This is a genomic window from Nonomuraea sp. NEAU-A123, from assembly GCF_018603905.1.
In the GTDB taxonomy this organism is placed as follows: Bacteria; Actinomycetota; Actinomycetes; order Streptosporangiales; family Streptosporangiaceae; genus Nonomuraea.
Window position 1 is genome coordinate 1 of the sequence record NZ_JAHFZZ010000032.1, and the last position, 112,903, is coordinate 112,903.

106 protein-coding genes (1 of these 106 cut by a window edge) are annotated in these 112,903 nt (G+C 69.8%); 59 read left to right on the forward strand and 47 right to left on the reverse strand.

Annotation, left to right across the window (positions count from 1 at the left end):
• Positions 1-108: 108 nt before the first annotated feature.
• Entirely contained in the window at positions 109-1,011 is a 903-nt protein-coding gene (locus tag KLK06_RS52480) for an NAD(P)H-binding protein (protein ID WP_214643393.1), read from the reverse strand.
• A gap of 78 nt (positions 1,012-1,089) precedes the next feature.
• Between KLK06_RS52480 and KLK06_RS52485 the strand changes: the two genes are divergently transcribed.
• On the forward strand, positions 1,090-1,455 hold the full coding sequence (locus KLK06_RS52485; RefSeq protein WP_214643394.1) for a helix-turn-helix domain-containing protein: 366 nt from the start codon (positions 1,090-1,092) through the stop codon (positions 1,453-1,455).
• A gap of 169 nt (positions 1,456-1,624) precedes the next feature.
• Here the strand turns inward: KLK06_RS52485 and KLK06_RS52490 are convergent, their stop codons facing one another.
• From KLK06_RS52490 to KLK06_RS52505, 4 genes are all read right to left on the reverse strand, one after another.
• Positions 1,625-2,530 (reverse strand): hypothetical protein, encoded by a 906-nt coding sequence (locus KLK06_RS52490; RefSeq protein WP_214643395.1) that lies wholly within the window; start codon positions 2,528-2,530, stop codon positions 1,625-1,627.
• Positions 2,531-3,135: 605 nt separating this feature from the next.
• Positions 3,136-4,071 carry an inositol monophosphatase family protein gene (locus tag KLK06_RS52495; RefSeq protein WP_308168868.1) on the reverse strand — a complete coding sequence of 312 codons (936 nt, stop codon included), beginning with the start codon at positions 4,069-4,071 and terminating at the stop codon, positions 3,136-3,138.
• A gap of 215 nt (positions 4,072-4,286) precedes the next feature.
• Complete coding sequence (locus KLK06_RS52500; RefSeq protein ID WP_308168869.1) at positions 4,287-4,778, reverse strand: NUDIX domain-containing protein; 492 nt, start codon at positions 4,776-4,778, stop codon at positions 4,287-4,289.
• On the reverse strand, positions 4,775-5,515 hold the full coding sequence (locus KLK06_RS52505) for a helix-turn-helix transcriptional regulator (protein ID WP_214643397.1): 741 nt from the start codon (positions 5,513-5,515) through the stop codon (positions 4,775-4,777). The genes KLK06_RS52500 and KLK06_RS52505 overlap by 4 nt, the downstream gene beginning before the upstream one ends.
• A 200-nt stretch (positions 5,516-5,715) precedes the next feature.
• On the opposite strand from KLK06_RS52505, the gene KLK06_RS52510 reads away from it, so the two are divergent.
• Positions 5,716-6,126 (forward strand): hypothetical protein, encoded by a 411-nt coding sequence (locus tag KLK06_RS52510; protein ID WP_214643398.1) that lies wholly within the window; start codon positions 5,716-5,718, stop codon positions 6,124-6,126.
• Between the two features lie 503 nt (positions 6,127-6,629).
• Here the strand turns inward: KLK06_RS52510 and KLK06_RS52515 are convergent.
• The 8 genes from KLK06_RS52515 to KLK06_RS52550 form a co-directional block, all read right to left on the reverse strand.
• A complete protein-coding gene (locus tag KLK06_RS52515) occupies positions 6,630-7,832 on the reverse strand; it encodes a VWA domain-containing protein (RefSeq protein WP_214643399.1) in 1,203 nt (400 codons plus the stop codon).
• Entirely contained in the window at positions 7,822-8,889 is a 1,068-nt protein-coding gene (locus KLK06_RS52520) for an SRPBCC family protein (RefSeq protein ID WP_214643400.1), read from the reverse strand. Before KLK06_RS52520 ends, KLK06_RS52515 begins: the two co-directional genes overlap by 11 nt.
• Complete coding sequence (locus KLK06_RS52525; RefSeq protein ID WP_214643401.1) at positions 8,886-9,818, reverse strand: MoxR family ATPase; 933 nt, start codon at positions 9,816-9,818, stop codon at positions 8,886-8,888. Before KLK06_RS52525 ends, KLK06_RS52520 begins: the two co-directional genes overlap by 4 nt.
• 7 nt (positions 9,819-9,825) lie before the next feature.
• Entirely contained in the window at positions 9,826-10,779 is a 954-nt protein-coding gene (locus KLK06_RS52530) for an XdhC family protein (protein ID WP_214643402.1), read from the reverse strand.
• Positions 10,780-10,798: 19 nt separating this feature from the next.
• Entirely contained in the window at positions 10,799-13,189 is a 2,391-nt protein-coding gene (locus KLK06_RS52535) for an aerobic carbon-monoxide dehydrogenase large subunit (protein WP_308168870.1), read from the reverse strand.
• Complete coding sequence (locus KLK06_RS52540) at positions 13,186-13,653, reverse strand: 2Fe-2S iron-sulfur cluster-binding protein (RefSeq protein ID WP_308168871.1); 468 nt, start codon at positions 13,651-13,653, stop codon at positions 13,186-13,188. The genes KLK06_RS52535 and KLK06_RS52540 overlap by 4 nt, the downstream gene beginning before the upstream one ends.
• A gap of 1 nt (position 13,654) precedes the next feature.
• Entirely contained in the window at positions 13,655-14,530 is an 876-nt protein-coding gene (locus tag KLK06_RS52545) for a xanthine dehydrogenase family protein subunit M (protein WP_214643403.1), read from the reverse strand.
• Between the two features lie 79 nt (positions 14,531-14,609).
• Entirely contained in the window at positions 14,610-15,761 is a 1,152-nt protein-coding gene (locus tag KLK06_RS52550; protein WP_214643404.1) for an alginate lyase family protein, read from the reverse strand.
• Positions 15,762-15,847: 86 nt separating this feature from the next.
• On the opposite strand from KLK06_RS52550, the gene KLK06_RS52555 reads away from it, so the two are divergent.
• A complete protein-coding gene (locus KLK06_RS52555; RefSeq protein ID WP_214643405.1) occupies positions 15,848-16,603 on the forward strand; it encodes an alpha/beta hydrolase in 756 nt (251 codons plus the stop codon).
• Between the two features lie 38 nt (positions 16,604-16,641).
• On the opposite strand, the gene KLK06_RS52560 is transcribed toward KLK06_RS52555, so the two are convergent.
• Positions 16,642-17,811, reverse strand: coding sequence for a HAMP domain-containing sensor histidine kinase (locus KLK06_RS52560; protein WP_214643406.1), 1,170 nt, complete (start codon positions 17,809-17,811; stop codon positions 16,642-16,644).
• Positions 17,808-18,464 (reverse strand): response regulator transcription factor, encoded by a 657-nt coding sequence (locus KLK06_RS52565; RefSeq protein WP_214643407.1) that lies wholly within the window; start codon positions 18,462-18,464, stop codon positions 17,808-17,810. The genes KLK06_RS52560 and KLK06_RS52565 overlap by 4 nt, the downstream gene beginning before the upstream one ends.
• 160 nt (positions 18,465-18,624) lie before the next feature.
• Between KLK06_RS52565 and KLK06_RS52570 the strand changes: the two genes are divergently transcribed.
• The 4 genes from KLK06_RS52570 to KLK06_RS52585 are packed head-to-tail and all read left to right on the forward strand — an operon-like array spanning position 18,625 to position 22,179.
• A complete protein-coding gene (locus KLK06_RS52570; protein ID WP_214643408.1) occupies positions 18,625-19,149 on the forward strand; it encodes a hypothetical protein in 525 nt (174 codons plus the stop codon).
• Complete coding sequence (locus KLK06_RS52575; protein ID WP_214643409.1) at positions 19,149-20,276, forward strand: peptidoglycan-binding protein; 1,128 nt, start codon at positions 19,149-19,151, stop codon at positions 20,274-20,276. The genes KLK06_RS52570 and KLK06_RS52575 overlap by 1 nt, the downstream gene beginning before the upstream one ends.
• Complete coding sequence (locus tag KLK06_RS52580; protein ID WP_214643410.1) at positions 20,273-20,953, forward strand: ABC transporter ATP-binding protein; 681 nt, start codon at positions 20,273-20,275, stop codon at positions 20,951-20,953. Before KLK06_RS52575 ends, KLK06_RS52580 begins: the two co-directional genes overlap by 4 nt.
• Positions 20,953-22,179, forward strand: coding sequence for an ABC transporter permease (locus KLK06_RS52585; protein WP_250907428.1), 1,227 nt, complete (start codon positions 20,953-20,955; stop codon positions 22,177-22,179). Before KLK06_RS52580 ends, KLK06_RS52585 begins: the two co-directional genes overlap by 1 nt.
• 46 nt (positions 22,180-22,225) lie before the next feature.
• Here KLK06_RS52585 and KLK06_RS52590 read toward each other — a convergent pair whose 3' ends face one another.
• Positions 22,226-22,879 (reverse strand): TetR/AcrR family transcriptional regulator, encoded by a 654-nt coding sequence (locus tag KLK06_RS52590; protein WP_214643411.1) that lies wholly within the window; start codon positions 22,877-22,879, stop codon positions 22,226-22,228.
• 80 nt (positions 22,880-22,959) lie between these two features.
• Between KLK06_RS52590 and KLK06_RS52595 the strand changes: the two genes are divergently transcribed.
• From KLK06_RS52595 to KLK06_RS52605, 3 genes are read left to right on the forward strand one after another with little or no spacing between them, the layout of a single operon-like run.
• Positions 22,960-23,466 (forward strand): (2Fe-2S)-binding protein, encoded by a 507-nt coding sequence (locus KLK06_RS52595; protein WP_250907429.1) that lies wholly within the window; start codon positions 22,960-22,962, stop codon positions 23,464-23,466.
• A complete protein-coding gene (locus tag KLK06_RS52600; protein ID WP_214643412.1) occupies positions 23,463-24,464 on the forward strand; it encodes a xanthine dehydrogenase family protein subunit M in 1,002 nt (333 codons plus the stop codon). The genes KLK06_RS52595 and KLK06_RS52600 overlap by 4 nt, the downstream gene beginning before the upstream one ends.
• Positions 24,461-26,755, forward strand: a complete 2,295-nt coding sequence (locus KLK06_RS52605; protein ID WP_214643413.1) for a xanthine dehydrogenase family protein molybdopterin-binding subunit — start codon at positions 24,461-24,463, stop codon at positions 26,753-26,755. Before KLK06_RS52600 ends, KLK06_RS52605 begins: the two co-directional genes overlap by 4 nt.
• A gap of 19 nt (positions 26,756-26,774) precedes the next feature.
• Here KLK06_RS52605 and KLK06_RS52610 read toward each other — a convergent pair whose 3' ends face one another.
• The 3 genes from KLK06_RS52610 to KLK06_RS52620 are packed head-to-tail and all read right to left on the reverse strand — an operon-like array spanning position 26,775 to position 29,856.
• A complete protein-coding gene (locus KLK06_RS52610; protein ID WP_214643414.1) occupies positions 26,775-27,608 on the reverse strand; it encodes a carbohydrate ABC transporter permease in 834 nt (277 codons plus the stop codon).
• Complete coding sequence (locus KLK06_RS52615; RefSeq protein WP_250907430.1) at positions 27,605-28,528, reverse strand: carbohydrate ABC transporter permease; 924 nt, start codon at positions 28,526-28,528, stop codon at positions 27,605-27,607. The genes KLK06_RS52610 and KLK06_RS52615 overlap by 4 nt, the downstream gene beginning before the upstream one ends.
• Complete coding sequence (locus tag KLK06_RS52620) at positions 28,525-29,856, reverse strand: extracellular solute-binding protein (RefSeq protein WP_214643415.1); 1,332 nt, start codon at positions 29,854-29,856, stop codon at positions 28,525-28,527. The genes KLK06_RS52615 and KLK06_RS52620 overlap by 4 nt, the downstream gene beginning before the upstream one ends.
• A 118-nt stretch (positions 29,857-29,974) precedes the next feature.
• Between KLK06_RS52620 and KLK06_RS52625 the strand changes: the two genes are divergently transcribed.
• Positions 29,975-31,465, forward strand: coding sequence for an alpha-N-arabinofuranosidase (locus KLK06_RS52625; RefSeq protein ID WP_214643416.1), 1,491 nt, complete (start codon positions 29,975-29,977; stop codon positions 31,463-31,465).
• On the opposite strand, the gene KLK06_RS52630 is transcribed toward KLK06_RS52625, so the two are convergent.
• Complete coding sequence (locus tag KLK06_RS52630; protein WP_214643417.1) at positions 31,466-32,497, reverse strand: LacI family DNA-binding transcriptional regulator; 1,032 nt, start codon at positions 32,495-32,497, stop codon at positions 31,466-31,468.
• A 129-nt stretch (positions 32,498-32,626) separates the two neighbouring features.
• Positions 32,627-34,285, reverse strand: coding sequence for an endo-1,4-beta-xylanase (locus KLK06_RS52635; RefSeq protein WP_214643418.1), 1,659 nt, complete (start codon positions 34,283-34,285; stop codon positions 32,627-32,629).
• Positions 34,286-34,640: 355 nt separating this feature from the next.
• Here KLK06_RS52635 and KLK06_RS52640 point away from each other — a divergent pair, with 355 nt between their 5' ends.
• The 10 genes from KLK06_RS52640 (at position 34,641) to KLK06_RS61020 (ending at position 46,444) form a co-directional block, all read left to right on the forward strand.
• Positions 34,641-35,600: an alcohol dehydrogenase catalytic domain-containing protein gene (locus tag KLK06_RS52640; protein WP_214643419.1), complete on the forward strand. Its 960-nt coding sequence runs from the start codon at positions 34,641-34,643 to the stop codon at positions 35,598-35,600.
• 6 nt (positions 35,601-35,606) lie between these two features.
• Positions 35,607-36,899: an alpha-glucosidase/alpha-galactosidase gene (locus KLK06_RS52645; protein WP_214643420.1), complete on the forward strand. Its 1,293-nt coding sequence runs from the start codon at positions 35,607-35,609 to the stop codon at positions 36,897-36,899.
• A gap of 14 nt (positions 36,900-36,913) precedes the next feature.
• Positions 36,914-37,966, forward strand: coding sequence for an amidohydrolase family protein (locus KLK06_RS52650; protein ID WP_214643421.1), 1,053 nt, complete (start codon positions 36,914-36,916; stop codon positions 37,964-37,966).
• Positions 37,963-38,886, forward strand: a complete 924-nt coding sequence (locus tag KLK06_RS52655; RefSeq protein ID WP_214643422.1) for a carbohydrate ABC transporter permease — start codon at positions 37,963-37,965, stop codon at positions 38,884-38,886. The genes KLK06_RS52650 and KLK06_RS52655 overlap by 4 nt, the downstream gene beginning before the upstream one ends.
• A gap of 10 nt (positions 38,887-38,896) precedes the next feature.
• Complete coding sequence (locus KLK06_RS52660; protein ID WP_214643423.1) at positions 38,897-39,766, forward strand: carbohydrate ABC transporter permease; 870 nt, start codon at positions 38,897-38,899, stop codon at positions 39,764-39,766.
• Between the two features lie 12 nt (positions 39,767-39,778).
• Positions 39,779-41,107: a sugar ABC transporter substrate-binding protein gene (locus tag KLK06_RS52665; RefSeq protein ID WP_214643424.1), complete on the forward strand. Its 1,329-nt coding sequence runs from the start codon at positions 39,779-39,781 to the stop codon at positions 41,105-41,107.
• Positions 41,108-41,120: 13 nt separating this feature from the next.
• The gene (locus KLK06_RS52670) at positions 41,121-42,932 is read left to right on the forward strand and encodes a spherulation-specific family 4 protein (RefSeq protein WP_214643425.1); all 1,812 of its coding nucleotides are present in this window, start codon (positions 41,121-41,123) and stop codon (positions 42,930-42,932) included.
• 104 nt (positions 42,933-43,036) lie between these two features.
• Positions 43,037-44,533 (forward strand): sugar ABC transporter ATP-binding protein, encoded by a 1,497-nt coding sequence (locus KLK06_RS52675; protein ID WP_214643426.1) that lies wholly within the window; start codon positions 43,037-43,039, stop codon positions 44,531-44,533.
• Entirely contained in the window at positions 44,523-45,470 is a 948-nt protein-coding gene (locus tag KLK06_RS61015) for an ABC transporter permease (RefSeq protein WP_308168873.1), read from the forward strand. Before KLK06_RS52675 ends, KLK06_RS61015 begins: the two co-directional genes overlap by 11 nt.
• Before the next feature lie 17 nt (positions 45,471-45,487).
• Positions 45,488-46,444 carry a substrate-binding domain-containing protein gene (locus KLK06_RS61020; protein ID WP_250907431.1) on the forward strand — a complete coding sequence of 319 codons (957 nt, stop codon included), beginning with the start codon at positions 45,488-45,490 and terminating at the stop codon, positions 46,442-46,444.
• 14 nt (positions 46,445-46,458) lie between these two features.
• On the opposite strand, the gene KLK06_RS52685 is transcribed toward KLK06_RS61020, so the two are convergent.
• Both KLK06_RS52685 and KLK06_RS52690 read right to left on the reverse strand, forming a co-directional pair.
• Positions 46,459-47,643 carry a hypothetical protein gene (locus tag KLK06_RS52685; RefSeq protein ID WP_214643427.1) on the reverse strand — a complete coding sequence of 395 codons (1,185 nt, stop codon included), beginning with the start codon at positions 47,641-47,643 and terminating at the stop codon, positions 46,459-46,461.
• The gene (locus tag KLK06_RS52690) at positions 47,640-48,149 is read right to left on the reverse strand and encodes a SigE family RNA polymerase sigma factor (protein WP_214643428.1); all 510 of its coding nucleotides are present in this window, start codon (positions 48,147-48,149) and stop codon (positions 47,640-47,642) included. The genes KLK06_RS52685 and KLK06_RS52690 overlap by 4 nt, the downstream gene beginning before the upstream one ends.
• A gap of 194 nt (positions 48,150-48,343) precedes the next feature.
• On the opposite strand from KLK06_RS52690, the gene KLK06_RS52695 reads away from it, so the two are divergent.
• Together KLK06_RS52695 and KLK06_RS52700 are read left to right on the forward strand one after the other, a co-directional pair.
• Positions 48,344-49,363, forward strand: a complete 1,020-nt coding sequence (locus KLK06_RS52695) for a LacI family DNA-binding transcriptional regulator (RefSeq protein ID WP_214643429.1) — start codon at positions 48,344-48,346, stop codon at positions 49,361-49,363.
• 174 nt (positions 49,364-49,537) lie between these two features.
• Positions 49,538-50,569 carry a hypothetical protein gene (locus KLK06_RS52700; RefSeq protein WP_214643430.1) on the forward strand — a complete coding sequence of 344 codons (1,032 nt, stop codon included), beginning with the start codon at positions 49,538-49,540 and terminating at the stop codon, positions 50,567-50,569.
• 41 nt (positions 50,570-50,610) lie between these two features.
• Here the strand turns inward: KLK06_RS52700 and KLK06_RS52705 are convergent, their stop codons facing one another.
• Positions 50,611-51,042 (reverse strand): nuclear transport factor 2 family protein, encoded by a 432-nt coding sequence (locus KLK06_RS52705; RefSeq protein WP_214643431.1) that lies wholly within the window; start codon positions 51,040-51,042, stop codon positions 50,611-50,613.
• Positions 51,043-51,083: 41 nt separating this feature from the next.
• Positions 51,084-51,476: a hypothetical protein gene (locus KLK06_RS52710; protein WP_214643432.1), complete on the reverse strand. Its 393-nt coding sequence runs from the start codon at positions 51,474-51,476 to the stop codon at positions 51,084-51,086.
• Between the two features lie 98 nt (positions 51,477-51,574).
• On the opposite strand from KLK06_RS52710, the gene KLK06_RS52715 reads away from it, so the two are divergent.
• Positions 51,575-52,537, forward strand: coding sequence for a GlxA family transcriptional regulator (locus tag KLK06_RS52715; RefSeq protein WP_214643433.1), 963 nt, complete (start codon positions 51,575-51,577; stop codon positions 52,535-52,537).
• On the opposite strand, the gene KLK06_RS52720 is transcribed toward KLK06_RS52715, so the two are convergent.
• Entirely contained in the window at positions 52,538-53,191 is a 654-nt protein-coding gene (locus KLK06_RS52720) for a hypothetical protein (protein WP_214643434.1), read from the reverse strand.
• 212 nt (positions 53,192-53,403) lie between these two features.
• Here KLK06_RS52720 and KLK06_RS52725 point away from each other — a divergent pair, with 212 nt between their 5' ends.
• From KLK06_RS52725 to KLK06_RS52735, 3 genes are all read left to right on the forward strand, one after another.
• Positions 53,404-53,673, forward strand: a complete 270-nt coding sequence (locus KLK06_RS52725) for a hypothetical protein (protein ID WP_214643435.1) — start codon at positions 53,404-53,406, stop codon at positions 53,671-53,673.
• A 237-nt stretch (positions 53,674-53,910) separates the two neighbouring features.
• Positions 53,911-54,636: a ThuA domain-containing protein gene (locus tag KLK06_RS52730; protein WP_214643436.1), complete on the forward strand. Its 726-nt coding sequence runs from the start codon at positions 53,911-53,913 to the stop codon at positions 54,634-54,636.
• Positions 54,637-54,643: 7 nt separating this feature from the next.
• A complete protein-coding gene (locus KLK06_RS52735) occupies positions 54,644-55,684 on the forward strand; it encodes a Gfo/Idh/MocA family protein (protein ID WP_214643437.1) in 1,041 nt (346 codons plus the stop codon).
• 18 nt (positions 55,685-55,702) lie between these two features.
• Here the strand turns inward: KLK06_RS52735 and KLK06_RS52740 are convergent, their stop codons facing one another.
• The gene (locus KLK06_RS52740; RefSeq protein WP_214643438.1) at positions 55,703-57,349 is read right to left on the reverse strand and encodes an IucA/IucC family siderophore biosynthesis protein; all 1,647 of its coding nucleotides are present in this window, start codon (positions 57,347-57,349) and stop codon (positions 55,703-55,705) included.
• Positions 57,350-57,403: 54 nt separating this feature from the next.
• Here KLK06_RS52740 and KLK06_RS52745 point away from each other — a divergent pair, with 54 nt between their 5' ends.
• The 7 genes from KLK06_RS52745 to KLK06_RS52775 all read left to right on the forward strand — a co-directional run bounded on the left by KLK06_RS52745 (position 57,404) and on the right by KLK06_RS52775 (position 63,556).
• The gene (locus KLK06_RS52745) at positions 57,404-59,059 is read left to right on the forward strand and encodes an IucA/IucC family siderophore biosynthesis protein (RefSeq protein WP_250907432.1); all 1,656 of its coding nucleotides are present in this window, start codon (positions 57,404-57,406) and stop codon (positions 59,057-59,059) included.
• 82 nt (positions 59,060-59,141) lie between these two features.
• Positions 59,142-59,267 carry a lasso RiPP family leader peptide-containing protein gene (locus tag KLK06_RS52750; RefSeq protein ID WP_214643439.1) on the forward strand — a complete coding sequence of 42 codons (126 nt, stop codon included), beginning with the start codon at positions 59,142-59,144 and terminating at the stop codon, positions 59,265-59,267.
• Between the two features lie 15 nt (positions 59,268-59,282).
• Positions 59,283-61,115 (forward strand): asparagine synthase-related protein, encoded by a 1,833-nt coding sequence (locus KLK06_RS52755; RefSeq protein WP_214643440.1) that lies wholly within the window; start codon positions 59,283-59,285, stop codon positions 61,113-61,115.
• On the forward strand, positions 61,115-61,375 hold the full coding sequence (locus KLK06_RS52760) for a lasso peptide biosynthesis PqqD family chaperone (protein WP_214643441.1): 261 nt from the start codon (positions 61,115-61,117) through the stop codon (positions 61,373-61,375). Before KLK06_RS52755 ends, KLK06_RS52760 begins: the two co-directional genes overlap by 1 nt.
• A complete protein-coding gene (locus KLK06_RS52765) occupies positions 61,372-61,797 on the forward strand; it encodes a lasso peptide biosynthesis B2 protein (RefSeq protein WP_250907433.1) in 426 nt (141 codons plus the stop codon). The genes KLK06_RS52760 and KLK06_RS52765 overlap by 4 nt, the downstream gene beginning before the upstream one ends.
• Positions 61,794-62,741, forward strand: a complete 948-nt coding sequence (locus tag KLK06_RS52770) for an ABC transporter ATP-binding protein (protein WP_214643442.1) — start codon at positions 61,794-61,796, stop codon at positions 62,739-62,741. The genes KLK06_RS52765 and KLK06_RS52770 overlap by 4 nt, the downstream gene beginning before the upstream one ends.
• Complete coding sequence (locus tag KLK06_RS52775; protein WP_308168874.1) at positions 62,738-63,556, forward strand: ABC transporter permease; 819 nt, start codon at positions 62,738-62,740, stop codon at positions 63,554-63,556. The genes KLK06_RS52770 and KLK06_RS52775 overlap by 4 nt, the downstream gene beginning before the upstream one ends.
• A 10-nt stretch (positions 63,557-63,566) precedes the next feature.
• Here the strand turns inward: KLK06_RS52775 and KLK06_RS52780 are convergent, their stop codons facing one another.
• The 3 genes from KLK06_RS52780 to KLK06_RS52790 form a co-directional block, all read right to left on the reverse strand.
• Entirely contained in the window at positions 63,567-64,244 is a 678-nt protein-coding gene (locus KLK06_RS52780; RefSeq protein WP_214643443.1) for a hypothetical protein, read from the reverse strand.
• 66 nt (positions 64,245-64,310) lie between these two features.
• On the reverse strand, positions 64,311-65,438 hold the full coding sequence (locus tag KLK06_RS52785; protein WP_308168875.1) for an esterase-like activity of phytase family protein: 1,128 nt from the start codon (positions 65,436-65,438) through the stop codon (positions 64,311-64,313).
• A gap of 123 nt (positions 65,439-65,561) precedes the next feature.
• The gene (locus KLK06_RS52790) at positions 65,562-66,326 is read right to left on the reverse strand and encodes an SDR family NAD(P)-dependent oxidoreductase (protein ID WP_214643445.1); all 765 of its coding nucleotides are present in this window, start codon (positions 66,324-66,326) and stop codon (positions 65,562-65,564) included.
• A 200-nt stretch (positions 66,327-66,526) separates the two neighbouring features.
• Here KLK06_RS52790 and KLK06_RS52795 point away from each other — a divergent pair, with 200 nt between their 5' ends.
• A complete protein-coding gene (locus tag KLK06_RS52795) occupies positions 66,527-67,351 on the forward strand; it encodes a fumarylacetoacetate hydrolase family protein (protein WP_214643446.1) in 825 nt (274 codons plus the stop codon).
• A gap of 40 nt (positions 67,352-67,391) precedes the next feature.
• On the opposite strand, the gene KLK06_RS52800 is transcribed toward KLK06_RS52795, so the two are convergent.
• Entirely contained in the window at positions 67,392-68,369 is a 978-nt protein-coding gene (locus KLK06_RS52800) for an endo alpha-1,4 polygalactosaminidase (RefSeq protein WP_214643447.1), read from the reverse strand.
• Positions 68,370-68,614: 245 nt separating this feature from the next.
• Here KLK06_RS52800 and KLK06_RS52805 point away from each other — a divergent pair, with 245 nt between their 5' ends.
• The 3 genes from KLK06_RS52805 to KLK06_RS52815 are packed head-to-tail and all read left to right on the forward strand — an operon-like array spanning position 68,615 to position 71,684.
• The gene (locus tag KLK06_RS52805) at positions 68,615-69,940 is read left to right on the forward strand and encodes an ABC transporter substrate-binding protein (RefSeq protein WP_214643448.1); all 1,326 of its coding nucleotides are present in this window, start codon (positions 68,615-68,617) and stop codon (positions 69,938-69,940) included.
• Complete coding sequence (locus KLK06_RS52810) at positions 69,937-70,869, forward strand: carbohydrate ABC transporter permease (protein ID WP_214643449.1); 933 nt, start codon at positions 69,937-69,939, stop codon at positions 70,867-70,869. Before KLK06_RS52805 ends, KLK06_RS52810 begins: the two co-directional genes overlap by 4 nt.
• The gene (locus KLK06_RS52815) at positions 70,866-71,684 is read left to right on the forward strand and encodes a carbohydrate ABC transporter permease (protein ID WP_214643450.1); all 819 of its coding nucleotides are present in this window, start codon (positions 70,866-70,868) and stop codon (positions 71,682-71,684) included. The genes KLK06_RS52810 and KLK06_RS52815 overlap by 4 nt, the downstream gene beginning before the upstream one ends.
• Here the strand turns inward: KLK06_RS52815 and KLK06_RS52820 are convergent.
• Together KLK06_RS52820 and KLK06_RS52825 are read right to left on the reverse strand one after the other, a co-directional pair.
• Positions 71,674-72,522 carry an SMP-30/gluconolactonase/LRE family protein gene (locus tag KLK06_RS52820; RefSeq protein ID WP_214643451.1) on the reverse strand — a complete coding sequence of 283 codons (849 nt, stop codon included), beginning with the start codon at positions 72,520-72,522 and terminating at the stop codon, positions 71,674-71,676. The genes KLK06_RS52815 and KLK06_RS52820 overlap by 11 nt on opposite strands.
• Positions 72,523-72,580: 58 nt before the next feature.
• Positions 72,581-73,339 (reverse strand): IclR family transcriptional regulator, encoded by a 759-nt coding sequence (locus tag KLK06_RS52825; RefSeq protein WP_214643452.1) that lies wholly within the window; start codon positions 73,337-73,339, stop codon positions 72,581-72,583.
• A gap of 151 nt (positions 73,340-73,490) precedes the next feature.
• Between KLK06_RS52825 and KLK06_RS52830 the strand changes: the two genes are divergently transcribed.
• Positions 73,491-74,339, forward strand: coding sequence for an alpha/beta fold hydrolase (locus KLK06_RS52830; RefSeq protein ID WP_214643453.1), 849 nt, complete (start codon positions 73,491-73,493; stop codon positions 74,337-74,339).
• Here KLK06_RS52830 and KLK06_RS52835 read toward each other — a convergent pair.
• Complete coding sequence (locus KLK06_RS52835; protein WP_214643454.1) at positions 74,326-75,429, reverse strand: exo-alpha-sialidase; 1,104 nt, start codon at positions 75,427-75,429, stop codon at positions 74,326-74,328. The genes KLK06_RS52830 and KLK06_RS52835 overlap by 14 nt on opposite strands.
• 383 nt (positions 75,430-75,812) lie before the next feature.
• Between KLK06_RS52835 and KLK06_RS52840 the strand changes: the two genes are divergently transcribed.
• Both KLK06_RS52840 and KLK06_RS52845 read left to right on the forward strand, forming a co-directional pair.
• Positions 75,813-76,643 (forward strand): sulfotransferase, encoded by an 831-nt coding sequence (locus KLK06_RS52840; RefSeq protein WP_214643455.1) that lies wholly within the window; start codon positions 75,813-75,815, stop codon positions 76,641-76,643.
• Positions 76,640-77,812 carry a glycosyltransferase family 4 protein gene (locus tag KLK06_RS52845; protein ID WP_214643456.1) on the forward strand — a complete coding sequence of 391 codons (1,173 nt, stop codon included), beginning with the start codon at positions 76,640-76,642 and terminating at the stop codon, positions 77,810-77,812. The genes KLK06_RS52840 and KLK06_RS52845 overlap by 4 nt, the downstream gene beginning before the upstream one ends.
• Here the strand turns inward: KLK06_RS52845 and KLK06_RS52850 are convergent.
• From KLK06_RS52850 to KLK06_RS52865, 4 genes are all read right to left on the reverse strand, one after another.
• Positions 77,809-78,213, reverse strand: coding sequence for a DUF1992 domain-containing protein (locus KLK06_RS52850; protein WP_214643457.1), 405 nt, complete (start codon positions 78,211-78,213; stop codon positions 77,809-77,811). The genes KLK06_RS52845 and KLK06_RS52850 overlap by 4 nt on opposite strands.
• 16 nt (positions 78,214-78,229) lie before the next feature.
• On the reverse strand, positions 78,230-79,108 hold the full coding sequence (folP, locus tag KLK06_RS52855) for a dihydropteroate synthase (protein WP_308168878.1): 879 nt from the start codon (positions 79,106-79,108) through the stop codon (positions 78,230-78,232).
• The gene (locus tag KLK06_RS52860) at positions 79,105-80,118 is read right to left on the reverse strand and encodes a phosphotransferase family protein (RefSeq protein WP_214643458.1); all 1,014 of its coding nucleotides are present in this window, start codon (positions 80,116-80,118) and stop codon (positions 79,105-79,107) included. The genes folP and KLK06_RS52860 overlap by 4 nt, the downstream gene beginning before the upstream one ends.
• 170 nt (positions 80,119-80,288) lie before the next feature.
• Positions 80,289-80,906: a TetR/AcrR family transcriptional regulator gene (locus KLK06_RS52865; RefSeq protein ID WP_214643459.1), complete on the reverse strand. Its 618-nt coding sequence runs from the start codon at positions 80,904-80,906 to the stop codon at positions 80,289-80,291.
• Between the two features lie 59 nt (positions 80,907-80,965).
• Here KLK06_RS52865 and KLK06_RS52870 point away from each other — a divergent pair, with 59 nt between their 5' ends.
• The 3 genes from KLK06_RS52870 to KLK06_RS52880 all read left to right on the forward strand — a co-directional run bounded on the left by KLK06_RS52870 (position 80,966) and on the right by KLK06_RS52880 (position 85,592).
• Positions 80,966-83,104 carry a transglycosylase domain-containing protein gene (locus KLK06_RS52870; protein ID WP_308168879.1) on the forward strand — a complete coding sequence of 713 codons (2,139 nt, stop codon included), beginning with the start codon at positions 80,966-80,968 and terminating at the stop codon, positions 83,102-83,104.
• A 138-nt stretch (positions 83,105-83,242) separates the two neighbouring features.
• Positions 83,243-84,214, forward strand: coding sequence for a LacI family DNA-binding transcriptional regulator (locus KLK06_RS52875; RefSeq protein WP_214643461.1), 972 nt, complete (start codon positions 83,243-83,245; stop codon positions 84,212-84,214).
• The gene (locus KLK06_RS52880) at positions 84,201-85,592 is read left to right on the forward strand and encodes a serine/threonine-protein kinase (RefSeq protein WP_214643462.1); all 1,392 of its coding nucleotides are present in this window, start codon (positions 84,201-84,203) and stop codon (positions 85,590-85,592) included. Before KLK06_RS52875 ends, KLK06_RS52880 begins: the two co-directional genes overlap by 14 nt.
• Positions 85,593-85,625: 33 nt before the next feature.
• On the opposite strand, the gene KLK06_RS52885 is transcribed toward KLK06_RS52880, so the two are convergent.
• Positions 85,626-87,008, reverse strand: coding sequence for a cellulose binding domain-containing protein (locus KLK06_RS52885; protein ID WP_214643463.1), 1,383 nt, complete (start codon positions 87,006-87,008; stop codon positions 85,626-85,628).
• 260 nt (positions 87,009-87,268) lie between these two features.
• Between KLK06_RS52885 and KLK06_RS52890 the strand changes: the two genes are divergently transcribed.
• Together KLK06_RS52890 and KLK06_RS52895 are read left to right on the forward strand one after the other, a co-directional pair.
• Positions 87,269-88,330: a lytic polysaccharide monooxygenase gene (locus KLK06_RS52890; protein ID WP_214643464.1), complete on the forward strand. Its 1,062-nt coding sequence runs from the start codon at positions 87,269-87,271 to the stop codon at positions 88,328-88,330.
• 9 nt (positions 88,331-88,339) lie between these two features.
• Positions 88,340-88,876: a hypothetical protein gene (locus KLK06_RS52895; protein ID WP_214643465.1), complete on the forward strand. Its 537-nt coding sequence runs from the start codon at positions 88,340-88,342 to the stop codon at positions 88,874-88,876.
• A gap of 211 nt (positions 88,877-89,087) precedes the next feature.
• On the opposite strand, the gene KLK06_RS52900 is transcribed toward KLK06_RS52895, so the two are convergent.
• Together KLK06_RS52900 and KLK06_RS52905 are read right to left on the reverse strand one after the other, a co-directional pair.
• Positions 89,088-89,330, reverse strand: a complete 243-nt coding sequence (locus KLK06_RS52900) for a hypothetical protein (protein ID WP_214643466.1) — start codon at positions 89,328-89,330, stop codon at positions 89,088-89,090.
• A 76-nt stretch (positions 89,331-89,406) separates the two neighbouring features.
• On the reverse strand, positions 89,407-92,316 hold the full coding sequence (locus KLK06_RS52905; protein WP_214643492.1) for a glycoside hydrolase family 48 protein: 2,910 nt from the start codon (positions 92,314-92,316) through the stop codon (positions 89,407-89,409).
• A 287-nt stretch (positions 92,317-92,603) separates the two neighbouring features.
• On the opposite strand from KLK06_RS52905, the gene KLK06_RS62805 reads away from it, so the two are divergent.
• A complete protein-coding gene (locus tag KLK06_RS62805; protein WP_308168881.1) occupies positions 92,604-94,952 on the forward strand; it encodes a glycoside hydrolase family 6 protein in 2,349 nt (782 codons plus the stop codon).
• 98 nt (positions 94,953-95,050) lie between these two features.
• Here the strand turns inward: KLK06_RS62805 and KLK06_RS52915 are convergent, their stop codons facing one another.
• A complete protein-coding gene (locus KLK06_RS52915) occupies positions 95,051-95,668 on the reverse strand; it encodes a PRC-barrel domain-containing protein (RefSeq protein ID WP_250907453.1) in 618 nt (205 codons plus the stop codon).
• Positions 95,669-95,962: 294 nt separating this feature from the next.
• Between KLK06_RS52915 and KLK06_RS52920 the strand changes: the two genes are divergently transcribed.
• The gene (locus tag KLK06_RS52920; RefSeq protein ID WP_214643468.1) at positions 95,963-96,367 is read left to right on the forward strand and encodes an STAS domain-containing protein; all 405 of its coding nucleotides are present in this window, start codon (positions 95,963-95,965) and stop codon (positions 96,365-96,367) included.
• A gap of 24 nt (positions 96,368-96,391) precedes the next feature.
• Here KLK06_RS52920 and KLK06_RS52925 read toward each other — a convergent pair whose 3' ends face one another.
• Both KLK06_RS52925 and KLK06_RS52930 read right to left on the reverse strand, forming a co-directional pair.
• Entirely contained in the window at positions 96,392-97,216 is an 825-nt protein-coding gene (locus KLK06_RS52925) for a hypothetical protein (RefSeq protein WP_214643469.1), read from the reverse strand.
• 144 nt (positions 97,217-97,360) lie between these two features.
• Positions 97,361-97,840: an ATP-binding protein gene (locus KLK06_RS52930; protein WP_214643470.1), complete on the reverse strand. Its 480-nt coding sequence runs from the start codon at positions 97,838-97,840 to the stop codon at positions 97,361-97,363.
• A gap of 206 nt (positions 97,841-98,046) precedes the next feature.
• Between KLK06_RS52930 and KLK06_RS52935 the strand changes: the two genes are divergently transcribed.
• Genes KLK06_RS52935 through KLK06_RS52955 form a run of 5 tightly spaced genes read left to right on the forward strand, consistent with a single transcriptional unit; the run spans position 98,047 to position 105,101 of the window.
• Entirely contained in the window at positions 98,047-99,096 is a 1,050-nt protein-coding gene (locus KLK06_RS52935) for a polyprenyl synthetase family protein (protein WP_250907434.1), read from the forward strand.
• Between the two features lie 11 nt (positions 99,097-99,107).
• On the forward strand, positions 99,108-100,049 hold the full coding sequence (locus KLK06_RS52940; protein ID WP_214643471.1) for a 4-hydroxy-3-methylbut-2-enyl diphosphate reductase: 942 nt from the start codon (positions 99,108-99,110) through the stop codon (positions 100,047-100,049).
• Between the two features lie 27 nt (positions 100,050-100,076).
• Complete coding sequence (locus KLK06_RS52945; protein ID WP_214643472.1) at positions 100,077-101,474, forward strand: family 2B encapsulin nanocompartment shell protein; 1,398 nt, start codon at positions 100,077-100,079, stop codon at positions 101,472-101,474.
• A gap of 43 nt (positions 101,475-101,517) precedes the next feature.
• A complete protein-coding gene (locus KLK06_RS52950; protein WP_250907435.1) occupies positions 101,518-102,900 on the forward strand; it encodes a family 2B encapsulin nanocompartment shell protein in 1,383 nt (460 codons plus the stop codon).
• Positions 102,901-102,938: 38 nt separating this feature from the next.
• Positions 102,939-105,101 carry a terpene synthase family protein gene (locus tag KLK06_RS52955; protein ID WP_214643473.1) on the forward strand — a complete coding sequence of 721 codons (2,163 nt, stop codon included), beginning with the start codon at positions 102,939-102,941 and terminating at the stop codon, positions 105,099-105,101.
• 7 nt (positions 105,102-105,108) lie between these two features.
• Here the strand turns inward: KLK06_RS52955 and KLK06_RS52960 are convergent, their stop codons facing one another.
• Complete coding sequence (locus tag KLK06_RS52960; RefSeq protein WP_214643474.1) at positions 105,109-105,444, reverse strand: STAS domain-containing protein; 336 nt, start codon at positions 105,442-105,444, stop codon at positions 105,109-105,111.
• A gap of 136 nt (positions 105,445-105,580) precedes the next feature.
• Here KLK06_RS52960 and KLK06_RS52965 point away from each other — a divergent pair, with 136 nt between their 5' ends.
• Positions 105,581-105,901: a helix-turn-helix domain-containing protein gene (locus tag KLK06_RS52965; RefSeq protein WP_214643475.1), complete on the forward strand. Its 321-nt coding sequence runs from the start codon at positions 105,581-105,583 to the stop codon at positions 105,899-105,901.
• Positions 105,902-106,179: 278 nt separating this feature from the next.
• Positions 106,180-106,485 carry an NlpC/P60 family protein gene (locus tag KLK06_RS61035; protein ID WP_250907454.1) on the forward strand — a complete coding sequence of 102 codons (306 nt, stop codon included), beginning with the start codon at positions 106,180-106,182 and terminating at the stop codon, positions 106,483-106,485.
• A 183-nt stretch (positions 106,486-106,668) separates the two neighbouring features.
• On the opposite strand, the gene KLK06_RS52975 is transcribed toward KLK06_RS61035, so the two are convergent.
• A complete protein-coding gene (locus KLK06_RS52975; protein WP_214643477.1) occupies positions 106,669-107,280 on the reverse strand; it encodes a hypothetical protein in 612 nt (203 codons plus the stop codon).
• A 341-nt stretch (positions 107,281-107,621) separates the two neighbouring features.
• Between KLK06_RS52975 and KLK06_RS52980 the strand changes: the two genes are divergently transcribed.
• From KLK06_RS52980 to KLK06_RS52990, 3 genes are all read left to right on the forward strand, one after another.
• Complete coding sequence (locus KLK06_RS52980) at positions 107,622-107,975, forward strand: hypothetical protein (protein WP_214643478.1); 354 nt, start codon at positions 107,622-107,624, stop codon at positions 107,973-107,975.
• A 116-nt stretch (positions 107,976-108,091) separates the two neighbouring features.
• Positions 108,092-109,432 carry an NERD domain-containing protein gene (locus tag KLK06_RS52985; protein ID WP_214643479.1) on the forward strand — a complete coding sequence of 447 codons (1,341 nt, stop codon included), beginning with the start codon at positions 108,092-108,094 and terminating at the stop codon, positions 109,430-109,432.
• A complete protein-coding gene (locus KLK06_RS52990; RefSeq protein ID WP_214643480.1) occupies positions 109,429-109,947 on the forward strand; it encodes a GNAT family N-acetyltransferase in 519 nt (172 codons plus the stop codon). Before KLK06_RS52985 ends, KLK06_RS52990 begins: the two co-directional genes overlap by 4 nt.
• A gap of 84 nt (positions 109,948-110,031) precedes the next feature.
• Here KLK06_RS52990 and KLK06_RS52995 read toward each other — a convergent pair whose 3' ends face one another.
• The gene (locus KLK06_RS52995; protein ID WP_250907436.1) at positions 110,032-112,671 is read right to left on the reverse strand and encodes a BTAD domain-containing putative transcriptional regulator; all 2,640 of its coding nucleotides are present in this window, start codon (positions 112,669-112,671) and stop codon (positions 110,032-110,034) included.
• Between the two features lie 89 nt (positions 112,672-112,760).
• Between KLK06_RS52995 and KLK06_RS53000 the strand changes: the two genes are divergently transcribed.
• Positions 112,761-112,903, forward strand: partial view of a M23 family metallopeptidase gene (locus KLK06_RS53000; RefSeq protein WP_250907437.1) — the beginning only. It continues 178 nt past the right edge of the window; only the first 143 of its 321 coding nucleotides appear in the window; its start codon is at positions 112,761-112,763; the stop codon falls past the right edge of the window.

Here is a 112,903-nt window from a genome sequence, read left to right on the forward strand (position 1 = left end):
CCGCAACATCGCCTCACGCGGTGTGGCGGACTGGGCAGTGAGTCACGCTGCCTGACGCGGACCTCGCCGCCGAAGCCAGCGACGGTGAGGAGCTGCAAGCTCGGTCGTTTACGGCCGAGAAGCTGACTGCTGTGAACGAAGAGCCGGGAACTGCAGGGCTTCGGGGTGAGCGGCGAAGTAGTCGGCGATCGGGGTGGGCTTGCGGCCGGTGAGGTGCTCGACCGCGTGTGTGGTCACGTCGAACCAGCCGTCACGCTTGTACGCCCCCAGGCCCGTCCATCCCTGAACGTACATCTCGGGGAGCCCACGTCCGGACAGCGCTGCGGCCAGGTCGGTGTCCGAGACCTGTTCGCAGCGGATCGGGCGGCCGGTGACCTGGGCGAGCGCGTCGGCGACGTTCGCATCCGTGACCGCTTCCGGGCCTGTGACCTCGAGGAGTTGCCCCTCGCAGCCGCCCTCGGCCAGCACGGCCGCGGCGACGGCGGCGCTGTCATCGCGGGTGATGTGACCCACCCGGCCGTCACCCGAATTGCTGGGCAGTACCCCGGTGGCGACGGCGATGGCGGGCAGGCCGACGAGGTTCCACATCTCCGGCCACTGGTTGAACCGCAGCGCCGTGAACGTCAGCCCTGACTCGGCCAGCAGCCGCTCGGTCTCCCCGTGGTTCTGGATGAGCGCCTGGGGCTGGCCCGGCTCGCCCGCCCTGGCGAACGACGTGTAGATCACGTGGCCCACCCCCGCCTCGGCCGCCGCCTCGATGGCGTTGACGTGCCCGCGAGGCGCCCCGGTGAGCGAGCCCATGCTGATCATCAGCAGCCGCTCCGCGCCCTCCAGCGCGCCGGGCAGGCTGGCCGGATCGTCGAAGTCGGCGTACCGGGTGGCCACCCCGAGGTCGGCGACGGCATCAGGGGTACGGGACAACGCCACGACCCGGGCGGCCTCCACCCGCTGGAGCAGGTGCCCGATGGTGAGGCGTCCGAGCTGCCCGGACGCTCCGCTAACCACGATCACGATAAATCCTCCTTGGAGGTCGATGTGCGTACCCTGATCTTTGGCCAACCGGCGAAAGGTCCGAAAGAAGGCACATTCATGTCCACTGCAACCATCACCGTCCCTGTCACGGTGGCTGAGCACGAGAACTGCCCCGCGACCAGCGTGCTGCGTCGGGTGGGTGATAAGTGGAGCGTCGTGATCCTGTCGATCCTGGAGCGCGGCGCGCACGGCTTCAACGAGCTGGACAGGTCCGTGGAGGGACTCAGCCGCCGCATGCTCACCCGTACGGTGCGCGCCCTCGAAGAGGACGGTCTGATCAGCCGCACGGTCCATCCGAGGGTCCCGCCGCGTGTCGACTACGCGCTCACCGACCTAGGCCGCTCTTTCTTGGAGCCGGTACGCGCCTTGGGCCTCTGGGCCGTCGCCCACCAGTCCGACCTCGAAGCCGCCCACAGCAGGTAGTCCCCTCCGCGGCGCAAATCGTCTTAACGATCGGTTTGTTCACGGGCACTCAGCTTGTCCTTAAACCACAATCCTGGGCGTATGCCCTGATCGGGACTTATGCCATCTACCTGCGCATAGCGGATTGTGGCTTTGGCGTCACGGTGTGTCGCCGTGACGCTCGGGGCCCTCAGGGTGCGAGATGCTCCCTCAGACCCGGCGGCCATGCCTCGAGTTCCCGGTCCACCAGCAGCTCAGCGTGCTCAGGCGGCCCTTCGACCCGGAACAGCACGACCCGCCCCTCCGGCTCGGGCGCGGCCACAACGCGGTGCGCGATCTTCGTCGGTTCGAACGGGAAGTCCCAGTGCGCCAGCCGACCGTACACCCGGTCGTCGGCCACCAGTTCGGACTGCCGCACCCACCGGATCCGCGAGCTGCCTACCACCGCGCGAAGCAGGAAGCTCCCCGGGTGCGGCCACCCCGCATCGGACTCGTCCAGGATCACGGCCGATCCGGACCGCAGTCGCAGCGGCTGTGTGGTGGCCTCGGTCAGCGCCGCCAGCAAAGATTCGTCCGCCACCGTGAGCCGATCGAGCAGCAGGGCCGCGTCCACGGCGTCGACGTCGCCGTACACGTCATAGAACGAACCCGCGATGCCCCTTGCGAGCGCAGGATGCAGCGCCGGGACCTCGGCCGCCTCCTGGAACACCTGATGCTTGGCGTCCCAGGGCACCGGACCGGCGCCGCTGATCAGGCGATCCCAGTGGGACCGCGGCAACTGAAGGGTCAGCGCCGTGAAGACCTGCGATGCATCAGGCGATTCGAAGTAGTCGACCCACAGCCCGTACTCGACCGAATCGGCCACGGGGGCCGGACCGTACATCAGCATCGCGGCGAATTGGCGCACAATCCAGTCCTGCAGCGCGTGGTCACCACACGACCAGCACATTCGCAGGTACATCAAAATCCCATAGGACGGGAACCTCTGGTGCAAAAGGACCCAGTCGGCGGCGACCTCGGCATCGGTCCCGAAGAGGTTCAGCCCGTGCGGGTCGAACTCGCTATGGGCGTCCGTGGTCGCCAGCACGGCATTCACATCGGCGTCGACCCCTCGCCGATCCAGCCCAATGTTCGCGAGTTCCCGGTCCCACTCGGGGGACCCGATCCGCGGCGGGGGAGATTTCGGCTCTGACACCCGCCAACCCTAAGGAACCGCTGGGCGCGGGGGCAAGGCGGAGGGGAAACGATACGGCCGGCATGGTTTGCGCCGCCTTTGAAAACAGGACCCGGCTCTGACGGTGATAGTTCAGAGACACCCTCTAACCTTGTTGTTTAAGGTCTGGGTCGCCTTTGGCGGTCCACCAGCGACATCACCGGCCCACTGGCGCATAACACCGCGTCCACCAGTTCGAATAACTCATCACGCCGCCTGCTCAGACACTCATAGAAGAGCTGCCGGAAGTGCGACAGATCGCCCAGAGCCGGGTCAGGTAGGCGTTTCGGGATGGATTTTGGGACACCTGCGAAGATGGGACGGCGACCGCACTATGTAACGGCGACACGCCGTAACGTATCCGCTATGCGCAGATAGGCGGCATAAGTCCCGATCAGGGCATACGCCCAGGATTGTGGCGTAAGAACAAGCTCAGGCACGTGCGAGCTCTACTTCGCGCGAGCACGGTGCGGGGCGCATCGGCATGCTCATCCGGTGAGGGTCATGGCGGAGAGGATGTCTCGGGCGAGGGGCAGACTGGAGGCGGCGACAAACTTGCGTCGGTGGTCCATGGCTTTCCGGATGTCGTCCATGGTGCCGAACCTGTAGTCCAGCGGAATGGGATGGCCTTGGAGGTCGAGGACCACCCCTCCGGCCGCCTGGAGGATGTAGTGCCCTGGGGCGAGATCCCAGGTGGCGAAGCCTTTGGCGAACTCGATCATCGCGTCACTGAAACCTGCGGCGACGTGGCACAGTCCGATCGAGCCGAAGTCAACGCCGATCCTGCCTCTGCTCACACCGTCTTGAGAGAGCTGGCTCAACTGCTCGATCAGGCGAGTCTGCTGGGCGAGTGGTAGGAAGCGCTCGGCAGGCTTCATGAAGTAGTTAGTGATCAGTGACTCTGACAGCTGAACGGACCAATTGAGGCGCAGGGGATGAGCCACCCCGTCCTGGGTGATGACGAAGGCTTGCTCTTGCCCGGCTTCGTCGCGGGCGGCGGTATAGATCTGGAGGTGGTGGAAGATGTCGCCCACTACGGCCGCGATCGGACGGGCGAGGCCCCGCGAGTAGACCAGAACGTGCGTGTAGCCGTACAAGGCCCGGACCGCCAGCTCACTCGTGTCGAGCGGATCGACCAGGACGCACAGATCCGGGTCCGGATCGTCGCCGATGACCTGAGGATCCGCCTCCTCGGAGGCATAGACGTACGAAGGAAGGATCTGCGTCAGAAGTTCCCGATAGCGCCTGTGCATCCACAGGTCGTACTCCGACAGGAAGTTGTCGGCATGTCGACTGTTCTGGCTCTCTGACCGGTCACCCGACAGCGCAGCTTGGATCAGCCGGGGGCGAAGCTCGCGGATGACCGTTGCCACAAGGTCCGTGAGCTGCCGGACGATGCCGGATAGAGGGGGCTGGGACGTCACGATGCGCCTCCGCTTTGTCAGAGCAGTTCTAGCGGTACGCCTGAAGGCTTGGTATGTCGGAATGCAGGTTCATCAACCCGATTGCGGCCTTTTTAACCGAAGTGCGGCAGTAACGGCGTGTGGCGCTATGTCTGATGGACTGGTCGGGTTAATCCAAAAACAGGGCAGTGGTCGTGGGCGACCCTCTTCCGTGGCAGATTCTTAGCTTAGTCCACTTAGTCGATGTATGGCTCCACGCGTTCTAGGCCACAGTCGATGCGGCGCCGAATGGCTGGCTGGATCTCGTAGCTGCCGAGTTGAGAGGGATCTACCCAACACACCTCGCGGGACTCTTTTGGATTGGGCTGTAGAGCGCCACCCACCATGCGGGCACGTAGGCAGACATTGATTGGCTGACGTACCTCATCGACCTTGTCACCGTGCATATAGACGATCACGTGATCCGGTGTTGAGAAGATTCCTACCAGGCCCGTGACCTCAACCTCTATGCCCGTCTCTTCCAGGCATTCGCGAGCGCCGGCTTCGGAAACGGTCTCCCCCTTCTTTACCGCACCGGTTGGAATGGTCCAGAGGTGGTTGTCGGTGCGGTGGAGTAGTAAGAGGTGGCCGTCATCGTTGATGACGAACACGCTTGCTGATGCCTTGCGGCTGGTTGGCTTAGGCGCATCCGGGTCGCGCCAGTAGTCGATACGCCGTTTCTTCTTCACGCCGGGGCCCCTCGCTCTAGTGGACGAGCAGATGCCCATACCCGCTCGAAGGATTCCAAATACGTGTTGAACCATGCCCCATCGACCCGACGGAGATGCAGTGTGGGCGTGTACGCAGCGAGGATGCCGTACACGTGGACATTGACCAGCATCTCATCGTCAAAACGATAGATGCTGTTGTAGAGCGGAGTGTCGTGAAGGCGGATATGTACGCTGAGGGGCATGCGCTCGGTGTAGTAGCTCAGTACCGCCGTTACGCGACCAGCGACTCCTCCGCCGATCTGATGTTCAGCATCGCGCGATACCAACTGCTTCCCCTGTGGATCACCGAGGAGCAGCCGAACCCTGGCCCCAGCTTCCGCCTTGGCGATGAGCGTTGGAATCCAGTCAGGGTGTTCTTCGGTCAGGAACAAGCCGGCGAACGCGAGCAGATCGATATTCCGGCTGGCCGTCCGGAGCGTTTCCGTCCACTGATGACGTGGCACGTCGTTCCGGCGTGGGTAGCTAGCGACGAGTTCCGCCCCCACCAGGGAAGCTTGATCGACGGCCTCAGGCCAGAGATAAGACTCGTCTTCCTCAAGAATCGCAGCAACCCGATAGCGAGTTTTCGGATAAGGCACGGAAGTTCCTTGGAGCCACCGACCGACGCTTTTTACGCTGACCTGGGCCATGTCGGCGAGCTGTTGGATGTCCAGCCCAGCACGAAGCATGGTGCGGCGGAGGCGTTCATTGACCATGACCCTACTTTCTCGTCACAGGACAGGCCAGGGAATCTAGTTGACCGGAAGATGTCCTCAGATGTCTAGGGGTGTCGGCGCGCTGTCCAAATGATCCAGTGAATCCTGCCTGCATGCGCCTCAGACATAGCAATGAGCCGTCTCATGAGGGACGGGGGAAACAAGGCATTCCTCGCCAAAGTAGCGAACAAGTCACCAGCGTGGCGCGCGATGTTCCGCCGATTCTGGCCCTTCGGAGGGCAAACGACTTGAGCGGCGACCTTGCGGAGAGTCCGGCGCTGCATGTAGCGAACCGGTTGCGCGATGAGCTGGCATTGCAGGGGATCACGTCGGACGTACATGGCGGCTACGGCGTGGCGCTGGTGTCGGTCTGGGTTGATCTGGTCGTTTGGGTCGAGTGCGGCGCTGACGGCGTGTGGCGCTATATCTGGTGGACCGGTCGGATTAATCCCAAGACAGGGCGGTGGGTCTACACCGGATGTCCGTTTGCTGGGGTGTCGTCGGTGGCGCGACTGGTCAGCGAACGGTACCGGGAATTGCTCGAACGTCACCCGTGGTCGCCGGTGATCGCTGAGGTTCTGTCAGAGGTGAACTTCGGGGTCGGTCCATGAGCCTGGCCGGGCGGGTGCCCGAAGACGGGCGGGAAGGAGCCGCGTGGCCAGACCTCACGGTTGGTGGGCTGCCTAGTCGTGTGATCAGCTGGGAGCGGTTCGACACGTCCAGGTGTCAGCGGGTACGCATCGGCGAAACCTCGTGCTGTGGTGCGTATGAGTGGGTGTGTCAGGGCGGGGAGTTCCTCGTGCTGCGACCGGCCGAACACGGTTATGAGGAGACGGGCAGAGGACGCTACTCACAGGCGCGTCTCGTCTGGATCACCCTGGTTGACGAGCATGAGCGGCAAGAGCACGGCCACCGGCAAGCGCGATTATCCCTCAGACGGGCATGGCGGCGGCAACTCACCTCTCCAGGTGCCGGAAGGTGACGCATTTACCCTACGCCGTGTCTGACGGACGGCGCGGCAGCGCGCGAGCGCCCACAAGGTCAGCCCCCCGTGACAGGAGGGTGCAAGATCCGGCGCGCTGTCGCGCCTGCCGTGAAGGTCGGCCCCAGCGTGTCAGGCGTGGGCGAGCTCCGTGAGTACGGTGCGGAGCGAGCCGAAGGTGTCGGCGGGTAGCAGCAGGTCGCAGTACGGGAGGGCGGCCGCCATCCCGGCCACGCGCGGTTCGAAGCCGGGGGCGGCGGCTCGGGGGTTCATCCAGATCACCCGGTGCGCTCGGCGGCGCAGCCGGGCCATCGCGGTGGCCAGTTCCGCCGGTGGGTCGGCGTCCCAGCCGTCGGAGCCGATGAGCACGATGGCGCCCCGCACCTTCGCGCCGTGGTGCGATGCCAGCAGTGCCCGTACGTTGGTCGCGATCCGCGTACCCCCGAACCGGTCGCTCACCCGCTCGGAGGCCAGCTCGATCGCGGCGGCCGTCGAGCGGTGCGCGAGCACCGGCGTCAGCCGGGTCAACGTCGTCGCGAACGCGAACACCTCCGCGTCCGCCACCACCGCGAGCACCCGCATCAGATGGAGGTACGCCGACGCCTGGGCCTGCATCGACTGGCTGACGTCACAGAGCATGACCACCCGCCGGGGCCGGTCAACGGGCCGCTGCCTGGCCAGCCGGAGCGGCTCCCAGCCGGTGCGGCGGGCACGCGCCAGCGTGGCACGTACCGCGATCGCGCGGCCCCGCGACGACACCGCCAGCCTGCGGCTGCGGCGTACCGGCCAGGCGGTCACGGTCGCCGCGAGCCAGGCGCCGAGCATCTCGCACTCCCGGTCGCCGAGTTGCTCGAACGGTACGTCGGCCAGCCCCTCGGCGTCGCTCGGCAGACGCTCCGGCACGGCCGGGCCGTCCGAACCCTCCGCAGTCGCGACCACCGTCGGCAACGTCATCCAGGGCAGCCCGCCCGGGTCGTCGCCGCCGTGGGAAGCGGCCGGCAGGGGTGCGAACGCCTGGTCGGCGGCACCGTTCGCCGGGCTGAGGGGCCGGCGTCGGGCGTGCGGGTCGAACGCGGGCCCCGCCGCGTGGAACACGGCCGCGAACACCTCGTCGAAGGGCTCGATCTCCGACTGCCGCCGCACCAGGCTGATGCGCGCGGCCCAGTACAGCTCCGTCAGCGAGCCGGGGGGCGCGAGCGCGAGGGCGCGGGTGAAGTCCTCGACGCCGGTGAAGCCCACGGACACACCGTGCCGCCTCAGCCGTACGGCCAGCGCCGCGGCGAACGCCGCCCGGTCGACGCCCGCCAGCAGGGCTGGTGCCTCCCTAAGAGACAACGGCCCAGATGACGACCACGACCACGATGACCACGACGATCCCGATCACGAGGGGTATCAGCCGCTTGTAGACGGCCCCGCCGGCGACACCCAGGAGGTCCAGCGGCTCGGGCTCGACGTCGGGCGTAATGACCCGCGAGACCGGCACCTCGGCGGTCGACGTTTCGACGGTCGGCACCTCAGCGATCGGCATCTCGGCAGTCGGCCCGTCAGCGGTCGGCGTCTCGGTGGTCGGCGTCTCGGTGGTCGGCGTCTCGGTGGTCGGCGTCTCGGCAGTCGTCGTGTCAGCGGTCGGCGTCTCGGTGGTCGGCGTCTCGGCAGTCGTCGTGTCAGCGGTCGGCTTGTCAGGGACCGGCGCATCAGGGACCGGACGATCGTCGGTCTCGGGCCGAACGTCCCGCCCCGCTTCCGTGCCCGACGCGTCCGCCTCAGCCGAGGATGCGGAAGCGGCGGGGCTGGGGGCGGGAATGAGGTCAGGCACGGGTCCTGGGCCTGGCGCGGACGCGAGCGTGGCGGCGGGCGCGGAATCGGAGGCGGGCGCGGCGTCAGGGGCGGGGTCAGCAGCGACGTCGGCCTCCGTCGGAGGGGCGGCGGCGGGAGCGGGGGTTTCCGGTTCGGCGGTGAGTTTGGCTTCGAGGCAGTTCACGAACTGGCCCAGCAGCTTGTTGGAGACTTCCTTGATCATGCCGCTGCCGAGCTGCGCGACCTTGCCCGAGATCTTCAGGTCCGTGTCCACCGAGACGACCGTGCGCGGCCCGTCGGCGCGCAGGTGGGCGGTGATGGCCGCCGAGGCGTTGCCCGCGCCGCGCGAGTCGCGGCCCTTGGCGTCGATGACGGCCCGGTGGGCCGCGTCGTCCTTCTCCAGAAACCTGACCGTCCCGGCGTACTCGGAGACGACCGGCCCCACCTTCACCCGTACCTTGCCCGAGTAGACGTCGCCCTCTACGCCCGTGAGCTGGGCGCCCGGCATGCATGGGGCGATGCCCTCCAGGTCGGTGAGCACTTCCCAGGCCCGTTCGATGGGCACGCTGACCGTGAACTCGTTGTCGATCTTCATGAGCCTCTCCTATGGCCACAGCCCAGCCGGTCGAGCGCCTCGGTGATGGCGTCGCGGTCGTCCAGCGTCTTCGCGATGGTGCTCAGCGTTCGTACGACATCCGCTCTGACCAGCTGTGTCGCGCCCAGGGAAGACAGAGCCGAGACCCAGTCGATCGTCTCCGCCATGCCCGGTGCCTTGTCCAGGTCGATGCGGCGTACCTGGCCGACGAAGTCGGTGGCGGAGCGGATCAGTGCCTCGTTCGCGGCGGGGACCGTACGCCGGAGGATCTCCGCCACCCGCTCCGGGGCGGGGAAGTCGATCCAGTGGTACAGGCAGCGCCTGCGGAGCGCGTCGTGCAGGTCGCGGCTGCGGTTGGAGGTCAGGATGACGACCGGGCGGCGTTCGGCGGTGAAGGTGCCCAGCTCGGGGATGGTGATCGCCGCTTCCCCGAGGAACTCGAACAGCAGCGCCTCGAACTCGTCGTCCGCGCGGTCGATCTCGTCGATCAGGAGTACGGGTGGCTGCGGCCCGCGGTGCCTGATCGCCTGGAGGATCGGGCGTTCCTGGAGGAATGCCTCGGTGAACAGGTCGGCGTCGTTCAGCCTGTCGTGGTGGGATTCCGCGAGGCGGATGGCCAGCATCTGGCGCTGGTAGTTCCACTCGTAGAGGGCCTCGCCGGCGGTCAGGCCCTCGTAGCACTGGAGCCTGATCAGCGGGGTGGCCAGGGCGCGGGCCAGGGCCTTGGCGGCCGTGGTCTTGCCGACTCCGGGCTCGCCTTCCAGCAGCAGCGGCTGGCCGAGGCTGAGGGCGAAGAACAGCGCCGCCGCCGTACCGTCGTCCACCAGATAGTCGAGCTCGTCGAGACGTCGGCGGATGTCGTCAGCACCCGCGAAAGCGGACGGCGCGGGAGGCGCCGTGTGGTCGGGTTGGGGTGCGTCGCTTTCCACCACGTCCTTACCGCCCGCCAGCCCGCGCGAAGCGGTCGCGGCATCCCGGGCCGCAGAACCACACGTCCTCGCCGTCGGCGACCAGGTGCGGGGTCTCGGCGGACACGGTCACGTTCATCCCGCACACGGGATCGACCGCGACCTCGGCGCGCGGACGCGGACGCTCAGCGAGGTCGCCGGTACGGGAAGCGGCTGCGATCTCGCCAAGGTCACCGGTACGGGGGGCGGCTACAGTCCTGCCAAGGCCGCCGGTGCGGATGGCGGCCACAATCTCGGCGAGGATCGACAGCGCGATCTCCGGCGCCGTGCGGGCCCCGATCTTGAGGCCGGCCGGTGAGTGGACCCGGCGGCGCTCGTCGTCGCTCAGCTCCATCTCCGCCAGCACCGCCGCCCCGCGCCGATGGCTGGCCACCAGTCCGACATAGCCGACACCGGCCTCCAGCGCGGCCCGGATCGCCTCCTGCTCGCCGCGCCCGTGACTGCACACGACGGCCACGGTCGCACCTGCCGGACCGGCGGCACCGGGTGAGGCCGTCGCGAGTCGTACGGTGAAGTCCAAGTGCGCGGCCAGCGCGGCGAGGGCCGTGGCGATCGGTGAGGTGCCGACGATCCAGAGCACGGGGGGCGGCAGCAGCGGCTGCAGGAAGATCTCCAGTGCGCCCCCGGACAGGCAGGGGTTCACCACGACCTGCGCGCCGGGCGAGTCGGGAAAGCCCGGCCCGCCCTCCGGCAGCACCCGCAGCAGCACCGTCCGCCCGTCCGACAGCGCCCCGAGCGCCGCCGTACGCACCGAGCTCTCGGCGCACTGCCCGCCGACGAACCCCTCGATGGACCCGTCGGGCAGGATGATGGCGTCGTCACCCGGACTGACCGCCGTAGGCAGCTGCGCCCGGACGACGACCGCGTGGACGAACGGGACGCGTTCGGCGACCAGTTCCTCCATGCGTTTGGTGTGCGGCATGTACGGCTCCAAAAGGAGATCAGATCGGCGGCGTTGGCACGCCCCGCATGGCGTCCCACACCCGCGAGGGGGTGAGCGGCATGTCGGCGTGGCGGATGCCGTACGGCTTGAGCGCGTCGACGACCGCGTTGACGATCGCGGGCGGGGAGCCGACGGTGGCCGATTCGCCGACGCCCTTGGCGCCGATCGGGTGATGCGGTGAGGGGGTCACTGTGAAGCCCGTCTCCCAGTCGGGCACCTCCAGCGAGGTCGGGATGAGGTAGTCCATGAGCGAGCCGCCGAGGCAGTTGCCGTCCTCGTCGAACGCGATCATCTCCATCAACGCCATGCCGACCCCGTCGGTGAGGCCGCCGTGGATCTGACCTTCGATGATCATCGGGTTGATCCGGGTGCCGCAGTCGTCCACCGCGATGAACCGCCGCACCTTGACCTGGGCGGTGCCCGGGTCGATGTCGACGACGCAGATGTAGGCGCCGTGCGGGTAGGTGAGGTTCTCGGGGTTGTAGCAGATCTGCGCCTCCAGCCCACCCTCGATGCCTTCGGGCAGGTCGCCGGCGCCGTGCGCGCGGAGCGCGATGTCCTGGATCGTGACGGACTTGGCAGGATCGCCCTTGACGTGGAAGGCGCCCTTTTCCCAGTCGAGGTCCGCGACCGACACCTCCAGCATGCCGGAGGCGATGATGCGCGCCTTGTCGCGTACCTTGCGGGCGACCAGCGCCGCCGCCGCGCCGGACACCGGGGTCGAGCGGCTGCCGTACGTTCCGAGGCCGAACGGCGTCTGGTCCGTGTCGCCGTGCACCACGTCGATGTCGGCGGGCGGGATGCCGATCTCCTCGGCCACGATCTGCGCGAACGTGGTCTCGTGGCCCTGTCCCTGGCTCTGTACCGACAGCCGGACCACCGCCTTGCCCGTCGGGTGGACGCGCAGCTCGCAGCCGTCGGCCATGCCGAGGCCGAGGATGTCCATGTCCTTGCGCGGGCCCGCGCCGACGGCCTCGGTGAAGAAGGAGACGCCGATGCCCATCAGCTCGCCGCGGGCCCGCCGTTCGATCTGCTCCTTGCGCAGGTCCTCGTACCCGGCGATCTCCATCGCCTTGCGCATGGTGGGCTCGTAGTCACCCGAGTCGTACACCCAGCCGGTCTTGGTCGTGTAGGGGAACTGCTCGGGCTGGATGAAGTTCTTCATCCGCAGCTCGATCGGGTCCATCCCCAGCTCGTACGCCAGGCAGTCGACGATCCGCTCGACCAGGTAGACCGCCTCGGTGATGCGGAAGGAGCAGGCGTACGCGACCCCGCCCGGTGCCTTGTTGGTGAAGACGGCGGTCATCTTGCAGTAGGCGGCCTTCAGGTCGTAGCTGCCGGTGAACACGCCGAAGAAGCCGGCCGGATACTTGGTCGGCGCGGCGACGCCGTTGAACGCGCCGTGGTCGGCCAGCACGTTCGTGCGGATGGCCAGGATCTTGCCCTCGCGGGTCGCCGCGATCTCGCCGCGCATGATGTAGTCGCGGGCGAAGCCGGTGCTGGTGAGGTTCTCGGCGCGGTCCTCCATCCACTTCACCGGCTTGCCGGTCACGATGGAGGCGACGATCGAGCAGACGTAGCCGGGATAGATCGGGACCTTGCCCCCGAAGCCGCCGCCGAGGTCGGGCGAGATGATCCGGATCTTGTGCTCGGGCAGCCCGGCGACCAGCGCGTACAGCGTGCGGTGAGCGTGCGGCGCCTGGGTCGTCGACCACAGGGTCAGCCTGCTCTCGACTCGGTCGAAGTCGGCCACGCAGCCGCAGGTCTCCATCGGCGCGGGGTGTACGCGCGGGTAGACGATGTCCTGGCTCACCACGACGTCGGCCGTGGCGAACACCGCGTCCGTCTCCGCCGCGTCACCCGTCTCCCAGTCGAAGCAGTGGTTGTCGGTCTTGCCGTCGAGGTCGGTGCGGATGACCGGCGCGCCGGGGTCGAGCGCCTTGCGGGCGTCGATCACCGGGTCGAGCACGTCGTACTCGACGTCGATCAGCTCCAGGGCGTCGCGGGCGGAGTAGCGGTCCTCGGCCACCACGAACGCGACCTCCTGGCCCTGGAACCGGACCTTGTCCGTGGCCAGGACGGCCTGTACGTCGTTGGAGAGCGTGGGCATCCAGGCCAGGCCCTGGGCGGCCAGGTCGGCGCCGGTGACGACCGCCTTGACCTTCGGGTGCGCCTGCGCCGCGCTGACGTCGATGCTCACGATCCGCGCGTGCGCGACGGGAGAGCGCAAAATCGCCAGGTGCAGCATCGCGGGGAGCTGCACGTCGTCGACGTAGCGGCCCCGGCCGCGGATGAAGCGCGGGTCCTCCTTGCGCAGCATCCGGCCGTGGCCGAGCGGCTTCTGGTCGTTGTCGACGAATCCGGCGGGCCGGTGTTCGGTGCTGGTCACGATGTCGCCTCCTGGGCGGCGGCCCAGCGCACCGAGCGGACGATGGTGGCGTAGCCGGTGCAGCGGCAGATCTGCCCGGAGATCGCCTCGCGGATCTCGCCCTCGGAGGGGTCGGGGTTGCGGTCGAGCAGCGCCCTGGCCGTCATCATCATCCCCGGGGTGCAGAACCCGCACTGCAGGCCGTGGCACTCCATGAAGCCCTGCTGGACGGGGTCGAGCTTGCCGTCCTGTTCGAGATCTTCGACCGTACGCACCTCGTGGCCGCCGGCCATGGCCGCGAGCACGGTGCACGACTTGACCGGCTCGCCGTCGAGCCAGACGACGCAGGTGCCGCAGTTGCTGGTGTCGCAGCCCCAGTGGGTGCCGGTCAGCGCGAGGTGGTCACGCAGGAAGTGGATCAGGAGCAGGCGCCCCTCGATCTCCCTGGTGACCTCCTCGCCGTTCACGATCATCGATACGCGCACGTCAGACCCCTTCCCTGAGCCGGGCGACGGAGCGGCGCAGGGCCCTCCTGGTGAGCTCCTTGGCGAGGTGGCGCTTGTACAGGGCGCTGCCGCGCATGTCCGTGACCGGGTCGCAGTACTGTGCGGCCAGCTCCCCGGCCTGCTCGTAGACCGCCTCGGACGGTTCGCTGCCGCGCAGGGCGTCGGAGACGGCGGGCATGCCCGTCGTGTTCGGGCCGACCGCGGCGAGCCCGACGCGGGCGTCGGAGATCACGCCGTCGTCCAGCCACACGGCCGCGCCCGCCGACACGATCGCCCAGTCGCCGGCGCGCCGCTCGACCTTCTCGTACGCGCTGGACCCGTTGGGCCGGATCGGGATGCGGATCTCGACCAGCATCTCGGCGTCCTCGACCGCGGTCTCGTACGGACCCCGGTAGAACTCCTCCATGCTCACCACCCGTTCGCCCTCGCGGTTGCGGATCACGCAGCTCGCGCCCAAAGTGGTGCACACCGCCGACAGGTCCTCCGACGGGTCGGCCTGGCAGAGCGAGCCGCCCAGCGTGCCCCGGTTGCGGACGACCGGGTCGGCGATGACCCGCTCGGCGTCACCGAAGATCGGGAACGTCGTGGCCAGCTCGGCCGACTCCAGCAGCTCGCGGTGCCTGGTCATCGCGCCGATACGGACCTGGCCGGGCTCGACCCTGATGTAGCCGAGCTCGGCGTGCAGGTCATTGATGTCGATCAGGTATTCAGGGGTGGCGAGCCGTAACTTCATCATCGGGAGCAGGCTGTGGCCACCCGCGATGAGCCGCGCTGAGCCGCCGAGTCGTTCCAGCAGCCCGATGGCGTGGTCGACGCTGGTGGCGCGCTCGTACTCCAACGGCGCTGGAACCTGCATCCGGACACCCCCTCGCTCGTCGTGGGCCCTCAGCCGACTCCTGCTCGGCGGCGTTGTCAACGCTCACCTAAGGAAAGGCTTAATCACCCGCGTGGGTGAGGGTCTCCCAGGCGACGAAGAGCTGGTTGGTGCCCGCGGGACGCTGCCGCTCGGTGAGCGTCTGGGTGTTCGTCATCGGGATGCCCTGGCGGTTGTGCAGCTCGTTGAAGCCGACCTCGGTGATCGGGCCGAGGCCCAGGGTCAGGGTGCCGCCGCACAACCACGCGGGCACGGCCGCGCCGAGCTGGTACTTCGACTGGAAGCCGAGCGCGTACCTGAGCCGCTCGCCGACCTCCGGGTAAAGGTTCTCGCCCTGGATCTTGGTGGTCTCGGCGACGTGGGAGATGGCCGAGATCCCGTAGCCGGTGTGGGTGAAGTCGCGGCAGGTCTCCTGGGTGAGGCCGTCGACGAAGGTCGTCTGCCCCTGCCAGTAGTTGACGATCTCGTCGCGGGTGTCGAGGCCGCTGCCGGGCGCGGCCTTGGGCAGCGCGCCGTCCGCGCTGAGGTAGACGTAGGCCGGCACCCGGCCGCGGAACTTGGCGATCGCCTTGTCATAGCTCGTCCGGTCCTCCAGGAAGACGGAGATGCCGACGGCCGCCTCCATCATGCTCAGCTCCCAGTTGCCGTTGCTGTTGGAGCCGTTGATGACCTTCGGCAGGTAGACCGTGCGCAGCATCGTGGCGAACCGGTTGACGTTTGGCCAGCTCGTGTACGTGTAGCGGATGATCTCGGCGGCCCGTGGCCAGACCGAGCCGGCCCAGCCCGTCTGCAGGGGCGCGTTGCTGTTCGTGTGGTCCTTGATCACCGCGGACCAGGCGTCCATGATCTCGATGGCCTTCTGGGCGTACTTGCCGTCCCTGGTGACGTACCAGGCCAGAGCCATCGTGTACGCGGCGAGCGCGTCCTGACGCTCGTCGGTGCAGCCGTTGTTGGGGTTGGAGTAGGGGCCGCACTCGACGACGGCGCGGGGCTTGGCCGCGCGGGTGAGCGAGGCCAGCGAGTGGCCCATCATCTGGTCGTAGGCCGACTTCCACGGCTGCGTACCCGCGTTGACCTTGGTACGCATGAAGTCGAGCTGGCCCCGGCCGAGCAGGACTCCGGGGTGGGTGAAGGTCGCCGGGGCGGCGGCCGCGGGCAGCGGTAGGGCCAGGGATGCGACGAGTGCGGCGGTCGCGATGATACGGGGGGTCATGACCGCTCATACAACGAGCCTGACGGGCCGCAGTCAACCTCCTTAGGAAAGTTTCCTAACCTTTCCGGCGAGTAGAGTCCCCAGGCATGATCGATGTTCCCCTCTGGCCGGAGACCCCTCCCGGCCCGGCCACCGCCGAGTCGCCGAGCTTGACGCTGTACGCCGCGAACGGCCCGGCCACGGGTGCGGTGGTGGTGTGTCCCGGCGGCGGTTACGCCGGGCTGGCCGGGCACGAGGGCGCGGACATCGCCCGCTGGCTGGTCACGCTGGGCATCGACGCCTACGTGCTCCGATACCGGGTGGCCGGGAACGAGCCGGGACGCGAGCCGCTGCATCCGGCTCCGCTGTACGACCTGCGCCAGGCGGTGCGCGTCGTCCGGGAGCGGGGGGCCGAGCGGGTCGCCGTCATGGGGTTCTCCGCGGGCGGCCACCTCGCCGCCACCCTCGCCACCTCGAAGGAGGGGGACCGCTCCGACGCCGTCATCCTCGGGTACCCGGTCATCGACCTCACCGGGTCGCGCGTGCACTCCGGGTCTCGCCTCCAGTTGCTCGGCTCCGACGGCACCGAGGAGCAGGCGACGGCCCTGTCCGCGCACCTCAACGTGACGGCCGAGACGCCGCCGACGTTCCTCTGGCACACCGCGGCCGACAAGGGGGTCCCGGCCGAGAACAGCCTGCTGTTCGCCGCCGCCCTCGCTCGCGTCGGCACGCCGTACGAGCTGCATGTCTTTCCCGAGGGCGGGCACGGGCTCGGCCTCGCCCAGGATGAGCCGGCCGCGTCCGCCTGGCCGGGCCTCTGCGCCACCTGGCTCGCCGCCCAAGGCTTCGGCCCCCGCCTCTGACAGCGGGCCGCCGCGCCCAGGACAGAGGCCAAAACGGCTCAGTAGGGGGTCAAGTCCTGGCGCGGGAGGGTGGCCGTCACGACCAGGCCGCCGCCCTCCCGGGGACGGGCCCAGACGTCGCCACCGTGCGCGAGCGCGATCGACCGCACGATGGACAGCCCCAGTCCCGCGCTCTTGGCCGTGACCACGCGCTCGGGCCCGAGCCGGCGGAAGGGCTGGAACAGCGCCGGGATCTCGTACGGCGGCACGGGGGCCCCGGTGTTGCTGACCTCCACCTCGACGCGGCCGTCGTGCGCGATGCGGCTGACGGCCCGCACCCAGCCGGTGCCGTCGTCGATGTTGTGCCGGATCCCGTTCTCGACCAGGTTGTGCACCAGCCGTTCGAGCAGCATCGCGTCCCCGCTGGTCGGCGCGGATCCGGCCGCCTCCTGAAGAGTGACCTTCGATTCCGCGGCCTCGACGGCGGTCTGCGCGACCACATGGCAGACCACGTCGGCCAGATCCACCGGCGACCGGTCACCGATCTCGTGCTCGGCGCGGGCCAGGAGCAACAGCCCGGAGATGAGCCGCTCGTGCCGGGCGTTGATCTCCAGCAGGCTCTCGCCGAGCTGCTTGACGTCGGGCGAGGCCGTACGGCGGTGCATGGCCAGCTCGACCAGCGCCCGGTTCAGCGTCAGCGGGGTGCGCAGCTCGTGCGAGGCGTTGGCGACGAACCTGCGTTGCCCATCGAAGGAGTGGTCGAGCCGTTCGACCATGGTGTCGAAGGTGTCGGCGAGCTCCTTCACCTCGTCCGCCGGGCCGTTCAGGGCGATGCGCTCGTGCAGGCCGCGCTCGGCGACCGGCGCGGCCGCGATCCGCCGCGCGGTCTCGGTCACCTGGCGGAGCGGGGTGAGCACCCGTCCGGCGACCACCCACCCCACCCCTGCCGCCGCGCAGCCGACCACGGCCAGCGCGATCGCGCCCTGGGTGAGCAGCGAGGTGGTCGCGGCGCCGCGCACCAGGCTCTCCTGCTGCCTCATCCAATCCATGGCCTTTTCACCGTCCAGCGGGACGGGTCCCACGCCTTTGATGATTAAGGTGGACACCCTCTTCTGCTCGAGCTGCTGGTTGAACAGGAAGTACGTGACACCGAGCAGCGCCAGTCCCGCGACGAAGAACAGCGTGCCGTACACGAGGGTGAGCCTGCTGCGGAGTGTGGGGGTGGTCATGGGATCTGGTACCCCACTCCCGGCACGGTCTCCACGACCGGCGGCTCGCCGAGCTTGCGGCGCAGCTTGAGTATGGTCAGGCGCACCGCGCTGGTGAACGGGTCGGCGTGCTCGTCCCACGCCTTCTCCAGCAGGTGCTCGGCGGACACCACGCCGCCGTTGGCGAGCAGCAGCTCGGCCAGCACGGCGAACTCCTTCTTCGACAGCGGCACGTACCTGCCGTTCCTGAACACCTCCCGCCGCGCGGGATCGAGGGTGATCCCCGCCCGCCGCAGCACCGGCGGCGCGGCGGGGCGCGAGCGCCGCCCGAGCGCCAGGACGCGGGCCGCGAGCTCGGGGAAGGCGAACGGCTTGGACAGGTAGTCGTCGGCGCCGAGGGAGAGCCCGGTCACCCGGTCGCCGATCTCGGCGGCGGCGGTGAGCATCAGCACCCGCGCGGTCGACTCGGACTCGACCAGTTCCCTGCAGACGTCGTCACCGTGCACGCGCGGCAGGTCACGGTCCAGGACGACCACGTCGTAGTCGTTGACCGCGAGCCGCTGCAGCGCCGCTTCCCCGTCGTGCGCGGTGTCGACCGCGTGTGTCTCCTCACGCAGCCACTCGGCTATCGCGTCGGCGAGCATGCGCTCGTCCTCGACCACCAACACGCGCATCGCGGCCCCTGTCTCTTCTGTCATGTACAGGAGTGATCGTGCCGGGTGCCTTGTTTGTTCGCCGTTAGCACCGGTGGAAACGCCGGAGAAACGCGCCGCCCGATTGCATTCGTCTCGCATGGCCGGCGAAACGGACCGGCCACCGTAGGAGGAGAAGAACATGCGACGAGGCATCCTGGCGGCCATCCCGCTGGCACTGGCCCTTGCCCTGACCGGGTGCGGCGCGGACGAGGGAGGCGGCGACAACGTGGCCTCCCTGAGCAGCGGCAAACCGGCCGCCGCCGCCAGCGCCTCGGCCAGCGTGGACCCGCAGGCGAAGGGGCTCAAGTTCGCCCAGTGCATGCGCGAGAACGGCGTCCCCATGGACGACCCCGAGCCCGGCAAGGGGGTCATGCTCAAGATGGACAAGAGCATCTCCCCGGAGACGGCGCAGAAGGCGCAGGAGGCCTGCAAGCAGTACGCGCCGACCGGCGGCGGACCGGGCGGGAAGGTGGACCCCAAGATGGCCGAGCAGATGCGCAAGTTCTCGCAGTGCATGCGGGACAACGGCGTCGAGGCCTTCCCCGACCCTGACGGCGGCGCGCTGCGCATGACCGGTGAGGCCGGCGACGACCCGGACTTCAAGGCCGCGCAGGACAAGTGCTCCAAGGAGTTCCTGCCCCAGATGGGCCAGGGCGGCTCCTGATGGGCACGGCCACTCTGGACGACAAGGTGGAAGCGGGCGGGGATCGCCCGCGCCGCCGCCGCGGTCGCGGCAAGCGGGTCGCGGGCCTGCTCGTCGCGGTCGCCGTCATCGGTACGGCCGGCGTGGCCGTGAACGGCCTGGGCCTCCTGGGCGGCGACCGGGCGGCGGGCAAGACGGTCAGCGCACTGCCGCCCGCCACCACCACGGTGACCAGGCAGACGCTGCTCGACACGCTGGAGGCCGACGGCGATCTCGGCTACGGCCCGACCACCACGGCGGTGAGCAGGAAGCCGGGCACGGTCACCTGGCTGCCGGACAGCGGCGACACGATCGCCAGGGGCAAGTCCCTGTACCGGCTCGACACCAAGCCGGTGGTGCTGATGTACGGCAAGACGCCCGCCTACCGCGACCTGCGGATCGGCACCGAAGGCAGGGACGTCGAGCAGCTCGAACGCAACCTCAAGGCCCTCGGCTACGACGGCTTCACCGTGGACGACGAGTACACCGACTCCACCGCCGACGCGGTCCGAGAGTGGCAGGAGGACCGCAACCTTGACGAGACGGGCGTCGTCGAGCTCGGCCGGGTCGTCTTCGCCCCCGGCAAGGTACGCGTGGACAGCCTGGAGGCCGAGGCCGGCCAGCCCACCGCGCCCGGCCAGAAGGTGCTCTCCTACACCGGCACCGACAAGGTGATCACCGTCAAGCTGGAGACGGAGGACCAGCGGGTGGCGAAGGAGGGCGCCAAGGCGTCGGTCACGCTGCCCGGCGGCAAGACCGTGTCCGGCAAGGTCACCGAGGTCGCCACCATCATCGAGCCGGGCGAGGGGCAGGGCGCGGACCCCGAGACGCGGGTCGAGGCGCTCGTCTCCCTCGGCACGCAGAAGGCGGCCAAGGGCCTCGACAAGGCCGCGGTGGACGTGACCTTCACGGCTTCGAAGCGCAAGAACGTGCTGACCGTCCCGATCGCCGCACTCGTGGCGCTCCAGGAAGGCGGGTACGGCGTGGAGGTCGTCGAAGGCGGCAAGTCCCGCTATGTCGGCGTGAAGACTGGTCTGTTCTCCGGGGGCCGGGTCGAGATCTCCGGCGACGGCCTCGCCGAGGGCATGAGCGTCGGGATGCCCCGATGATCTCCTTGTCGGACGTCACCCGCTCCTATCCCGGCGGGGTCACCGCGCTGGACAAGGTGTCCCTGGAGATCGAGCGCGGCGAGCTCGTCGCCATCGTCGGCCCGTCGGGCTCGGGCAAGTCGACGATGCTCAACGTCGTCGGCACGCTCGACCGCCCGACCTCCGGAACCGTCCGCATCGACGGGTACGACGTGGCGAAACTGTCGGACGGCCAGCTCTCCGCGCTGCGGGCGACCCGCATCGGCTTCGTCTTCCAGCACTTCCACCTCGCCGCCAAGGTCCCGGCGGTCGACAACGTGGCCGACGGCCTCGTCTACACCGGTATCGGGCGATCCGAGCGGCGACGGCGAGCCGCGGCCGCGCTGGAGCGGGTCGGGCTCGGCCACCGCCTCGACCACGAGCCGCACGAGCTGTCCGGCGGCGAGCGGCAGCGCGTGGCCATCGCCAGGGCGGTGGCGGGAGATCCCCCGCTGCTCCTGGCCGACGAGCCGACCGGCGCGCTGGACTCCGTCTCGGGCACCGGGGTGATGGACCTGCTGCACGATCTGAACGCGGCCGGCACCACCATCGTGATCATCACGCATGACAGGGAGATCGCCGCGAGCCTGCCCCGGCAGGTACGGATGCGCGACGGCCAGATCGTCTCCGACTCCGCGGCCGAAGAGAAGGTGGCCTGATGGCAGCCGTCATCGAGCACGCGAGACTGCCGAAGCTGACTCCCGCCAGGATGAAGCCGGGCGACGTGCTGCGGGTCGGCGCCGTCGGCCTGCGGACCCGCCCGCTGCGGGCGTTCCTGTCCGCGCTCGGCATCGCCATCGGCATCGCGGCGATGATCGGCGTGGTCGGCATCTCGTCCTCATCGGGCGCCGAGCTCGACCGTACGCTCTCGGCTCTCGGCACCAACCTGCTCACCGTCTCCTCCGGCCAGACGCTGATGGGCGAGCCGGCCAAGATGCCGGTCGAGGCGGAGGCGATGATCGAGCGGATCGGGCCGGTCCAGGCCGTCTCGGCGGCCGGGAAGATCGGCGACGCCAAGGTCTACCGGTCGGAGGAGGTGCCCAAGGCGCAGACCAACGGCATCAACACCTACGCCGCCCGGCTCGACCTGCCCGCCACGGTGGGCGCGACGCTGCGCAGCGGCACCTGGCTAAACGCGGCCACCGAGCGGTACCCGGCCGCGGTGCTCGGGTCGAACACGGCCCAGCGGCTCGGGGTGGGCGCGGCGGGGCCGGACACGCAGGTGGTCGTGGGCGGCAAGCGGTTCACGGTCGTCGGCATACTCGACCCGGTGCCGCTCGCCGACGAGCTGGACAGCGCGGTGCTGGTCGGCTGGCCCGTCGCGGAGGCCGAGCTGGACTTCGACGGGTACCCGACGACCCTGTACACCCGCACGGAGGAGGCCAGCCTGGAGACGGTCCGCTCGGTGCTGGCGGGCACGGCCAATCCGGAGGCGCCCAACGAGGTCGACGTCTCGCGCCCGTCCGACGCGCTGGCCGCCAAGCAGGCGACCAGCCAGGCGTTCACCGGACTGCTGCTGGGCGTCGGCGCGGTCGCGCTGCTCGTCGGCGGCGTCGGGGTGGCCAACACCATGGTCATCTCGGTGCTGGAACGACGCTCGGAGATCGGCCTGCGCCGCTCGCTCGGCGCGACCCGCGGGCAGATCCGTACGCAGTTCCTCGCCGAGTCGCTGCTGCTCTCGGCGCTCGGCGGGGCGGGCGGGGTGCTCATCGGGACCGGGGTCACGATGGGGTACGCGTTGTACCAGGGCTGGCCCGCGGTGATCCCGGGGTGGGCGACCGCGGGCGGGCTCGCGGCGACCCTGGCCATCGGCGCCGTCGCCGGCCTCTACCCGGCGGTCCGCGCCTCCCGTCTCTCCCCGACCGAGGCCCTCGCCACCCCCTGACCGGCCGAAGGGTGACCGCCGGTCGAAAGCGGGCAGCCCGGCGCGGTCAGCGCTGGGCGGGCAGTCCGGCGGCGAGGGCGGCGAGCATGCGCTTCATCGTGGGCTGGAACGGCAGACAGCGGGCCGCGATGTCAGGGTCCTGGGCGTAGAGCTCCCGCAAGGCGGGCGGCGGGTTCGCCATCGGGAAGAGCATGCCCGCCAGCGCGGCGGCCGCCCCGGCCAGCTCGACCCCCTCGCCGGTGGTCAGGCCGGGGTAGGCCAGGGCGACGCGCGCCCCGAGGTCGTCGACCGTACTGATCACAGCGCGCTTGAAGACGCGGGCCGCCGAGACCGAGATGTTGTGCTCCAGCGTGATCGAGACGTGGCCCAGCAGGTCGCAGAAGAGCGGCCGCTCGGTCAATGTGTCGACCAGCGCGGCGATCACGTCGTCGGGCGAGGCGGCCGTGGCGAGCCGGGCGACGACCTCGTCCGACCAGTCGAGCCACTCCTCGACGACGAGTTCGAGGTAGATCTCCTCCCGGGTCCCGAAATATCGCACCACGTTGGACTTCGCCAGCCCGACCGCCGACGCGACCCCGCCCAAACTGACGTTGCGGACCCCGACCTCGATGGCAAGCTGACGCGCGGCGGCGAGGATCGCCTCGCGCCGCTGCTGCTTGTGCTCCGGGCGCCTGGCCCGGACGAACGCCGATCGTGTCATCTTCGAGCCAAGCATACGAGCAAGATAACGAAACACCGTTCTCTTGTTAAGATTACACCGTCCTGTTAACGTCACCCCATATGACGCGAACCCATCCGGAGGGACATGTGGTCACGCTGCGTATGCGGGTGAACGGCACAACTCGCTCGCTCGACATCGAACCATGGGTCAGCCTGCTCGACGCACTACGCGAGCAGCTCGACCTGACCGGCACGAAGAAGGGCTGTGACCAGGGCGCCTGCGGGGCCTGCACGGTGCTGGCCGATGGCGAGCGGATCAACTCCTGCCTGGCTCTCGCCGTGCAGTACGAGGACCGCGACATCACCACCATCGAGGGGATCACGCACCCGATCCAGCAGGCGTTCATCGAGCACGACGGCTTCCAGTGCGGCTACTGCACCTCCGGCCAGATCTGCTCGGCGATCGGCATGCTGGCCGAGCACGGAGCGGGGATGCCCAGCGCGGTCACCGAGCCGGGAGCCACCGGGCTGTCGGAGGCCGAGATCAGGGAGCGCATGAGCGGCAACCTGTGCCGCTGCGGCGCGTACAACGGGATCGTCGACGCCATCAAGGAGGTCGCGCGATGAAGCCGTTCGCGTACGTCAGCGCCCCCGACGTGGCGACGGCCGTCCGTGTGATCGCGGCGGAGCCCAACGCGAAGTTCATCGGCGGCGGGACGAACCTCGTCGACCTGATGCGCGAGGACATCGAGCAGCCCGACACGGTGGTCGACATCACCCGGCTGCCGCTGACCGAGATCGAGGAGCTGCCCGGCGGCGGCGTGCGCGTCGGAGCGCTGGTGCGCAACAGCCACCTGGCCGCCCACCGGCTGATCAGGACCCGCTATCCGGTGCTGTCGCAGGCGATACTCGCGGGCGCCTCGGCGCAGCTTCGCAACATGGCCACGGTGGGCGGCAACCTGCTGCAGCGCACCCGGTGCCCCTACTTCTACGACGGCGCGGCGGCCTGCAACAAGCGCGTACCCGGCAGCGGCTGCGACGCGATCGGCGGCTTCAACCGCAACCACGCCGTTCTCGGCGTGAGCGACGACTGCATCGCGACGCACCCATCGGACATGTGCGTCGCGCTCGCCGCGCTGGACGCCACCGTCGAGGTGCAGAGCGTACGCGGCCTGCGGCGCGTGCCGCTGGCCGACTTCTACCGGCTGCCCGGCGGCACTCCGCATCTGGAGACGGCGCTGGAGCCGGACGAGCTGATCACCGCGGTCGAGGTGCCGGAGCTGACGGCGCCCTCCAGCTACCGCAAGGTGCGCGACCGGGCCTCGTACGCCTTCGCCCTGGTCTCGGTCGCCGCCGCGCTGGAGGTCACGGACGGGGTGGTGACCGACGTACGGCTGGCGCTCGGCGGGGTGGCGGCCAAGCCGTGGCGGGCCCGCCAGGCCGAGGCGGTGCTGCTCGGCGCCCCGGCCACCGACGAGTCGTTCCGCCGGGCGGCGGAGGCGGAGCTGGAGCCGGCGGTCGGCAGGCCGGACAACACCTTCAAGATCGAGCTGGCTCAACGGACGATCGTGGCGACACTGCGGCGGCTCAGCGACAGGAGCCTTGGCGTTGGGAGGATGGCATGACCACCACTGAGACGCAGAGCCCACCGCGCGAGCGGGCCGTGGGCCAGGGGATCGACCGGGTCGACGGCCCGGAGAAGACGACGGGCAAGGCCCGGTTCGCCGCCGAGTTCCCGTACCCGGACCTCGCGTACGCCGCCCTGGTGCACGCGACGGTCGCGCGCGGCCGGATCACCGGCATCGACGCCAAGGCGGCCGAGGCGGTGACGGGCGTCCTGTCGGTGATCACCCACCTGAACGCGCCCGTGCTGAAGCCGGCGCCCGCGCGGAGCATGCTCGACCTGAGCACGATGGTCTCCGCGACGTCGGTCAACTACCTGAACACCGACGAGGTGCACTGGGACGGCCAGCCGGTGGCGGTCGTCGTGGCGGAGAGCCTGGAGGCGGCGCGGCGTGGCGCGGCCCTGGTCGAGGTGACCTACCAGGAGTTCCCGGCCGCGGTGGACTTCGCCGCGGAGGAGGCGAACGCCAAGCCGCAGAAGAACAGCCTGCTGGGGGCGGGCAGCGCCAAGAAGGGCGACGCGGAGGCGGCGCTGGCGGCGGCACCGGTGTCGGTGGACCTGCGCTTCACCACCCCGCCCCACAACCACAACGCGATCGAGCCGCACGCGACCACGGCCATCTGGGACGGCGACCGGCTGACCGTCCACGAGGGCAGCCAGGCCATCGCGTGGATGCGCAAGCACCTCGCGCTCAGGTTCGGCATCCCCGAGCGGAACGTCCGCATGACCTCGCCGTACGTCGGCGGCGGCTTCGGCGGCAAGGGCCTGATCTGGCCGGGCACGATCCTGACCGCGCTGGCCGCCCGGGCGACCGGCAGGCCGGTGCGGATGATGCTGACCAGGGAGGGTGTCTACCGTACGGTCGGCGGGCGCACGCCCTCGATCCAGCGCGTCGCGCTCGGCGCCGGCCAGGACGGCAGGCTGACCGCGCTGATCCACACCAGCGTCACCAGGTCCGGGAAGGTGGGCGGCGGCCCCGAGCAGGTCACCGGCGCCGCGGGGCACCTCTACGACGCCGAGAACATCCTCCTCCAGCAGAACCTCGTCGAGATGGACCTGATCCCCAACACGTTCATGCGCGCGCCCGGCGAAGCCATCGGCACGTTCGCGCTGGAGGCGGCGGTCGACGAGCTGGCCGGCGAGCTCGGCGTCGACCCGATCGAGCTGCGGATGCGCAACGAGCCCGCGCGCAACCCGCTCGACGGCAAGCGCTTCGCGCACCGGATGCTGCGCGAGGCGTACGCGCTGGGCGCCGAGCGGTTCGGCTGGGCCGAGCGCACGCCGGAGCCCGGCTCGATGCGCGACGGCAGGTGGCTCGTCGGCATGGGGGTGGCCACGGCCTACCATCCGTCGGTGCAGTTCACGGCCAACGTCACCGCGCGGCTCTCGGCCGACGGCACGGTCGTGGTGCGCTGCGGCTTCCAGGAGATGGGCATGGGCGGCGCGACCGCGCAGGCGCAGATCGCCGCCGACGAGCTGGGCGTGCCCTATGAGGCGGTCCGGGTGGAGTACGGCGACACGGACCTGCCGACCGGGCCGATGGCGGGCGGTTCCGCGCAGACCGCGAGCATCGCGGCGAGCCTGCTGGCGGCCTGCGCGAAGCTGAAGGGGGAGGTGCTGGGCCTGGCCAGGCGCTCCGGCGACTCGCCGCTCCGCGGGCAGCGGCTCGCCGGGGTCGAGGCCAGGGACGGCGGGCTCTACCGGCTCGACCGGCCGGACTCCGGCGAGAGCTACGAGGCCATCCTGTCCAGGGCGGGCCGGCCGTACGTCGAGGCCGCTATCGGGGCCGAATCGGGCCTCGGCGCGGTGGCCGGGCAGGTCAGGTTCATGGCGAAGTTCCTCAGCGACCAGCGGCGCTGGGTCAAGGCCGCGTGCGGCGCCCAGTTCTGCGAGGTACGCGTCGACCAGGACACCGGCGAGGTGCGGGTGTCGCGCTGGCTCGGCGTGTTCGACGTGGGCCGGGTGATCAACGCGAAGACGGCGGCCAGCCAGCTCCGGGGCGGCATCGTGATGGGGATCGGCATGGCGCTGTCGGAGGAGACGCTGGTCGACCCGCGCAACGGCCGCGTGATGAACCCGGGGCTGGGCGACTACCACGTCCCCGTGCACGCCGACATCCCGCCGATCGACATCCACTACCTGGACGAGCCCGACCCGACCATGCCCCTGGGCCTGCTCGGCATCGGCGAGGTGAGCATCACGGGCGTCGCGGGGGCCATCGCGAGCGCCGTGCACCACGCCACCGGCAAGCGCGTCCGCGACCTGCCGATCACCCTCGACAAGCTCCTTTGACCGCCGGCCGGGCAGTTCGTCACTGACCGGCGAGGCCGGTATGGGCGACTCCCCGGATGATCTGACGCTGGAAGAGGACGAAGACCACCAGCAGCGGCAGCCCGGCGAGCACCACGCTGGCCATGATCTGCGCGTACCGGAGGCCGAACGTGCCCTGCACCACGTTGGCCAGGCCGACCGGGAGCGTCATCGTGTTGGGGTCGGTCGAGACCAGGAACGGCCAGAGGAAGTTGTTCCACGTCGTAATGAATGTGAAGATCGACACGGCCGCGAGCACCGGCCGCGACAGCGGCAGGACGATCGTGAAGAACACCCGCCAGCGCCCGGCCCCGTCCACGAAGGCCGCCTGCTCCAGCTCCAGCGGCACGTCCTGGAAGAACTTGTAGAGGATGTACACGATCAGCGGCGCCGCGACCTGCGGCAGGATGATCGACCACCAGGTGTCTACCAGCCCGAACGACACCATCTCGGCGAACAGCGGCGCGATGAGCACCTGCGGCGGCACCATGATCCCGGCCAGGATGACCACCAGCAGCACCCGCTGGCCGCGGAACTGCGTGCGCGCGAACCCGTACGCGGCCATCGCCGAGAACAGCACGGTCATGAAGGTGACGACGACCGCGGTGACCGTCGAGTTGATCGCCCACTTGACGATGCCGCCGGTCGCCAGCACCAGCCGGTAGGCGTCCAGGGTGAGCTCGCTGCCGAACCACTGGAGCGGGAGCTTGGTGGTCTCGGCCTCGGGCTTCAGCGAGGTGGCGACGGCCCAGGCGATGGGGGCGATCCAGACGATGGCGAGCGCCGCCGCGATCACCAGCAGGATGATCTGGGAGGGGCTGAACCGCTTGGTCATGACAGGGCCTCCTCGCGCTTGCGGAGCAGCCGGAGCTGCCCCAGCGACACGATGACGATCAGGACGAAGAGGATGTAGGTGATGGCCGACGCGTAGCCGATGCGGTAGCCGGAGAAGCCGACCTCGTAGGCGTACTCGATGATCGGCCGGGTGGCCTCCTCGGGGCCGCCGTTCGTCATCAGGTAGATCTGGTCGAAGACCTTCAGCGACGCCAGGAGCTGCAGCACCACGATGAGCCCGGTCGTCCGGCCGAGCAGCGGCAGCGTGATCGAGCGCAGCTTGGTCCAGGCCGTCGCCCCGTCGATCGCGGCGGCGTCGTACAGGTGCTGGGGGATCGACTGCAAGGCGGCGAGGTAGAGCAGGAAGTTGAAGCCGACCGTCCACCAGACGGTGGTCAGCACCATCGACCACATCGCCACGTCCGGGTCGCCCAGCCAGAGGACATGGGTGCCCAGCGTGCCGTTGAGCAGGCCGTAGTCGGGCGGGTAGATCATCTGCAGCCAGAGCACCGCGATGACGGCCGACGGCAGCAGGAACGGCCCGAAGAACGACAGCCGCCACAGCCACTGCAGGAAGCGCAGGTTGTGCACCAGCAGGGCGAAGGCCAGGCCGAGCAGCACCAGCGGGATCGTGCTCAGCACGGTGAACACCAGCGTGTTCCACAGCGAGTGCCACATCCTGGGATCGCTGAACGCCTCGGCGTAGTTGGCGAACCCGACGAGCTCGTTGTTGCCGCCGGCGATGTTGACGCTCGACAGGCTCATGCGGAAGCCGAGCACGGTCGGCCACACCAGGAAGACGACATAGATCAGCAGGAAGGGCGCGACGAACAGCAGCCCGTGCTGGGTCCAGCGGCGCCGTACCTGGATCTGGGAGACCGGAGCGGTGGCGGCGGGGGCGGCGACGGTGGCGGTCATCATCCCTCCTTGGCAGGGAAGGGGTTGGGGGCTGACATGAGTCGGTTGAGCGCCTGCTTGGCGGTGTCCAAGCCCTGCTCGGGCGTCCGCGACCCGCTGATGACCGGCGAGAACGCGCCGCCGAACTCGATCCACAACCGCGACGCGGACCCGGCGAACCACACCTTCGGATCCAGGGCGACCTCGGTAATCACCGAGCGGTACTCCGACTGCGGCTGCAGCGCGAGGTAGGAAGGCTCCTCCAGCGCGGGCAGGTAGGCGGGCACGTGCCCAGCCACCGCCCAGTCGGCACTGTGCTTGACCAGGTAGGCGATGAACCGGTAGGTCGCCGCCTCGGTCTCCGGATCCCGGCTGCGCTGGTGCGGCAGCACGAACGAGTGGCAGTCGGCCTGGGCCGCGCCGCTGCCGAAGACGCTGGGGAAGCGGGCCATGCTGAACGGCGTCTTGCGTTCCTTCAACCCGGTGGTCTCCCAGTCGCCGTTCCACAGGAAGGCCGCCTCGCCGTTGGTGAAGGCGGCCACGGACGCGCCGTAGTCGGTGCGCGGGCTGCACAGCCCTTCCTTGCCGAGCAGTTGCATGAACCGCAGCGCGTCGAGCGCCTTGGCGTCGTCGAGGGCGACCCGGGCGCCGTCGTCCGACACCAGCGTGCCGCCGCTCTGCGCGTACAGCGACTCCCACACCCGCCACGGGCCCACGGTGCCGAGGCCGAGCGCGTCGAAGACCAGCGGCGGCTTGCCGCCGAGCGTGTCCTTGGCCGTGCGCAGCATGGCCAGCAGCTCGTCGGTCCCGGTGGTCGGCTTCAGCTTGCCGTCGGCGCCGAGCAGGCCGGCCTTTCGGGAGATGTCGGTGTTGTAGTACTGGACCATGGGATGGGCGTCGAACGGCACGGCGTACAGCTCGCCGTCGATGTGGGCGCGCTCCCAGATGGGCGGGCTGAAGTCGGCGGCCCGCAGGCCGTTCTCGGCGAGCAGGTCGAGGTTGATCGGGTCGAGTATCCGACCGGCGCCGATCCCGGACAGGCGGGCCAGGTGGAAGGTGGCCAGGTCGGGCGAGCGCCCGCCCGCTCCGGCCATCGCGATCTTCGTGTAGTACGGCTCGCCCCACGCGAGCACGTTCTCCTCGACGAAGATGTCGGGATTGGCCTTGGCGAACGCGCCGACCATCCGGTTCATGATGATGCCGTCACTGGCGCCGAGGAAGTGCCAGTAGCGGACCCGGCGCTGGGCCGAGCCCAGGCCGATGGGGATCGCGCAGCCGGCCGCGCCGGCACCGAGAAGGGCGAGGGCGCCGCCGAGAAGATGGCGGCGGGAGACGGGTGAAGGACCTTCCATGAGCGGCCTCTTTTCGGGTTACCCGAGTGTTTGCGGTAACACCAGAGCTGTCAAGACCACTTGACCCGACCTATGGGAGCGCTAACAATCGAGGAATCACTTTCGAGGAGTCTGCACAGTGCACGAAGCGCATCTCACCATCGACCCCGCCTTCCGCGTAGCCCCGGTACGCCGCCGTACCTTCGGCACGTTCGTGGAACACCTGGGCCGTTGCGTCTATACCGGCATCTACGAGCCGGGCCACCCGACCGCCGACGCGGACGGCTTCCGCCGCGACGTCCTCGACCTGACCCGCGAACTGGGCGTGTCCACGGTCCGCTACCCGGGCGGCAACTTCGTGTCCGGTTACCGCTGGGAGGACGGCATCGGGCCGGTCGCCGAGCGGCCCCGGCGGCTGGACCTGGCCTGGCACAGCACCGAGACCAACGAGGTCGGGGTGGATGAGTTCGTCCGCTGGTGCCGCAAGGCCGGGGTGGAGCCGATGATGGCGCTCAACCTCGGCACCCGTGGCATCGCCGAGGCCTTGGACCTGCTCGAATACTGCAACCACCCGTCCGGCACCGCGCTGTCGGACCTGCGGATCGCCAACGGCGCCAAGGAGCCGCACGGCATCCGGATGTGGTGCCTGGGCAACGAGATGGACGGCCCGTGGCAGACCGGCCACAAGACCGCCCGCGAGTACGGCCGGCTGGCCGCCGAGACCGCCCGCGCCATGCGCACGATGGACGGCGAGCTGGAGCTGGTCGCCTGCGGCAGCTCGGGCTCGTCGATGCCGACCTTCGGCGCGTGGGAGGCCACGGTGCTCGAGGAGACCTATGACGTGGTCGACTATGTCTCCTGCCACGCCTACTACGAGGAGAAGGACGGCGATCTCGCCAGCTTCCTGGCCTCCTCGACCGACATGGAGTACTTCATCTCCTCGGTCGTGGCCACCGCCGACCACGTCGGGGCCCGGCTTAAGTCGCGCAAGAAGATCAACCTCTCGTTCGACGAGTGGAACGTCTGGTACCTGTCCCGCTACCAGGCCGCCGAGCCGCCGCGCGACTGGCCGGTCGCGCCGCCGCTGCTGGAGGACCACTACCACCTGGCCGACGCGGTGGCCTTCGGCGGCCTGCTGATCACCCTCCTGCGCAACAGCGACCGGGTGACCTCCGCCTCGCTGGCCCAGTTGGTCAACGTGATCGCGCCGATCATGACGTCGCCCGGCGGGTCCGCGTGGAAGCAGACCACCTTCCACCCCTTCGCGCAGGCGTCCCGGTACGCCGCCGGCGACGTGCTCCGCGTCGAGGCGACCTCGCCGAGCCACGACACCAAGGAGTTCGGGGAGGTGCCGCTGCTGCACGCCGTCGCCACGCACTCCGGCGACGAGACCGTGATCTTCGCCGTCAACCGCTCGACCGACGAGCCGTTGTCGCTGGAGATCGACGCACGGTCGCTGGGCGGCGCCCGCATCATCGAGGCCACCACGCTGGCGGGCCCCGACGTCTACGCCCGCAACACGGCCGAGGCGCCGGACACCGTCGCACCCCGGCCGAACCCGGACGTCCAGCACGATCCGCTCCGCGTGCTGCTGCCTCCTGTGTCCTGGAACATGATCCGCCTCGGCTGATCACCTCGTATGGCTGGGGCCCGTGCTCTCCCTGACCACGAGCTCGGGCTCCACCAGACGCTGGGTCTCTTTCCCCGCGCCCGCCATCCGGTCGAGGAGCAGGTGGAAAGCGCTCCTGCCGACCTCGCGGAAGTCCTGCCGGACCGTGGTCAGCGGGGGCCAGTAGTAGGCGGCCTCCGGAATGTCGTCGAAGCCGATCACGCTCACCTCCTCCGGCACCCGGCGCCCGGCCTCGCGCATCGCCCGCAGGACGCCCAGCGCCATCTGGTCGTTGCCCACGAAGACGGCCGTGACCGACGGGTCGGCGGCCAGCCGCCGGCCGTGCAGGTAACCCGACCGGGGACTCCAGTCACCGCGTAACAGCTCGGGCACCGGCCGGTCCTCGGCCTCCAGCGCCCCCCGCCAGCCCTCGATCCGGCCGCTGGCGTCGATCCAGTCGACCGGCCCGCTCACGTGCCAGACCGTCTCGTGGCCGAGGCTCAGCAGGTGGCGGGTCGCCCGCGCGGCGCCCGCCCGCTGGTCGACCATGACCACCGGCACCGGGACGTCCTTGCCCGCGTCGACGGCCACCACCGGCAGATCGGGCGGCAGGTAACGCAGGCCGTCGACCGCCGACTCGTGGGGCGCGACGATGACCACGCCGTCGACGGACTGGGTGCGGAGGCGGTGTACGCCCTCCTCGATCGACTTGCGGTTGAGCAGGCTCAGGCTGGCGATGCTCACGGTGTAGCCGGCCAGCCGGGCCGCCTGCTCTATGCAGTAGAGGGTGGAGGCCGGGCCGTACAGGGTGGTGTCGATGCTGACCACGCCGAGCACGCCCGAACGGCCCGTGACCAGCTGCCGAGCAGCCGAGTTGGGCCAGTAGTCGAGCTCGCGCACGGCGGCCAGCACGCGCTCCCGGGTCTCGGCGCGGACCCGGTCGGGCGCGTTGAGCACCCGCGAGACCGTCATCGCCGAGACGCCCGCCAGCGCGGCCACGTCGCCGAGCACGGCGGGCCTGGTGCGCGCCTTGCCGTCCGATCCCCCAGCCATCCGGATCACCACCTCCGCGATAACGCTAACAGGCAGGTCGCCGAGGTGTGGATCACTGACCGGAGTCTGGACGGCGCGAACGGGGGCGCGGCACCTCATGGGCCGCTCCCCCGTCACTGATCGAGGCGGTCAGGGAGACGCGCAGGTGTAGCCGGACGGCGTCGCGGTGTCGCCTGCCGGGCGGCTGACCTGGAAGCCGAAGGTGGTGCTGGCGGCCGGGGCGAGGTTGCCGTTGTAGCCCAGGCTCTTCGCGGTGATGCTCTGGCCGCTGCTGGTCAGCGTGGCGTTCCAGGACCCGCTCAGCGTGTGTCCGGCGGGCAGGGTGAAGGTGACCGTCCAGCCGTTGATCGCCGAGGAGCCGGTGTTGGTGACCGTCACCGGCTGCACCACGTAGCCGCCGGCCCACTGGGTCTGCACGGTGCCGGTCGCCGTGCACGGCCCGCCGCCGCTCCCTCCGGAGGTGGTGGTGAAGGTGGCCAGGGCGGAGTTCCCGGACAGGTTGCCCGCGCCGTCGCGCGCTCGTACGTACACCTGGTACTGGGTGGCGGCGCTCAGCCCGGTCAGCGTGATGGAGGCGGTGGTGCTCTGCCCGAGCTGCGGATCGGTGGTGCCCTGCTCGCGGTAGACGTTGTAGCCGGCCAGGCCGCTGCCGCCGGAGTCGGTGGACGCCGTCCAGGTCAGGGTGACGGAGTTCGCGGTGACGTTCGACGCGGCCGGGGTGCCGGGCGTGGTCGGCGGCGTGGTGTCGGTGCTGGTGCCGCCCGCCAGCGCGTCGTGTACGGCGGTGTACGCGGGCTTCTGCTGGTAGGAGGCGTCATAGATCAGCGCGGCGCCCTGGCCGGAGAAGGTGTCGGGCACCCAGGAGTACTTGTCGGTGAAGCCCCAGATCGTGATCCCGGCGCACGCGGTGACCGCGAGGCAGGCGTTGACCACGTCGCGGTAGTAGGTGGCCTGCGTGGCGTCCTTGGTGGCGTCGCGGGGCATGATCATCCGGACGTCCAGCTCGGTGACCCTGACCTGGACGCCGAGGTCGGCGAAGCGCTGCATGTTCTGCTGGACCTGGCTCGGGAAGCCGTACTGGATCGCGAGGTGGCCCTGGAAGCCCACGCAGTCGACCGGCACGCCCTGCTGGCGCAGCGACGACACCAGGTTGTACATCGCGGTGCTCTTGGCGTTGATCCCCTCGACGTTGTAGTCGTTGATGCACAGCCGGGCGTTGGAGTCGGCGGCGCGGGCCGCGCGGAAGGCGTCGGCGATGTAGCTCTGGCCGAGCGTGTTGTACCAGAACGAGGTACGCATGTTGCCGTTGTCGTCGAAGACCTCGTTCACCACGTCCCAGGAGGTCACGGTCGCGTTGTTCGCGTAGTGGCCGACGACCTGGCTGATGTGGTTCTGCATGGCCGAGCGCATCGCGGTCGCGCCGAGGCTCTGCACCCAGCCGGGCGTCTGGCTGTGCCAGACGAGCGTGTGCCCGTGGACCTGCTGGTTGTTCTGGGTGGCGAAGGTGACGATCTGGTCGGCTCCGGAGAAGTTGAACTGGCCCTGGCTCGGCTCCGTCGAGTCCCACTTCATCGCGTTCTCCGCGGTGACCTGGCTGAACTCGGTGGCCGCGATGGTGCGGTACTGGCTCTCGTTCGCCAGCGGGGTGGTGGCCAGCGCGGCGCCGATGAACTTGCCGCGGCTGGCGGCGTGCACGCGCAGCGGCGCCGACGCGTCCGCCGGAGTGGTCGGCAGCAGGAACACGGCGAGCAGCGCCGCCACCGCGGTGAGAGATCTGAAGAGAAACACAGGCGCCCAACCTCCGATCCCGAAAGTTTCGATCCCTCGGGACGTTATTGAGCAGCAGCTTTAGGGTCAATACCCGCTCGAGCTCGGGGCCGTTTCAGCAGCTTGACCGCTGAAAGTATCGGTATATCTATGAAAGTTTCAGCCGCAGGGCTGGATTCTGCTTTGTGGTGAGATGTTCCATTATTCGGAATACCATAAAACAGGCGAAAAGCCACTCTCGGCCCCTCTGGCCACTTGACATCCCCTTGCCGGCAATGATCTGCTATCGCTGATTCGGAATGACGTTCTGCAATACGGAATGCGATCAAGACAGGAGCTCTATGAACCGCCAGCATTCGACCATCGGTGGGCTCGCGTGAAGGCCCTGGTGTTCACCGGTCCGGGCGTGGTGGAGCTGCGTGAGGCGCCCGAGCCCGAGGTCGGCGCCGGCGAGGTGCTCGTCCACGTAGCCGCCTCCGGCATCTGCGGCAGCGAGCTGCACGGGGTCAAGAGACCCGGCTTCCGGACACCGCCGCTGATCATGGGGCACGAGTTCACCGGCCACACGGACGACGGGCAACCCGTCGTCATCAACCCGATCCTGTCCTGCGGCGCCTGCGACCTGTGCGCCCAGGGACAGCCCAACATCTGCCGGAACCGGCAGATCATCGGCATCCACCGACCCGGCGGCTACGCCGAACGCGTCGCCGTCCCCACCGCCTCGGTCATCCCGCTGCCCGGCGGCATCGACCCCACCGCCGCCGCCATCATCGAACCGCTGGCCAACGCGGTGCACGCCTGGCGCCTGGCCGGCCATCCCGCCGGAGCCCGCGTCGCCATCATCGGCGCCGGCACCATCGGGCTCACCTGCCTGCACACCGCCCACACCGGCAAGGCCGCGTCCATCCACGTCGCCGACCGCTCACCCGAGCGGCTGGCCGCCGCCGCCCGGCTCGGCGCCACCACCACCGGCCCCGAGCTGACCGGCGAGTACGACGTCATCTTCGACGCCGTCGGCGCGCCGGCCACCCGGGAGCAGTCCGTGGCCCACCTACGCCCCGGCGGGGTGACGGTGTGGCTGGGCCTGGCCGACCCCGCCGCCGCCTTCGACGCCGCCGACCTCGTACGCACCGAGAAGCGCGTCCTCGGCTCCTTCGCCTACACGGGCACCGACTTCGCCGCCGCCATCGACCTGGTCAGCGGATGGGACCTGACCTGGGTCGCGTCCTACCCCCTCGACGAAGGCGCCGACATCTTCACCCAGCTCATGCACGGCCAAGCCCTCCCCATCAAGGCCCTGCTCACTCCCCTAAAGCTCACCCCGGAATCGAGGTAGAAACCCATGGCCCGCATCGTCCTGGTAGGCGCCGGCAGCATCACGTTCGCCAAGAACCTGCTGTCCGACCTCCTCACCTTCCCCGAGCTGTCCGCCTCCACGATCGTGCTGCACGACATCGACGAGGCCCGGCTGTCCACCGCCGAGGCCATGGCCACCTGGATGGTCGGTGAGCTGGGTGTCGGCGCGAGGATCGAGGCGCACGCCGACCGCCGGGCCGCGCTCGACGGCGCCGACTACGTGATCAACGAGATCGCCGTCGGCGGCCTGGCCGCCGTCGAGCGTGACTTCGCGATCCCCGCCCGGTACGGCGTCCGCCAGACCATCGCCGACACCCTCGGCATCGGCGGCATCTTCCGTGCCCTGCGCACGATCCCGGTGATGGTCGGCATCGGCAACGACCTGGCCGAGCTGGCACCGGACGCCACCCTGTTCAACTACACCAACCCGATGTCGATGATCCCGTGGGCGGTCTACGCGGGCACGCCGTTCCGCAACGTGGTGGGCGTCTGCCACGCGGCGCGCGACACCCAGCGGACGCTGGCGGGCATGGTCGGGGTGCCGGAGGAGGAGATCTCGTTCCTCACGGCGGGGGTGAACCATCAGGCGTTCGTGCTGCGCTTCGAGCACGGCGGGGAGAACCTGTACCCGCGGCTCGACGCGCTGATCGAAAAGGATCCCGAGCTGGCCCGCCGCGTCCGCGTGGAGGTATACCGAAATTTCGGCTACTTCCCGACTGAGTCGAGCGAGCATGGATCCGAGTACCTGCCCTGGTTCCTGCCCCACGAGGAAGAGGTCGAGCGCTATCGCATCCCGGTCGGCGTCTACCTGGAGTGGCTGGCGGAGGGCTTCGACGAGTACGAGTCGTACAAGCGCTCGCTGGCGGCCGGGACCGGCGTCCCGATCGAGCGCGGCGAGGAGCTGGCGTCGCTGGCCATCCACTCCATGGAGACCGGCACCGGCCGGATGATCCACGGCAACGTACGCAACGGCGGCCTGATCTCCAACCTGCCGCAGGACGCCTGCGTGGAGGTGCCCTGCTACGTCGACCGCGCCGGCGTGCAGCCGATGCGGATCGGCGAGCTGCCCGCCCAGGTCGCCGCGCTCAACCGGACGATGCTGAACGTCAGCGAGCTGACCGTGAAGGCGGCGCTGGAAGGCCGGCGCGACCACGTCTACCAGGCCGCGCTGCTCGACCCGAACACCGCCGCCACGCTGCCGGTCCGCCAGGTCCGCGAGCTGGTGGACGAGCTGATCGCGGCGCACGGCGACCTGCTGCCCGCGGGCATCCGCAACTGATCGAGGAGTAGCCCATGTGCCCAGCCGACCCGCCGTTGTCCCGATACCGGCCGGTGTCCCAACTCCGGGTCGCGGTCCACCAGGTCGACCGCGCCGCCGTGCCCGTCGTGGACGCCCACATCCACCTGGGCCGGTGGCTCAGCGACGACGGCGGCTGGATGGTCAAGGACGTCCCGGCGCTGATCGACCTGATGGACGAGCTCAACCTGCGCGGCATGGTCAACCTCGACGGCCGCTGGGGCGCCGAGCTGGCCGAGAACATCGAGCGCTACGACGCGGCCCACCCCGGCAGGTTCGCCACCTTCTGCCACGTCGACTGGGCGCAGACCACCCAACCGGGCTTCGGCGAGCGGCTGGCCGCGCAGTTACGCCGCTCGGTGGCCGAGGGCGCGGCCGGGCTGAAGGTCTGGAAGGACGTCGGCCTGCGGGTCCGCGACGACCGCGGCGAGCTGGTGATGCTCGACGACCCGCGGCTGGACCCGCTGTGGGCGGCCGTCGGCGAGGCGGGCATCCCCATCGCGCTGCACACCGCCGACCCGGTGGCCTTCTTCGAGCCCGCCGACGAACGCAACGAGCGGCTCGAACTACTGGCCGCCCGCCCGGACTGGAACTTCTCCGGGCCGGAGTTCCCGCCGTTCGAGCGGCTGATGGACGCGATGGAGGCGATGATCGCCAAGCATCCGGCCACCACGGTCATCGGCGTGCACGCGGGCTGCTGGCCGGAGAACCTGGGCTTCGCGAGCCGGATGCTCGACACGTACCCGAACTTCCACATCGACATCGCCGCCCGCATCGCCGAGCTGGGCCGCCAGCCCAGGGCGACGCGGGCGCTGATGCTGCGCCACCCGGACCGGGTGCTGTTCGGCACCGACGAGATCCCGCCGGACCGGGAGGTCTACCGGACCCACTTCCGGTTCATGGAGACCGACGACGAGGCGTTCGCCCACTCCTCGGACGACCCGCCGCTGATGGGCCGCTGGACGATCTCCGGTCTCGACCTGCCGCGAGACGTGCTGGAGCAGGTCTACACCGGGAACGCGCTCCGGCTCGTACCGAGGCTGGCATGAGCGCCGTCACGCAGGCCAAGCCGCTGTTCAAGACCGTGCGCAGGCACAACGCCGAAGGCGGGCAGGGCTGGGCGGCCCTGCTGTTCCTGGCCCCGACGCTGCTCGGCTTCGCCGCGTTCTACATCTACCCCAGCGTGCGGGGCGTGTGGCTGTCGTTCACCGACTGGAACCTGCTGTCGGAGCCCGAGTTCGTCGGCCTGGGCAACTACGCCGAGCTGGCCGGTGACCCGCTGTTCTGGCGGTCGCTGCTGCTCACCGGCTACAACACGGTCCTGAACCTGGCCGGTCAGCTCTCGCTGGCGCTGCTGGTGGCCGCGCTCATGCACCGGCTGACCAAGTCGGTGGTGCTCAGGGCGACGCTGCTGCTGCCCTGGCTGGTGCCGAACGTGGCCACCGCCCTGCTCTGGCTGTGGCTGCTCGACGCCAACCTCGGCTTCGTCAACCAGTTGCTCGACGCAATGGGCCTGCCCACCCACGGCTTCTTCAACTCGCCGGGCGAGGCCATGCCGAGCATCGCCGCGGTGACCACGTGGGCCTCCGTCGGCTACGTGGCGCTGCTGCTGTACGCGGGCATGCTGCAGATCCCCGAGCAGGTGTACGAGGCCGCGGCGATGGACGGCGCCGGAGAGGTCCGGACCTTCTTCCGCATCACGCTCCCCCTGCTCCGCCCGGTGCTGGCCCTGGTGCTGGTGGTCTCGGTGATCGGCTGCTTCCAGATCTTCGACACCATCGCGGTCACCACCAAGGGCGGCCCGATCAACGCCACCAAGGTCATCTACTACTACATCTACCAGGAGGCGTTCACCCACTTCCGCATGGGCTACGCGGCGGCGATGGCGCTCACCCTGGTGCTGATCATGGGCGCGCTCACCTATCTCCAGATGCGCCTGATGCGCGCGTCGAACTCGGACCTCGGTTAGGAGCCCAGCCATGCGCGCAGGCAGGATCGCGGCGTGGACGGTGATGGGGCTCGCCGTCCTGGTGACCGTCTTCCCGTTCTACTGGATGGTGCGTACCGCCCTCACCGATGCCAGCCACCTGTTCTCCGACAACTTCTCGCTCATCCCCGAGCACTTCACCTGGGCGAACTTCAAGCGGGTGCTCGGCCTGTCCACGATCACCGAAGCACAGGCGGCGGGCGGCTCGGGGGCGTCCCTGGACTTCGTGCTGTACCTGCGTAACTCGATCGTCTACACGGCGGTCGTGGTGGTGGTGCAGACGCTGTCGTGCGCGATGGCCGGGTACGCGCTGGCCCGGCTGCGCTTCCGCGGCCGGGAGATGGTGTTCGCGGTGTTCGTCTCGGCGCTGATGATCCCGCCGATCTTCACGCTGCTGCCGAACTTCGCCCTGGTCCGCAACCTCGGCCTGCTCAACACCTTCGCCGGGCTCGTCGCCCCGATCCTGCTCATGACGCCCTTCACCGTCTTCTTCCTGCGGCAGTTCTTCCTCTCCCTGCCGCGCGAGGTCGAGGAGGCGGCCGTCATCGACGGAGCCGGGCTGTGGAGCGTCTTCTGGCGCGTCGCGCTGCCCATGTCCAAGGGACCGCTCATCACCATCGCCCTGATCAACGGTGTCTGGACCTGGAAGGACTACCTCTGGCCGCTCCTGGTGGGCCAGGAGGAGGACAGCCGGGTGCTCACGGTCGCGCTGGGCGTGTTCCTGCAGCAGTCGCCGAACGCCCGCCCCGACTGGACGGGCCTGATGGCCGGCTCGACCCTGTCCGTCATCCCCGTACTGCTGCTCCTGCTGGTCTTCGGCAAGCGGCTGGCCAACTCGCTCCAGTTCACCGGCATCAAGTAAGGACACACCCCCATGTCCAGATATTTCGTGACAGCAGCCGTCGGACTCCTCGCCCTCACCGCGGCCTGCGGCGGCGGCGACACCAAGGCCGGACCCATCACGCTCAACTACGTGATGTGGGCCGACAACCAGGTGCCCGCCTACAAGCAGTGCGCCGACGCCTTCACCAAGAAGAATCCCACCATCTCCATCAAGATGAGCTCCGTCGCCTGGGAGCAGTACTGGCAGAACCTCACCACCCAGGTCGTCTCCGGCACCGCGCCCGACGTCTTCCGCGACTCGGTCGCCTACTATCCGCAGTTCGCCAAGAACAACCAGCTCCTCGACATCAGCGAGCTGGCCACCCGCGACAAGGTCGACCTCGGCCAGTACCAGAAGGGCCTCGTCGACATCTGGGTACGCGACGGCAAGCGGTACGGCCTGCCGCTGGACTGGGACACCATCGGCGTCTTCTACAACAAGGACCAGGTCAAGAAGGCCGGGCTCGACCCGGCCGGCTTCGCGAACTGGACCTGGAACCCACAGGACGGCGGCACCTTCGAAAAGGCCATCGCCGCCCTCACCGTCGACGACAAGGGCCGTAAGGGCACCGACCCGGGCTTCGACAAGGAGCACGTGGCGGTGTACGGCTTCGCCCCCGACTACAGCGCCCCCGCTCTGGGCCAGACCTCGTGGGCCGGGTTCGCGGTGAGCAACGGGTTCAAGTACCTGGACAAGAACCCGTTCGGCAGCAAGTACTTCTACGACGACCCGAAGCTGGCCGAGACCGTCTCCTGGTTCGCCGGGCTGAGCAAGAAGGGGTACGCCCCTCCGTACGACAAGCAGTCGGCGCTGGGCGGCGACGCGCTGCTGCAGTCGGGCAAGGCCGCGATGGTCGTCTCCGGATCGTGGATGGCCAAGGCGTACCTCGACAGCAAGACGCTTCCCCTGGCCGCGGCGCCCCTGCCGGCGGGCCCGCAGGGCCGCAAGACGCCGATCAACGGCGTCTCCGACGCGATCTACGCCGGGACCAAGCACAAGGAGGAGGCGTGGCAGTGGGTCAAGTTCGTGGGCTCGGCCGAGTGCCAGGACCTGGTCGCCGCCACCACCGAGGTGCTGCCCGCCATCACCACCTCCTCCGACAAGGCGCTGGCCGCGCACGAGGCGGCCGGGCGTGACGTGACGGCGTTCGTGGACGAGGCCAAGGCGGCCGACGGCACGTTCCTGCTGCCCGTCACGGACAACGCTGACAAGATCAACGAGCTCATGAACACCGCGATCTCCTCCGTCCTCCTCGGCACCACCGACGCCAAGTCCGCGCTGTCAACCGCGAACACCGGCGTCAACGCACTGTTCCAATAACCGGAAGGGATTCATGCGTAAGTTACTCGGCGCCACCACCCTGCTCGCCCTCCTCCTCACCGCCACCCCCGCGCAGGCCGCGGACGCGACTCTCGACCAGGAGATCGCGATCCCCACGTACTTCTACCCCGGCGGCGACTCGCTGGCCTACTGGAACCAGCTCACCACCGCCTCCAGCAAGCCCTCCATCGCGGTGGCCAACGTGCTCAACGGCCCCACCAACAGGAAGAACGACGACTACGCGAGCGTGCTGGCCACCACGCACAGCGCCGGCGTCAAGGTCATCGGCTACGTGGACACCGGCTACTTCGGCACCACCGGGCTGAAGACGCGGCTCGGCTCGACCGCCGCCGCCGACTGGCGCGCCCAGATCCAGACCGACATCGGCAGATGGTACGAGTTCTACGGCAGCAACATCGACGGCATCTTCTTCGACCAGGCGCAGAAGGACTGCGGCCCCACGACGGGCAGCGAGACCTGGGTGAACCTGTACCGCGAGTCGAGCGCGTACGTGAAGAAGTACCACCCCGGCGCGATCACCATCCACAACCCGGGCATCGCGCCCGCCGCGTGCTACGCGGACTCGGCCGACATCCTCGTCACCTTCGAGGGCGACTACGCCACCTACCTCAACCCGCCGGCGGAGCGCCAGCAGGCCGCGTGGGAGGCCGCCTACGACCCCAAGCGGATCTGGCACCTGGTCTACGACGCGCCCGACGCCACCGCCGTGGCCGCCGCCGTCGCCAAGTCCAAGGCCAACAACGCCGGGTACATCTACGTCACCAATGACGTGATGGCCAACCCGTGGGACGTCCTGCCCAGCACGTCGTACATGTCGGCGCAGCTCGCGGCGGCGAAAGGCAGCGGCGGCGCCACCCCGGCGACCCCCGCACAGCCGACCGCGAGCCTGGTGAAGGCCACCGGCCTGCGCCTGAGCTGGACCTCGGCCGCCTACCCGGGAGTGGTGGGCTACGACGTCTACCAGGGCACCACGAAGATCGGCAACGTGGCCAACTCCACTCCGTCGGCGACCACCTTCGACGTGGGCGGCCTGTCCCCGTCCACCGCCTACACCTTCACCGTGCGGGCCAGGGACAAGGCGGGCCACGTCTCGGCCGCGAGCACGGCGCGCTCAGTGACCACCGCGGCCACGAGCGCGACCGCGCCCACCACCCCCGGCACGCCCACCACCTCCGACCTCGGCCCCACCAGCGTCAAGCTGGCCTGGGCGGCCTCCACCGACGCCGACTCCGGGGACGGGATCGCCTATTACGACGTCTTCCAGAACGGCGTGCGGGTGCAGTCGCTGCCCGGCACCGTCACGGCCGCCCAGATCAGCGGACTGAGCGGCGGCGGCACGTACGCGTTCACCGTAAAGGCCCGCGACACCACGGACCGCTCCTCGGCGGCGTCCGGCCAGGTCAGCGTCACCACCCCGAACCCGCCGCCGATCACCGACCCAGCGACGACGCTCGACTCGGCCACCGCCACCTACACGGCGCAGTTCAACCTGCCGTTCTCCTTCCACCACGTCTTCATCGACACCGACGCCAATTACCTGACCGGCTGGTCGGTACAGACGATCGGCGCGGAGTTCATGATCGAGGACGGCATCCTGTACAAGAAGACCGGCGACCAGACCGCGTTCAGCTGGACCGTGGTGTCCGGCGTCAGCCCACTGCTGTCCACGTCCGGCGGGCTCTACCGCTGGTCGGTGCCGGCCTCGGCGCTCACCGGCGCGGGCGCCACGCACAAGGTGGTGTTCAACGGCACGGGCGACTCCGACTCCGCCTACAGCGACGTGATCACCGTGACTCGCGGCTGATGACCGGGGCGGTTCCCGTCAGACTGGTACTTTCCTGGTAAAGGCCTGCCGTTTCTACCTGCACGTTCAGTGTCCGCACGCACGATGGCGGACACGATCGGAGGGTGGAGCTTCTCAGGGCCGAGGGCCTGCGCAAACGCTTCCCGGGTGTGCTGGCGCTCGATGGCGTCGACCTGACCGTGCGCTCCGGTGAGGTGCACGTCCTGCTGGGGGAGAACGGCGCCGGCAAGAGCACGCTGATCAAGATGCTCTCCGGCGCCTACCACCCCGACGAGGGCCGCGTGCTGCTCGACGGCCACCCCGTGCACATCCGCACGGCCGGCGACGCCCAACGGCTCGGCATCGCCACCATCTACCAGGAGTTCAACCTCGTACCCGAGCTCAGCGTGGCCGAGAACCTGTCGCTGGGCCGGCCGCCGCGCAGGTTCGGCTTCGTCGACACCAAGCGGATGCACGAGCGCGCCGTGGAGCTGCTGGCGCGGGTCGGCGTGGACGTCGATCCGCGTACGCCCGTCAGCCGGCTGGGCATCGCGCGCATGCAGATGGTGGAGATCGCCAAGGCGCTCGGCCTCCAGGCCCGCGTCCTGATCATGGACGAGCCGACGGCGGTGCTCACCACCGGCGAGGTCGAGAAGCTGTTCTCGATCGTCCGCCGACTCCGCGAGCAGGGCGTGGCGATCATCTTCATCACCCACCACCTCGAAGAGATCGCGGCGATCGGCGACCGCGTGACCGTGCTGCGCGACGGCCGGTCCGTCGCCGAGGTGCCCGCCGACACCCCGCAGGACGAACTGGTCCGTCTCATGGTGGGCCGCCCGATCGACCAGCAGTTCCCGCGCGAGCGCGGCCAGGCGGGCGAGCCGCTGCTCAAGGTCACCGGGCTGGGCCGCAAGGGCGTGTTCGAGGACGTCTCCTTCGAGGTGCGCGCCGGCGAGGTGGTCGGCGTTGCCGGGCTGGTGGGCGCCGGCCGTACCGAGGTGGCCAGGGCGATCTTCGGCGCCGACCGGTACGACACCGGCGAGGTCACCGTACGCGGCCGGCGACCGACGCCGGGGGACGTGCACGCGGCCATGGAGGCCGGCCTCGGACTGGTCCCGGAGGACCGCAAGGGCCAGGGTCTGGTCCTGGGCGCGGACATCGCCGAGAACCTCGGGCTGGTCACCCTGCGCGAGGCCACCCGCGCCGGGTTCGTCGACCGCAAGGGCCAGCACCAGGCCGCCGCGGAGGTCGCGGAACAGCTCGGCATCCGGATGACCGGCCTGGGCCAGGAGGTCCGCACGCTCTCCGGCGGCAACCAGCAGAAGGTCGTCATCGGCAAGTGGCTGGAGGCCGACGCGGGGGTCCTGATACTCGACGAGCCGACCCGCGGCATCGACGTGGGCGCGAAGGTCGAGATCTACCAGCTGATCAACGCGCTCACCGCGTCGGGGCACGCGGTGCTCATGATCTCCAGCGACCTGCCCGAGGTGCTCGGGATGAGCGACCGGATCCTGGTCATGGCGCGCGGGCGGCTGGTCGGCGAGCTGTCCGCGGCCGAGGCCACGCAGGACGGCGTGATGGCGCTGGCGGTCACCGAGGTGGAGGGTCCCCGTGTCCAGTAGCGTGTTCCTCCGGCGGTCCTGGCTGGCCGAGAACGGCGCGCTCGCGGCGCTCGTCGTGCTGGTCGTGGCGCTGTCGCTGCTGTCGTCCGACTTCCTGAGCGTGACGAACCTGCTCAACGTGGGCGTCCAGGCGGCCGTCACCGCGATCCTCGCCTTCGGCTCGACCTTCGTCATCGTCACCGGCGGCATCGACCTGTCGGTCGGCTCCGTCGCCGCGCTCTCCGCGATCGTCCTGGCGTGGACGGCCAGCGTCGCGGGCCTGCCCTGGCCGCTGGCCACCGTGGTCTCCCTGGCGGTCGGCGTCGCGTGCGGCCTGGTCAACGCGGCTCTCATCGCGTACGGCAAGCTGCCGCCGTTCATCGCCACGCTGGCCATGCTCGGCATCGCCCGCGGCCTGGCCCTCGTCATCTCCCAGGGCAGCCCCATCGCGATGCCGGACGCCGTCTCCCACCTGGGCGACACCATCGGCACCTACCTGCCGGTCCCCGTCGTCGTGATGGTGGTCATGGGCGGCATCGCGGCCGTGATCCTGAACAGGACCTACGCGGGCCGCGCGATGTACGCCATCGGCGGCAACGAGGAGGCCGCCCGGCTGTCGGGCATCAAGGTCAGCCGGCAGAAGCTCATCACGTACGCGCTGTCCGGCGGGTTCGCCGCGGTTGCCGGCATCGTGCTGGCCAGCCGCCTGGCCTCGGCCCAGCCGCAGGCCGCGGCCGGCTACGAACTGGACGCCATCGCGGCCGTGGTCATCGGCGGCGCCAGCCTGTCCGGCGGCAAGGGCCGGGCGCTCGGCACCTTCGTCGGCGCGCTCATCCTGGCCGTGCTGCGCAACGGCCTGAACCTGCTCTCCGTCTCGGCGTTCTGGCAGCAGGTCGTGATCGGCGTGGTCATCGCGCTCGCGGTCCTCGTCGACACGCTGCGGCGCAGGGGAATGTAATAGGAAGGGGATAGATCATGCGGATTCCTGCCATCGTCATAGTCGGCACCGCTCTCGCACTCGGCCTCACCGCCTGCGGCTCGTCCGGCCAGTCGGGCTCCAACAGCTCCTCCGCCAAGCCGGCGGCGGGCGAGATCAAGATCGGCATGTCCGTTTCGACGCTGAACAACCCGTACTTCGTCCAGCTCCGGGACGGCGCGCAGGCCGAGGCCCAGAAGCTCGGCGCCACGCTCACCGTCACCGACGCCCAGAACGACGCCTCCCAGCAGGTGAACCAGGTCCAGAACTTCGCCAGCCAGGCCATGAAGGCGATCATCCTGAACCCGGTCGACTCCGACGCGGCGGCACCGGCGGTCAAGGCGGCGCAGCGGGCCAACATCCCGATCATCGCGGCCGACCGCGGCGTCAACGGCGCCGAGGTGACGGAGACCGTGGCCTCCGACAACGTGACCGGCGGCAAGCTGGCGGCCCAGGAACTGGCCAAGCAGCTCGCCGAGAAGGGCCAGGTCGTCGTGCTGCAGGGCGTGGCGGGCACGTCCGCCGCGCGCGACCGGGGGCAGGGCTTCACCGAGGGGGTCAAGGCGTTCCCGAACATCCAGGTCGTGGCCCAGCAGCCGGCCGACTTCGACCGGACCAAGGGCCTCGACGTCATGACGAACCTGCTCCAGTCGCACCCCGGCATCAACGGCGTGTTCGCCGAGAACGACGAGATGGCCCTGGGCGCGATCAAGGCCCTGGGCGCCAAGGCCGGCACGGAGGTCAAGGTCGTCGGCTTCGACGGCACCCCTGACGGCCTGAAGGCGGTCCAGGCGGGCACGCTGAACGCCACCGTCGCCCAGCAGCCCGCGATGATCGGCCAGCAGGCGGTGACCGCCGCGGTCAAGGCCGCCAAGGGTGAGGAGATCGACAAGACCGTGGCCGTGCCGGTCAGGGTCGCGACCAAGGAGAACGTCGAGGATTTCACGACGTCCTGACCGGCTGCCTCGCGTCAGTTCCTGGGCGTGAGGACCCAGCTCCATTCGCCGTTGTTCCGGTCACGGTTGGCGGTGAGCTGAGTCATCCGGGAGCCGTCGACGCTGACCAGCACCAGGCCGTTGTCGAACTCATTCCCGCACTCCCCCGCGCAACCGAGCGCGACCACGTTGTCGTCGTCGGCCCAGGCGAGGAGCTGGAGCACCTTCTGCTTGCCGACGACGGCTCCGGACTGATCGGTGATCTTGGTCGGCAGGCCGTCGCGGCCGAGAACCAGCTTACCGTTGGGCGAGACCTTCGACCTGCCGGTGTAGTAGACGTACTGGTCACCGGCCGGCGCCTCCACCTGCTTGCCGTCGAAGTCGATGAAGACCTTGTCCGGCCTGGTGTTGCTGGGCTGCCAGAGCAGCGACCCGTCCAGACTCCAGCCGAGATCCTGGCGCGCGTTCGAGTTGCCTGGAGACCCGTCCATGCTCATCGGCCCGAGCGCGTGGTAGTCGGCCTCGCCCGTGGCGACGTCGATGACGTAGTAGCCGATCCGCGGGCTGGGGAACACCTGAAAGGAGTCCTTCCCCATCGCCTGGCGCCGATCCGGAAACTCGGAATAGGCGGTGGCCAGGACCTTGGTTCCGTCGGGCGACCAGACGACCGACCCGACGGCGTGCTCCAGATCGATCCAGTCGAGCACCTGCCGGGTGTTCATGTCGAGGATGCCCACCCGCTTGCCGATCAGGTCACCCTCGACCACCGCGGCGAGCTGGAGTCCCGGCGCCACGTCGGCCCACGCCCACGAGGTCTGCTCGTAGCCGCCGGTGCGCGGATCGTAGAGCGACCAGGTCCGACGGTATCGTTCCCACTTGTCGGGCAGCTTCTCGACCTTGGTGGTCCAGTACGCGGAGACGGCGACGTTCCCAGCCGCCACCAGCTTCTTCGGGGGCGCGTTGTCGGGGTCGGCCTGCAACTCGGTCGAGGTCGCCGTCGGCCTGACCGGGACGCTCACCCCTGTCGCGGGCCGTACCGTCGTGTTCTCGCCCTGCAGGCCGATGGCGAACACCGCGACGGCCACCGCCAGCCCGGCGGCCAGCACTGTCGCACCGATAGGCAGCCAGGCGCGCCTCCGTAGCGCCCGGTCCGCCAGGTCGTGCGGGACCCGGGCCTCCGAGGCCCACTCCTCCAGGGTGTCGCGAAGCAGTCGGGTCATGTCGCGGCCTCCAGTTCCACGGCCAGCTCGGGGGCGATCAGCCGGAGCCGGGCGAGCGATCGGTGCGTGGTGCTTCTGACCGTGCCGACCGAGCAGCCGAGCTCGCGGGCGACCTCGTGGTCGGGCAGGTCCTCGAAGTAGCGCAGCACGAGCACCGTGCGCTGCTTCGCGGTGAGCTTGGCCAGAGCCCCGCGCAGCACCATGCGCAGCTCGCTCTGGTGCGTGCGGTCCGCTCCCGGCAGGTCCGGCGGGGTCGCCTGGACGACCTCGCCACGCCGGCCGGTCGCGCGCCACCAGCTCACCTGCTGGCGGTACATGATCTGCCTGGCGTACGCCTCGGGCGTGTCGACCCGCTGCCATTTCACCGCCAGCTTCGCCAGCGCGCTCTGCACCAAGTCCTCGGCCCCGTGCTGGTCACCACCGGTGAGCAGGAAGCCGAGCCGCATCAGGGCGGGAGAGCGCGCAGAGACGAACTCGCGGAAGCCTTGCTCGTCCGCGGGGTCCACGACCACCTCCAAAGGGGTTGATATCACTCCTCAGACGCCGGGCGGCCTGTCCCGCTATGCCTCTGCCGGATGACAACTTTTCCTGAACCGGATAAGTCGTTCTGACCGCAGATCCTGCCTCAGGAAATCGCTGCTGGTCATACGGTGTGGGTGTCCTAGAGTGTGGTCAGATAACCGGTTCACAGGGGGGTCTCGTGAAGCGACCGACGATCGCCGACATCGCCAGCCGTGCGGGAGTCTCCAAGGTGGCGGTCTCCTACGCGCTCAACGGGCAGCCGGGGGTGTCGGAGGCGACGCGCGCGCGGATCGTCGCCATCGCCGAGGAGATCGGCTGGCAGCCCAACAGCGCCGCCCGCGCGCTGAACGGCGCCAGGGCCCACACGGTGGGGCTCGCGCTGTGCCGTCCCGCGCGCTTCCTGGGCGTCGAGCCGTTCTTCATGGAGCTCATCAGCGGCATCGAGGGCGTGCTCGCGGACCGCTCGTACGCCCTGATGCTCCAGGTCGTCACCGACCACCAGCAGGAGATAGAGGTGTACCGGCGCTGGTGGGGCGAGCGCCGCACGGACGGCGCCTTCCTCGTCGACCTGCGTTACTCCGATACCCGGGTGCCCGCCATGGAGCGGCTGGGCATGCCGGTCGTGGTGATCGGCCACCCCGCCGCATCGGGCTCGCTGCCCGCGGTCTGGTCCGACGACGGCGAGGCGATCCGCGAGACCATCGCCTATCTCATCGCGCTCGGGCACCGCCGCATCGCCCGGGTCGCCGGACTGTCCAAGCTGGTCCACACGGCCGTGCGCGACCAGGCGTTCGCGGAGTCGTGCGCGGGCGCGGCCGAGCACGTGACCATGCACACCGACTACACCGGCGAGGAGGGCGCCAGGGCGACCAGGCGGCTGCTCAGCTCGGCGGACCGGCCCACCGCGATCGTCTACGACAACGACATCATGGCGGTGGCGGGCCTGTCCGTCGCCCAGGAGATGCGGCTCGACGTGCCACGCGACCTGTCGATCGTCGCCTGGGACGACTCCCCGCTGTCCCAGGTCGTCCGCCCGCCGCTCACCGCGCTCACCCGGGACATCCCGGCGTACGGCGCGCACGCCGCCCAGCGACTGCTGGCCCTGATCGCGGGCGAGACCGTGCCGCCGTTCGAGGACCAGGCGGCCAGGCTGACCCCCCGCGGCAGCACCGGCGCCGTGCTGATCAACACGCATTGAGCGGCGCCGAAAAGGCGATTGTTCACGGCGTTTTATAACGCCACAAATACCTGCCATTACCTCAGTGAACCGGCCATGTCGGCAATCCGTTGTGGCGGTGGATGCGTATTCCCCGACGAAAGGGAGTTCTCCATGCGATCGAGTAAATTCGTCCGTGGTACTGCCGTGGCGGGTATGGCGCTGACGCTCCTCGCCTTCACCGGTACGGCCGGCGCCGCCACCTGGAACGTCATCGAGCTTCCGCTCCTCAACGGCACCTCCGCCGCCACGCTCAAGGGCGTGACCGCGGTCACGGCGAACGACGTCTGGGCCGTCGGCTCCACCAACGACGGCGCGGTGATCGACCACTGGAACGGATCCGCCTGGTCAGAGGTGTCGTCACCGGCCGGAAGCTGCTGCGCTCTGACCGCGGTGGACGCGGCCACCGCGAGTGACGTGATCGCCGTCGGCAACGACTATCCGGCTCCATCACCAGGAGTGCCCGGCGGCCCCATACCCCTGGCCGTGCACTGGAACGGCAGCTCCTGGAGCCGGATGACGGTGCCGGCCGACCTGCGGGGCGAGGCCGTCAACGACGTCACCATGCTGTCCCCGACCGACGCCTGGGCCGTGGGCACCGGCACGGGTGGCACGCTCGCCCTGCACTGGAACGGCTCGGCCTGGTCGCGGGTGGCATCACCGAACCCGCCCGTCATCGACTTCCGGCTCCGGGTGAACGCGGTGTCGGGCACGTCGTCCGGTGACGTCTGGATCGTGGGCGGCCAGCGCGGCCCCAAGCGCCCCGGCTACAGCGGCACCAACCTGCCCTACATCCTGCACTGGACCGGCTCGGCCTGGTCCGCGGTCGCGACCCCCGACATCGGCTCCGACTACCTGGTCGACGTCGCCGCCGTGTCGCCGGCCAACGCCTGGGCGGTCTCGTTCGGCGGCTCCGTCCTGCACTGGGACGGCACCGCGTGGACGGTCGCGACGAAGCTCAGCCAGGGGGCCATCTCCACCATGACCGCCGTCTCGGCCACCGACCTCTGGGTCACGGGCAGCGGCTCCGACAGCCTGCTCTTCCACTCCAACGGCACGAACTGGGACAACGTCGCCAAGCCGGCCGGTGCGGACAACCTGGTGAGCTCGACCTCACTCCAGCCGGGGAACGTCTGGTTCGTGGGCGGCTACGGGCCTTCCGTGGTCACCAGTACCGACAACGGCTGACATCTCATCCGGCGCCGCGTCCGCGCGGCGCCGGGCCCGTTTCAGCGGATGGTGCGCCAGGACTGCTCCTCTACGAGTTCGCGGCTCCCCCAGCCGTCGGCGGTGCGCACCATCCGGTGGTGGTACCAGCCACCACCCTGGATCAGCCCCTTGCTGTCGGCGGAGACCAGCTCGCGCGAGGGAGCGAGGGTGTCGGCGAACGCCGCGCTCACGCGGGCTTCGCCGCTCTCGAAGACGATCCTGATGGCGCCGATCAGGTGCAGCCGGCCGGGCCAGCCGGACAGGACGTCGGCGAGCCAGGTCTTGATCTCGGCACGCGTGCCGCGGATGCCGCCCGCCGCGGTGTAGTCGATCACCGCGTCAGGGGTGAACACCTCGTCGAGCAGGTCCCAGTCGCCCGAGTCGACGGCGCGGGCGTACCGGGCCAGCACGTCGGCGATCTGGAGGCGGTCGGCGATCTCACGGTCGTCCATACCGTGATCAAACCAAACGCTTGCTCAGAGCGCCAGCCGGTTCAGTGAGCGTGGGCGTGGGTGTACTCGTCGCGCCGCCGCAGCATCGCCAGCAGCATGAGCGGGAACATCGCCACGTGCGCGGCCATCATCAGCCCCATCCCGTCGATGACCCCCATCCAGAGCAGCGGGAACAGCGGCAGGACGGGGACGAACATGGCGGCGCACATCTCCAGCGTGCCGGCCCACCCGTGCCCGCGGAAGCGCATCCAGACGGCCATGCCGACGGACATGTCGAAGGCCATGACCAGGTAGGCGAGCTCGGGATCCCGCTCGTACGACGGACTGACCCCGACGGCGTCCAGCAGGAAGCCGAGCGCGAACATCCCGACGAACATCGCGATGACCATTTCCACGTAGTGCCCGGCGAATCGGCCCCATGATCTCTGCGTCATGCGGCAACTGTGCCGGTTCTCCGCATCCACCGGCAAAGGAGGGAAATCAGTAGGTCTGAAATCTTGGGATCCTGGTCCGTCCCCCATAGGGTCTGGCCATGACCGTACGGCGGATGGTCGTCATCGGCTATGAGGCGGCGTCACTGCTCGACATCGCCTGCGTCACCAGCACTCTGGAGACGGCGAACGACCACGCCGGCCTCCCCCTCTACGAAGTCCGGCTGGCCACGCCCGGCGGCAACCCCATCACCTGCGGCACCGGCCTGGTCGTGCAGGGCCAGGAGGTCCTCGAACGCGTCACCGGGCCGCTCGACACGATCATCGTCACCGGCGGCATCGGCCACCTGGACGCGGCGGAGAACCGGCTGATCCTGGCGCACGTCCGCCGCCTCGCGCGCGAGAGCCGCCGCGTCTCGTCGGTGTGCACGGGAGCCGGCGTCCTGGCCGCGGCGGGCCTGCTGGACGGCCGGCGCGTGACCACGCACTGGGAGTGGGCCTACGACCTCTCCGTCCGGTACCCCGCGGTCACGTTCGATCCCGGCCCCATCTTCATCCGCGACGGGCACGTCCGCACGGCGGCCGGTGTCACCAGCGCCCTCGACCTCATGCTGGCCTTCATCGAGGAGGACAGCGGCGCCGAGCTCGCCAGGAAGGTCGCCCGCAGCCTGGTGACCTACCTGCAACGGCCCGGCAACCAGGCGCAGATGAGCATCTTCACCGTCGCGCCGCCGTACACCGACAGGCTGGTCAGGCAGGTGGCCGACTACGTCACCGGCCATCTGGACGCCGACCTGGCCACCGCCACACTGGCGGCCGGCGCCGGCGTGAGCGAGCGGCACCTGACCCGGCTGTTCCTCAAGAGTTTGGGACTGACCCCCGGCCGGTACGTCCGGCAGGCCCGCACGGAGGCGGCCGCCCACCTGCTGGCCTCGACCTCCCTGCCCATGGCCGGCGTGGCCGCCCGCTGCGGCTTCGGCACGGCCGAGACGTTGCGGCAGGCGTTCGTCGACCGCTACGGGATCCCGCCGTCGCGCTACCGGCTGACGCAGCGATCGGCCTGACTACTCCTCCGGCTTGAACGAGAAGCTGCTCGGCGGGGTGAAGGACGGGTCCGGCACGCCGTACACGAGTGAGATCTGCTCGTGCGCCTTGATCACGATGGACGCCGGGTCGCCGGTGAACGGCTTGCCGTCGACCTGGGTCGTGAGGACCTTGCCGTTGCCGGTCCGCAGCGCGCCGAGCTGGTTCGGCGAGAGGGTGACGCCCCATTGCTCGAAGATCTGGCCGAGGGTGTAGGTCTCACCCTTGGCGCGCGACTCGACGTGGATCACCCCACGGGCGTCATGGGTGTGTACGGGGGTCATGTCCTCCCCGTCGATCCCGATGTTGGCCGGGACCTCCACCGCCTTGCCGTCGACGAAGACGCTCAAGTGGGCGTGGTAGTGCTCGGCCGTGCCCATCGGCCCGGCGGTGAGACCGGCGGCCTTCATCCCGGGGGCCGGGTCGTCGGGGACGGACCAGGGCGGCGTCCCGCCGTACGGCTCGGCGGGCTTGGCCGAGACGGTCTGGAAGATGCCGTACCCGGCCGCGGCCAGGGCGACGAGCACGACGGCCGAGCCGGCCCCCGCGGTCAGCCACCGGCGGCGGGCCGGCTCGGCGATGACCGGCGGCTCGTCGAGGCGTTGCGGGGATTCCGGAGTCTCAATCGTGGACATAGGCACTCCTGGGCAACATTCGGCTTTCCGCTCATCATCGGGGAAATGCCGTCAGCGACGACGCCCGCGCCACAGGCCGGAAGTGGCCGTGTTTTACGGCCAACGGAGCTACCTGGATTCACTCCCGGAAATCGCCACGAACTTATGTCCGGTGGACCTCGAATACCGGACGAATCACCGGGTAAACGCTCGGTGAAGACAAGGAGTGCGCGGTGACTGCGACGCACGAGATGGTCATGGTCGGGGTCTCCGACTCAGGGACCGAAGAATGGCTGTGCCCCGAATGCGGCAGGCGAACGCTGATGCGCTGGCAGCCCGACTACGAGAAGGTCGTCCTCGACGTCGGCGATGAGCTCGCCACCCACTTCGGCGGCAGAGGCGGCGCCCGCATGCCCACCGGGAAGGTCAACCCGGAGATCCAGGAGCGCGACGTCGAGTGGCTGCGCAGGCACGGCATCGACTGGCACGGGCAACCCTCCTGACCGTCGCCCGGCCTCAGCGGGCCGGCGGCGGCGCGCGCGGCCATGGCCACGTCGTCTTAAATAGACCTCTAATTCACCAAAAAGGCCACAAAGAGCAGTCCAGGTCAGCCCGTTGGCCTGGGCTCGTCGTTCGAGCCGCCCATGCCGGCTTCAACGACCGCGAGAGCGGCGAGAACCAGGTGCGACAACGGGTCGACGACATCAGAGGGCCACACGGCCCCTCGGGGAGGCAAGCGGATGCCGGTCAAGGTCACGGTCTGGAGCGAGAACTACCACGAGCCACGCGAGGAGGACGTACGCCTGCGCTACCCGGACGGCATCCACGGCGCGATCGCCGCCGGCCTGACCGAGCGGCTCGGCGACCGCGTACGGGTGCGCACCGCGATCCTGGAGGACCCCGAGCACGGGCTGTCGGAGAAGGACCTCGCCGAGACCGACGTGCTCACCTGGTGGGGGCACATGGCCCATGAGGAGGTGTCCGACGAGGTCGTGGAGCGGGTGCATCAGCGCGTGCTCGCCGGGATGGGCCTGCTGGTGCTGCACTCGGGCCACTACTCGAAGATCTTCCGCAAGCTGATGGGCACCACCTGTTCGCTCACCTGGCGCGACGCGGCCGAGCGCGAGCTGGTCTGGACGGTCGCCCCCAGCCACCCCATCGCCGAGGGCGTGCCGCGCCCGCTGGTCATCGGCGAGCAGGAGACGTACGGCGAGCCGTTCGGCATCCCCGACCCCGACGAGCTGGTCTTCGTCAGCAACTTCAGCGGCGGCGAGGTGTTCCGCAGCGGCTGCTGCTACCGCCGTGGCCTGGGCCGGATCTTCTACTTCAGCCCCGGCGACCAGGGGCATCCGGTCTACCACCACCCCGACGTACGGCGCGTGCTGGCCAACGCGGTGCTGTGGGCCGCCCCCGCGTCCGGCGTCGGCGAGCCCCTGCGGAACGCGCACACCCCCATCACCTGGTAGGAGCCGCATGACCTTCATCACCCTCGACGAGGACCGTCCGCTGCGGGCCGTGGTGGTCGGCGCCGGGTTCATCGGCGGCCAGTGGGCGCCGGAGCTGCTGGCCCATCCCGGCACCGAGCTGGTGGGCTGGGTGGACGTGGCCGAGGAGCGCGCCCGCGCCGCCGCCGCGACCCTCGGCCTGGACGGGCTGCCCGTCAGCGCCTCGCTCACCGCCGTGCTCGACGGCGAGGAGCCCGACTTCATCGTCAACTGCACCGTCCCCGAGGCTCATCGCGAGGTCACCGTCACCGCCCTGGAGCGCGGGGTGTCGGTGCTCAGCGAGAAGCCGATGTCGATCACACTGGACGAGGCGCGCACCATGGTGAGCGCGGCGGACCGGGCGCGGCGGCTGTTCGCGGTCAACCAGAACCGCCGCTTCCAGCCGAACCTGGTGGCCTTCCGCCGGACGGTGGCCGAGCTCGGGCCGCTCGGGCTGCTGACCTCGGAGTTCTTCATGCCGTACGAGGGGCCGCCGTTCCTTTCCGCGCTGGAGCACCCCCTGTTACAGGACATGGCGATCCACCTGTTCGACGCGGCCCGCGCGGTGTCGGGGGCCGATCCGGTCAGTGCCTACTGCGAGTCGTTCCAGTCGCCGTGGACCTGGTATTCCGGCGCCTGCTCCGCCACGGCGATCTTCGAGATGACCGGCGGGCTGCGCTACACGTTCACGGGGAGCTGGTCCGCGCCCGGCCAGGCGACGTCCTGGACCGGAAGCTGGCGAGCCGCCGGAGCGCACGGCACGGCACGCTGGGACGGCGAGGGCCGGCCGACGGTGGAGACGGTCAAGGGGCACAAGGCACGCCGGCACCCGCCCGAGCCGGACCGATACCCGGGGCGGGCCCGGTTCAGCGGGCTGGCGGAGGGGCTGGAGGAGTTCCTGACCGGGCTGCGCACCGGGCGGGCGCCGCAGGGCGAGTGCCACGACAACATCCGGAGCCTGGCCATGGTGACGGCCGCCCTGGAGTCGGCCCGTACGGGGACCAGGGTGCCGGTGGTGTTCGACGTCTGAAGGGTTTGTAGCGCTTGGTCAGGTCCGTGACAGCGGGTTGGGGAACCGGGCCCAGCGGTCGCCCCCGGGGCCGCCGTCGAGCTGCATCAGCGTGTGCGCCTTGACGGGGAGCTCCGCCCCGAACAGCGCCGCCCGGTCGGCGCGGATGTCGGCGGTGGCGGGCAGGTCGTCGAACACCTGGACGGCCGCCGCCCTCACTGCCGCCCACAGCCGCGCCTCCACTTCCCGGTCGCCCTGGCCGAGGGCGGAGACGAGGCTGCTGAACGTGGTGCCGACCAGCGAGCCGAACAGCTTGGCGTGCAGTTCGTCCGGATCGTCGGTGATGAGCCGCGGGCTCAGCGGTGGCGGCGTCAGGCCGTTGCGGCGCAGGCGCGCGGGGCTGACCCGGATGTCGGCCAGGTCCCGGTAGACCAGGCGCAGCGGGCGGCCGCGGCGGTCCAGGACGACCAGCAGGTTCTGCCCGTGCGCCTCCAGCGTCACGCCGTACGCCAGCAGCCGCAGCCCCGCTCCCCATGCCAGCCGGGCGAACTCCGCCAACCACTCCAGCCCGGCGGTCGGCAGAGCGCCGATCAGGGGCGGACCACCGTTCGGGGGCCGGACGATGAGGGCCGCCACGGGGAGCACGGTCTCGCCGGCGCCCGCGTACTCCGACGGCGACTCGCGCACCAGGACCGCCAGGTCGGCGCTCGGCTCGCCGTTCACCACCGCGCAGGCCGCGGCCAGGTTGCGGGTGATCCGCAGCCCCCCGTCCAGCCGCCGCGCCAGGTCCACCAGCATGGCCGAGAGCGGCGCGCTGTCCCGTATCGAGCCCGGCGAGATGTCGCGCACGTTGGACGTCATCCGCGTGGAGAACGCCGTCTTGAGATGCGGCCCGCCGCCGACGGGCGCGAGCGTGCGTACGCAGATCAGCGGCCGGGCCGGGATCCCACCCGCCACCAACGGCCGCAGCCCGAGCTCCCGCAGCACATGCCGGCTCTGCCACGGGTGGGCGGGCAGCAGCAGCCGGTCGATGTCGCGCAGCCAGTCGGGCCACACCCCGACGACCACGCACCGCGACACCGGCACCGCTATCAGGTCCAGATCGACCACGGGCCGGTGCTCGGGCATGTACGCCAACTGCTCCGCCACCGACACGCCGGGCCGGTTACGGCAGCACGGATGGTACGGATGCCCGTCCACCACACTCTGCTCGAACCACTCCAGCGACCGCTCATCCGGCCCCGCCCCCGCTCCCGCCCCCGCTCCCGTCCCCGCTCCGGCGCGGGCGAGGGCCAGCGAGGCGACACTGCGCTCCAGGTCGGCGCCGAAGCGCACCGCCCCGGGCAGGCCGAGCGCCGCCACCAGCTCGCCCGGCCGCGTGTACGCCCGCCCGTCCAGCAGCACCCCCGAGTCCTCGCCCACCTCCAGGTCGTAGGGCAGCCGGCGAGGCCCGGTGAGCAGCCGCCCGTCGGACAACCGGATCCGCCCCAGCGCGGACTCCCGACCGGCCAGCCCGGGCACCGGCTCGTACAGCAGCCCCCGCCAGAGCAGCCCGAGCACGGTGGATCGCGCCCCCGGCAGCGCCTCGGCGTAGGCGGCGGCCAGCCCGGGCCGGATCCGCGCCAGCTCTGCGGCAAATTCCGCTTCTGTCCGACCTTGGGGGGGATCCTCCAAATCAATACTCATAACGGGTAGTTACCCCGTGTATGGTCGCCGATACGAGTGGTGAGGGGGCCTGCGATGACACGCCATCCCGAGGGACCGGACGCGGCGCAGGCGACCCTACGGTCCGGCCCGGACGGCGACCGCGCCGACGCTCTCACGGTGACGGCTCTCCTCAACTGCCTGATCCGCGAAGTGGCCAGGCCCGAGAGCGGCCAGGACGACGGCCACCGGATCTACCGCTTGCCGACGACCGGCCACCTGCTGCGGGTACGCGCTGGACGCTACCCCGGGCACCCCGCCCTGTACACAGCCGGCGGCTGGCTCCCCCTGTCCCTGGACCTCCTGGTGGCACTGACCGCCGAGGAGCTGACGGCGTACACCGGCGTCTCCAACGGCACCCTCGCCGGCGAGATCCGCCACAGCAGGGACGTCGTCGCCACCCTGCTGGCCACCCGAACGCCGGCGGCGACCCCCGCACCGTTCCCGCCCACCGCGACCGCCCAGGCCTCGCCCACCGAGCTGTTCCTGCGGTCCGAGCAGGCCCTGGTCGCCGGGCACCGCTACCACCCGGCGCCCAAGGCCCGGGGCGGGCTCGGCCCGGACTCCTGGCTCCCTTACGCGCCCGAGGCCCGCGCCCGCTTCCCGCTGGCCCTGCTCGGCGTGCCGCCCGAGGCCGTACTGGAGGAGGGCGACCCCACCGCGCTGGACGGGCTCGGCCCGCCGCCGCCCGAGGGCGGCCTCCTGCTGCCCGCCCACCCCTGGCAACTGGAGCTGCTCGGCGGCCCGCCCGCCCTGCGCGACGGGCGGCTGCGGTACCTGGGCGAGACCACCACCGTGGCCGTGCCGACCTCATCGCTGCGCACGGTGTACCTGCCGGACGCGGACCTGTTCTGCAAGTTCAGCCTCGACGTCCGGATCACCAACGACGTCCGCCGCCTCTGGTCCCGCGACCTGCGCCGGCTGACCGCCGTCGACGGCCTGCTGCGCGCGGTCTTCGACGACCTGCCCGCGCACCTGCCGAGACCGTCCGTACTGTCCGACCGGGGTTACCGCACCGTGGACCTCGGCGACGGCGGCGAGGCGCTGGCGGTGATCGTCCGCGACGGCCTGGGAGCGCACCTGCGGCCCGGCCTGACGGCGCTGCTGGCGGCGGGGATCGGCGAGGGCTTCCCCGCCAACCCGCTCGACGGCCTCGACGAGGACCGCGCCCTCACCTGGTGGCAGCGCTACCTCGAGCACGTCGTACCGCCGGTCCTGCACGCGTACCTGCACCACGGCGTGGTCCTGGAGTGCCACCTGCAGAACGTGCTCATCGGCGTGGACGCCGCCGGCACCCCGGCGCAGGCGATCTTCCGCGACCACGAGGGCGTCAAGCTGGTCACCGACCGGCACCCCGCCGTCCCGGGCGTCGGCGCCGCCTATGGCTGGGAGCGGCTGGTCTCCTGCCTGGTGACCAACAATCTGTGGGAGATCGCTGGGGCGATCGAGGAGCGCCACGCCGGCCTCGGCGGCGAGCTGTGGGCGCGGGCCAGAGACCTGCTGGCCGGGTACGCGGGCGACCATGTGCGGATCCGCGCCCTGCTGGCGGCCTCCCACGTGCCCGCCAAGGCCAACCTGCTGCTGCGCTGGCTCGGCGCCGACGGCGGGGAGATGCGCTGCGTGCCCGTCCCCAATCCGCTGCTACCAGTAGCGGACCGGCACAGAAACCGTGACTATGGTCATCGCTATTAGTAACCGAATAGCTACTGTCAGTAGCGATGCCGGATAGGTAGACAGGTCGTGTCCGGCCATCATCTCTGAAAGGAGAAGGGTCATGCACGCACCAGCGGCGTACGAGCCGCCCGCCCTGGTTGAGGTCGGCGACTTCGCCGAGCTCACGTGCGGTCACCCGTCGGGCTTCGTCATCGACTGGCCGCCCCATCAGTGGTTCTCCGGCTGACGGGCGGGAGCGACAGTGCTGGGTGAGATGTGGTTCGCCGTGCTCCCCGACGGTGAAGCAGGTCTTGCCGCGGCAGGCGTGCTGCTCCCCAGGGCCGGTCAGGTGATCGAGCACGCCTCCGGGCGGCCGTGGTTGATCGGCGACTGGCCCGGCCAACAGATCCGTCTGGCGGCCGTGGGAGCGGCGCGGGTGGCGGTGATCGGGCGCTGTCCGGTCACTGCCACCGACCTGGCCCTGCGGCTGGATCGGATATCCGACGTCGAGCGGATCGAGCAGGTCGTCGCCGGGCTGGCGGGCAGCTTCCACCTGGCCGCCTCGATCGACGGCCGGACGGCGGTACGCGGCACCGCCTCGGCCGTGCGGCGGATCTTCCACGCCCGCGTACGCGGTGTGACGGTGGCCGCCAGCCGCTCCGACGTGCTCGCGTGGGCGACCGGCGGGCGGATCAACGAGCAGGTGCTGGCCACCCGGCTGCTGCCGAGCGGAGTGGTCGCCCCGCTGCAGGACCTCGGCGTGTGGCGCGACGTCACCTGCCTGCCCCCCGACCGGACACTGCTGATCGAACCCGACGGCACGACCCGCGTCCGCACCTGGTGGCACCCCCCCGAACCAACCCTGCCCATGCCCGAGGGGGCGGCCGCCCTCCGCGAGGCGCTGATCGGCGCCGTGGACACCTGCACCGCGGACGGCGGCACGATCAGCGCCGACCTGTCCGGCGGACTCGACTCCAGCAGCCTCTGCTTCCTGGCCGCGCGCGGCCCGGCAAGCCTGATCACCGTGCACTGCGAGGGCATCGACCCGGGCAACGACGACCCGGCCTGGGCCTTCCGCGCGGCCACCGCCCTGTCGACGGCCACGCACCTCGTCATCGGCAACGACGAGCTCCCGCTGTGGTTCGCCGGGCTGACCAAGTCCCAGCCGGCGATGGAGGAGCCGTCGGGCTGGGTCCGCGACACGGCGCGGCTGGCCGACCTGGCCTGGCGGCTGGGCACCGCCGGCTCCCGGCTGCACCTGATGGGGCTCGGCGGCGACGAGCTGTTCTCGCCCCTTCCGCCCTACCTCCACGACCTGGTCAGAGAGCGCCCGTTCACCGCGCCCGCGCACCTGCGCGCCCGCCGGGCCCGCTGGCGGACCTCCTGGGGGCGGATGCTGCGGGCGATGGCCGACCGCACCGGCCACTCGGCCTGGCTGGGCCGCTGCGCCGCCGAGCTGCGCACCGCGCCCGCGGCCCCTGACCCGCACTCGATGGCATGGGGACCACCGCTGCGCATGCCGCCCTGGGCCACCCCCGGCGCCGTCAACGCGGCCCGCGACGTGCTGGCCGGGATCGCCGCCGCGCAGCCGGCGCCGCTGTCGCCGCGGCGCGCCCAGCACCAGGCCCTGCTCCACGCGCGCGCCGGCGGGGCCGGGCTGCGTCAGATCGACCAGGCCACCTCCCGGCTGGGGCTCCCGTACGCCGCGCCCTACCTGGATGACGCCGTGATCGAGGCCGCGCTGTCGGTGCGGCTGGACCAGCGCGCCGGTCTCGGCCGCTGCAAGCCGCTGCTGACGGCGTCGATGGCCGGCATCGTGCCGTACGAGATGCTGGAACGCTCGACCAAGGGCGAATACAGCGCCGACTTCTATGCCGGATGGCGGCGCCATCGTGACGGCGTGCTGGAGCTGTTCGACGCGTCGGAGCTCGGCCGGCTCGGTCTGATCGACCCCGGTGTCCTGCGTTCCGCCCTGCTCGACGTGCACCCGCTGCCGCACGTCATGGGACCCCTGTCGCAGACGCTGGCCTGCGAGATATGGCTGCGCTCACTGACCCCCCTTCGGATGCCGGCCATGACCACGGGAGATTCGTGATGCCCTTCAGCCTGCGCGGCGACGTGTCCGCCGCGCACTCCATCGACGGCATGGTGCTGCTCGACGAGCGCACCGGCCGCTACTGGCAGCTCAACGCCACCGCCACGCTGGTCCTGCGCGCCCTGCTCTGCGGCGCCGCTCCGGGCGAGGTGGCCAAGAGGCTGACCGGCGACCACCCGGGGCTCTCCGCCGAGCAGGCGGACCGCGATGTCGCCGGCCTGCTGGCGGCCCTGCGCCGAGCGGGACTGGTGATGTCATGAGCCACCCGATGACCCCCGAGGAACGCGCCTGGCCACCGCTCGTCCGGACCCCCGCCACGCTGCTGGCCGTCGCCGCGGCCCGGGCGCTGACCGCGCTCACTCCATACCGGCTCCGGTGCGTGCTGCAGGTGATCCGGCGCGGCGCCGTCGCCGCGACGGCCGCGCAGGCCCTGGCCGCCAGGGACGACGTGGTGGCGGTGAGCGCGCGCTGCGCCGGGCCCGCCTGCCTGCAGCGCTCGCTGGCGACGGCCATCCTGTGCCGGATGCGGGGCACCTGGCCCACCTGGTGCGCGGGGGTGCGCGTCGAGCCGTTCCGCGCGCACGCCTGGGTGCAGGTGAACGGGCAGCCGGTCGGCGAGCCCTACGCGGCCGGCTACTACCGGCCGATCATGACCGTCGCGGCCCCGACCACCGCGCCATGAGGCCGGGGACGATCCACACCCGCTCGCTGCGCAAGTCCTACCAAGGCATGCGCGCGGTGTGCGGGATCAGCCTGAACGTCGAGGCCGGCGAGATGTTCGGCTTCCTCGGACCCAACGGGGCGGGCAAGTCCACCACGATCTCGATGCTGTGCACGCTGCTGCGCCCCAGCGGCGGCCGGGCGCTCGTCGCGGGCATCGACGTACGCGACGACCCGAAGGAGGTACGCCGCCGGATCGGGCTGGTCTTCCAGGAGCCGACCGTCGACACGGACCTGACCGTCCGCGAATACCTCGCCTTCCACGCCACCCTGTACGGCCTGGGCAAGCACGACGCGCGCCGCCGGGTGGCCGAGGCCGCGGACCTCGTGGGCCTGACCGGCCTCGGCGACTCGCTGGTTCGCACGCTGTCCGACAGCATGAGACGCCTCCTGGAGATCGCCCGCGGGCTGCTGCACGAGCCGGGGGTGCTGTTCCTCGACGAGCCCACGGTGGGCCTGAACCCGCAGGCCCGCGCGGAGATCTGGGAGCACCTGCGCGAGTTGCGCCATCGCCGGGCGATCACCGTGTTCCTCACCACCCATTACCTGGAGGAGGCCGAATACTGCGACCACATCGCCATGGTCGACCGGGGCCGCGTGGTCGCCGACGACTCGCCGGCCGCGCTCAAGCGGCTGATCGGCACGGACCGCATCCACCTGCGCACCGGCGACGACCAGGCCGCGGCCGCCACGCTGTCCGACTACCTGGGCCTGGCCAGCGCGTGGGGGCCGGACGGCCTGTACGTCCAGGTGACCGACGCGGCCACCGCCATCCCTTGGGTGTGCACCGTGCTGCGAGTGCCCGTGCACTCGATCGAGGTACGCCGGCCCAGCCTGGACGAGGTGTTCCTGCGCTACACCGGCCGGACCTTGGACGGCGCGGCGCGGTCGGGGGTGTCGCCGTGACCGTGAGCGCCTGCCTCACCACCTCGTCGCGCCTCCTGCACCGGCTCCTGTGGGAGGCGCGGGCCGCCCATGTGGTGTGGCGGCGGGAGCTGCTCCACTCCGTCCGCAACCCCGCCCGCCTGCTCATAGCGCTGGCCCAGCCGGTCGTCTACCTGCTGGTCCTCGGCACCGGGTTCGCCGCCATGCTGCCGATCCACGGCGGCTATCTCACCTACCTGTTCCCCGGCGTGCTGATGATGGCTGTCCAGACGCCCGCGATCGCCATCGGCGCCTCCATCGCGGTCGACCGCGAGGCCGGTTTCCTCAGAGAGACGCTGGTCGCGCCCGTCCACCGGGTGAGCCTGCTGGCCGGTCGGTGCGCGGGCGGCTCCACGGTCGCCACCTTCCAGGGCGTGCTCGTCCTGGGCCTGGCGGGGCCGGCGCACATCCCGTACGCGCCCAAGCTGATGATCGAGCTGGTCGCCGAGATGGCGCTGCTCGCGTTCGCCATGACCGCGTTCGTCACCCTGCTGGCCGTGGTCATCGCCCCGGCGCCGACCTTCCACGCGATATTGGGGTTCACGCTGACCCCGATGACGTTCCTGTCGGGCGCGTTGTTCCCGATGGGGGGCCTGCCCGGCTGGCTGACCGCTCTCATGGTGGCCAACCCGCTCACCTACGTGGTCGACCTGCTCCGGCGGACCATCGCCCCCTACCTCGTGCCGCAGGAGCCCACCGCCGGTCACTCGCCCATCCTCATGGAGCTCACCGTCACCGCCGCGGTCGGCCTGCTCTCCCTCCTCTTGGCCGCCCTTCGCCTCGCCCGCCCGCGCTGAGGGGCGATCTCTAGACCAGGCCGACCATGAAACCCTCGTCGCGGATGCCCAGGTAGGCGGCGGGACGATACTGCCGCATCGCCTGCTCGATGACCGGAATGTACTTGGGGTTGGAGCCGAGCGGGAGCCGATAGCCGTTCTTGACCGTGTGGAACTCCCACAGGTGCTCCAGCTCCGGGTGGCGGGCGCGGAACCCGGGGTCGGCCGGGAAGAGGTCCAGGCGGACCATCACCTTGCGCATCACATAGTCGGCGAGCTTGACCCGGCGCTGCTGGGTGCGCGAGATGCCCACCCCCGCCAGCTCGGCCCACGGCGCGGACCACGGCTTGCCCTGGGGATCGTCCCAGCGGACGCCGTAGCCGTCGAAGACCAGCTTGCGGGGGCGGCTGAGCTTGCGCCACGTGATGATCGGCAGGGCGCCGATGGCCAGGAAGAGCAGCCCGAACAGCCCGGCGACGACGGTGCTCCCGCCGCCGCCCGTCACCTGGCCGGTGAGCGCCGACACGATCGCGAAGAGCCCGATGACCCCCGCCACGGAGCCACCGATCAGCGCCTTCACCGTGGCGTCCGTACCGACGTCGATCACCACGGGAGGTGGCGTGAAGGCGGGGGGCTGCTGCTGGGGATACGGGGCGTTGAACTGCTGCTGGTGGCGGGGCGCGTGTGGCTGTTGCGGGTGGTACGTCATGAAAGGCGAGGCTAGTTGGGGTGACGAGGCACCCCTGGATGCTTCGCCGTTTTGCGAAGCGTATGTTCAGCAGGTTCGGGTGGCGAAGGCCAGGAACTGCGTCGTCTCTTCGGCGTCGAAGTTGTCGTCGGACCCGATCACCAGCGTGCACTCGCCGGTGCGCAACCGCGGTCCCCAGGCGAGGCTCTCCAGGTTCTGTACCGGCGTCCGGACCTCGTCGAGGTCGGCGACCAGGTGCTTGGACACCGCGCGGTACGGCCCGCCGGTCGACAGGCTGTCCCTGGCCAGCACGTTCGTGGCACCGCGCAGGTCGATCTCGTACAGCTTCACCCGGTAGCCGACGCCTTCGAGCCAGGAGCGTTCCAGAGCCAGGAACCGATGGTCGTCGATCGCGAGGATCTCCGAGACCCCGCTGTCGGTGTGCCCGGTCGGCGGGACGGGAGCGGTGGGCAGCGGGTCGACGCGGTAGACGTACTGGGCGCGCGGCGAGCCGCCGAAACGGTCCCACACGGTGAGGCGGGCCTCCGCGCCGTGCTCGACGGTCGGCGGCTCCCCGTCCTCGAACCGCGGGCCCTCGGTCATGGCCGTGATCGCGCGCGGGGTAACGGCCAGGCCCTCGATGCCGAAGTTACGCCTGGGTCCGTGGTCCGTGCCGGTCATGCGCAGGTTGGCGGGCATCGGCAGGTCGTCGGTCTGCCGCCCCTGGGTGTTGGCCCGGTGGACGTACAGGCCGGACAGCGGGATGTCCGGGTGGTCGGCGTCCGGCCGGTCGCCTTCGTCGCCCCACAGCAGCCGCCGGGTCCACGGGTCGTAGCGGATGGACTCGGGGTCGGCGGACTCGGGCTTGCCGTACGGGGGGTAGGTGCTCCCGTCGGGGCGCAGGAGGGTGTTGGCCGCGGTGAGGTGCACCCCGGTGAAGGCGCCGGTCGTACGGTCGATGTCGAAACGCCCGGTGTAGAAGCGGGCCGGGCCGTAGCGGCCGCGGTCGTCGGAGATCAGGTACCAGGTGCCGGTGCGTGGGTCGCGGTCGAGGCCGGACAGGCCGCCTACCGTGGTGCCGGCGTAGGGCATCTTGTGCGGCAGCCGCTGCTCGCCGAGGAAGCGGGTGATCTCCACGGCCGGCGGTGGTGGTGGGGCACTCGCCGCCGTGGCTGCGGGCACGGCGGCGAGGCCGATCGTGACCGCGAAAGCCACGGTAATTCCCAATATTCTCCGCATCGACCTCTCCCTGCTCGGTGATACCAGCGGGAATATGAGATCGCGGATTCATGGGAAAGTCCATGCACCGAAATTGGCGGCGATTACCGAGAAAATGCCTCACATGATGGCGAGTTGCCCGCCGTCGATGACCAGCTCGGTGCCGTGGATGAAGGACGCGTCATCCGAGGCCAGGAAGGCGTATCCGGCCGCGACCTCCTCGGCCAGACCGGCCCTGCCGAGGGGGATGTGGTCGCGTTCGTACGCCGACACGAAATCATCGGCCAGCCCGGACGAGATCGCAGAATTCAATGGAGTCTTGATATATCCAGGACAAAGGGAATTGACCCGGATCCCGTGTTTTCCGAGCTCCACGGCCATTGTCTTGGAAAGCAGAAGAACGCCGCCCTTGGACGCGTTGTAATGCGCGTAATCGGCCTCTCCGCCGAGCCCGTTCGTGGACGACATGTTGAGGATCACCCCGCCGGAGCCGCGCTCCACCAGGTGCCTGGCCACGGCCTGGGCGACCAGGAACATCCCCCGCAGGTTCACCGAGACGATCCGGTCCCAGTGATCGGGCGTGATCTCCAGGAACGGCTCGCGCCACGCGATGCCCGCGTTGTTGATCAGGACGTCGATCCCGCCCATCGTCGCGATCGCGCCGTCCACCAGCCGGGTGACGTCGTCCGCCGAGCTGACGTCGCCCGCCAGCCCGCTCACCTCGCCGAGCGGGGCGAGGTCGGCCACCGCCTGGTCCACCTCCGCTTCGCGGAGGCCGCCGAGCACGACCCGGGCGCCTTCCTCCAGGAATCTGCGGGCGGTGGCGGCGCCGATGCCGCTGCTGCCACCACTGATCAGCACCCGCTTCCCGGCCAGTCCGCGCATGATGTCCTCCTCTGTCGCGAGTCCGCTCCGAAGGTAGCACTGGTTCCGCCATACGCATGGTCATTCTGCCATTCGGAACATCATTCGCCCCCGAGCTGAGGCTCTGGAATGTTCCAAAGCCCCCTTGACACGTGCTCAGGGTTGCTGATGTCCTTTCGGTGATGCGGAATCGCATTCTGTATAGCGGAATTGGAGTAGACATGAGACTCGGCACGGCACGGGTCGGTGAGACCCGGTTCGCCGCGGTGCAGCGCGATGAGCTCTGGTACGCCCTCGACGTCCCACCCGGCACCTCGATGCGAGCGGTACTGGCCGAGGGGCCCGATGAGATGCGGCGGCTTTCCGGTTCGGCGGCCCGGCCCCTGCCCGGCGCGGTGCCCGACGCGCCGGTGCGGCCCGGCAAGATCGTGGCGATCGGGCTCAACTACCTCGACCACATCCGCGAGGCCGGCATGGACAAGCCGGCGCGACCGCTGATGTTCGCGAAGTTCCCGTCCAGCGTGATCGGCCCCGGCGAGCCGATCGTCATCGACGGCGACCTGACCGAGCGGGTGGACTGGGAGGTCGAGCTGGCCGCCGTTATCGGGACGCCGCTGCGCCAGGCGAGCCCGCGGGAGGCCCTGGCGGGCGTGGCCGGTTACACCGTCGCCAACGACGTCTCGGCCCGCGACCTGCAGTTCGCCGACGGGCAGTGGACCCGCGGCAAGAGCCTGGACACCTTCTGCCCGCTGGGCCCGGCCATCGTGACGCCCGACGAGCTCGACGACCCGCAGTCGCTGCGGCTGTGGACGACCGTCAACGGCGAGACCGTGCAGGACTCCAGCACCGCCGAGATGCTCTTCGGCATCGCCGACCTGCTCGCCTACTGCTCGCGCGCGTTCACCCTCGATCCGGGCGACGTCGTGCTGACCGGTACGCCGTGGGGCTGCGGCGAGTTCATGGACCCGAGGCGCTCGCTCAACCCCGGCGACACCGTCGAGGTGGGCGTCGAGGGCATCGGCACGCTGGCCAACCCGGTGGTGTGAAACGGTGGCCCCGCTCTCGGCAGGGCCACCGCGCCTAGCGCTACCTACAGGGCTTGTAGGGCAGATCCTTGAGGGAGTAGTCGGTCGCCTTCTTGATGGCGTTGACGTTGAGCGTGGCCGCCTTGCCGCAGAAGCTGGACGGCGAGGTCAGGTACTCCACCTGGAACACCGGCTTGCCCGCCTGGATGAACGGGGTCAGCTCCCCGCACTCGTCGAACTCGAAGCACTGCTCGTTGACCGCGTAGTCGAAGTCGCCCACCAGGTCGGACACCTGGGTGAGGTCGTTCTTCAGCGCCACGGACAGGCCCTTGGCATGGCCGATGGCGGCCAGTGCCCGGTTGAAGATGAGCTGGGTGGCCGGGGAGACCGTCCAGCCGGTGACCGACTTGCCCTCTTCGTGGGCGTTCACCACGTCGAACTCGACGCCGTCGAACCCGGCCTGAACGCACTTGTCGACCCGGGCCGCCATCATCGTCAGCAGGAAGTCGCGCTGGCCCTGCTCGTTGTTGATGTTGGCCCAGCGCTCGTTCGGGAACTCGTCGCTGAACGGCTTGCCCAGCAGGATGTTGCCGTGGGCGTTGTCCCAGTCGACGAACGTCTGGTAGTCGGGCCGGAAGTCCTCGATCGACCCGGCGTCGACGTAGCAGATCGCCTTGGCGCCCCGCGCGTGGATGGCGGTGACGGCGGCGGTGTTGAGCGTGGAGTTGTTGCCCACCACGTCGGCGTCCGCGTAGAGGTCGATGTCGAACACCGTCGGCTTCACGCAGGCGCCGCCGGTCTGCGGGACCTGGCAGATGTCGACGTTGACGCCGCCGGTCGAGGGGTACGCGGAGTTGCCCTGGAGCTGGTACTGCCAGCGGCTCTGCAGCGGTGGCTGCCAGACCGCCGCGCGGGCGGCGGTCCCGGAGGCGGTGGCTGAGGCGTCGGCCGACGCGGCGGTGCCGAGGGCCATCACCGGGGCGATGACCAGGGCCGCAGCCACAGCGGACCGGGTGAAGAGCGATCGCATGTTGCCCATACACTCACCTTCTATTCCGAATAGCGGAATGGTATTCCGACAACAAGGAAATCGGGCAAAATCGTACCTTGTCAATCTTGTCTCGATATCGAGAATTCCGCATAAAAGGCATACAACGTCGAGCAAGCCGTCCTATCAGCGCTTTCCGCATAGCGGAATGCTAGTCTGTATCGTGGATAGGTGGCTATACTCACCGCACGCAGTGGGCCTCATGCCCGCCGTGCTCTGTGGAGGGAAAGAGCCCCATGGCACGCATCGTCTTCATCGGCGCCGGCCGCGCCGGAAACAGCAGAAACGTCCTGGCCGCCCTGGCGGCCGTCGCCCTGATCGCGACCGGCTGCGGCTCGGCCGCCAAGGAACAGGCAACCGGGCCGGTGCAGATCACCATCTGGCACGGCCAGACGGACGCCGCCGCCAAGTCGATCGAGAAGCTGGTGACCCAGTTCAACCAGGGCCACCCCGAGATCAAGGTGAACATCGAGCCAGGGGCCGCGACCGCCGACGGCATGCTGCCCAAGCTCACCGCCGCCCTCACCTCCGACGCCTATCCCGACATCGCCTACCTGTACGGCTCCTGGGCGCCCAACATCGCCAGGAACCCGAAGACGGCCGACCTCACGGAGTACACGAAGGACCCGGCCGTCGGCTGGGCGGACTTCTGGTCCAGCGAGCGGGCGGCGGCCACCGTCGAGGGCAAGGTCGTCGGCTTCCCCGCGGTGGTCGACAACATGGTGGTCCTCTACAACAAGAAGCTGCTGGCCAAGGCCGGGGTCGAGGCGCCGAAGCCCGACTGGACCTGGGACGACTTCCGGGCGATCGCCAAGAAGACCACCGACGCCGCGTCCGGCACCTTCGGCACCACCTGGGCGATCAGCGGCGGCGAGGAGGCCGTCTGGGGCCTGTGGCCGCTGATCTGGCAGGCGGGCGGCGACGTGCTCTCTCCCGACAGGAAGAAGGCCGTCTTCAACTCCGCCGCCGGGCAGCAGGCGCTCGGCCTGCTACGCGGCATGGCGATCGACGACAAGTCGCTCTACCTCGACTCCAGCCCGGCCGAGAAGGGTCAGAAGCTGTTCGAGTCGGGACGGCTCGGGATGTTCCTGTCCGGCCCGTGGGTGCTGCCCGACCTGCAGAGCGCCAAGGTCGACTACGGCGTGGCCCAGCTCCCCGGCACGAACGGCAACCACGAGACGGTCTCGGGACCCGACAACTGGGTGGTGTTCAAGCACGACGAGCGGCGCGTCAAGGCCGCCGCCACGTTCCTGACCTGGCTGACCGCGGCCGACCAGCAGATCGAATGGATGAAGGACACCGGCTCGCTGCCCATCCGCGAGTCCATCGCCAAGCTGCCCGGTTACCAGGACTACCTCAAGAAATATCCGGGAATCGAGGTGATCTCCGCCAACCTGGCCAACGCCAAGCGGGTCCGGCCGCCGACGACCAGATATCCGCGGGTGTCGGCCTTCGTGGCCGAGGCCATCGCGCAGGCCCTGCTCGGCAAGGCCGACGCCAAGACCGCCCTGGACGAGGCGGCGGCCAAGGCCGACGCGGCGCTCGCCGTACCAGGGTCATGAACAGCACCGCGCCGGCCCTGAGCCAGGCGGCCGCCGGTCACCGGCAGCCGCGTGACCGCCGCAAGCTCGCCGACAACGTCGCCGGCTGGTCCTTCGCGGGCCCCGCCTCGCTGATCATCCTCGGCTTCTCGCTGATCCCCATGGTGTGGGCGCTCGCGCTGTCCTTCACCGACTCCGACCTGCAGTCCCCGGGACAGAACGTGGGGCTGGCGAACTACCGGGCGCTGGTCGCGGACCCGGTCTTCTTCCAGGCGCTGCGCAACACCGGGCTGCTCGTCGTGCTCTACATCCCGGCGTCGCTGATCGCGGGCCTGCTCGTGGCGGTGCTGCTGAACAGGAAGGTACGCGGGATCGGGTTCTACCGGACCTGCTTCCTGGTGCCCTACATCGCCTCGGCGACCTCGGCCGGGCTGCTGATGGGCTACATCTTCGACCGCGACTTCGGGATGATGAACGGGCTGCTCGTCAAGCTCGGGCTGCCGATGCAGGGGTTGCTGAGCAGCCCCTCGCAGGCCATGTACGTGCTCACGCTGATCTTCTTCTGGACCCGGTTCGGGTTCGCGGTGGTGATCTACCTGGCCGCGATCCAGGAGATCAACAAGGAGATCCTGGAGGCGGCCTCGATCGACGGGGCGAGCCGGTGGACCACGTTCCGGCACATCATCGTGCCGTCCGTACGGCCGATGACGGTCTTCCTCACGGTCTGGGGCGTGATCGACGCGCTGCAGTTCTTCGACCTGGTCATGACCACGACCAAGGGCGGACCGGCCAACGCGACCGTGACGATCGTCTACTACATCTGGCAGCTCGCCTTCACCTACTTCACCGCCGGGTACGGCGCGGCCGTGGCGTACGTGCTGTTCGTCGGCACCCTCGTGCTGATCGTCGCCGGCTTCCTGATCGCCCGCAGGAAGGGGGTCATGGCGTGAAAAAGCTGCGTCTGCCCAGCAAGTGGCATCTGGTGCTGCTGCCGATGTCCGTGGTGACCGTGCTGCCGTTCGTCTGGATGATCCTCAGCTCGGTGATGACCCAGGGCGAGCTCAACCGGTTCCCGCCGCCGTTCTGGCCGGAGGGCATCGACCTGGGTGGCTACCGCACGGTGCTCAACGGCTCGAACTTCCCCCGCTGGTTCCTCAACAGCGTGATCGTGTCGGGCGCCATCGTGCTGGCCCAGCTCGCGCTCTGCAGCCTGGCGGGCTACGCGTTCGCCCGGATCAGGTTCGTCGGCTCCCGGATCACGCTGGTCCTGGTCATCGCCACCGCGCTGATCCCCTTCCAGCTCACGGTGATCCCCACGTTCCTGATCTTCAACAAGGTCGGGCTGACCGACACGCTGGGCGCGCTCATCGTGCCGCAGCTCAGCTCGGCGGTCGGCATCTTCCTGATGACGTCGTTCTTCCAGTCGTTCCCGAGGGAGCTGGAGGAGGCCGCGCGGATCGACGGCTGCTCGCGCTTCGCGGTGTTCTTCAAGGTGGTGCTCCCGGTGGCCAGGCCGGCGCTGGCCGCGCTAGCCGTGATCACGTTCATCACCGCCTGGAACGATCTTTTCTGGCCGGTGGTGGTGATCAACTCGGACGCCAACTACACCGTGCAGGTGGGGTTGACGTCGTTCCAGGGCCAGCATCGGGCCGACTGGCCGGCGATCATGGCGGGCACGGTGCTGACGACGCTGCCGGTGCTGGCCGTGTTCCTGTTCGGCCAGCGCCGGTTCGTCCAGGCGCTGACCGGGGCGGTCAAGGGCTGAGGTCGCGGTACGGGTTGGCGGGCAGGCCGGTGAACGAGGTGCGCCGGCGCCACAGCTCGCCGCCCGTGCTGCCGTCCCACGCGGTGGTGACGTACAGGATGTCGAGGTCGGGGCCGCCGAAGGCGCAGCTCGTCACGTTGGTGGCGGGCACCTCGACCGTCAGGTCGAGCCGGCCGTCGGGCCGCAGGCGGACGACCTTGCTGCCGCCCCACAGCGCCACCCACACGTGGCCCGACGCGTCGACCGTGAGGCCGTCGGGCTGCGGGAGCACCGCGAACATCCGGCGGTCGGCGATCTCGCCGGTCGCCGGGTCGTAGTCGAAGACGTCCACCCGGTCGGTGACCGTGTCGACGTAGTAGAGCAGCCGTTCGTCGGGGCTCCACGCGACGCCGTTGGAGATCGAGACGCCGTCGACGACCCGCTCGCTGCGCCGGTCGGGGCCGAGGCGGTAGAGCGCGCCCGCGCCGGGAGTGTCGTCCTGGGCCATGGTCCCGGCGAAGAAACGGCCCGCGCGGTCGCACGCGCCGTCGTTCATCCGGTTCCCCGGCCGCTCGGCCGCCGTCACGGGCGCGACGACGGTCAGCTCCCCATCGTGTACGGCGAAGCCCTCGCTGACGGCGAGCGCCAGCCCACCGGAGGCCCGCGGAACCGCCACGCCCACCGGCTGCCCCACGTCGATCGACTCATGTGAGCCGTCGGCGGGGTCGAGCCGGTGCACCAGGCCGGCGGGGATGTCCACCCACAGCAGCGTCCCCGTCCGCTCGTCCCAGCGCGCCCCCTCACCCAGCCGCGCGTGCGGTACGGGCACGACCTCCATCGCCACTCCTTTGTTCCGCATGTCAGAACGTCATTCCAGGCTCTCAGCAGATCATCAGGAAGATCGGACTGTCAACCCGTCAGACCTGCTCGGCGACCGCCCGCCGCAGGTTGTGGCCCACCTCTTCCAGCCGGGCCGGCGACATCCTGTCCTTGATCGCGGTCACGCTCACCGCGGCGACCGGAGCCGTCCGCCCCAGGAAGACCGGGGCGGCCACGCAGCGCACGCCGGGCTCGTTCTCCTCCAGATCGAGCGCGTAGCCGCGCTGCCGGACCTGGTCAAGGTGGGTGGCCAGCTTGGCCGGGTTCGTGATCGTGTTGCGGGTCCTGGTCGCCAGCGGGCCGTAGCGCTCCGCCCACGCCTTGATCGCCTCGTCGGTCGGGTAGGTCCAGGCCAGCAGCGCCTTGCCCACGCCCGTGCAGTGGGCCGCGTTGCGCCCGCCGACCACGGAGGTCATCGTGATCGACCGCACCGCCTCGACCTTGTCGAGGTAGACGACCTCGCCGCCGTCCAGCATGGCCATGTGCACCGTCTCGGCGAACTCGTCGCTCAGGCGCAGCAGCAACGGGCGCACCAGCGTGCGCAGATCCATGGTCTCGTAGAACCTGAAGGCCGTGGCGAGCATCTCGGTGCCGAGGAAGTACGGCCCGCTGGGCTCCGGCTGCGCGGCGAACCCGCGGTGCTTGAGCGCGCCGAGCAGCCGGTGGAGCGAGCTCTTCGGCAGGCCGAGCCGGGTGGCCAGCTCGTCGAGCGTCACCCCCCGGCTGTGCTTGCCGATCTCCTGGAGGATCAGCAGGGCGCGGTCGACGCTTCCCACCGGTGACTGGGTCTCGGCCATGAGTACTCCTAGCAAATTCCGAATAATGGAATGCTTGAGCGTACTGCGGAATCAGCCCATCGTCCAAGTCCGCCGTGGCATCTCCTTACGGCATAAGCTATTGTACGACCAGCATTGGTTTACAGCGTATGGAGTTAGAAGGAGAGCCCCGATGCCCGAGGCGAAACTGCACGACGGAAGCACCATCGAGCTGGCGGTCCACGGCCAGGGCCCGACGCTGCTGCTGCCGGTCAACCCGGTGCCGGTCGAAGGCGCCCAGGCCGACGCGATGCGCGAGTGGGGCGTCGACCCCGCACTCGGCCGGTCCCTCATCGACGGCCTGGCGGACGCCTTCAGGGTGGTCGCCTTCGACTACGAGGGCCACGTCATGTCCACCCCCAAGCCGGACACCCTGACCCCGGCCAACATCGCCGCCGACCTGCTCGCGGTGGCCGACGCCGTGGACGCGGCCCGGTTCACCTACTACGGCTACTCCTGGCTCGCGCTCAGCGGGTTGCAGCTCGCGATCAGGACCGACCGGCTGTCGGCGCTCGTCATGGGCGGCTTCCCGCCGCTCGGCGGACCGTACGCGGAGATGCTCCGCGTGACCATGGCCACCCACGAGATGTCCGGCCAGAGCCCCGCGCCACAACAGAAGAAGGAGCCGACGGAGGCCTACGACTGGGACTCCGTCGAGGTCACCCTGACGGAGGCCCAGACCCGGCAGTTCGTCACGCTCTACGAGGGACTGCGGGGTTTCGACGACCGGGCGGCGCAGACGGGCCTGAGCTGCCCCCGCCTGTGCTTCGCGGGCTCGGCCGACAAGATCGAGTACAGCGAGCGGTGGGGCGGCGTGACCGTGGACATCGCCGGACCGATCCTCAGCAGGCGGGCCGAGCTCGAATCGCTCGGCTGGGAGGTGCGCGTGCTCGACGGCCTCGACCACACGCAGGCGATGCAGGCCCCCAACGTCCTGCCGATCCTGCGGCCCTGGCTCGAGAGCCGGGTCACGGGGTCGTGAGCTCGCCGACGGGGACGCGGCGGAAGGCGATGGTGGAGTAGGGGCTGGTATCACCCGTCTCGTACAGCAGTCCGACCGTGTCCGCGTCCACCCTGACCAGGTCCGAGTAGGCCGCGGGCAGGCCTGACACCGTGTGCACGGCCCGCCAGGTGACACCGCCGTCCGTGCTCGCCCGCACCGTCATCACGGCCCTGGCGTCAGGCGCCCCTGGGGCGGAGAACAGCAGGATGTCCGGCTCGTCCCATTGCAGCACGCTGCCCTCCACGACCGGGCAGACCAGCCCGGCCTGCGGGCGGAACGGGACGTCGAGCGTCTGACCGCCGTCGGCCGAGTAGGCGTCGGCCCGGTTGCCGGGAGCGGTGGAGTCGGTGCGGGAGTTGACGTAGACCCGGCCGTCCGGCAGCTCGGTGGCCGTCGACTCGTTGATGTTGAGGTAGCCGTCGGGGTTGTCGTCGACGTACCCGATGCGCCACGAGGCGCCGCCGTCGTCGCTCAGCAGGGCGTGACCGCCGTTGTACTTGCCCTCCGTGCCGTTGTCGGCGCCGGTCGGAGACAGGGAGTGGTTGGCGGGGACCACGATGCGGCCCGCGTGCGGCCCGCGCCCGAGTTCGAGCGCGTGGCCGGGGCCGGTGGCGTACCAGCGCCACTTCGGCCGCTTCACGCTGGAGGTGATCTCGCGGGGCGCCGACCAGGTGAGGCCGTCGTCGTCGCTCGACTGGACGTACACGCGGCGGCCGTCGGCGGCGGCGACCTGGCCGCGCCTGATCTTCTCCTCGGTGGCCGCGGGCCCGTTGCGCACGAACACCAGGACGATCCGCCCGTCGCGGGTCACGACGGGGGCGGGGTTGCCCGCGGTGCCCCGGTGCGGTTCCGCGGCGACCACCCGCGGCCCGTCCCACGTGGCACCGCCGTCGGCCGACCTCTTGAGCACGATGTCGATATGGCCCGAGTCTCCGGCCGAGCCGTGCCGCCCCTCGGCGAACGCCAGGATCGTGCCTGCCCGGGTCACCACCGCCGCCGGGATCCGGAACGTGTGGTAGCCGTCGATGCCCGCCCGGTAGGGCACCGATGTGGGGTAATCGCGCGCCATCGGGTTCCTCCTCGTCCGCCTGCGCGGGTCCCGCCCGCGGATGCGACCCTATGGCGCGTACGTACGCTCGCCGAGCCCGCTCACCTGCCCGCCCACAGGAGTTAACGCGCTCTTCACCACCCCGCCCACCGCACGAGCACACCGCATAAAGACCACCGGCCCGGTGCCCGCGGTGCGGACATCGGGCCGGTATTGGCCGCCGGACGTTCAGTCGTCCCAGAGGGACCCGCCGGCGTCGCTGCGGTTAGGGCCGGATCAGCGATCTTGCTCGACTATAAGTAATAGTCGATTCCCTGTCAGGAAACGACACGCCCATGCCCACGTAGCTCGCTGAGCGCCCGCTGCCAGCCAATTGCCAGGAACGCTGGGTAACCTCCAAGCGCATGACCTGGCAGCACAAGTTCAACGAGGCGCTCGGCAAATACGCCGGCGTCCAGTTCTCGCGGGTCAGAAAGGCGGCTCCGGAGAGCCCGGCGAGGCCGCCCGCCGACCCCGCCGACAGGCTGTTGAGCGAGCCGGTGTTCATCCTGTCGCCGGTCAGGTCGGGCTCCACCCTGCTGCGCTCGATGCTCGACGCTCACTCCCTGATCCACGCCCCGCACGAGCTGCACGTGCGCCGGCTCGCGGTCGAGTTCGGGACGTCGCTGGCGGAGCGGTCGATGACGGCGCTCGGTCACAACCGGTGCGATCTTGAGCATCTGCTCTGGGACCGGGTGCTCCACCGCGAGCTGGTCCGCAGCGGCAAGCGGCACATCGTGGACAAGACCCCGGCCAACGCCTTCGCCTACCAGCGCATCGCCATCTGCTGGCCCGACGCGCGCTTCATCTTCCTGCTGCGCCATCCCGCCTCCATCGCCGCCTCCTGGTACGAGGCCGACCCGGACAAACGCGACCGCGAACAGGCCGCGGCCGACGCCCTGCGCTACATGAAGGCGGTCCAGCGGGCCAGGAAGGGCCTCACCGGCCTGACCGTGCGCTATGAGGACCTGACCGCGGACCCCGAGCGCGAGACGAGATCCATCTGCGAGTTCCTGAGCGTCCCCTGGGAGCAGGAGATGCTCGCCTACGGCCGGCCCGGCGTGCTCAAGAAGGGTCTCGGGGACTGGCAGGACAAGATCCGCTCCGGCAGCGTGCAGCCGGGCCGCGACCTTCCCGCACCTGAGGAGGTGCCCGAGACGCTCCGCGCCATGTGCCGGAGCTGGGGATATTCATGAAGATCCGTTATCTACTGCTGCATGCCTATGGTCAGGGCGGCACCATCCGCACCGTGATCACCCAGGCCAACGCGATGGCCGCGCTCGGGCACGAGGTGGAGATCGCCAGTGCCGTGCGGCGCAAGGACAAGCCGCGGTTCCACGTCGACCCCCGGGTGACGCTGGTGCCCCTGGCCGACCAGCGTGACGGCGTCCCGGCCGACTCGCTGGGCCGCAAGCTGTGGCGGAGGATGCGCGGCAAGATCGTGCCCTTCGGGGAGTTCGCCGCCGACTACTTCACCGAACGCGTGGAGAAGGCGGTCATCGACTACGTCTCGGGCCTCGAAGGCGGCATCCTGGTCACGACCCGGCCCGCGCTCAACCTGATCTCCGCCCGCCGTACCCCCAAGAGCGTCATATGCGTCGCCCAGGACCACATGAACCTCGGCGCCTACCCCGACACGATCAAGCGGGAGATCGCCCGCTACTACGGCCGGTTCGACGCGATCGTCGTGCTGACCAAGACGAACCAGGTCGAGTACCGCATCCTGCTGCCCGGCACGCCCATCGTGCGCATCCCCAACGCGGTGCACGCGACGGGGCAGGTCTCCAAGCAGGTGAACCCGGTCGTGGTGGCGGCCGGGCGGCTGGTCAAGCAGAAGGGCTTCGACCTGCTCATCCCGGCCTTCCAGAAGGCGGCGGAGCGGCATCCCGACTGGCGGCTGCGCGTCTACGGCGGCGGCCCCAGGAAGGCCGAGCTCGGCGCGCTCATCTCCGAGCTCGGTCTGGAGGACCGGGTGCAGCTGATGGGCCGGACGGATCGCATGGACGAGAAGCTGGCCGGCGCGTCGATCTATGCGCTCTCGTCCCGCTTCGAGGGGCTGCCGATGGTGATGATCGAGGCGATGGGGCACGGGCTGCCGGTCGCCGCGTTCGACTGCCCCACCGGGCCCGCCGACGTGCTCACCTCGGGCAAGGACGGGCTGCTGGTGCCGTCAGAGGACATCGGCGGACTGGCCCGCGCCCTCGACCGGCTGATGTCCGACAAGGCGCTGCGGCTGCGGATGGGCGCGGCGGCCAGGCGGACGGCCGGGAACTACGAGGCCGACTCGGTGATGCCCTTATGGGAGGACCTGTTCGCCGAGTTGCTGAGCCGCGAGCCCATCAACGACAGCTACTGGACCCGCTAACGGCCCTGACGGTCCCGCCACTCGGAGACGACGCGCTCGACGTCGTAGGGCATCAGGTTGAGCGGCGGGCCCTGCAGTCCGGTCCTGATGGCCTCGCGGATCCTGGCGTTGATCTCCTCGACGATCCGCCGCGCCTCGGTCTCCGACCTGGCGCCCGCGGCTTCGGCGAGCGCCTCCTCCGCGGCCTTGCGCAGGGCGAGCGTCGGGGGCAGCGGCATCGACAGGCCCTCGCTGCGCACCTTCTGCTTGATCCACCACATCTCGTCGTACGGCTTGTCGAGATCGGGAAGGGGTTTGCCCGCACCGGGCAGATTGTCGAACTCGCCGCGCTCGGTCGCCTCGCGGATCTGCCGGTCGATCCACGACTCAAAGCTCATCCCGCCCGGTTTGCGCTCTGTCATGTGAGGCCCTCCACCTTCACAGATTATGCCGGGGCGCGATCGGCGCGCGCCAGCCGAGGATGGCCTCGGTCATCCGCACGGCCGCGACCGTGGCGGGCACGTCGTGCACGCGGAGGATCCGGGCGCCCCGCAGGACGGCGATCACGTTCGCGGCGATCGTGCCCTCCGTCCGCTCGTCCTGCGGGCGGCCGAGGGTCTCGCCGATGAAGTCCTTGTTCGACAGGGCGACCAGGGTCGGATAGCCGATCGAGGTGATCTCGTCGAGCCTGCGCGTGAGCTCCAGCGAGTGGAAGGTGTTCTTGTTCAGGTCGTGCCCGGGATCGATGATGATCCGCTCAGTGTGGATGCCGGCGTCGAGCGCGAACCGCACGCGCTCGCGCAGGAAGGCCGCGACCTCCGCCACGACGTCGCCGTACGACGGCCTGGCGACCGCCTTCCCCGGGCCCCCGAGGCTGTGGGTCACGATCACGGTCGCGCCGCTCTCCGCCGCGACCCGCGCCATGCCGGGCCCGCGCAGCCCGTTGGTGTCGTTGATGACGTCGGCGCCGGCCGCCAGGGCCGCCTGCGCCACTTCGGCCCGGTGGGTGTCGACCGAGATGACGGCGTCCGTCACACCCCGGATCTCGGCGATGACGGGGACCACCCGGTCGATCTCCTCGCCGACGCCGATGCCGTTCTGATCCGCGCTGAACGCGAACCCACCGACGTCCACCCAGTCGGCGCCCGCCGCGACCGCCGCCCGCGCCGCCTCGACGGCTCTGGCCAGCTCGAACGTCCGGCCCTTGTCGTGGAAGGAGTCGGGCGTCCTGTTCACGATCGCCATGATGGCCACCTGGCGCGCGAAGTCGAACTCGCGGCGGCCGATGCGCCGGACCGGGATGAGGATGTCGCTCACGTTGATGCACTCTCCAGGAGATTCGCCCAGCGATCGATGGATCGTACGATCACGGGCAGCACCTTGGCCGCCTCCGCGAGCCGGGCCACCGCCTCGGCACGCACGGACGGTTTCACCACGTCGCCCCGGCCGGGCGGGCCGGCGAGCGCCAGGTTGTAAGCGGCCCACTCCAGCATGCCGCGCAGCAGCCCGGTGAACGCGACCGCCTCGGCCGTCCCCACCTGGCCGCCCCGCTCGGCGTAGGCGGACACGGCGGCCTCGATCAGCGCCGGCTCGGGCTCGTCGTCGCCGAGACTGGTGCAGGCCAGCAGGAACGCGAAGTGGACGAGCTCCCACCAGGGCACCTCCGGCCCGGCGAGGTCGAAGTCGATCAACGCCGGGCCCCGGCCGGTGAGCAGGATGTTCCTGAAGCTGATGTCGCGATGGCAGAGCACGAAGCCGGGGGCGGTCGCCAGGCCCGCCTCGACGATCGCGGTCCCCTCCTCGACCGCGGCCAGGAGCCGCCCGGCCGGCACGGGCCCGATGACGGCCGCCGCCCGCCCGAGCCGCTCCCGCCACTCGGGCAGGTCGCGCAGCGAATAGCCCCGTCCCTGGTCGACGGCGGCGGGCGGGACGGCCGCGGCCATCGCCGCGACGCTCTCTCCCAGCCACTCGGCCAGCCACTTGTCGGCTGGAATGCACGGCTGCCGGCCCGGCGTCCACTCGCTCACCCGCACGTACTCGGATCCGCCGGGGACGGCCGCCCAGTAGCCGGCGGACTCGCCCCGGGGTTCCAGCGGGCGCGCCACGCGGACGCCGGCCGACAGCGCGGCCCGCTCCAGGTCACCCGAGTCCCGCATGGCCGCGAACTCCCAAGGCTCCGCCGCCCTGGCGGCCTTGACCACCCATCGGCCGGTCCCGGTGTCGAGCCTCCAGGCGCCCGCCGTGCCGTTGCCCACCAGCGGCACGGGCTCGGAGCGCGGCTCGCCGAGGTCGAACAGCCGGGCCACGAGCGCCGCGTCTATCGCCATTCCCCCAGTATCAAGCCTCTGCTGTCACACGCGGACCCGGGACATGCCCATGCGGCGCGCGGCGGTGGGCGGCACTTTCAGAATCTTCGAAATACTCGACAAAGCCCGCCTGATCACCCCAAACTTTCTGGCAGGGGAGCTCGCGACGGGGGCCGTCACCGCCGCTCCCATCAGGTCGGCCGAGGCCCACTCTCCCAAACGGCGGTGGCCCCCGTGGACAGCGCGGTGGCCTCCATGGTCTTGGTCACCAGCGCGTCCACCAGCCAGGCGAAGCTCTCGTCCACCGAGACCCGCACCGCGAACAGCCCGGCCGCCTCCAGCGCGCAGAACCCCTGGACCGCGCTGCGGATGCCCCGGGCGGCGTGTACGCGGGCGGCTCCGGTCAGCGAGCCGACCGCCAGGATGTCGGTGGTGACGGCCGCCGCCTCGTCGGCGGCGATGCGTACCTCATCGTCGTCGTAGCCGTCCACCGCGAAGGTGGTGGCCGCGTACAGGGCCGGGTGCTCGCGTGCATATGCTCGCTGGGCGTGGGCAAGAGCACGCAAGGCATCGGCCCCCGACCGGCCGGTGGCGGCGCGGCGGCAGCGGTCGGCGAGGTCGCGATGGCCCTTGACGGACAGGGCGATCCGCAGGTCACGCAGCCCGCCGGGCAGGTGGACGTACAAGCTGGGCGCCGCCACGCCCAGGTGCCGGGCCAGGGCGCTGATGGACAGCGCGTCGATGCCGTGCTCGTCGGCAAAGGCGATCGCGCCGTCTATCGTCGTTTGCCGCGTTAGTCTCTTACGCATCGTCCGCCCCGCTACCTAATGCCTATAGGATGAATCCTAATAGCAATAGGGGGATCGACGTGATTACCAGGAGTATCGCGCGTCTTGCCGGAGCGGGAGCGGCCGCGGGTGTGCTGGTGGCCGCCATCGCCCTGCCTGCCGTGGGGGGCGCGGGGGCGCTGTTCAAGACCGCTTCCGCGGAGCTCAATCTCAAGGCCGCGGATCTCCTGGAGCCTCCGCCCGCTGAGAAGACCGAGATCCTGGACGCCAAGGGCAACGAGATCGCCCAGTTCTACGAGCAGTATCGCGACGTCATCAAGCTCGCCGACATGGGTGACGTCATGAAGAAGGCGATCATCTCGATCGAGGACTACCGGTTCTACGAACACGGCCCGATCGACATCGAGGGCACGATCCGCGCCCTGGCGAAGAACCTGGGGACCGGCCGGGTCGCACAGGGCGGCTCCAGCATCACCCAGCAGTACGTCAAGCAGGTGCTGCTCAACAACGCCACCACCGAGGAAGACAAGAACAAGGCGCTGGAGGCCACCTACGGCCGCAAGCTCAACGAGCTGCGCTACGCGATGGCGATCGAGGAGAAGTACACCAAGGACCAGATCCTTGAGAAATACCTGAACATCGCCTACTTCGGGGCGAGCGCCTACGGGGTGGAGGCCGCGGCCAAGCGGTTCTTCGGCGTGCACGCCTCCGAGCTCAGCCTTGCGCAGGCCGCCACCCTGGCCGGAGCTGTGCAGGACCCCAACCAGACCGACCCCAACCTCGGCAAGAAATACCGGCAGCGCCTGCTGGACCGGCGCAACGTCGTCCTCGCCCGGATGGCCGAGCTGGGCAAGATCACCCCGGCGGAGGCCGAGGAGGCCAAGGCCAAGAAGCTCGGTTACAAGGGCACCCCGCTGCCCGGCGGCTGCGAGGCCAGCAAGTACCCCTACTTCTGCGTGTATGTACGCAACGAGATCATCAAGAACCCGATCTTCGGCAAGACGAAGAAGATCCGCACCGCGCTGCTCAGCCGGGGCGGCCTGCAGATCAAGACCACGATCGACCCCAAGATGCAGGCGGCGGCCGACAAGGCCATCAAGAAGCACGTCTTCGCCACCGACAACCCGATCGCCAGCGAGGCCCTGATCCAGCCGGGCACCGGGGCGATCAAGGCGATGGCGGTCAGCAGGCAGTACGGCACGTCCAAGCGGAAGCACCAACTGTCGCTCAACGTGGTGGCCGACGTGGCCCACGGCGGCGGCACCGGCTTCCAGCCCGGTTCGACCTTCAAGACGTTCACCCTGATCACCGCCCTCAAGAAGGGCATGAAGATCAACGACGGCTTCACCGTCGGCAGCGGCTACCGGGCCCCCTACTACTCCTCGTTCAAGAACTGCAAGGGCGAGAACATCGGCGACCCGTCACACACCGTCACCAACGACGAGGGCGGCACCGGCTTCAAGTCACTGCAGACCGGCACCTGGGGCTCGGTCAACACCTTCTTCCTGACGCTGGAGCAGCGCGTCGGTCTCTGCGACACCATCAAGACCGCCCAGTCGCTGGGCATCAAGCGGGCAGACGGCGGCCCGCTGCAGGAATACGAGACCTTCACGCTCGGGATCAACGAGATGGACCCGATCACGGTCGCGAACGCCTACGCCGCCATCGGGGCCCGCGGCAAGTACTGCGCGCCGATGGCCGTCACCCAGATCACCGACCGCGACGGCAAGGTCAAGAAGTACGACCCCACGTGCCGCCAGGCGCTCGACCCCGAGGTCGCGGACGCCACGGCGAACGTCCTGAGCGGGGTGTTCACCAAGGGCACGATGCGAGGAGTCGGCGGCATCGGCCGGCCCGCCGCAGGCAAGACCGGCACCACCGACGCCCAGGCCACCGCGTGGTTCGCCGGGTTCACCCCCGACCTGGCCGGCGCGGTGAGCATCGGCGACATCCGGGGCGCCCAGAAGTACAAGCTCAACAACGTCACCATCGGTGGTCGATACTTCGGCGAGGTGTTCGGCGCGAGCGTGCCGGGGCCGATCTGGAAGGACACCATGCTGGTGGCGCTGAAGGACATCGATCCCACCCCGTTCGAGCCGATCAACTCCGCTCGCTTCGGCGGCTGCGGTCAGGGCTGCGCTCCCGTACGGCAGACGCCGGACGACGACACCGAGACGGACCCGCAGAACCCCGTCATCGACGACACCCTCCCCCACTAGCCGATATGGCGTTCCGAGACCCGCGCGCACCCCGTGCTCGCGGGTCTCGTGCTGACAACACTGTCAAATCGCCCTGTTAACAGCGGCGAAACATTGGTAACGTGGGAGCGCTCCCAGGATCTTCCGCGAGGTGCTCCCATGTCTGAGCAGCCCACACTGGCACAGGTAGCGGCCGAAGCGGGGGTATCGCCCGCGACGGCTTCCAGGGTCCTCACCGGCTCCGTACGGGTCAGCACCTCGACCCGCCGGCAGGTCTACGACGCGGTGTCCCGCATGGGATACGTGCGCCATCGCGCACCCAGGGGATCGGTGGCCAGAGGACCGGCCGCCGGGGTCACGGCGGTGGTCTGCGACCACTTACCCCGCCTGTTCTCCGAGCCCTACTACGCCAGGCTGCTGTCGGCCGCCGGTGCCGTACTGGCCGAGGACGGCACGCAGCTCATGGTGACGACGGTGACCCCGACCGCGTCCACGCTCCCCGAACTGGGCGGAGCGGTGCTCCTCATCGGCGCCAGGGAACGCCATCCCCTGGCCATCAAGCTCTGTACGTCGGGCGTGCCGGTGCGGAACATCGGCCGCCCCCCACACGACCTCAAGCTGCCCTACGTCGACGTGGACAACCTGGACGGGGGCCGGCAAGCCGCCGAGCACCTGCTGCTGTCGGGCCGCCGGGCGATCGCCGCCATCGGCGGCCCGCCGTCCCTGCCGGGGGCACGAGATCGGCTCGAAGGGCTGGCGCGTACGCTGCGCGCCGCCGGAGCGACGGAGGTGCCCGTCGCCTACGGGGACTTCACCGCCGCCTCCGGCACGCACGCCATGCAGTGGCTGCTGCGCCACGCCCCCGGACTCGACGCGGTCTTCGCCGCCTCCGACCTGATGGCCGCCGGCGCGATCCAGGCCCTGCGCCGCGCCGGTCGCCGGGTCCCCGCGGACGTAGCGGTGATCGGCTTCGACGACGCCCCCGTCGCCCGGCGTACCGTTCCGGCGCTGACCACGGTCCGGCAGCCGGTCGAGGAGCTCGCGATGGTCGCCACCCGGCTGCTGCTGGCCGGGACGACCGGCATCGACCCCGTCCTCCCCACGGAACTGGTCATCCGTGAGTCGGCTTGACCCGGGGGACGTCCTGGCCCGCCGATACCTGCTGCTGGACCCCCTCGCCCACGGCGGCATGTCGGTGATCTGGCGGGCCTTCGACCAGTCGTTGCACCGGCTGGTCGCGGTCAAGGTGCTGACCGCCTCGCTCCAGGCCGGACTCGGCGAGCGCGTCCGCGTACGCAGTGAGGCCCGGGCCGCCGCCCGGTTCCTCCACCCGGACGTGATCGAGATCTACGACTACGGCGAGACCGTGACGGAGGACGGCGAGGTGGCGGCCTACGTGGTGATGCCGCTGCTCGACGGCACCACGCTCGGCGAGCGCATCGCCGAGGGGCCGCTGCCCTGGACCGAGGCCGCCGCCATCGCCCTGCGGCTGGCGCGGGCGCTGCGCGACGGGCACGCCCGCGGCCTGGTCCACCGGGACGTCACCGCCGACAACGTGCTGCTCACCGCGTCCGGGCCCAAGCTGCTCGACTTCGGGATCGCGGCCTCGCCCGGCGACCCCGACGACGACCGGGGCACCCCGCCCTACGTCGCCCCCGAACGGCTGGCCGGCGCGCCCACCCACCCGGCGGTCGACGTGTACGCGCTCGGGGTGCTGCTGTTCGCCATGCTCACCGGTCGTACGCCCTACCCGGAGACCACCTGGGAGCAGATCGAGGCCGCCCACCGTACGTCGCCGCCACCGCGGGTGACCGGCGCGCCGCACGGCATCGCCACGCTGTGCCGGAACTGCCTGGCGCACGACCCCGCGCGGCGGCCGACGGCGGCGGAGATCGCGGACTCCCTGGCCACCGCGCTCGCGGGCGCCGCGCTCGGCCGGCAGGTACGGCGCGGCCTCGCCGTCGCCGGAGCGGGCGTGATCGCGCTGTCCTCGCTGCTGTGGCTCAACGGCCCGATCGGCCTGCCCACGCCACCGTCGCCGTCCGCCGGGATCCCGGTCACCCCCCGCTCCTCCACCGACGCCACGGCCACCCTCCGGCGCTCCCCCGGGACCACGACCGGCCCCCGGCTGTCCGCCGACACCACGACCGGCCCGCAGCTCTCCACCGACGCCACGGCCACCACGCGACCGTCCGACGCTACCGCCGTCACCACGGCCACCACGCGACCGTCCGGCCGGCGCTCGGCCACGATCCGGCAGGCGGTGGACGGGTTCCACGGAACGCTGGCGGGCGGCGAAGCGTGCCGGGCCACCGACCAGGACGTCACGCTGGACCTTCAGCAGATCCTGCGGCGCGTGCTCGACACTCCCGGCCCCATCGGACCGGGCATGGCGGAGCTGAAGCGCAAACTCGCCGACCGCGAGCGCGAAGGCCGCCTCACGCCGGCCTGCCGTACGGAGCTCCAGGCCCGCCTGGACGAGATCGCCACCGCCCACGGCCCAGAGTGAGGGGTACGGCCGGGCCGTACCCCTCGTGCGCGGTCAGCCGCAGCCGTACCCCGACGGCACCTGCGTGTTCCCGTCGGGCCGGCTCGCCTGGAAGCCGAAGGCGGTGCTCCCGCCGGGCGCCAGCGTGCCGTTGTGCGACAGGTTCCTGGCTGTCACGGTCTGCCCGCTGACCGTGAGGCTCGCGCTCCAGAAGCCCGTGACGGTGTGCCCGGCGGGCAGCGTGAACGTGACCGTCCAGCCGCTCTTCGCGGCCGTGCCGGTGTTGGTCACGGTCACGGGCTGCACCACGTAGCCGCTCCCCCAGGCGTTCTGTACGGTCGCGACGGCCGAGCAGCCGCCCCCACCACCACCGGACAGGGTGGTCACGCTGACCGTGCCCGACTCCTGCGACACGTTGTTCGCGCCGTCCCGGGCCCGCACCTGATAGCGGTAGGTCGTGCTCGGGCTCAGGCCGCTGTCGGCGTAGGAGGTGGTGGTGCTCGTGCCGACCGTGGCGAAGGCGCCGGTGCCGGTCGCCCGCAGGATGTCGTACCCGGCGAGCCCGCTGCCGCCGGAGTCGGTGGCGGCGGTCCACGACAGGTTCGTGCCGCTCGACGTGGTGCCCGACGCCGTCAGGCCGGACGGCGCGGTCGGCGGCGTCGTGTCGGTGCCGCCTCCCGAGGTGGTGTACGAGAACGCGTTGACCGCCAGCCCCGTCCCGCCGACCCAGGGCTCGAATCCGGCCTGCACGCTGGTCAGGTACCACGTCCGCTGGGCGTACCCCCGGCTGACCGCGTCGGCGTAGAAGGTGTCGATGGCGAAGTCGAGCGAGGACGTCGCCGAGGTGCGGACGTAGGAGATCACGTTCCAGCCGGTGTTGCCGAACCAGACCTGCCAGGTGCCGCCGGCCAGGCTCACGGTGCCGACGGGCGAGCCGACCGGCTGGATGGAGCCCTGCTTGTTGAGCCAGACCATGATCTCGGCCCCGGTGTTCTGCCCGTCGGTGCGCGGGGTCGGGTCGAACCAGAGGTCGTAGGCCGCGTCCCAGGTGCCCGCGCTCGGGTAGCTCATGCTGACGCTGGTCCGCAGATTGCCGAAGCCGCTCGCGCTGGCCTGCATGGGCAGACCGCTCCCGGTCGTACAGGCGGCGTAGTGGCAGCCGGCGTAGATCGCCGGGTAGGAGGCGGGCGCCCCGTTGGTGGGTTTGTTGTGGGCCGCCTGGGTGACGGTGAGACCGCCGTTCTGGTTGACGTCGATGCACTGGGCCGTGTCGGCGCCCCAGAGGTTGTTCATGACGATGTACCGGCCGCTCTGGATGGTGGCCGACCCCCACTTCTCGCAGATCACCGGAGCGGCGTGGGCCGGCACGGCGAACAGTCCCGCGGCGATGATCGAGCCGATCGCGGCGATGATCAGGTGGATGTGGACGCGCCTCATGGCATGTTGCTCCCGTTCTCTGACCAAGGAGAGTTGGGAGCGCTCCCACCTCGCAGCATCACGGCTCGGGCAGACCCACGGCAAGCACGGGCACACGCCGAGTGGCATCCCTGTACGGGCGACCAGGCATGCCACCGGCGTGCGGCGGTGAAAGTTTCACGCCGCGTTGCCGGGTCAGGGGCCGCGTGCTTCAATCCGGTTAGCTGCCGGGCGGGCAGGTCGTGGGCGGGGTCTCTGTCGCACCGAACAAGGGATTCCCCATGAGATTCATCCGGTCGGCGGCCTTCGCCGCCGCTCTGGTCGCGACGCTGCTCGCCTCCGCCCTGGTGGCTCCCCAGGCGCAGGCGCACGGTGTCACGATGTTCCCCGGCGCCCGTACGTTCCTGTGCTGGCAGGACGGGCTCAGGGAGAACGGCCAGATCATCTCCTACAACCCGGCCTGCGCGGCGGCCGTCGCGCAGAGCGGCGCCACGCCTCTGTACAACTGGTTCGCCGTGCTCCGTTCCGACGCCGCCGGCCGCACCACGGGCTTCATCCCCGATGGGCAACTGTGCAGCGGCGGCACCGGCGGCCCGTACGACTTCACCGCCTACAACGCCGTCCGCTCCGACTGGCCGCAGACCCACCTGACCTCGGGCGCGTCCATCACCATGCGCCACAGCAACTGGGCCGAGCACCCCGGCACGTTCTACTACTACGTCACCAAGAACGGCTGGAACCCGGACGCCGCGCTCAAGTGGTCCGATCTGGAGTCGTTCGGCAGCGTCACCAACCCGCCGAAGACCGGCGGGCCCGGCGCGCTCAACTACTACTACTGGAACGCCCAGCTCCCGTCCGGCAAGACCGGCCGGCACATCATCTACACCCGCTGGGTCCGCTCCGACAGCAACGAGAACTTCTTCAGCTGCGCCGACGTCGTCTTCGACGGCGGCAACGGCCAGGTCACCGGCGTGGGCCCGGGCAGCGGGAGCGGCACCCCCACGCCGACCATCACTCCGACCCCGGTTCCCGGCGCCTGCGCGGCGACCTGGAGCGCGGCCGACAACCCCGGCTGGCCGGGGCACTTCCAGGCCACCGTGACCGTCAAGAACACCGCCACCAGCACGATCAACGGCTGGACCGTCAAGTGGACCTACACCGGAGGACAGGCCTTCGACGGGTCCCCATGGAACGGCGTGCTGACCGGGCAACCGCCCAACGTCGCGGTCACCAACGCCTCCTACAACGGGCAGCTCGCGGCGAACGCGACCACCTCGTTCGGGTTCAACGCCACGGGCACCGCCCCCAACCCCGCACCCACGCTGACCTGCACCTCCCCGTAGGTCACGCGCATGCTGGAAGAGGTCAGGACGAGAAGGGCCGCGGCGATCGCCGTCGTGGCCCTGATCCCCGTCGCCGGCGTGGCGCTGTTCGTGGGGATGCACCAGGTGGGGCGGTCCGAGCTGCGCGCTCAGCTCGGCGCTCAGGTGACGGACATTCTTGAGAAATCCACACCGACCGAGCACCACGAACACGGGCACGAGTTCGGCGAGCAGGCGGGCCGCGTCGTGTGCGCGGTCGACCCGTTCGGCTACGACCCGGCGGACGCGACCACGATGGCGCAGGTGAAGTGGGTCTATGCCCGCCACATGTGCGCCATCACCGGTCCGGGGACCGGGTGGGCGATGTCGGTGCGCGCCTCGGGCCCGATCGCCGTCCGGCTCGGCGATCCACCTCTGGTACGGGTGCCCACGCCGGGCGCCGGTTACCCCGAGCGGGTCCGGCAGGTGATACCCGAGCGGTATCACGAAGAGGCGTTCGGCGAGTTCGCCGACGACGACGCGATCGAGGCGGCCCGCCGGAGGTTCGCCCTGGTGGCGGCCCGATGAGCGGCGTCGCCTCACATGCGGACGCGGCCGGCAGGGCAGTTGGTCTCGCGGCCGGCCGCGTCCACGCCATCCGGGCGGGATGGTGTCATGGAACGGTTGCGTCAGTGACGGTTGAGCACCACCTCCTCATCTACCGGTCGATGTCTACCGGTCGATTCGCGGGCGTTGACCGGCCGGTGTGGCGAGGTCGCCGCACCGGCCGGTCCGGGGGTCATTTCGCGCGGGTGTAGCCGGACGGCACGGTCGTCTGGCCGTTCGGGCGGCCGGCCTGGAAGCCGCAGGCGGTGCTCGCGTTCAGCCCGTAGGCGGTCGCGGGGGTCAGCCCGGTCAGCGTGATCGAGTTGGTCGCCGACCGGCCGAGCAGCGTGCCCGGCGCCCGGTAGACGTCGTACCCGGTCACCCGCACGTTGTCGGTGCAGGCGGTCCGGTTCATCGCCGCGAGCCGTGTTCTCATGGGCGGCCTTTCGATGGGGACCCGCCCCGCCGACGTGGCAGGACGCGGCGAGGCGGGGCGATCATGGAGCGACGGCTCAGGGGAAGAGCCGTCCGTACTCGGCCAGGGCCACGGCAACGTCCACCTGCGCCCAGAACCGGTGGTAGTTGAAGACGGGGGCCGGCCCCGTGCCCTTGATGAAGGCGTCGACCCTCGCGTAGTCGGGGTCGTTCTTGTAGAAGGACCTGATCGACAGGAACGTCGAGCTGGCGTTGATCGGGTCGCCGTTCGGCATGGTGCCGCTCCACCCGGGCGGGACGTACACCGGGTCACCGACGCGCTTGTAGTCCGTCTTGGTCTCCGGCACCGACACACCCTTGGCGTCGCGGTACTTCCAGACGCCGTCGAGCAGCGCCTTGGCCGTGGTCCTGGCCGCCGTGTGGTTGGCCTTGGCCGCGTAGTACATCAGGGCCTTGGCGTAGGAGCCGGTCACGCCGACGTCCTGGGTGTAGTCCACGACGCTCACGTGCAGGCCCGGGTTGGCGGCGGGCATGCCGCTCGCCGAGCTGAAGTCGCCCGCGGGCTGACCGGTCCAGCGCAGCGTGGACGGGATCTGGTACGTGCCGTCCGCGTTGATCGTGGTGTTGGCCAGCGACCAGGTGACCCACTTGTCGAGCAGCGCCTTCGCGTTGGCGTCGCCGGTGGCGTAGTAGTACTCGGCCACCCGCTCCATCGTCCACGCCTGGAAGCCGAACCACTGGTTGGACGGCGGGTCGTGGTAGACGGGCTGCCAGTCATAGGTCATGCCGAAGAACTTGGGCAGACCGGTCGGCGGGGTCCCGTAGTGGCCTTCCCAGCTGTTGGTCGCGCCGCCGGCGATGGCGCCCTCGGCCGACTGCAGCCAGGTGTAGAACTGGAGCTGGCGGGTCAGGCTGGTGCTCCAGTCGGTGACGCCGGTCGCGCTCTTGGGCTTGAGCTCGGTGACGTTCGACAGGGCCCAGGCGGCCAGCGGGTTCTGGTAGCCGGAGTGGTTGTGGCTGGAGCCGATGCGCCAGGCCCAGCCGGCGCTCGCGTCGGTCGCGCCGCCCCACGCGTAGTACCACGAGAGCAGGTAGTTGGAGGCGTCCTTGCCGGTGCCCGCCGCGCAGGACGGACTGGTGCAGCCGGGCTTCTTGAAGTACTTGTCGTACATCGAGTACCGCAGGTAGTCGCCCATCTTCGCGGCCTTGGTGACCGACGCCGAGATCTGCGACTCCTTGCCCTGCGCCTTGGCCCAGGTCTGCGCCCAGTACGCCGCCTGGACGGCCCGCGCGTCGGCGTCGGGGGCATTGGTGTACTTCCACTGCTTGGCGTACGAGCTGTCCTTGACGAACAGGTCGAGGTAGCCGTTGGGCCCGCCATGCGTGAACATGTCGCAGGACGGCTGCGGGATCGTCTCGAAGACCGACTCCTCGGGGCCGCGCTGGTAGGTGTTGATGTAGGCGGGCTTGGTGGTGCCGTCGCCGCAGCGGCCGAAGCCGTAGGTGTTGTCGACGTCGAGCAGCCAGTGCATGCCGTAGATGTCACCGGTGCCGTACGCGGTCTTCAGCTCGTTGGCGATCGGGTCGCTGCCCACGCTCACGCTGGTGTCCAGCGGTGAGGGGTAGTTGCTGATCGAGGTGGACTCGGGGATGTACGTGGCCGGCTTCGACGGGGTGTAGAACGAGTTGGTCGGCTGGTCGGCCGTGGCCGGGATGATGTACTTCTCCATCGTGGCCCAGGCGGTGTTGAACTTGGCCCAGTCACCGGTGATCTGCCCGTAGACCGCCTCCAGCCACAGGTAGTAGCTGAACGCCTCCGACGTGGTCTCGTGCCCCTGGTCGGGCGCCTCGACCATGAAGGTCTCCAGCGAATGGTACGGCACGCCCTCGGGCGAGAAGTAGCCGTTGGCCGGGTCGTGCAGCTCGTTGTAGAGCTCGGTGAACCGCCTGACGTACTCGTTGTCGCCGCCCGGCAGGTCGTTGTCGGCCTCGGTGGCGGCGACCGCGACCGAGGCGTAGCCGGTGGCGCTCACCGTGAACGTGGCGGAGCCGGCGGTCGTGTCGGTGTCGTCGGCGGCGGCCAGCGTGACGTTCTGCGCGGTGTTCCAGTTGGCGGTGGTGAAGGTCAGGCTGCCGCCCGAGGAGACCGTGAGGTCGGTGTCACCGCTGGTCCGCGCGGTGGCGACGGTCACGTTGCCGGTGGGCGCCCGCGACAGCCGGACGCCGAACGCCGCGGTGCCCGTCTCCGGCACGGACAGACTCGTCGGGCTCACCACGAGCGCCGGCGTGGAGTCGGCCGTCACGGTGATCCCGACGGGCGCGGAGGTGGTGGTCGCACCGAGGTTGTCGGTGGCCCTGGCGGTGATCGAGTAGCTGCCCGCGGGCACGTTCGTCCAGCTGTAGGCGTACGGCGCGGCGGTGTCGCTGTTCAGCAGCGTGGTGCCCTGGTAGAAGTCGACCTTGGCGATCGAGCCGCCGGCGTCCGCGGCGGTCGCGGCGAGCGGCACCGTGGCGGGCGCCACGAACGTCTGCCCGGCGGTCGGCGAGGTCAGCGCCACGGTCGGCGGCTGGTTGGCGCCCGTGCAGGTGATCCCGTTGACGGTGAACGCGGTCGGCTTGGGGTTGGTGCCGCTCCACGTGCCGTTGAAGCCGATGTTGGTGGAGGCGCCGGTGGCGAGGTTGCCGTTCCAGTCGAGGTTCTTGGCGGTGACGGCCTGGGCGGTCTGCGCCCAGGTGGCGCTCCAGCCCTGGGTGAGCTTCTGGGTGGTCGTCGGGAAGCTGAAGCCGAGCGTCCAGCCGTTGATCGGGTCACCTACGTTCTTGATGGTGACACTGGCGGTGAAGCCGCCCGACCAGTCGTTGGTGGTGTACGTCACCTCACAGGCGACGGCCGCGCTGGCGGGCGCGGCGGTCAGCGCGGTGGTCACCCCGGCTATGAGGACAAGGACGAAAGCCGGTGCGAGCCGCCTTCTCAGGCGCGCGAGCATTGTGTACGACACGAGGTCTCCATGGGAGTAGTGGATGGGAGCGCTCCCAAAGTGGATTGTGGGTGGCGGTATGGAGATGTCAACGGAATGCCGTCCCGGTAACCCGTATATTTCCTCTCACCTGGCGCCGTGGCATGAAAGTTTCATGGACGTTCCGGGGCGTTCGGCGAGCATGCCGGGGTAGGCGACCCGGCCGCGCTTCACCACACCCTGTACACACCCGTGAGCACGGCTCAATATGGGAGCGCTCCCATACGTCAGCCCTAGCTCCCTGGAGATGATTGCTCGTGAAACTCCACCGCGGCCTGCGCAGATGGGCCGTGACCGCGACCGCCGCCTGCCTGGCGGCCTTAGGGCTCGCCGCCGGCCAGACCACGGCCGCGCAAGCCGCGGTCGCCTGCGACGTCGCCTACACGCCCAACACGTGGACGACGAGTCCGGGGCAGGGCGGCTTCACCGCGAACATCACACTCAAGAACCTCGGTGACCCGCTCACCGCGTGGACGCTGGCCTTCGACTTCCCCACGACCACCCAGACCTACACCCCGTCCGGCTGGGGCGCCAACTGGAGCCAGTCCGGCACCCGTGTCACCGGGCAGAACCTGTCGTACAACGGCAACCTCGCCACCGGCGCCTCGACCAACATCGGCTTCAACGGCACGTGGAGCGGCACCAACCCGAACCCGGCCGCCTTCACCGTCAACAACGTCACCTGTGGCGGCGGTAACGGGCAGACGCCCTCGGTGGTCACCTCCGCCACCTCGGTGTCCGTCAACGAGGGCGGCACGGCGACCTTCACCGCCCGGCTGTCGTCCGCCCCCACCGCCAACGTGACCGTCTCGACCACGCGGTCCAGCGGCGACACCGACCTGACCGTGAGCTCCGGCGGCTCGCTCACCTTCACCCCGAGCAACTGGAACACCGCCCAGACGGTGACCCTCGCCGCGGCCCAGGACTCCGACACCACGGCCGGTACGGCCGCCTTCAGCGTCGGCGGGACCGGCGTCACCTCCGCCACCGTCAACGCCACCGAGGTCGATGACGACACCACGCAGACGCAGTCGCTGGTCGTGACCCCGGCCGCGGTGACCGTGCCGGAAGGCGGCACCGCCACCTACACGGTCAAGCCGGCCATCCAGCCGTCGGCGAACCTGACCGTCACCTCCACGGCCGGCAGCGGCGACACCGACCTCACGTTGAGCTCGGGCGGCTCGCTCACCTTCACCTCCGCCAACTGGAACACCGCCCAGACCGTGACCATCGCCGCGGCCCAGGACTCCGACACCACCAACGGCTCGCAGACCTTCACCGTCGCCTCCACCGGCCTGACCAGCAGGACGGTCACCGCCACCGAGGCCGACGACGACGGCACGCCGCCCGCCGGACACGTGGACAACCCGTACGCGGGCGCCACCGGCTATGTCAACGCCAACTGGAAGGCCAAGGCCGCCGCCGAGCCGGGCGGTGCCGCGGTGTCCAACACCTCCACCGCCGTGTGGCTGGACCGGATCGCCGCCATCGCCGGCAGCTCGTCGGTCATGGGCCTGCGGGCGCATCTGGACGCGGCCGTCACCCAGGACGCCGCCAACGGCTCCGCGCCGCTGACCATCCAGTTCGTCATCTACGACCTGCCCAACCGCGACTGCTCGGCGCTGGCCTCCAACGGCGAGCTGCTCATCGCGGAGAACGGGCTCAACCGCTACAAGACCGAGTACATCGACCCGATCGCCGCCATCATGAGCGACTCGAAGTACGCGAACCTGCGGATCGTCACGATCATCGAGCCCGACTCGCTGCCCAACCTGATCACCAACCTGAGCTTCGCCAAGTGCGCGGAGGCCAACTCCACCGGCGCCTACGTCCAGGGCGTCCAGTACGCGCTGAACAAGCTGCACGCGATGTCGAACGTCTACACCTACATCGACGCCGCCCACCACGCCTGGCTCGGCTGGGACACGAACTTCAACCCGTCGGTCAACCTCTTCTACTCCACCGCCGCCGGCGCCACCGCCGGGGTGGACAGCGTGGACGGTTTCATCGTCAACACCGCGAACACCTCCGTGACCAAGGAGCTGTACTTCACCATCAACACCACGGTGAACGGCACCTCGGTCCGGCAGTCCAAGTGGGTCGACTGGAACTGGTACGTGGACGAGTCGTCCTTCGCCCAGGCCCTGCGCACCGCGCTGATCGGCAAGGGCTTCAGGTCGGGGCTCGGCATGCTGATCGACACCTCGCGCAACGGCTGGGGCGGCAGCGCCCGCCCGACCGGCCCGAGCACCTCGACCGTCCTCGACACCTTCGTCAACCAGTCACGCATCGACCGGCGCATCCACGCCGGCAACTGGTGCAACCAGAGCGGCGCGGGCCTCGGCGCGCGGCCGACCGCCAGCCCCGAGGCCGGCCTGGACGCCTACGTATGGGTCAAGCCGCCCGGCGAGTCGGACGGCGCCAGCACGGACATCCCGAACGACGAGGGCAAGAAGTTCGACCGGATGTGCGACCCCACCTACACGGGCAACAGCCTCAACGGCAACAACCTGACGGGCGCGCTGCCCAACGCACCGCTGTCCGGCCAGTGGTTCTCCGCCCAGTTCCAGGAGCTGGTCCGGAACGCCTACCCGCCCGTCAACTGACGGCCGAGCATCCGCCGGTCTCCTGACGAACGCCTGCCCGTCCGTCTCCCCGGCGGACATGACGAAGGCCCAGGCCGATGGCCTGGGCCTTCGTGTCTTCACCGCAGCGGTGGCCGGTCGTCGAAGCCGTTGAGGTCGTCGTTGTCGCCCATGTCGTCGCCGCTGTCGAGCGGCATGCGCTCCTTGTCCACCTCGACCCGTTCCATGGCAACCGGCTCCCGGCGGTCCTGGCCGGGCCGTCTCTTCCCCTTGAGGCTGCGCAGGTAGTCGACGGGTGTCGGCTCCGTTTCGGTCCTGTCGAGCGGCATGGCCTCTGGGACGATCTCGGTCTCCACGTACTTGTACAGATGTACCTGACGCGGCTCCGCCCTGATGTTCGTCTCGGCCATGCGCTGGGACGGTACGCCCGACGCCCGGATGCCGTAGTGACGGTAGAGCCTGGCCTCTTCCTCCAGCGAGAGGCGGCCGTCGATGTCGATGTTCGGCGCTTCCTTGATCGTCTCCTTGTCGAAGGGAACACGGATCTCCGCCCCCGACCGGCGGGCGTTCATCAGCGGCACGAACGTCTGCTTCAGCCCGAAGAGCCCCGTGCGTACGGTCACCCACTCGGGCTCGCCCGTACTGTCACTGAGATAGACCTGCCCCACCTTCCCGATCTCCTCACCGTCCGCGCCCATGACACGGCTGCCGAGCAGGCTGCGGATCTCTGTTTGCATTGCCACGGCGATCCCCCCGAGTCTCGTCCGTCGCCCGGCCGGCGTGCCGACCGGACTCCAAGTGGACAAATACCCCACATATCCACAAAGCACGCTTTCTACGCGAGGTTTGGGGTCGCCTTGGACACCGCTTTGAACGGATAAATAGCCAAACAAGCGGCGAATCGCTGTTCGGAAAAAGGGCAGGCTTCGATCCGCTATCCCGCGACGAAACGACTATCGTGCAGGCATGGCGAGCTATCCTCCCTTGCAGCCGTGTCTGATCGCAGCCGGACCTCGCCGGCGGAACGCCTTATGTCCTGGCTGACATACGCCTGCCAGCATCTGCCCGGCGTGACGGTGATCGCCGTCGGCGGCGAGCTGGACGCCACCAACCAGAGCAGGCTCGACGAATTCGTCCGGGAGTGCCGCCAGCGGCCCGGCGACCATCTCGTGTTCGACCTCGCGGAAGTGCAGTTCATGGACAGCGCGGGGCTCCGGGTGCTGCTCAACACCTACACCTACTCCCGGCAGCACGGCGGCAGCGTCCGCCTGGCGGCACTGCAGTCCATGCCGGCCAGGCTCGTCGAGATCACCCGGATCGGTGAGCACCTGCCGGTGTACCGCACGCTCCAGGACGCGCTCACCGCCGCGCTGACCCCGCCGGAACCTCCCCACCGCCGCCCCCTCACGGGCAACAGCGGCCCCGGCGCGGCCTGAAACGAGCCCGGACGGACCGGCCGATCAGCTCTTCTTCGGCTTGGCCTCCTCGTCCTTGACCAGGCTCCCGCAGGTGTAGCCCGGCTCCCGCTCGGGGTCGAGACGGATGTCCCCGAGGTTCGTCGACTCCGCCGGCCGCCGGAACGTCGTCATGTAGTCACAGTCGTAGAAGACGTAGACGCCGTCGCTCTCGCCGAGCAGCATGAGGTCGCGCCCGTCGTACAGCGGCTTGTCGTCACCGTCCTTCACCACCACCCACTGGTCCTGGAACCCCACCAGGCCCAGCAGGTCGTTGGCCTGCCCGGTGGTCCGCACGTCCCCCGCGCCCATGAGCAGCCCGACGAGGAGCACCATGCCCAGGCCGATGCCGGTGAGCGCGCCCACGAGCACCTTCATCCCGGCCCGCCCGACCGGCTTGCGGCGCAGCAGCCGGAACGGCACCACGAACGCCAGGATCCCGAGCACCAGGGCGCCCAGCACGTGCAGCGCCGAGATCTCCATCGTGAACAGGTAGGTGGTGCTCAGGTAGGTCACGCCGCACCAGCCGGCGGCGAGGACGGCCGCGATCCACGGCCGCCGCCTGATGCCCTGGACGACCCGGTTCACCGCGCCGCGCGTCACCTTGTCGAGCAGCCAGCCCACCGCCACCAGGATGCCGAGCACGGGCAGCAGGATGAGCAGCAGCATGATCAGCGTGCCCATGAGCCGCCCGAGCAGGACGGACTGGTCGATGCCCGCCTGTTCGGGATTGATGTCGAAGACCCAGTACATCTGCTGGATGCCCAGGTACAGCATCGCGTAGAGCCCGACGCCCACGGGGACGACCACGGAGCCGATGCGCTCCAGCATGCTCACGACGCTGCCGGACGGCTCCGGCTCCTCTTCTGGAGGGAGAGCCGGGATATCGGTCGACTCTTGAGAGAGTTGTTGCGTAGTCATGGGGCTTGACCATGCTGGTTCACGGTTGAATTTTGGTTGACGCCTGATAAATAGTTACGCCCGAAAACCGTTGTGCCGTTTCCTCGTGCTCGCGGCCGTCACCCTGATACGTCTCAGCGGCGCGCCCTGCAGCGCCCGGTGGGCCAGTCGCGGCAGCCACATGGTGAGCTGGACCGTGGTGCCCATGGAGCCGCTGTGGAAGCTGGCGCCGTCGCACAGGGTGCGGATGAGGTAGATGCCCCGGCCGGCGTACGCGACGTCGGAAGGACGCCGCCACTCGTCGACGTACTCGTCGGGGATGCCGGGGCCCTGGTCGCTGGTCTCCGAGCGGAGCATCCGGTCGCTCGTCCACAACGTGAAGTAGCCGCGCCCGCCGCCGTGCTCCACGGCGTTGATGACGCTCTCGTGTACGGCGAGGATGTAGTCCTCCAGGCGCGCGCCGCTCAGTCCGCAGTCAGCCGCCCGCTCCGCCACGGAACCTCGTAGCGCGGTCACCTCGTCGAGGGTGAAGGACTGGGCCAGCAGGGTGCGCATCACAAGCTCCTCGTATTCGCCGGGTTTGACCACGTCGACACGCGGGCCGCGCTTCTGGACCCATGACAACTCTTCGCCCTGCCCGCTCCGCCGGGCATTACACCGTCAGGTGCCATCAGGGGGAGTCAGCAAAAAGAGACTTTACACCCTCCGTATTCAATGACTAACTATTGGTAGCGAACGCTCTACAGAAGGAGCCCAGCAGCATGGTGGTCGGCGGATGGCAAGACCCCGTGGGACCTCGCATCGACAGACGGCTCAATGGATTCCTGGACGACTGGCGCGCGCCCATCTCCGATCCCGACGTGGTGGCGGCCTATGAGTTGCTGACGAGCTTCATCCTCAGCGGCGGCAAACGGATCCGCCCGCAGCTGTGCTACTGGGGCTGGCGGGGAGCCGGCGGCGACGACTGCGACGAGATCATCAGCGCGGCGGCGGCGCTCGAGCTCTGCCACGCCGGGCTGCTCATCCACGACGACATCATGGACGGCAGCGACCTGCGCCGGGGGCGCTCCACGATCCACCGCAGCCTGGCCGACCTGCACGAGGGGCCAGGTGCCGAGGCGTTCGGCCAGGCTGGCGGGATCCTGCTCGGCGCGCTCAGCCTGGCCTGGTCCGACGCGCTGCTGTCGTCGTGCGGCGTGGAGCCGGCCCGGCTGCACGGCGCCCACCACGTGTTCGACGCCATGCGGACCGAGGTCATCAGCGGCCAATACCTGGACATCCTCGGCCAGCTCCGAGCGGGGGCCACGGTCTCGGCGGCGCTGACGGTGATCCGCTACAAGACGGCCAAGTACACCGTCGAGCGCCCCTTGCAGATCGGCGGCGCCCTGGCCGGGGCGGGTCCCGCGCTGCTCGAGGCGTACTCGAGCTTCGGTCTGCCGCTCGGCGAGGCGTTCCAGCTCCGCGATGACGTGCTCGGCACGTTCGGTTCCTCGTCCGACACCGGCAAGTCGGCCCTGGACGACATGCGCGAGGGCAAGCACACGGTGCTGTTCGCGCATGCCATCCAACGGGCGACGCCCGCGCAGCTCGCGTACCTGCGTAGCTGGCACGGCAACCGGGAGCTGACCGAGGAGCAGGCGGACGAGCTGCGCGGGATCCTGCTCAACACCGGCGCGCTGGCCGAGGTCGAGGACATGATCGACCAGCGGGTGCGTGAGGCCGCCAAGGCGCTCGACGCGGCACCGATCACTTCCGAGGCGCGCGACGCGCTGACCGTGCTGGCCGACCAGCTCGCGCACCGGGACCGGTAGGGGCGAAGATCATGGGACGAGTACTTCTGGCGGCTCCGCGCGGCTATTGCGCGGGTGTGGAACGTGCCATCCTCACCGTCGAGGAGGCCATCAGACGCTATGGCCCGCCCGTCTACGTGCGCAAACAGATCGTGCACAACACCCATGTGGTCGACGACCTCACCAGCCGCGGCGCGATCTTCGTCGACGAGCTCGACGAGGTCCCGGTCGGCGCGCTGGTCGTCTTCTCGGCGCACGGCGTCTCGCCCGCGGTCAAAGGGGAGGCGGAGCATCGCGGTCTGCGCACGATCGACGCGACCTGCCCGCTGGTCACCAAGGTGCACAAGGAGGCCGCACGGCTGGCCGGCGCGGGCTACGAGATCGTGCTCATCGGCCACGCCGAGCACGAGGAGGTGGAGGGCACCGTCGGCGAGGCGCCCGACCACATCCACGTGGTCGACCCGGCCCGGCTCGACGAGCTGACGACCGGCGGCTCGGCCAGGATGAGCTGGCTGTCGCAGACCACGCTGGCGGTCGAGGAGACCATGGAGGCCGTCGCCCGGCTGCGCGAGCGCTTCCCCCAGCTCATCGACCCGCCGAGCGACGACATCTGTTACGCCAGCCAGAACCGCCAGGAGGCGATCACAAGGATCGCCGCCAAGTGCGACCTGGTCATCGTCGTCGGCTCCGCCAACTCCTCCAACTCACGGCGCCTCGTCGAGGTGGCCGTGAGCGCGGGCGCGCGGGCGGCCCACCTGGTCGACCGGTCCGGCGACGCCGACGAGCGGTGGCTCGACGGCGTCGAGACCGTCGGCGTCACCTCGGGCGCGTCAGTCCCGGAGGGGCTGGTCACCGAGCTGCTGGACTGGCTCGCCACCCGCGGCTACGCCGACGTGGAGCCGGTGACGCTGACCGAAGAGACCCTCACGTTCTCCCTTCCGCACGAACTCCGAGCCGCTCGACACCCCGGCTAGCAAACCCCTGAAGATTGGTGGTGCACCATGACCGAAACGACCGAGTCGACCGAGGCCAACGGCCAGCAGCTCAGCCTCAGCACCGATGCCGCCAAGAACCTGGCGACGACCACGAAGACCGCCCCGCAGATGCAGGAGATCACCTCCCGCTGGCTGCTCAAGCTGTTGCCCTGGGTGCAGACCTCCGGTGGCGTCTTCCGTGTCAACCGCCGGCTGACCTACACGCTGGGCGACGGTCGCATCACGTTCACCACCAGCGGCGCGGACGTCAGCGTCATCGCCGCGGAGCTCACCGAGCTGCGCCAGTTGCACGGCTTCGACGACAGCGAAGTCCTCCAGGATCTCGCCGACCGGTTCAGCCAGCGTGAGTGCGAGGCCGGCGAGGAGATCGTCCGTGAGGGCACCCCTCTCGACCAGCTGATCCTGATCGCCCATGGCCGGGTGGTCAAGATCGGCCATGGCGCGTACGACGACGACCAGACCCTCGGAACGCTGGCCGACGGCGACCATTTCGGCGAGGAGCTGCTGGGCGAGCCGGGCCAGTGGAAGTTCACCGCGAAGGCCAAGACCGCCTGCACCGTGCTCACGCTGTCACAGCAGGACCTGCGGACGATCCTCGACCGGTCCCCCGCGCTACGCGCCCACCTGGAGAGCACACGGGCCGCTGAGGGGCAGGCCCAGAACGCCTACGGCGAGGCCGCGATCGAGCTGGCCGCCGGCCACAACGGCGAGCCCGTGCTCCCCGGCACGTTCGTCGACTACGAGCTCAGCCCGCGCGAGTACGAGCTGAGCGTGGCCCAGACGATCCTGCGCGTGCACAGCAGGGTCTCCGACCTGTACAACCAGCCGATGAACCAGCTCGACCAGCAGCTCCGGCTGACCGTCGAGGCACTACGCGAACGCCAGGAGCACGAGCTGATCAACAGCCGCGAGTTCGGGCTGCTGCACAACGCCGACCTCAGCCAGCGCATCCGCACCCGCGACGGCGCGCCCACGCCCGACGATCTCGACGACCTGCTGGCCACCGTCTGGAAGGAGCCGGCTTTCTTCCTCGCGCATCCGCAGGCCATCGCGGCCATCGGCAGGGAGTGCAGCAAGCGTGGCATCTATCCGCAGGCCAGCGAGGTGAACGGGCACCGCATCCCGGCCTGGCGCGGCGTCCCGATCTTCCCGTGCAACAAGATCCCGATCACCGGCGCCCGGACGACCTCCATCCTGCTCATGCGCACCGGGCAGGCGAACCAGGGTGTGGTCGGCCTGCACCAGACCGGCATCCCGGACGAGTACCAGCCCAGCCTGTCGGTGCGTTTCATGAGCATCAATGAGCAAGCCGTCATCTCCTATCTGGTCAGTGCCTACTATTCCGCGGCCGTGCTGGTGCCTGACGCGCTCGGCATCCTCGAAGACGTCGCGCTCGGCAGCTGAGAGCGGATCGGTTCGCCCGGCCCCATGATTGGCGGTGTTTCGGTTGACGGAATTGGACCAGCGGGACTCAAGGCAGAGCCTGGGCACGGAGGCGGCACGCCGGCTCGCCACCACGACCAAGTCTGCTCCGCAGATGCAGGAGATCTCTTCACGCTGGCTGCTGCGGGCGCTTCCGTGGGTACAAACCGCCGCCGGCACCTACCGGGTGAACCGCCGGCTCACCTACCAGCTCGACGGCGGCCAGGTCGGCTTCATCAGCGCGGGTGCGGCGTTTCAGGTGTTTCCGCCAAGCCTGACCGAGCTGCCGTTTCTGCAGGGTTTCGACGACGACCCGCTGCTCGCCAGGCTGGCTGGGCTGTTCGAGCAGCGGGAGTACACGCGGGGCGAGACGATCGTGGAGGAGGGCCGCCCGGTGGCCGACCTCCTTCTCATCGCGCACGGCAAGGCCGACAAGCTCCAGACCGGCCCGTACGGCACCAGCGTCGTGCGGGAGACGCTGGCCGACGGCGACCACACGGGCAACGACCTCCCCGGACTGGAGAACCGGTGGGCGTACACACTCAGGGCCGGCACCGCCTGCACGGTGCTGGTCCTGCCCCGGGCGGCTTTCCGCGCGGTCATGGAATTCTCGCCGGCCTTCCGGGCGCAGGTCGACTCCCATATGCGCCGGCGGGCCCAGCCGCAGAACAAGTACGGCGAGGCCGCGATCGAGCTGGCCGCCGGGCACCGTGGGGAGCCTGTGCTCCCTGGCACGTTCGTCGACTACGAGCTCAGCCCGCGCGAGTACGAGCTGAGCGTGGCCCAGACCGTCCTGCGGGTGCACAGCAGGGTCTCCGACCTGTACAACCAGCCGATGAACCAGCTCGACCAGCAGCTCCGGCTGACCGTCGAGGCGCTACGCGAACGCCAGGAGCACGAGCTGATCACCAATCGGGACTTCGGGCTGCTGCACAACGTCGATCCCCGGCAGCGGGTCTCCACGCGCGGCGGCCCGCCTACCCCCGACGATCTCGACGAACTGCTCAGCCGCAGGAAGAAGACCCGTTATTACCTGGCCCATCCCCGCGCCATCGCCGCCTTCGGCCGGCAGTGCACCGCGAGAGGCGTCTACCCGGACACCGTCCAGCTCGACGGCAGCAGGCTGACGGCCTGGCGCGGCGTGCCGATCCTGCCCTGCGACAAGATCCCGATCAGCCGGCAGGGCACCAGCTCGATCTTCGCGTTCAGGACCGGCGAGGAGGACTCGGGCGTCATCGGCCTGCACCAGATCGGCACCCCGGACGAGTACCAACCGGGGCTCAGCGTCCGCCTGTCCGGCATCGACGGGAAGGGGATCATGTCCTACCTGGTCAGCGCCTATTACTCGGCCGCGGTCCTGGTGCCCGACGCGCTCGGCATGCTCGAGAACGCCGAGGTGATGGGCTGATGACACGTTCCATCGATGGAGAAGGGACGAGCTGATCCATGGCGCAGCCGTTCGAGTTGCCGGACTTCTATGTGCCGTATCCAGCCCGGCTCAACCCGCACGTCGAGGAGGCGCGCACGCACTCCGGGCAGTGGGCGCGCGACATGGGCATGCTGGAGGGCTCGGGCGTCTGGGAGCAGGCCGATCTCGACGCCCACGACTACGCGCTGCTGTGCGGCTACACCCATCCCGACTGCGACGGCCCCGAGCTCTCGCTGATCACCGACTGGTACGTCTGGGTCTTCTTCTTCGACGACCACTTCCTGGAGATCTTCAAGCGCGGGCACGACCGCGTGGGCGGCAAGCAGTACCTGGACCGGCTGCCCGCCTTCATGCCGATGGACCTGTCGTGCGCGACGCCGGAGCCGACGAACCCGGTGGAGGCGGGACTGGCCGACCTGTGGGCCCGTACGGTCCCCGCCAGGTCGCTCGACTGGCGGGAGCGCTTCGCCGAGAGCACCAGGAACCTGCTGAACGAGTCGCTCTGGGAGCTGTCCAACATCAACGCGGGCCGGGTGCCCAATCCCATCGAGTACATCGAGATGCGCCGCAAGGTCGGCGGGGCGCCGTGGTCGGCCGGGCTGGTCGAGCACGCCGTGGGAGCCGAGGTCCCGGCCCGCATCGCCGGCTCCCGGCCGATGCGGGTGCTGCGCGACACCTTCGCCGACGCGGTGCACCTGCGTAACGACCTGTTCTCCTACCAGCGGGAGATCCAGAACGAGGGCGAGCTCAGCAACTGCGTGCTCGTGCTGGAGAAGTTCCTCGGCTGCTCCACGCAGGAGGCCGCCGACACCGTCAACGACCTGCTCACCTCGCGGCTGCAGCAGTTCGAGCACACCGTGTTCACCGAACTCGGCCCGCTCTTCGTCGAGCGGGGACTGGACCCGCTCTCCTGCGCGGGCGTGCTGGCCTACGTCAAGGGGCTGCAGGACTGGCAGTCGGGCGGCCACGCCTGGCACCTGCGCTCCAGCCGCTACATGAACGACCGCGCGACCCACAGGCCGCTGGGCATGACGTCGATCGTCGACCTGCTCGGCGCGAAGCGGATCCGCAACTACACCCACGTCCCGCACACGCCGGTCGGCCCGTCGCGGATCCCCGACTTCTACATGCCGTTCGAGGTCAAGAGCTCGCCCCACCTGAAGGCCGCCCGCGCGAACCTGGTCGTCTGGGCGCATGAGATGGGGATACTCGAAGCACAGCCGGGCGTCACCGGCTCGGCGGTCTGGGACGAGAAGAAGATCGTCGATTACGATCTGCCGCTGTGCGCCTCCGGGCTCTATCCCGACGCCACGCTGGAGGAGTTGGATCTGGCCTCGGCCTGGCTGGCCTGGGGGACCTACGGCGACGACTACTTCCCCATCGTCTTCGGCCGGACCCGCAACCTGGTCGCCGCCCGGGCCACCGTCGACCGGCTCAGCGCGTTCATGCCGCTCGACGACTCGGCCCCGCCGGCGCCGGTGAGCGCCCTGGAGCGTGGCCTGTCCGATCTGTGGACCCGTACGGCCGGGCCCATGAGCATGACCGCACGCCGCAAGCTCCGCGTGGCCATCGAGGACATGTTGGCCTCCTGGCTCTGGGAGCTGGACAACCACCTGCTGAACCACGTGCCCGACCCCGTCGACTACATCGAGATGCGGCGGCTGACCTTCGGCTCCGAGCTGACCATGAGCCTGTGCCGCCTGGCCCGCGAGAAGGCGATCCCGGAGGAGGTCTACCGGGCCGGGCCGATGATCTCGCTGGAGCACGCGGCCTCCGACTACGCCACCCTGCTCAACGACGTCTTCTCCTACCAGAAGGAGATCGAGTTCGAGGGCGAGGTGCACAACTGCGTACTGGTCGTCCAGAACTTCTTCGGCTGTGACTACCCGGCGGCGCTCGACATCGTCGACGACCTGATGACGTCCCGGATGAAGGAGTTCGAGCACGTCTTCGCGCACGAGTTCCCGGTCATGTACGACGACTACGACCTGGACGACGAGGCACGCGCGGCCCTGAACGGCTACGTGGAGGAGCTGCGTAACTGGACGTCGGGCATCCTCGCCTGGCATCGCGGCTGCCGTCGCTACGACGAGGCGTCGGTGCGCCGCCACCACCGGCCGCCCGAGTGGCGGCTGGGCGGGCCGAAGGGCCTGGGCACCTCGGCGGCGATGATCGTCTGACCCGGCGTCAGCACCAGCCCAGCAGGCTCAGGAGCCGCCGCTGGAAGGGTGTGAGGTTGCGCAGGCGGATCCAGCGCTCGGCGGGGTCGAGCATGGGCAAGGCCAGCACGCGTAGGCCCGACAGATCGATGAAGGTGAGCTCGCTCGTGTCGACGAGGATGTGCGTGCCGCTCTCGCGGGCGGCGGCCAGGGTCTGGGCGAGGGCCCAGCTGTTGGTGATGTCGATCTCGCCGCGGAGCGCCAGCACCGGAACCTCGCACCTGGCCCGCAGGAAGACCCGCAACTGGCCGTCCTCGTACAGCAGGCGCTCCGTCGTGTCGGCCGTCTCGCCGTTCGCTGTCATCGCACCCCCCATCAGACCTCACGCTTGGGGGTTGTCATGACCATCACCGCATGTGACTGGAACCCGGTTTCACATTACACGAAATATGTTTCATCATCTGATATTCACGAAAAAATAGGCGTATTACAGTGAAGTCATGAACCGCCCCGACGCCGAGTCCTCTCCCGCCGTCCGCTGGACGTTCCTCACCAACCACGCGAGGGTGCTGCTGGAGCTGGCCAGAGACCCGCGCCAACGACTGCGGGACGTGGCCGTCACCGCTGGGATCACCGAGCGGACCGCCCAGGGCATCGTGGCCGACCTGGAAGCGGCCGGCTATCTCACTCGCGTCCGAGTGGGCCGGCGTAATCATTACAGCATCGGAGCCGACGAGTGGTTCCGGCATCCCGCCGAGGCGGGGGTGCGCATCGGGAGATTGATCGACTTGTTCACGCAGCGGGAGACCGCCGATTGTTGATCGGTACAAGAAAGGCGCTGTCGAGAGGGTGCGCTAATAATCGCGCCGCGAATTATCGCCGCCCATGAGCTCAAGCGCCCGGTCAAAATCTTTGCATGTCCCCTGTGCCGACAATCTTCAGCGTATGGCCATATATGTGCCAGGCGTGCGGGCTCGCTCTTGACGCCGACTTCCAGCACCGCGACGGCCGCCGCCGCCATCGGATGGGCGTGCAAGAAGGGCGCCGGAAATTGCGGCACGCGGCGGCCGGTGGCATCGCCGTGCGGGCCGCGTTGATGATGCCCGGCGTCCCCTATACGTGGGGCGGTGGCGGGCCCCGGGGGCCCGGCTACGGCATCGGGCACGGCAAGAAGACCAAGAGGTTCGACTGCTCTGGCCTCACGGGGTACGCCTGGGCGAGCGCGGGCGTGTCGATCGGCGCGACGACGCGCAAGCAGCGACGGCCAGGGGGCAGGCGCCCCGTTCACCGGGGAGGTCGTCCGCCTCGACCCGCTGAACAAGCCGCATCTCATGGGAGTGGTCCGGCCCGAGCCGCTCGTACCGGCAGCGGGCGGACACTGAGCACCGCGCGGCCCTGGCCGTGATCGCGACCCGGGCCCCGCGGTGTTCCGGCTCGGTGCGCACCCCGAGCGGATTCCGTGGCCTCATGAGCATCCACGGTGATGATTCATACGGATCGCACAGGCATCGATCCGGTGGAAGGTATGGTCGACAGCCCTACGGCACGTGCCCGCGGAGCCGCGCGTGGACCTTCCCGCCTATGGACGTCAGTGGCCGAGCTGCAGGTTGACGTCGAGCTCCCGCGGGGTCACGGTGGCGGAGATGGCCGACTCCTTAGCCGGCTCGCTCACCGCGATCAGGTCCTGCGGGGTCACGGTGGCGGAGATGGCCGACTCCTTAGCCGGCTCGCTCACCACGGCCAGGTCCTGCGGGGTCACGGTGGCGGAGATGGCCGACTCCTTAGCCGGCTCGCTCACCACGGCCAGGTCCTGCGGGGTCACGGTGGCGGAGATGGCCGACTCCTTAGCCGGCTCGCTCACCGCGATCAGGTCCTGCGGGGTCACCGTCGCTGAGACGGCCGACTCCTTAGCCGGCTCGCTCACCGCGATCAGGTCCTGCGGGGTCACCGTCGCTGAGACGGCCGACTCCTTGGCCGGCTCGCTCACCACGGCCACGTCCTGCGGGGTCACCGTCGCCGAGACGGCCGACTCCTTGGCCGGCTCATTCACCACGGTCAGATCCTGCGGGACGTTGACCTCGCTGAGGACGGCCTGGTTATTGTTGATGGGGTCCGGGTCGGTGTCGGCCGAAGCCGCGGAGACGCAGAAGCCGAGAGCGACGCCCGCGATGGCTGCACCGGCGAAAATGCGTCGGATCATGTTTGTTTCCTCCGTTTGATGGGCGCGGAATTCCCGGCGCCTTAGTCGTTTGTGCAGGGCCTGTGAGGTGCCGCCAATAACAATCGCGGCAGGCTGTCGATATCGCAACCCAAGAATGTCTGGTCGGAACCAAGGAGCCACCTCGTTTTCTTGGCACTCGACTTTTCAGCCCCACCGGTCGGCGGAGTGCATATGCACGTGCGCCGTACAAGGTCAAACGAGTTTCATTTATCCGCACATCGAGAATGATTGGCATATCGAGCAGGCTGGTTTAGCAAGGATCACCCTGGGCTTGGCACCATTCTGTAAACCCCGCGGGCAGGTGCGATAGAAAGACGACCATGAATACTGATCTGCCGGATCTCGTCAGGTTGGCCCACGAGAGGGCGCGGGTGGCCGGGTTCGACTACTCCTGCGACCCGGACGTCGGCCAGTTGCTCGCGGTACTTGCCACCCGCGTGCCGGAGGGCGGCCGGATCCGCGGTCAGCGCGGTCGCCGAGAGCAGGTCACCCGTCTCACTCATGCCGCCATCAGCGCGCTGTCGCTCGGCGAGAGCCGGTCGAGTGCCAGCTCAGGAATAACGCGCAAACCGCCCATCGTGGTGATCGGCTCAGTGTCCCGGCCGACCGTGACGACCTCGAAGCCCCCCGGCTCGCGCTGGTGGCGCCCGTTTCGGAGGTGGGAGATCAGGTAACCGGTCTCCCAATCGGCAAGAGTGTCGTAGACGGCATGGTGAACGGGTCGCGTTATGACGACGTGCTGTCATTTCGACAGCATGTTGTCAACGCCTTAACGTGGGAGGATTGGCCCATGGCAGAGATCGTCGGCGGCGGGCACCCGGTCAACGACGCCGAGCGTCGGGTGATCTCCTACCTGCGCGACCACGCGCCCGCCGACTGGCTGCTGCTGCACAACGTCGAGCTGCCGCGCGGCGACGACGTCTTCGAGGTGGATCTGCTCGTCCTGACCGGCCACTCGCTGATCGTCGTCGACGTCAAGGGCACCCGCGGCCGGATCGAGGTGTCGGGCACGCGCTGGTTCCCGCCGCGCAGGGAGGCGTTCGGCTCTCCCGCGACGAAGCTGCGGGGCATCGCGAAGGCGCTGAAGGGGCTGCTGGTCTCCAAGAACACGCAGCTTGAGCGCGTCTACGTCGACAGCCTCGTGGTCCTCACCTCGCCCGACGCCGAGCTGGTCGACCCGGCCGGGCGCGACGCGGTCAACGTCACCACCCTGGACGGGCTGCTCGCCACGCTGAGCGACGTCTCGCGGGTCAGGCGCGGGTGCAGCCCCCGCATCAAGCCGTATCTCACCGCGATACTCGACGCCCTCAACCAGACGGTACGCCGGAGCACCGCGCCGCCCAGGTTCGGCAACTGGGAGGTCGAGGAGCAGCTCGGCGGCGACGCGAAGGTGACCGAATACCGGGCCTTCAACGTCACGCTGCCGGGCAGCGAGACCGTGCTGCTCCGGGTCTACCAGGCCGACCCGCTGGCCGACCAGGCGTCGCGGGTGGCCGAGCGGCAGCGGATCGCCAACGCCTACCAGTCGCTGGCCCGCATCCCGCCGCACCCGTGCGTGGTGCGCTCGCGCGACTTCTTCGCCATCGACGACGAGAGCCGGTTCGTGCTGGTGCTCGACGACGTGCACGGCGAGGCGCTGCACCGGCGCCTGGGCACCGGCGTGCGGCTCGGCGTGATCCAGGACCTGCTGCGCGGACTGGCCCACGCGCACGCCAACGGCGTCATCCACCGGGCGCTGAGCCCGGCGTGCGTGCTGGTGACCGACGGGCACGCGGTGCTGACCGGGTTCGACTACGCCAAGCCCGGAGCGCGCAACTACACGGTCGCGCACGAGCTGGGCAACGTGCTCGACGCCCACTACGTGGCCCCCGAGTGCAATGAGCGGCCCGACATGATGACGGCCGCCTCCGACGTCTACGCGGCCGGGGTGATCGCCTACCAGTTGCTCACCGGCGAGCTGCCGACCAGCGCCGACACCCACGGTCCCGCCGTTCCCGACGTGGTGCGCCGGATGCTCGACCACACTCCCGCCAAGCGCCCGACCGCGGCGGAGTCGTTCGAGGCACTGTCTGGAACGCCGCAGCGGTCACGCCTCAAGCGATTTGTCCGTCGCATAGTGTCTGGATCATGACGATCAAGCTTCGTCCCGCCGCCGAGGGCGACCTTCCCTTCCTCAACCGGCTGATCAACGATCCGGAGAGCACGGGCCTCCATCAGTGGTACGGCTGGTACGACCCCCACCGCATCCGCAGGCGCTGGGAGGAGAACGGGATGCTCGACGACGATAGCGGCCTGCTGCTGGTCGCTGATGGCGACGACCGTGTGGGCTTCGTGTCCTGGCGCAAGGAGGTCACCTCCAAGGCCGCCTACTGCTGGGAGATGGGGATCATCGTGGCGCCCGAGCTCCGCGGCAAGGGCCACGGCACGCGGGCCCAGCGGCTCCTGGTGCGCTACCTGTTCGACCATTCGCCGGTCAACCGGGTCCAGGCGACGACCGAGATCAGCAACCTGGGCGAGCAGCGGGCCCTGGAGAAGGCCGGGTTCACCCGGGAGGGCGTCCTGCGCGGAGTCGGCTTCCGCGCAGGCGAGTGGCATGACGGCGTGATGTACGGCGTGATCCGCGCGGACCTGGACACGCGGATCTGACCCTGCGGGCCTGGACGCGCGGATCTGAACCCGCGAGCCTGCACACGCGGATCTGAACCGGCGTCCGGGAAACAGCCCTCAGGCCTAGACCGGCAGGCTGCGCCGCAGCACGTTGGCGTGGTTGAGATAGTCCAGGGCCAGCCCGGTGCGTCCGGCCGAGTGGTGCACCTCGCCGAGCATCTGCGTGCTCGACGCCTCCCCACTCCGGTCTCCGAGGGTCTGGAAGATCTCCAGCGACCGCTCCAGCCCGGCGGAGGCCGGCGCCCACTCCCCGCGGGCCGCCTGCAGCCCAGCCAGGCTCTGGAGGGCGTAGGCGCCGCAGTGACGGTCCCCGAGCGACTCGAAGATGTCGAGCGCGTGCCGGTGGAAGGACATGGCCTTGTGCAGGGCGCCCATCTGCAGGCAGACGCAGCCCTCGCGGTGGGAGTCGCCGAGCTCCTGCGCCAGCCGCATGGCCTGGCTCAGCGATTCCGACGCCAGGGCCAGGTCGCCCGACTTGAGGCAGACCCGGCCGATGGCCTGCCTGGCGAACGCCTCGCCGTGCGGGTCGTCCGCCGCCAGGAACATGGCCAGGGCGCGCTTGAAGTGCCCGAGCGACTGGGCGTGCCTGCCCCGGAACTGGCTCACCGCGCCGAGCCCGCAGATCGAGGTCGCCTCCGCCCGCAGATCGCCCAGGTCGTGGAAGAGCCGGCGGGATCGGGTGAAGCCGTCGATGGACTCCTCGTAGTGGTCCTGGTAGAGGGAGACCTGGGCCAGGCCGCGCAGCATGGCGGCCTCGCCGTACGTGTCGCCCGACGCGCGGGCGGCACCGAGAGCGACGGTGTGGGTACGCTCCCATGTGTCGAGATGGCAGTGCAGGTCCAGATAGGGGACCATCGCGGCGGCCAGTCCCCAGGCGGACTCGGCCAGCCCCGCCTCCGCCGCCACGCTCACGGCGCCGACCAGCGTCTCGTGCTCGGCCTCGAACCACCCCAGCGGGTCCGAGGTCAGGCGGTCGAGCGTCTGCTCGGGCAGCCGCCAGCGTGGAGCCCTGGCGGCGGTGAGGCTGAAGACGGTGGTGGGCAGCCGGGCCATGGCGTGCTCGGTGGTCGCGGTCCAGGCGGCCAGCACCCTGGTCAGGCCCGTACGGTCGGAGCCGCGTTCGAGCGCGTGGCGGCGGATCAGATCCGGCACCCGGTAGCGCGGCTGGCCCACCGGGTCGGTGCCGACCAGCTCCAGCAGGTTGACGTCCACCAGCAGGTCGGTGACGTCGTCGGCGCGGTGTCTGCCGAGCGCGGCGTCGACCACCCAGCCGGGCTGGGCCAGGGCGCCCAGGAGGCCGAGCGTGCCCAGCGTACGGGCGGCTTCGTCGGGCAGGTGGCGGTAACTGCGGTCGAGGCAGACCCGTACCTCTTTCAGCTCGCTCAGCCGGTCGTCCTCCAGCCGCTCCCTGAGCACCGAGAGCGACCAGCCCGGCCGGCCGGCCAGCCGCGATCCGGCGCTCCGCACGGCCACCGGCAGAAGCCCGCACGCCTCCACGATCGCCAGGGCCGCGTCGTGCTCGCGCGACACACGGTCCGTACCGATGATCCGGCCGAGCAGCGTCAGCGCGTCGTACGCGGACAGCTCGCCGAGGTCGACCTGGACCGCGCCGGGTAACTCCGTGATCCGGCGCCGGCTGGTCACGATGACGGCGCTGTCGTTCCCGGGCAGCAGCGGCCGTATCTGGGCCGCGTCGAGTGCGTCGTCGAGCAGCACGAGCATCGGCTGCTCGGCGAGCATCGACCGGAACAACGCGGACCGCTCGTGGATCGTCGGCGGCGCCGTCTCGACGCCGAGCGCCCGCAGCGCCTCCGCCAGCAGGTCGGCCGGCTCCCTGCCGTCGAGGTCCAGGTAGAGCTGCCCGCCGGGGAAGTCGTCCCGCAGGGCATGGGCGGCGTGTACGGCCAGCGCCGACTTCCCCGCCCCCGGCGAACCGGAGATGACCGCGATGGAGAACGGCTTGGCCAGCAGGGCCAGCTCGTCGGCCCGGCCGGTGAAGTCGGGCAGGTGCGGCGGGAGCTGCCGGGGCGCGGCCGGCGGGGCCTCGTCGGCCAGGATCGACTCGTGGGCGCGGCGCAGGTCGGCACCCGGCTCCACGCCGAGCTCGTCGACGAGCTGGGCCCGGATCGTGGCGTAGGCCCGCAGCGCCTCGGCCTTCCTACCGGCCCGGTTCAGCGCCAGGACGAGACGGCTCCACAGGTCCTCCCGGTAGGGATGCTCCACCAGCAGCCCGCGTAGCTGGGTGATCGCCCCGGCGTGGTCGCCACACTCGATCCGCTGGCCGATCAGCTCTTCGGCGGCGCGCAGACGTACCTCGTTGAGCGGTTCGAGGCGGCGATCCCAGAACGGGCTGCCCGGCAGGTCGGCCAGCGGCGCGCCGCGCCAGAGCGCGAGCGCGTCGGCGAAGCGGGCCTGCGCGACCAGCTCCTCGAACGTCAACAGGTCCAGCGCGCCGTCGGGCACGTCAATGGCATAGCCGGAACCGTCGCCGCGCAGATGCTCGGCGCCGAGGTCCGTCCGCAGCGAGCTGACATACGTGCGTAAGTTCGCCTGTGCGGAGCGTGGCGGCCGGTCGGGCCAGAGCACCTCGACCAGCTGGTCCGCGCCGACGATCCGGCCTGTGTCCAGCAACAACGTGGCGAGCAAGATCCTCGGCTTCTTGCCGGAGATCCGGACGGACCGTCCCGACGATCGGACTTCCAACGGCCCAAGAACATGAAAGGTGACCGACATGACCGCATCAGCTCCTCTTTAGAGGCCTGACCACCTTTTGTATCGGTTCTGGACGATTCTTGTGCGCCGAATGCACACCCTGGTCCCACAGATCACATCTGAAAGGTTCACCTCATGAAGCTCAGTGGACTCGCAGTTGCGGGCGACACACTGTTATTCGGCCTCGGGACGGCGTCGTCGCCGCGGCGAACCAGGGTTCGAC

What these genes read in the sequence shown, in the direction of transcription:
- KLK06_RS52485 (WP_214643394.1), top strand. Translation starts at nt 1,090, where the DNA reads ATGTCCACTGCAACCATCACCGTCCCTGTCACGGTGGCTGAGCACGAG.
- KLK06_RS52505 (WP_214643397.1), bottom strand. Translation starts at nt 5,515, where the DNA reads ATGGTCAATGAACGCCTCCGCCGCACCATGCTTCGTGCTGGGCTGGAC.
- KLK06_RS52520 (WP_214643400.1), bottom strand. Translation starts at nt 8,889, where the DNA reads ATGAAGATCGACAACGAGTTCACGGTCAGCGTGCCCATCGAACGGGCC.
- KLK06_RS52530 (WP_214643402.1), bottom strand. Translation starts at nt 10,779, where the DNA reads ATGCCGCACACCAAACGCATGGAGGAACTGGTCGCCGAACGCGTCCCG.
- KLK06_RS52545 (WP_214643403.1), bottom strand. Translation starts at nt 14,530, where the DNA reads ATGCAGGTTCCAGCGCCGTTGGAGTACGAGCGCGCCACCAGCGTCGAC.
- KLK06_RS52550 (WP_214643404.1), bottom strand. Translation starts at nt 15,761, where the DNA reads ATGACCCCCCGTATCATCGCGACCGCCGCACTCGTCGCATCCCTGGCC.
- KLK06_RS52555 (WP_214643405.1), top strand. Translation starts at nt 15,848, where the DNA reads ATGATCGATGTTCCCCTCTGGCCGGAGACCCCTCCCGGCCCGGCCACC.
- KLK06_RS52560 (WP_214643406.1), bottom strand. Translation starts at nt 17,811, where the DNA reads ATGACCACCCCCACACTCCGCAGCAGGCTCACCCTCGTGTACGGCACG.
- KLK06_RS52565 (WP_214643407.1), bottom strand. Translation starts at nt 18,464, where the DNA reads ATGCGCGTGTTGGTGGTCGAGGACGAGCGCATGCTCGCCGACGCGATA.
- KLK06_RS52570 (WP_214643408.1), top strand. Translation starts at nt 18,625, where the DNA reads ATGCGACGAGGCATCCTGGCGGCCATCCCGCTGGCACTGGCCCTTGCC.
- KLK06_RS52575 (WP_214643409.1), top strand. Translation starts at nt 19,149, where the DNA reads ATGGGCACGGCCACTCTGGACGACAAGGTGGAAGCGGGCGGGGATCGC.
- KLK06_RS52580 (WP_214643410.1), top strand. Translation starts at nt 20,273, where the DNA reads ATGATCTCCTTGTCGGACGTCACCCGCTCCTATCCCGGCGGGGTCACC.
- KLK06_RS52585 (WP_250907428.1), top strand. Translation starts at nt 20,953, where the DNA reads ATGGCAGCCGTCATCGAGCACGCGAGACTGCCGAAGCTGACTCCCGCC.
- KLK06_RS52590 (WP_214643411.1), bottom strand. Translation starts at nt 22,879, where the DNA reads ATGACACGATCGGCGTTCGTCCGGGCCAGGCGCCCGGAGCACAAGCAG.
- KLK06_RS52595 (WP_250907429.1), top strand. Translation starts at nt 22,960, where the DNA reads ATGACGCGAACCCATCCGGAGGGACATGTGGTCACGCTGCGTATGCGG.
- KLK06_RS52600 (WP_214643412.1), top strand. Translation starts at nt 23,463, where the DNA reads ATGAAGCCGTTCGCGTACGTCAGCGCCCCCGACGTGGCGACGGCCGTC.
- KLK06_RS52605 (WP_214643413.1), top strand. Translation starts at nt 24,461, where the DNA reads ATGACCACCACTGAGACGCAGAGCCCACCGCGCGAGCGGGCCGTGGGC.
- KLK06_RS52610 (WP_214643414.1), bottom strand. Translation starts at nt 27,608, where the DNA reads ATGACCAAGCGGTTCAGCCCCTCCCAGATCATCCTGCTGGTGATCGCG.
- KLK06_RS52615 (WP_250907430.1), bottom strand. Translation starts at nt 28,528, where the DNA reads ATGATGACCGCCACCGTCGCCGCCCCCGCCGCCACCGCTCCGGTCTCC.
- KLK06_RS52620 (WP_214643415.1), bottom strand. Translation starts at nt 29,856, where the DNA reads ATGGAAGGTCCTTCACCCGTCTCCCGCCGCCATCTTCTCGGCGGCGCC.
- KLK06_RS52630 (WP_214643417.1), bottom strand. Translation starts at nt 32,497, where the DNA reads ATGGCTGGGGGATCGGACGGCAAGGCGCGCACCAGGCCCGCCGTGCTC.
- KLK06_RS52645 (WP_214643420.1), top strand. Translation starts at nt 35,607, where the DNA reads ATGGCCCGCATCGTCCTGGTAGGCGCCGGCAGCATCACGTTCGCCAAG.
- KLK06_RS52650 (WP_214643421.1), top strand. Translation starts at nt 36,914, where the DNA reads ATGTGCCCAGCCGACCCGCCGTTGTCCCGATACCGGCCGGTGTCCCAA.
- KLK06_RS52655 (WP_214643422.1), top strand. Translation starts at nt 37,963, where the DNA reads ATGAGCGCCGTCACGCAGGCCAAGCCGCTGTTCAAGACCGTGCGCAGG.
- KLK06_RS52660 (WP_214643423.1), top strand. Translation starts at nt 38,897, where the DNA reads ATGCGCGCAGGCAGGATCGCGGCGTGGACGGTGATGGGGCTCGCCGTC.
- KLK06_RS52665 (WP_214643424.1), top strand. Translation starts at nt 39,779, where the DNA reads ATGTCCAGATATTTCGTGACAGCAGCCGTCGGACTCCTCGCCCTCACC.
- KLK06_RS52670 (WP_214643425.1), top strand. Translation starts at nt 41,121, where the DNA reads ATGCGTAAGTTACTCGGCGCCACCACCCTGCTCGCCCTCCTCCTCACC.
- KLK06_RS61020 (WP_250907431.1), top strand. Translation starts at nt 45,488, where the DNA reads ATGCGGATTCCTGCCATCGTCATAGTCGGCACCGCTCTCGCACTCGGC.
- KLK06_RS52685 (WP_214643427.1), bottom strand. Translation starts at nt 47,643, where the DNA reads ATGACCCGACTGCTTCGCGACACCCTGGAGGAGTGGGCCTCGGAGGCC.
- KLK06_RS52700 (WP_214643430.1), top strand. Translation starts at nt 49,538, where the DNA reads ATGGCGCTGACGCTCCTCGCCTTCACCGGTACGGCCGGCGCCGCCACC.
- KLK06_RS52705 (WP_214643431.1), bottom strand. Translation starts at nt 51,042, where the DNA reads ATGGACGACCGTGAGATCGCCGACCGCCTCCAGATCGCCGACGTGCTG.
- KLK06_RS52710 (WP_214643432.1), bottom strand. Translation starts at nt 51,476, where the DNA reads ATGACGCAGAGATCATGGGGCCGATTCGCCGGGCACTACGTGGAAATG.
- KLK06_RS52715 (WP_214643433.1), top strand. Translation starts at nt 51,575, where the DNA reads ATGACCGTACGGCGGATGGTCGTCATCGGCTATGAGGCGGCGTCACTG.
- KLK06_RS52720 (WP_214643434.1), bottom strand. Translation starts at nt 53,191, where the DNA reads ATGTCCACGATTGAGACTCCGGAATCCCCGCAACGCCTCGACGAGCCG.
- KLK06_RS52730 (WP_214643436.1), top strand. Translation starts at nt 53,911, where the DNA reads ATGCCGGTCAAGGTCACGGTCTGGAGCGAGAACTACCACGAGCCACGC.
- KLK06_RS52735 (WP_214643437.1), top strand. Translation starts at nt 54,644, where the DNA reads ATGACCTTCATCACCCTCGACGAGGACCGTCCGCTGCGGGCCGTGGTG.
- KLK06_RS52740 (WP_214643438.1), bottom strand. Translation starts at nt 57,349, where the DNA reads ATGAGTATTGATTTGGAGGATCCCCCCCAAGGTCGGACAGAAGCGGAA.
- KLK06_RS52745 (WP_250907432.1), top strand. Translation starts at nt 57,404, where the DNA reads ATGACACGCCATCCCGAGGGACCGGACGCGGCGCAGGCGACCCTACGG.
- KLK06_RS52750 (WP_214643439.1), top strand. Translation starts at nt 59,142, where the DNA reads ATGCACGCACCAGCGGCGTACGAGCCGCCCGCCCTGGTTGAGGTCGGC.
- KLK06_RS52760 (WP_214643441.1), top strand. Translation starts at nt 61,115, where the DNA reads ATGCCCTTCAGCCTGCGCGGCGACGTGTCCGCCGCGCACTCCATCGAC.
- KLK06_RS52765 (WP_250907433.1), top strand. Translation starts at nt 61,372, where the DNA reads ATGAGCCACCCGATGACCCCCGAGGAACGCGCCTGGCCACCGCTCGTC.
- KLK06_RS52770 (WP_214643442.1), top strand. Translation starts at nt 61,794, where the DNA reads ATGAGGCCGGGGACGATCCACACCCGCTCGCTGCGCAAGTCCTACCAA.
- KLK06_RS52780 (WP_214643443.1), bottom strand. Translation starts at nt 64,244, where the DNA reads ATGACGTACCACCCGCAACAGCCACACGCGCCCCGCCACCAGCAGCAG.
- KLK06_RS52790 (WP_214643445.1), bottom strand. Translation starts at nt 66,326, where the DNA reads ATGCGCGGACTGGCCGGGAAGCGGGTGCTGATCAGTGGTGGCAGCAGC.
- KLK06_RS52795 (WP_214643446.1), top strand. Translation starts at nt 66,527, where the DNA reads ATGAGACTCGGCACGGCACGGGTCGGTGAGACCCGGTTCGCCGCGGTG.
- KLK06_RS52800 (WP_214643447.1), bottom strand. Translation starts at nt 68,369, where the DNA reads ATGGGCAACATGCGATCGCTCTTCACCCGGTCCGCTGTGGCTGCGGCC.
- KLK06_RS52805 (WP_214643448.1), top strand. Translation starts at nt 68,615, where the DNA reads ATGGCACGCATCGTCTTCATCGGCGCCGGCCGCGCCGGAAACAGCAGA.
- KLK06_RS52810 (WP_214643449.1), top strand. Translation starts at nt 69,937, where the DNA reads ATGAACAGCACCGCGCCGGCCCTGAGCCAGGCGGCCGCCGGTCACCGG.
- KLK06_RS52820 (WP_214643451.1), bottom strand. Translation starts at nt 72,522, where the DNA reads ATGCGGAACAAAGGAGTGGCGATGGAGGTCGTGCCCGTACCGCACGCG.
- KLK06_RS52825 (WP_214643452.1), bottom strand. Translation starts at nt 73,339, where the DNA reads ATGGCCGAGACCCAGTCACCGGTGGGAAGCGTCGACCGCGCCCTGCTG.
- KLK06_RS52830 (WP_214643453.1), top strand. Translation starts at nt 73,491, where the DNA reads ATGCCCGAGGCGAAACTGCACGACGGAAGCACCATCGAGCTGGCGGTC.
- KLK06_RS52835 (WP_214643454.1), bottom strand. Translation starts at nt 75,429, where the DNA reads ATGGCGCGCGATTACCCCACATCGGTGCCCTACCGGGCGGGCATCGAC.
- KLK06_RS52840 (WP_214643455.1), top strand. Translation starts at nt 75,813, where the DNA reads ATGACCTGGCAGCACAAGTTCAACGAGGCGCTCGGCAAATACGCCGGC.
- KLK06_RS52845 (WP_214643456.1), top strand. Translation starts at nt 76,640, where the DNA reads ATGAAGATCCGTTATCTACTGCTGCATGCCTATGGTCAGGGCGGCACC.
- KLK06_RS52850 (WP_214643457.1), bottom strand. Translation starts at nt 78,213, where the DNA reads ATGACAGAGCGCAAACCGGGCGGGATGAGCTTTGAGTCGTGGATCGAC.
- KLK06_RS52860 (WP_214643458.1), bottom strand. Translation starts at nt 80,118, where the DNA reads ATGGCGATAGACGCGGCGCTCGTGGCCCGGCTGTTCGACCTCGGCGAG.
- KLK06_RS52865 (WP_214643459.1), bottom strand. Translation starts at nt 80,906, where the DNA reads ATGCGTAAGAGACTAACGCGGCAAACGACGATAGACGGCGCGATCGCC.
- KLK06_RS52875 (WP_214643461.1), top strand. Translation starts at nt 83,243, where the DNA reads ATGTCTGAGCAGCCCACACTGGCACAGGTAGCGGCCGAAGCGGGGGTA.
- KLK06_RS52885 (WP_214643463.1), bottom strand. Translation starts at nt 87,008, where the DNA reads ATGAGGCGCGTCCACATCCACCTGATCATCGCCGCGATCGGCTCGATC.
- KLK06_RS52890 (WP_214643464.1), top strand. Translation starts at nt 87,269, where the DNA reads ATGAGATTCATCCGGTCGGCGGCCTTCGCCGCCGCTCTGGTCGCGACG.
- KLK06_RS52895 (WP_214643465.1), top strand. Translation starts at nt 88,340, where the DNA reads ATGCTGGAAGAGGTCAGGACGAGAAGGGCCGCGGCGATCGCCGTCGTG.
- KLK06_RS52900 (WP_214643466.1), bottom strand. Translation starts at nt 89,330, where the DNA reads ATGAGAACACGGCTCGCGGCGATGAACCGGACCGCCTGCACCGACAAC.
- KLK06_RS52905 (WP_214643492.1), bottom strand. Translation starts at nt 92,316, where the DNA reads ATGCTCGCGCGCCTGAGAAGGCGGCTCGCACCGGCTTTCGTCCTTGTC.
- KLK06_RS52915 (WP_250907453.1), bottom strand. Translation starts at nt 95,668, where the DNA reads ATGCAAACAGAGATCCGCAGCCTGCTCGGCAGCCGTGTCATGGGCGCG.
- KLK06_RS52920 (WP_214643468.1), top strand. Translation starts at nt 95,963, where the DNA reads ATGTCCTGGCTGACATACGCCTGCCAGCATCTGCCCGGCGTGACGGTG.
- KLK06_RS52925 (WP_214643469.1), bottom strand. Translation starts at nt 97,216, where the DNA reads ATGCTGGAGCGCATCGGCTCCGTGGTCGTCCCCGTGGGCGTCGGGCTC.
- KLK06_RS52930 (WP_214643470.1), bottom strand. Translation starts at nt 97,840, where the DNA reads ATGCGCACCCTGCTGGCCCAGTCCTTCACCCTCGACGAGGTGACCGCG.
- KLK06_RS52935 (WP_250907434.1), top strand. Translation starts at nt 98,047, where the DNA reads ATGGTGGTCGGCGGATGGCAAGACCCCGTGGGACCTCGCATCGACAGA.
- KLK06_RS52940 (WP_214643471.1), top strand. Translation starts at nt 99,108, where the DNA reads ATGGGACGAGTACTTCTGGCGGCTCCGCGCGGCTATTGCGCGGGTGTG.
- KLK06_RS52945 (WP_214643472.1), top strand. Translation starts at nt 100,077, where the DNA reads ATGACCGAAACGACCGAGTCGACCGAGGCCAACGGCCAGCAGCTCAGC.
- KLK06_RS52955 (WP_214643473.1), top strand. Translation starts at nt 102,939, where the DNA reads ATGGCGCAGCCGTTCGAGTTGCCGGACTTCTATGTGCCGTATCCAGCC.
- KLK06_RS52960 (WP_214643474.1), bottom strand. Translation starts at nt 105,444, where the DNA reads ATGACAGCGAACGGCGAGACGGCCGACACGACGGAGCGCCTGCTGTAC.
- KLK06_RS52965 (WP_214643475.1), top strand. Translation starts at nt 105,581, where the DNA reads ATGAACCGCCCCGACGCCGAGTCCTCTCCCGCCGTCCGCTGGACGTTC.
- KLK06_RS61035 (WP_250907454.1), top strand. Translation starts at nt 106,180, where the DNA reads ATGCCCGGCGTCCCCTATACGTGGGGCGGTGGCGGGCCCCGGGGGCCC.
- KLK06_RS52975 (WP_214643477.1), bottom strand. Translation starts at nt 107,280, where the DNA reads ATGATCCGACGCATTTTCGCCGGTGCAGCCATCGCGGGCGTCGCTCTC.
- KLK06_RS52980 (WP_214643478.1), top strand. Translation starts at nt 107,622, where the DNA reads ATGAATACTGATCTGCCGGATCTCGTCAGGTTGGCCCACGAGAGGGCG.
- KLK06_RS52985 (WP_214643479.1), top strand. Translation starts at nt 108,092, where the DNA reads ATGGCAGAGATCGTCGGCGGCGGGCACCCGGTCAACGACGCCGAGCGT.
- KLK06_RS52990 (WP_214643480.1), top strand. Translation starts at nt 109,429, where the DNA reads ATGACGATCAAGCTTCGTCCCGCCGCCGAGGGCGACCTTCCCTTCCTC.